Origin of the sequence: Achromobacter veterisilvae, from assembly GCF_900496975.1 — a bacterium.
Lineage (GTDB): Bacteria > Pseudomonadota > Gammaproteobacteria > Burkholderiales > Burkholderiaceae_B > Achromobacter > Achromobacter veterisilvae.
The window spans coordinates 57,305-172,062 of the sequence record NZ_UFQC01000013.1 but is presented as its reverse complement, the minus strand read 5'-3'; the positions used below and the strand labels follow the sequence as shown (position 1 = coordinate 172,062).

The window sequence follows — 114,758 nt, the reverse complement described above, 5'->3', positions numbered from 1 at the left end:
GGCACGCCCAGATGGCTGCCGTCCAGCTTGAACGTCCAGGCATGGTAGGGGCAGCGGAAGAACTTGCCGGCGCAGCCCTCGCCGTCGGCCACCACCTTCGCGCCCTTGTGGGGGCAGCGGTTGTACAGCACGTGCACGCGGCCGTCGGCGGCGCGCACCATCAGCACGTCCTGGTCGCCCAGCCGGGTGGTGTGGTAGTCGCCGGTCCTGGGCACCTGGCTTTCATGGCCCACGTAGACCCAGGCGCGGCCGTAGATCCGCTGCATCTCCAGATCGAAGATGGCGGGATCGGTATAGACGCCGCGATGCACGCTGTCGCCGCGCACCATGGCGGCCAGTTGCGCTTCGGTATATGCCATGGCCGCCTCCTATTTGCCTTCGCTGTCTTTCCAGCGCGCCATCAGCGTGTTGGACGGCAAGGTCTCGTCCAGCAGCTTCGCCGCGGTTTCGCGGCCCGCCACCGGCAGCCCCTCGGGGTCCAGCAGGCCCACCTGCACCAGCACGCTGGCCTGATCCCAATAGATGTGTTCGTGGTAGAGCTTGTCGCCGCGGAACTTCACGATGGCGATCAGCGGGATCTCCACCGGGCGACCGGTGGGCGCGACGCCGGGCAGCATCCAGTCGATCTCGGTGGTATGCGTGAAGCAGAACAGGATTTCATCCACGATCTGCGTGGCGCCCACCGTGCGCGACAAGGGCACCAGGCGCGTATCGGGCGGGTTGCCGTTGACGAAATGGTGCTGGTAGAAGCGGCTGAGTTCCTTGTGGCCCACGCCCCCGGTCATGGTGGGGATATGGTTCACATAGGGCTCGGCCACCATGGTGGCCATCGTGGCCGCCACGTCGCGCGTGCCGAACTCGTATTCGCAGTGCTTGTCCCACAGGTACGAATAGTCGAACTCCGGCCCGATGGCGCGCTGCAGCGCGGCCATGCTGCGCTGGTGCGCCATCAGCGCCGAGGGCTTGTCGTAGTGGTCGCCGCCCGTGCGCGCGAACGCGTGGTCCACGCCCGGGTAGACGTAGAGTTCCACGCCGGGCTTGCCGCCCAGCGCCTTGAGGATGCGCTCGCGCGCTTCCGGCGGACAGAATCCGTCCTGCTCGGCGATGTGCAGCACCAGCCGGCCGCGCAGCCCGGCGGCTTCGTCCAGGCTGTCTTCGATGCCCACGCCGTAGTAGCCCACCGCCACGTCCACGTCGGTGCGGCAGGCGGCCAGGTAGGCCAGCTTGCCGCCCAGGCAATAGCCCAGCACGCCCACCCCACCCTGCTGTTCGGGCAGCTCCCGCAGCGCGGACACGGCCGACGCGATGTCGCGCAGGCCCAGTTCCACGTCGAAGCCCTTGTAGAGTTCGAAGGCGCGCGGCATGTCGGCGGGGCCATCCGTCAACTGGATGCCCGGCTGCTGGCGCCAGAACAGGTCGGGCACCAGCACCACGTAGCCCTCCTCGGCCAGCAGTTGCGCGGCGCGGCGCATAAAGCCGTTCACGCCGAAGATTTCCTGGCACAGCACGAGGCCCGGTCCCTGTCCGGACGCCGGCACCGCCAGATAGGCGCCGAAGGATTTGCCGTCGTGCGCGGCGACCGTCACGTCGCGCGTCGTAATGCTGGGGGTCATGCGTGTCTCCTGGTTGCGGGCATGCGCCCTACTTCATCCGGCAGGAAGCGGCGAACGGGTCCTGGTACTGGGTCAGCACCGTGCCCGACAGCTTGTTGGACAGCTTGCCCCCCGCGCCCGCCTGGACGATGCGCAGGTAGTAGTTCTGCACCGGATACTGATTGCCGTTGAACTTGAAGTCGCCCCGCACGGACTTGAAATCCGCGCGCCTCAGGGCGGGCCGCAGCGCGTCCGCGCCCAGCTTGCCGCCGGTCTGGCGCACCGCGCTGTCCAGCAGCATGGCGGCGTCGTAGCCCTGCGACGCGTACAGCGTGGGACTGCGCTTGTAGGCCTTGGTGAAATCCTCGACGAACTTGCGGTTGGCCGGGTTGTCCAGGTCGGCGGCCCATTGCGACGTGTTGCGCAGGCCTTCGATGGGCGCGCCGACGGCGGCGATCGTGTCCTCGTCGCCCGAGAAGCCCGGCGCCAGCAGCGCGATTTCCTTGGCCAGGCCCGCGCCGTTGAATTGCTTGATGAAGTTCACGCCCATGCCGCCCGGCAGGAAGAAGAACACCGCGTCGGGCTTGCTGGCGCGCAGCCGCGTGATCTCGACGCCGTAGTCCAGTTGGCCGAGCTGGGTATAGATCTCCTCGGACAGTCCGCCCTTGTAGAGCCGCTTGAAGCCGTTGAGCGATTCGCGGCCGCCGGGGTAGTCGGGTGCGATCAGCGCCACGCGCTTGTAGCCCTGGTCGGCGGCGTACTTGCCCATCGCGGCCGGGATGTCCTCGTTCTGCCAGGCGACCGCGAAGAAATTGGGATTACAGCCCGCGCCGGCGTAGTTTTCCGGTCCGGTATTGGTGCTCAGGTAAATGGTCCCCGATTGCAGGATGGCGGGCATGACGGGCAGCAGCACGTTCGAAAACACGATGCCGGTCATGACGTCCACGCGGTCGCGCCTGAGCAGGCGCTCCACCGCCTGGCGGCCGGTGTCCGCCTTCTGCTGGTCGTCCGCCACCACCACCTCGGCCGGCAGCCCGCCGAGCTTGCCGCCCGTATGTTGCAGCGCCAGATTGAAGCCGTCGCGGATTTCGTTGCCCAGCGCCGCCCCGGGCCCGGACAGCGTGGTCAGCAGGCCGACCTTGATCTTGTCGGCCGCCGACGCGTTCGCCACGGTCGCCATGCAGGCCAGCGCCGCCAGCGCGCGCCGGCCCCATAGGTTTCGATTCATGAGCCGCCCCGTCCATGTAGTGTGCGCATGGCCCTAGATTAGGCCGGCGGGGCCGGCCGCTCTATCCGATTACGCGCAGTCTTATCCGGGATTCACTTAATTCCAAGCGCCGACCGTTTAAATTACCCTGGCCTGAGATACGGGAGGGTTCCCGTCCCGGAGGCATGCATGCATGGCTGGTCACGACTCACGCTGGCGCCCCTGCTGAAACGGCGCGTCTTCAGCTCCACCCAGCAGGACGAAACGCGGACGCTCGTCTCCGAAGCCCTGAAAGAGCATCGCCTGACCTGGAAGGGCGGCCGCGTGGACGCGGAGCTGAACCGGGCCCGCTTCGGCTCGCTGACGGTCTGTACTTTGCGCTACGGCGCCGAAGTCCACATCGAACCCGACAGGCTGCAGGATTTCATGCTGGTGCAGGTGCCCCTGCGCGGCAGGGCCTGTATCGAATGCGGCGGCGACCGGGTCGACGCCGATCCCGACTGCGCCGCCGTCATCGCCCCCAACCGCCCGCTGCGGCTGCACTGGGAAGCCGGCTGTGAACAGCTACTGCTGAAGATCCCGCGCGGCAAGATCGAGGCCATCGGCCAGCGCGCCTTCGGCGAGACCGCCGCCGGCCCGCTGGACTTCAGCCCCGCGCTGCGCCTGGACACCCCCGTCGGCGCCGCGTGGTGCAGCATGATGGCAAGCCTGATCCACCTGCTGCCCACGCTGGACGACGGCGCCCCGCGCCCTCCCGCCGCCTGGCTGGAACACCTGGAAGACACGCTGGTGCTGCACCTGCTCTACAACCAGCCCAACAGTTGGCGGTCGCGCGCGGGCCTGGCTCCCGCCGTCCCGCGCCGCCTCGCGCAGGCCGAGTCCTACATGCGCGAGCACCTGTCCGCCCCCCTGACCCTGATCGACATCGCCCGCCATGCCGGCGCCAGCGCCAGCGCCCTGACGCGGCTGTTCCAGGAACACCGCGACACCACCCCCATGAACGCCCTGCGGGCGCTGCGGCTGGATACGGCAAGGCAGAAGCTGAAGGCCGGCGCCGGCGCCAGCGTGACCGAGGTCGCGCTGGGCGTGGGGTTCGGGCATCTGGGTCGGTTCTCGGAGTACTACCGGGAACGCTTCGGAGAACTGCCGCGCGAGACGCGGCGCGTGGCGGAGTGAATGGCGGGTGTCGGGATGCCACGGGGGTCTTCCCGGCCGCAGGTGTCAGACACCCGTACGGCAAGGCGTTGCGGGCTTGAAGCAATGCATCCGGGTGTCTGACACCCATCGCGGCGAGAGCGTCTTCTTGCGGTTGGTGTCAGACACCCGGCAACACCTCTTCAAGCCGTGCCGTTATCTCATATGGGTGTCTGACACCTGGCATAGGACAGCGCGCCGCGTCATCGCCGGATGCCGCAGGAGTCTCCCCGGCCGCAGGTGTCAGACACCCGTACGGCAAGGCGTTGCAGGCTTGAAGCAATGCATCGGGGTGTCTGACACCAATCGCGGCAAGAGCGTCTTCTCGCGGTTGGTGTCAGACACCCGGCAACACCTCTTCAAGCCGTGCCGTCATCTCGTATGGGTGTCTGACACCTGGCATGGGACAGCGCGCAGCGTCATCGCCGGATGCCGCGGGAGTCTCCCCGGCCGCAGGTGTCAGACACCCGTACGGCAAGGCGTTGCGGGCCTGAAGCAATGCATCGGGGTGTCTGACACCCATCGTGGCGAGAGCGTCTTCTCGCGGTTGGTGTCAGACACCCGGCAACACCTCTTCAAGCCGTGCCTTTATCTCGTATGGGTGTCTGACACCTGGCATGGAACAGCGCGCAGCGTCATCGCCGGATGCCGCGGGAGTCTCCCCGGCCGCAGGTGTCAGACACCCGTACGGCAAGGCGTTGCGGGCCTGAAGCAATGCATCGGGGTGTCTGACACCCATCGTGGCGAGAGCGTCTTCTCGCGGTTGGTGTCAGACACCCGGCAACACCTCTTCAAGCCGTGCCTTTATCTCGTATGGGTGTCTGACACCTGGCATGGAACAGCGCGCAGCGTCATCGCCGGATGCCGCGGGAGTCTCCCCGGCCGCAGGTGTCAGACACCCGTACGGCAAGGCGTTGCGGGCTTGAAGCAATGCATCCGGGTGTCTGACACCAATCGTGGCAAGAGCGTCTTCTCGCGGTTGGTGTCAGACACCCGGCAACACCTCTTCAAGTCGTACCGTCATCTCGTATGGGTGTCTGACACCTGGCATAGGACAGCGCGCCGCGTCATCGCCGGATGCCGCAGGAGTCTCCCCCGCCGCAGGTGTCAGACACCCGTACAGCAAGGCGTTGCGGGCTTGAAGCAATGCATCCGGGTGTCTGACACCAATCGTGGCAAGAGCGTCTTCTCGCGGTTGGTGTCAGACACCCGGCAACACCTCTTCAAGTCGTACCGTCATCTCGTATGGGTGTCTGACACCTGGCATAGGACAGCGCGCCGCGTCATCGCCGGATGCCGCAGGAGTCTCCCCCGCCGCAGGTGTCAGACACCCGTACAGCAAGGCGTTGCGGGCTTGAAGCAATGCATCCGGGTGTCTGACACCAATCGTGGCAAGAGCGTCTTCTCGCGGTTGGTGTCAGACACCCGGCAACACCTCTTCAAGCCGTGCCGTTATCTCGTATGGGTGTCTGACACCTGGCATATCTCCCCCCAACAGCGCGCAGCGTCATCATCAACCGCAAGACGCCGCGTAAGCCCCACGAGGCCGCCCGCGCGGCCGGCATGGGGCGGGCAACGCAAGATCTTCCCACCTCCTCCCCACCCGCGGCGAGAACCCTAAGCACACCGCCTGCCCCCGCTGACGTCAAGTTTCAAGCACCCGAGCCCGTTGCGTCGGGGGCCTGGGGTGCGCGGGGAGTCGATAAGCCCGAGGGAGTCAGACACCCGTACAGCAAGGCGTTGCGGGCTTGAAGCAATGCATCCGGGTGTCTGACACCAATCGTGGCAAGAGCGTCTTCTCGCGGTTGGTGTCAGACACCCGGCAACACCTCTTCAAGCCGTGCCGTTATCTCGTATGGGTGTCTGACACCTGGCATATCTCCCCCCAACAGCGCGCAGCGTCATCATCAACCGCAAGACGCCGCGTAAGCCCCACGAGGCCGCCCGCGCGGCCGGCATGGGGCGGGCATCGCAAGATCTTCCACCACCTCCCCACCCGCGGCAAGAACCCTAAGCACACCGCCCGTCCCAGCGAACGTCAGATTGCAACTGAAAGAGCCCGTCGCGTCGAGGGCCTGGGGTGCGCGGGGAGTCGATAAGCCCGAGGGAATCCGAAGGAGTCGCCGAAGGCGAGGACGAGGATGACAAGGGGGCAGGCCGGAGCGAAGGCTCCGGACCGCAATCGTTGACCCGCGCGCCCCAGGCCCCCGGCGCGACGGGCGTCTCAAGAAACCCGACGCAGGTACAAAATGGCCATCCTTGCAACGCAAGAAGCCGCGATCACCGCGCCGGCACCACCGCCGTGACTTCAATCTCCACCTTGGCCCGGTCCTCGACCAGATCCGCCACTTCCACCGCCGTCATCGCGGGGAAATGCCGGCCGATGTACTCGCGGTAGTGCTTGCCGATGGCGGGGTACGCCGCCACGTATTCTGCCTTGTCGGTCACATACCAGGTCATCCGGACGATATGTTCTGGCCTGGCTCCCCCTTCCGCCAGAATCGCAACGATATTCGCCAGCGTCTGGCGCACCTGCTCGGCCAGGTCGTCCGTCTCGAACTCCTGCTGGCCATTCCACCCCACCTGCCCGCCCACGAAAACGAGCTTGCTGCCCACCTCCATCTCGGTGAGCACGCCATTCGAATAGCCCCGAGGCGCCATCCAATCCGGCGGTTGCAGAATCTTCATAACGTCATCCTATTTTCAAGAAAAACAAACTACAGGGCGATCCCCGCCGCTCAGGCCGCGGGAACCAAATAAGCCTGCATGCGTTCCCGCAGATCCGCAGGCAGCGGCATGGACTTCATCGTCCGCAAATCCACCGTCACGATCGTCAGCGTCGCCGACAGGCGCAACTGCCCGTCCGGCCCTTCGAACTTCACCAGCACCTTGAACGACGCGCCGCCGATGCGCTGCACCTCCAGCACCTGGCGCAAGCGTTCGTGCCAGCGGCTGGGCGCGCTGAAATCGCACTGCACCGACGCCGTCGGCGTACCGATATGCCGCTCCACGTGCAATGCGTGGAACGGCAGCCCCATGCCCTTGTCGAACCACTCCTCGACGAAGTCGTTGATCATCTCGAAGTAGCGGGGATAGAAGACGATGCCCGCCGGGTCGCAATGGCGGAAACGGACTTCGACCTGGCTGATGAAGGGAGCTGCCATGGGGATTCCTTATTGCCTGTTCATGCCATCTTGCGCAGCGCGAAGCGCTGCAGCTTGCCGGTTTCGGTGCGCGGCAGCGCCTCCACGAACTCGATGGCGCGAGGGTACTTGTAGGGCGCGATGCTGGCCTTGACGAACTGCTGCAGGGCGGCGGCCAGTTCGCTGCCGGCCTCGTAGCCCGGCTTGAGCACCACGAAGGCCTTCACCACCTGGCCGCGCTCGTCGTCGGGCGCGCCGACCACGCCGCATTCGGCCACGGCTTCGTGGCGCAGCAAGGCGTCCTCGACTTCCGGGCCTGCAATGTTGTAGCCCGAGGAAACGATCATGTCGTCGTTGCGCGCCTGATAGAACAGATAGCCGTCGTCATCCTGCAGGAAGGTGTCTCCGGGGAGATTCCAGCCGTCCTGCACGAAGCGGCGCTGGCGCTCGTCGGCCAGGTAGCGGCAGCCGGTGGGGCCCTTGATGGCCAGCCGGCCCACCGTGCCGTTGGGCACCGGCTTCATCTCGTCGTCCACGATCCGGGCGATGTAGCCCGGCACCACGCGGCCGATCGCGCCGCGGCGCACCGATTCGGGCGGGCTGGACACGAATACGTGGATCATTTCCGTGCCGCCGATGCCGTCGATCATCTCGATACCGGAGGCCTGCTTCCAGAGCTGGCGCGTGGCGTCGGGCAAGGCCTCGCCGGCGGACACGCTCTTTTTCAGCGAGGAAATATCGAACTTGCCGACCAGGGCGGCCATCTGCCGGTAGAAGGTCGGCGCCGTGAAAACGATGGTGGCGCGGAAATCCTGGATCAGTTCCAGCAGGCTTTCCGGCGACAGCTTTTCGGCCAGCACCGTGCTGGCGCCCACCCGCAGCGGAAAGCACAGCAGGCCGCCCAGGCCGAAAGTGAAGGCCAGCGGCGGCGTGCCGCAGAAGATATCGTCCGGCCCGGGCTGGATGACGTGCTTGGGGAACAGGTCGCACATCGCCAGCACGTCGCGGTGGAAATGCATGCAGCCCTTGGGCGCGCCCGTGGTGCCGCTGGTGAAGGCGATCAGGCAGACGTCGTCGGCGGCCGTGTCGCAGGCGTCAAAGGCGTCGGGCTTGGCCGCGGCCAGCGCGTCCAGCGCCTCGGGCGCCGCGTCGTTGAAATACATGACCTTAGACAGCGCGGGGCAATGGTGTTCGTGGCCGGGCTGCACGCAGAAATCCGCCTCTTCCCGCAGGCGGATGTCGCACAGCACCGCCTGGACCTGCGCCTTGTCGATGATCTGCTTGAGTTCCTTGGCCCGCAGCAGCGGCATCGTGGGCACGGTGACCAGGCCCGCCTTGACCGCGGCCAGCCAGGACGCGGCCATCATGGGATTGTTCGGCCCGCGCAGCAGCAGGCGGTTGCCGGGCACGAGGCCCATGTCCTCGGTCAGCACGTGGGCGATGCGGTTGCTCAGCGCGGCCAGCTCGCGGTAGGTCATCGCGGCGGGCTTGCCGTCCTGGCGCCAGCGCAGCGCGGGGCGGTCGCCATGGCCGCGCTCGACCATGGCGTCCACCAGTTCTACGGCGCAATTGAAGCGCTTGGGATAGGCCACGTCGGGGCCGTCGAGCAGGAACTCTGGCCATTGTTCGCCCGGGGGCAGATTGTCCCGGGCGAAAGTGTCGATGTGGGCGGATGCTTCCATGGAATTCCCCTTGGCTATGCGGTGTTGTTGCTGGCCTGGGCGCGGCGCTCGGTGGCTGCCTTACGCCTTCAGCAGTTCACGGGCGATGATCAACTTCTGCACTTCGGTGGCGCCTTCGTAGATACGCAGCGCTCTGATTTCCCTGTAGAGCTTCTCCACCGGCATCCCCGACACCACGCCCGCGCCGCCGAACATCTGCAGCGCGCGGTCGATCACGGTCTGCGCCGATTCCGTGGCCGTCATCTTGGCCATTGCCGCTTCGCGCGTGGTGCGCAGCTTCTGCACGTCGCGCATCCACGCGGCGCGGTACGTCAGCAGCGCCGAGGCGTCGATGGCGGTCGCCATGTCGCCCAGCGCGGCCTGCGTCAGTTGCAGGTCGGCCAGGGTCTGGCCGAACATGCGGCGCGACTTGGCGCGCGCCAGCCCCTCGTCCAGCGCCCGGCGCGCGAAACCCAGCGCGGCGGCCGCCACCGAGGCGCGGAAAATGTCCAGCGTCATCATGGCCAGCTTGAACCCCTGGCCCGCGTCGCCCAGGCGGTGCGACACCGGGATGCGGCAGTTGTCGAAGGTGATCGTGGCCAGCGGATGCGGCGCGATCAGGTCGATGCGTTCGCTGACTTCGAATCCGGGCGTGCCGGCGTCCACCACGAAGGCGCTGATTCCGCGCGCGCCGGGAGCTTCGCCGGTGCGCGCGAACACGCAATAGAAGTCCGCGATGCCGCCGTTGGAGATCCAGGTCTTGGCCCCGTTGAGCACGTAGTGGTCGCCGTCCAGCGCGGCCTCGCACGACAGCGCGGCCACGTCCGACCCCGCGTCCGGCTCGGACAGCGCGAAGGCGGCGATCGCGTCCCCGCTGGCCACGCGCGGCAGGTAGCGCTGGCGCAGCTCGTCGGAGCCCATCAGCGAAATGGCGCCGCTGCCCAGCCCCTGCATGGCGAAGGCGAAATCCGCCAGCCCTTCATGGCGGGCGAAGGTCTCGCGCAGGATGCAGACGGAACGGGAATCCACCTCGGGCAACGCGCCGCCCCAGGCGCCGCCGGGGCCGCCCGCGACCGCGTAGCGCAGCCAGCCGGCCTGGCCCATGGCCTTCACCAGTTTCTTGCAGGCCGCGTCGGCGTCGTGATGATCGACCTCGCCCAGCGATTGCCCGCACCAGGCGTCGACGTCATGCGCCAGCTTGCGGTGCGCGTCTTCGAAAAAAGGCCAGTCCAGCCAGCTTGCGTCGCGCATCGTCAGTTCCCCTCGAAGACCGGCTTCTGTTTGGCCACGAAGGCTTCGTAGGCGCGATGGAAATCGCGCGTCTGCATGCAGATGGCCTGGGCCTCGGCTTCGGCTTCGATGGCCTCGTCCACGCCCATGTTCCATTCCTGGTGCAGCAGTTTCTTCGTGACGCCATGGGCGAAGGTCGGGCCCGCGGCCAACTGCGCGGCCAGCTTGTTGGCGGCGTCGGCCAGCGCCTCGGACTCGTGCAGGGCGTTGAAGAAGCCCCAGTCGGCGCCCTCTTCCGCCGTCATGGCGCGGCCCGTGTACAGCAATTCGGATGCGCGGCCCTGCCCGATCATGCGCGGCAGCAGCGTGCAGGCGCCCATGTCGGCGCCGGCCAGACCCACCCGCGTGAACAGGAAGGCGGTGCGCGCCGCCGGCGTGCCCAGGCGCAGGTCCGAGGCCAGCGCGACCATGGCGCCGGCGCCGGCGCAGACGCCGTCGACCGCGGCCACGATGGGCTGCGGGCAGGCGCGCATGGCCTTGACCAGGTCGCCCGTCATGCGCGTGAAGTCCAGCAGTTCGGGCATGGACATCCTGGTCAGGGGGCCGATGATTTCGTGCACGTCGCCGCCGGAGCAGAAATTGCCGCCCGCGCCCGTCACCACCACGACCTTGATGTCGGTGGCGTACACCAGCGAACGGAACAGGTCGCGCAGCTCGGCGTAGGAGTCGAACGTCAGCGGGTTCTTGCGTTCCGGACGATTCAGCGTGACCGTGCCGATCTTGCCGTCGGCCGACACCTGCCACAGGAACGTCTTCGCCTGGTAGCCGGCGAACGGACGCTTGTGGTGCTTCATGGTGTGCTCTTCGGGCTGGGTGCTCATGGTGTCTCCATTCGTGGATCTTCAGGGTGGGTGGAGCGCCGGCCTCAGCCGGTCATCACTTCGCCGCCGTCGACGGCGATGGCCTGGCCGTTGACCGAGGCCGAGGCCGGCAGCGCCAGCCAGGCGACCGTCTCGGCCACTTCCTCGGGCTGCACCAGGCGGCCTTGCGGGTTGCGTTCGGCCAGCTTGGCGCGGGCGGCTTCCGCGGTCATGCCGGTCTTGTCGACGATGTTCGAGACCGCGCCGCGCACGATGTCGGTTTCGGTGTAGCCGGGGCAGACGGCATTGACCGTCACGCCCTTCTGCGCGGTCTCCAGCGCCAGCGACCGGGTCAACCCGACCACGCCGTGCTTGGCCGCGCAATAGGCGCTGACGTAGCCGTAGCCGACCAGGCCGGCGGTGCTGGCCACGTTGATGACTCGCCCCCATTTTTCCTTCAGCATGCCGGGCAAGGCCGCCTGGATGCAGTGGAACGTGCCGGTCAGGTTGACTGCGATCATGGAGTTCCACAAGGCGGAGTCCGTGCGGTCGAAGCGTTCGCTGACCGCCTGGCCGGCATTGTTCACCAGCACCAGCACCGGCCCGAACTCCGCTTCGGCCTGAGCGAAGGCGGCCCGCACCGAGGCCTCGTCCGCGATGTCGGCGCTGACGGCCTGCACCTGGCCCAGGCGAGCCAGGCTGTCGGCCGCGGCATCCAGGGCCGCGCCGTCGCGGCCCAGCAGCGTGACGCGGGCGCCGCGCTGCAACAGCGCCCGGGCGCAGGCCAGCCCGATGCCGCGGGCGCCGCCCGTCACCAGGGCGTGGCGCCCGGCCAGGGGGAGCGGGGTTGCGTTCATTTGATGTCCAGTTGCGCCATGGCGGCGGCGCGTTCGAAGTTGGTTTCCAGTTGGCGCTTGCCGGCGAAGTACTGGCTCGGCCACGTTACGTCACGGTAGCCCACCCGCGCCGCTTCGCGTAGCGTCCAGGAGGCGTCGGCCAAATGGGGACGCGCCAGGGCGCAGAGGTCCGCGCGGCCCGAGGCGATGATGCCGTTGGCGTGGTCGGCCTCGAAGATGGCGCCCACCGCGATGGTGGGGATGCCGGCCTCGTTGCGCACGCGGTCCGCGAACGGGGTCTGGAACATGCGGCCGTAGACCGGCTTTTCTTCCTTGCTGACCTGGCCGGACGAGCAGTCGATCATGTCGGCGCCGGCCGCCTTGAAATGGCGCGCGATTTCCACCGCGTCGTCGGCCGTGATGCCGCCTTCGACCCAGTCGCTGGCGGAGATCCGCACCGACATGGGCTTGTTCTCGGGCCACACGGCGCGCACGGCGCGGAATACCTCCAGCGGGAAGCGCAGGCGGTTTTCCAGGCTGCCGCCGTATTCGTCGGTACGGTGGTTGGTCAGGGGCGAAATGAAGCTGGACAGCAGGTAGCCGTGGGCGCAGTGCAGCTCCAGCCAGTCGAAACCGGCCTGCCCGACACGGCGCGCCGCGGCGACGAAGTTGTCGCGCACCTCGTCCATGTCGGCGCGCGTCATGGCGCGCGGCGTCTGCGACACGCCCTCGATGTACGGCAGGGCGGACGCCGAGACCAGCGGCCAGTTGCCTTCGGCCAGCGGATGGTCGATCTTCTGCCAGCCCAGTTGCGTGGAGCCCTTGCGGCCGGCGTGGCCCAACTGTATGCCGATGCGGGCGTCGCTGTTGCCGTGCACGAAATCGACGATGCGGGTGAAGGCCTGGCGTTGCTCGTCGTTCCACATGCCGGGGCAGCCCGGGGTGATGCGGCCGTCCGGCGACACGCAGGTCATTTCCACCATGACCAGGCCGGCGCCGCCCATGGCGCGGGCGCCCAGGTGCACCAGGTGGAAGTCGCCCGGCACGCCGTCGGCGCAGGAATACATGGCCATCGGCGACACCAGGATGCGGTTCTTCAGCCGCACGCCGCGCACCGTGTAGGGCGTCAGCATGGGCAGCGCCGGACGCTCGCCCGGCGCCGGGGCGGCGCCCGCGTGCTCGGCGATCCAGCGCTCGAAGCCTTCCAGCCAGGCGGGGTCGCGCAGCCGCAGGTTCTCGTGCGAGATGCGCTGCGAGCGGGTCAGGAGCGAATAGGCGAACTGCTCGGGCTCCAGGTCGGCGTAGCGCGCCACGTTCTCGAACCATTCGGTGGAGTTGCGGGCGGCGTTCTGGATCTTCAGCACTTCCACGCTGCGCACTTCCTCGTAGTGCTTGAGGCCGTGCTCCACGCTGCCTTCCGCGCCGCTCAGGCAGCGCGCCAGCTCGATCGCGTCCTCCAGGGCCAGCTTGGTGCCGGAGCCGATGGAGAAGTGGGCGGTGTGGGCGGCGTCGCCCATCAGCACGACCGGCACGCGGCGCTGGCCGCGCGCGGTTTCCAGCGTGTTCCAGTGGACCCAGGTGTTGCAGATGACGCGCGGGAAGCGGATCCAGATGGCCGAGCCGCGCAGGTGCGACGCGTTGCTGATCAACGCATTGCCGTCGAGCCACGGCGCGAACAGTTTTTCGCAGTAGGCGATGCCCTCCTCCTGGCTCATCTGTTCGATGCCGGCGGCCTGCCAGGTTTCCTCGGGCGTTTCCACGATGAACGTGGACATGCCGTTTTCGTAGCGATAGGCATGCGCCTGGAACCAGCCGTGTTCGGTCTGGACGAAGGCGAAGGTGAAGGCGTCGAACACTTTCTTGGTGCCCAGCCAGACGAAGCGGCAGCGGCGCTGGTCGATGTCGGGATGGAAGGTGTCGGCGTAGCGGGTGCGGATCTGGCTGTTGATGCCGTCCGAAGCGATGACCAGGTCGGCGTCGTATTCGCGGGCGATGGCCTGGTCGTCCTGGACGAAGTTCTCGAACACCAGTTTGACGCCCACTTCCTCGCAGCGCGCCTGCAGGATGTTCAGGAGCTTCTTGCGGCCGATGCCGATGAAGCCATGGCCGCTGCTGCGCATGCTGCGGCCCTTGAAGTGGATGTCGATGTCGTCCCAGTGGTTGAAGGCGTCGCCGATGGTCTGGGCGGAAACGGGATCGGCGTCGCGCAGGTTCTGCATGGTGGCGTCGGAGAACACCACGCCCCAGCCGAAGGTGTCGTACGGGCGGTTGCGCTCGATCACGGTGACTTCGTTGCCAGGGTTCTGCAGTTTCATGAGCAGACCGAAATACAGGCCGGCGGGGCCGCCGCCGATGCAGGCTATTTTCATTGCCGTATACGCTCCGTGGTACGCGACAACCGCTCGATGTTCCGGGAGCTGGGGGCCGCAGAGATTTAAACCTTGATAGTTTAGGCTTGAAATATATACCTGACAGGGGAGGGTTGCAAATGGGGAAAGTATCTAGATCGGTTTGGGTTTTAAATGGGGACGAACTTGGATTGATTGTTGTTGGGGGGGAGGGTTCTTGTGCCGCCCGTCCGGCGCTCTCTGCTGATGTGAGAGCGCCGGGTGTCTCAAGCGAGCCAGGTGTCAGACACCCATACGAGATGACGGCGGGCGCTGACGCAATCTTCCCGGGTGTCTGACACCGACGAAGATCCCATTGCCCGCGGTTGGTGTCAGACACCCGGCAACACCTCTTCAAGCCGTGCCGTCATCTCGTATGGGTGTCTGACACCTGGCATCAAGGAGTCGCCGAAGGCGAGAACGAGGATAACGAAGGGGGGCCGGAGCGAAGGCTCCGGACCGCAATCGTTGACCCGCGCGCGCCAGGCTCCCGACGGAGCGACGGGTGCCTCAAGGGAGCCGGGTGTCTAGAGTGCCAGGTGTCAGACACCCATACGGGATGACGGCGGACGCTGACGCAATCTTCCCGGGTGTCTGACACCGACCAAGATCCCATTGCCCGCGGTTGGTGTCAGACACCCGGCAACACCTCTTCAAGCCGTGCCGTCATCTCGTACGGGTGTCTGACACCTGGCATCAAGGAGTCGCCGAAGGCGAGGACGAGGATGACGAAGGGGGGGCCGGAGCGAAGGCTCCGGATCGCAATCGTTGACCCGCGCGCCCCAGGCTCCCGACTGAGCGCCGGGTGCCTCAAGGGAGCCGGGTGTCTAGAGTGCCAGGTGTCAGACACCCGTACGAGATGACGGCGGGCGCTGACGCAATCTTCCCGGGTGTCTGACACTGACCGAGATCCCATTGCCCGCGGTTGGTGTCAGACACCCGGCAACACCTCTTCAAGCCGTGCCGTTATCTCGTATGGGTGTCTGACACCTGGCATATCTCCCCCCAACAGCGCGCAGCGTCATCGCCAACCGCAAGACGCCGCGTAAGCCCCACGAGGCCGCCCGCGCGGCCGGCATGGGGCGGGCATCGCAAGATACTCCACCACCACCTCACCCGCGGCAAGAACCCCAAGCACACCGCCCGCCCCCGCTGACGTCAAGTTTCAAGCACCCGAGCCCGGCGCGTCGGGGGCCTGGGGTGCGCGGGGAGTCGATAAGCCCGAGGGAATCCGAAGGAGTCGCCGAAGGCGAGGACGAGGATGACAAGGGGGCAGTCCGGAGCGAAGGCTCCGGACCGCAATCGTTGACCCGCGCACCCCAGGCCCCCGACGCGACGGGCGTCTTAAAGACTCAACCAGCACAGCCTGCCCGCAAAAACCAAACCCCTACGGCCTCCCCCGTAACCACTCTTCCAGGTCATCCGCCGGCAACGGCGGCGAAAACAGGAACCCCTGCCCGGCCGCGCATCCCTGTTCGATCAGGAACCGGCGCTGCTCTTCGTTCTCCACGCCCTCGGCCACGACCGGCAGGCTCAGGCTCTCGCCGATGCGGATGACGGCGCTGGTCAGCGCTCGGGCCGCGTCGTCGCTTTCCAGCCCCTGGACGAAACTGCGGTCCAGCTTCAGTTCGTCGACGATCAGGCGGCGCAGGTGCCCCAGGCTGGAATAGCCGGTCCCGAAATCGTCCATCGACAGGCGCACGCCCAGCCGGTGCAGCTCGGCGATCGTCCGCAGGGTGCCGGCCGTGGCGTCCAGCACCACGCCTTCGGTGATCTCCAGCATCAGGTCCGCCGGCGCCAGGCCGAACTCCGCGAGGATGGCTTCTATCATCCGGGGCAGGTTCAGGTTGTGGAAGTTCGTCGCCGACAGATTGACCGACACCGACGGCACCCGCAGGCCCTTGCCGCGCCAGACCGCCAATTGCGAACACGCCTCGCGCAGGGCCCAGTCGCCCAGGCCGCCGATCAGCCCGCACTCCTCGGCCAGGGGCACGAAGCGCGCGGGGGAAATGTCGCCCAGGGTCGGATGCCGCCAGCGGGCCAGCGCCTCGACTCCGTACAGGGTGCCGTTCTTCAGGCCGACCTGCGGCTGGTAGTGCAGGCGCAGCGCCTTTGCCTCCAGCGCGTCGCGCAGGGCGGCTTCCAGCGCCAGCCGTTCCTGCGCCTGACGGTTCATCTCGGCGCTGAAGAAAGAAATGCGGTTGCGTCCGGCCGTCTTGGCCTGGTACATCGCCATGTCGGCGTGGCGCAGCAGCGTGTCCATGTCGCGCCCGTTCTCGGGAAACACGCTGATGCCGATGCTGACCGACGGGTTCAGGGTGATGCCGCCCACCGAGAACGGCTGGGCCAACGCCACCAGGACGTGCTCGGCCGCCGCCGTCAGGCGGCCGTGCTCGAAGTCCGGCATCAACATCACGAATTCATCGCCCGACAGGCGGCCCACGATATCGCTCGCCCGCGCCAGCCGGCGCAGGCGCTGGGCCACGTCGCGCAGCAAGGCGTCGCCGATGGGATGGCCCAGGGTGTCGTTGACCTGCTTGAAGCGGTCGAGGTCCAGGAACAGCACCGCCACGCGCTTGCGCTCGGGTTCGGCGCGCGCGATGGCCTGCTCGGCCTGCGCCAGCAGCAGGTTGCGGTTGGGCAGGCCCGTTAGTTCGTCGTAGAAGGCCAGTTGGCGGATGCGGGCGCGGGCCTCTTCGCGTTCCAGCGCCAGGGCGCACAGGTACACGCAGACGTCCACCAGCCGGTGGTGGAAGTCGTCGGGCAGGCGGCGTTCGCGGAAATAGAAGGCGAACGTCCCGATCACCCTGCCGTCGCTGGACTTGATGGGCGAGGACCAGCACGCCTTGATGTCCTCCGGCAGCGGCAGGTCGCGATACCCGTCCCACAGCGGATCGGTGGCGATGTCCGGCACGATGACGGGCCGGCCGAGGAAGGCGGAAGTGCCGCAGGCGCCCACTTGCGGACCGATGGCCGCGCCGTCCAGCGCGTCGGCGTAGGCGGCGGGCAGGCTGGGCGCCGCCAGCGGCCGCAACAGGCCCGCGTCGTCCACGCGCAGCACGCTGGCCGCCACTTCGGGCGCCAGGCGCTCCACTTCGCGGCACACCATGTTCATGACCTCGACCACCGAGGCCTCGTTGACCATGGCCTGCAGCACACGGCGTTGCAGCACCTCGTGCACCTTGGTGGGCGTGATGTCGGTCAGCACGTCCACGATGTTGACCAGCGCGCCGCGGTCGTCGAACACCGAGTTGGCCATCACGGACACCCATAGCGGCCGCCCCGCCCGGTCGTAGACCAGCACGTCCTTGTGATAGCCCTCGCGGCAGGCGATGCGGCGGTCCAGCTCTTCGCGCGTGCCGCCGTCCTGCCTGCCGCCGGCCAGCAGTTCGCCCAGTTCCTGGTCCACCGCGTCGCCGCGGGAGAATCCCAGCATGCGCTGGAAGCCGTCGTTCACGTAGACGACGCGGCCGTCCCGCCCCGACACCGCGACGGCGTTGCCGGTTTCGTTGATGCCCAGGAGCAGGAGGCGGATCTCCTCCTGGCGCTCGGCGTCCGCGATGGAGCGCCGGGAAATGACCGTAATGCGCGCGACCTCGCCGGCTTCGTCGCGTATGGGCAGGTACGTGGCCTCGATCCACAGGAAGCCGCCCGCCTTCGTGCGGTAGCGGCAGGTGCCCGAAAAATGCCCGCCGCCCAGCAGCCGCGCCCAGACCTGTTCGCCGCCGACGATGCCCTTGCCTTCGTCCAGGCTGTCGCACAGCATGTCATGGCGCAGGGCCAGGGCCTCTTCGCGGGAATACTCCACCGCGGCCAGGAAATTTTCATTGGCGTTCGACAGGAAGCCGGCCACGTCGAAGTCGAACAGCAACAACGCCCGATCCATCGACGTCAGGTAATTGCCCGCGCTCCAGGCGGCGCCCTGGGGTCCCGCGGCGGAAAGGCCTGGATGAGAATCAAGCATATGGGGCTCCATGCCGGATGACAGCGGATCCGGTTTCATGATCCGGTTCCATTCAGCGCTTGGGAAAGCCCAGCGCGACACGGTCGCGGCCGTCCTGCTTGGCCAGGTACAGCGCCTGGTCCGCGCGGCTGAGCGTCTCCGAAAAAGTCTCTCCCAACTGGTGATACGCCATGCCTATGCTGACCGTCAGCCTCAGGACCCCGTCGCCCGCGGCGATGGTCAGCGAACGCACGGCGCCGACCAGCCGGTCCATGACGCGCTGCGCCGCCTCGGACTGGGTATTGGGAAGCAGCACCAGGAACTCCTCGCCGCCCCAGCGGCCGCACAGGTCGTATTCGCGCAGGTTCTTGCCCAGCACCCCGGCCAGTTCGACCAGCGCGCGGTCGCCCGTTTCGTGGCCGTAACGGTCGTTGACCGCCTTGAAGTGGTCCACGTCCAGCATGGCCACGACGAAGCTCTCGCCGCCCCGCGAGGCGCGGTGGACCTCCTGCTTGATCATTTCCATCAGCGCGCGGCGGTTCAGCAGCCCGGTCAGCGGATCGCGGTTGGAGGTTTCCAGCAGCGCGACGTTGAGGTCGCGCATCATGCTCTGGTAGTGGTCAGAGATCCGCGCGATGCGGGTCAGCCTGCGAAGCTGCCGGTCGAAGCGGTCGTACAGGCCCAGCTCGCGCTCGTGCGCCATGCTCTGGTAGGCGTCCGACAACTGGGTCACGCGTTCGATGCGCGCCATCTGGTCCGCCGTGTGCCGCCAGAGCGCGTCCAGCGCCTCGCGCAGCGGATGGCCCGCATAGGCAGGGTCCGCCAGCAGCGCGGCGATGCGTTGGTCCAGTTGGGCGGCGTCCGATTTCATTGGCGGCCGACGACCGAGAAGGGAAAGGTGCAGTCTTCCTTGAATTCCTCGGCCAGTTCTCCCACGCGTTCGTTGCGCATGTCGTAGTACCAGGTCACGCTGACCTCGCGGCCCTTGCCGTGCGCCGCCTCCAGCAGATCGAAAATATCCATGACGGACTTGATGCTGCTGGTGTTCAGGTAGAGCAGTTCCAGTTCCAGCCTCAGCGGCGCCGCGCCGCCCAGCAGGTAGGCCTCGACCCACTCGATGACCGGGCCGAACAGTTCGAAGGAATTCTCGGGATAGGAGTCGCCGCGCATCGCCAGCACGCCGGCGGCGGCATCGGCGGCGATGGCGGGCGTGGACTGGGTCCCGGGAATGTTCAGGTCTTTCATCAATTGCTCCGAAAATAGTGCTTGGGTGCGCGCGCCTTCAAATCACGACGCTCAGGCTGAAGAAGGCCTGCCCCGCCCCCGCGGCGGGGGTCAGGCTGGCTTCCAGCGGAGCGCCGGCACGGCGGGCGATGTCGATCAGCCCCAGGCCCGCGCCCGAGGCCACGCCCGGGGTGCGCGGCTTGTGTAGCTGCTGCTTGTATTCGGCCTTCAGCGCGGGCTTGTCCAGCGCCGCCAGTTCCCGGATGCGCGCAACCAGGAGCTGGCCGTCCTCGTCCTTGACCAGGTTGCCCGCCGACACCACGTAGCGGCTGTCGTCGCGGCGGCCGATCACCACGGTGGCCGACGCGTCCACGTCGCCGTTCAGCGCGGCGTACTGGCGGATGTTCTGGATCATTTCGATATAGACCGAGAACACGTCCATGGCTTCCGCCGGCCGGGCATGCTCGGCGTTCAGGTAGTTCTTGAGCGCATTGCCGATTTCCTCGATCAGGCTGCGGGAAATCGGTCCGTTGAAGCACAGCAAAGTGCGATTCTGGTTGAATCGTTCGCCCAGTGCGTAGAGATCGGAGGCATTCATGAGGGTTACGCCCTGATAACGTTTATTCGAAACGGAACGACAGCAAAGTGATGTCGTCACGCTGCGGTCGCCCGCCTTGGTACTCGGCCAGCGCCTGGGTAAAGGCGGTCGCCTGTTCAGTTAACGGCCGGCGCGCGTGCCTCTTGAGCATGCCGGCGAAACGCGTGTTGCCGAAACCGAAGCCATGCTCTCCGCCGGCCTGGTCCAGGAACCCGTCCGTGGCCAGGTAATAGGTCCAGCCGGGTTCCATTTTCAGTTCGACGTTTTCGTACACTTCGGTGCGCTTGTCTCCCAGCGCGCGCCTGCCTCCGGGCACCTCGCGCAGGACCTCGCCGTTGCTTGCATACAGGCTGATCTTGGCGCCGGCGTACAGCAGCCGGCCGGCGTGGCGGTCAATATATACCAGGCCCGCATCCGTGTTGGTGGCCAGCGCCCGGGGCAGTTGCGCGTCCGCGAGCATGGCGCGGATCGCGCTGTCGGTGCGGCCCAGGATGGCCGCCGGGTCGGCCGGCCCGACCTCGGCGATCGCCAGGTCGATCGCGGCGCGGGCCAGCATGGTCATCAGGGCGCCGGGCACGCCGTGGCCGGCGCAGTCCATGATGCCCAGCAGGCAGTTGGCGCCGTCGGAACGGAACACGTAGAAGTCGCCCCCGACCACGTCGCGCGGCTTCCACAGCACGAAATGGTGCGCGCCCAGCGATTGGGTCAACTGGCGGTCCGGCAGGATCGCGCGCTGGATCAGGCTGGCGTAGTCGATGGAATCGTCGATCTTCTTGTGGGCGGCGGCCATGGCGCGGTTGGCGTCCTCCAGCTCGGACGTGCGCTCGCGCACCTTGGTTTCCAGTTCGGCCGTGTGCTGGCGCACCTTGTCGGCCATCACCCCGAAGGCGCGGCTGAGATCGCCGATCTCGTCCTGGCCGCCCGGCGGCAGGCGCACGTCGTAGCTGCCGTCGGCGATGGCCCGCGCCGACTGCTGCAGGCGCCGCAAGGGACGCAGCATCAGCCGCTCGACGGCGTACCCGAAGCACAGCAGCATGGCCGCGAACAGCACCACCAGGCCGATCGCCGCCGGCCAGAGCCAGTCCGTATCCAGCACGCGCGCGGCGCCCAGGTCCACCACGGTCAGCACGTGCCAGTGCAGTTCGGGCATGTAGGCCACGGCGACCAGTTGCCGGATGCCGTCCATCGCCACCCAGGCGGATTGCACCGACTGCGGGTCGGCCTGGGCCGCCTTCATGGCGGCGGCCAGCCCGTCCCGTCCTTCCCCGCCGTCCAGCAGGTTGAACACCCTGCCGCGGCCGCTGTCCGCGCCGCCCGCGCCCGAGTTGTAGGCGATGAGCGTGGGGTCCATGTGCGCCTGGATGGCGCCTTCCTCGTCGACGATGATGGGCGTGACGCCCGGCTGGCCGCTGTTGACGAAGTCGCTCAGGAAGCCGCCCACGTCCAGGGCCGAGCCGGTCAGGCCCAGGACCCGGTCGCCGTCGCGCACCTGGACGTTGATCCAGACCTTCGTGGTCTTCAGCTTCAGGTCAGGATTGACGTTGATGTTGTACTTGGCGGGGGACTTCAGCGTCAGGTAGAACCAGCCGTCGTCGGCGGCGGTCCTGCTCAGCGTGTAGCGCGGCGCCTCGGACAGGGGCTGGTCGTCGTTGAAGTAGTAGTTGCCGGAGGCGGCGCTGGCGATGAAATAGGCCCGGCCCAGCAGGTCCCGGCGGTAGCCGTCGGCTTCGCGGAAGAACAGCTCGCGGGCGGCGGGGTCGCTTTCGTGGCGCAGCCAGCGGCGCGTGACCTCGCTATCGGCCAGCCGCAGGGACAGGGCAAGTTCGCGCGACACCGGCGCCAGGATGCGCTGGCGGTTCAATTGCGTGAAATTGTCGGCGAAGGCCCGCCCGAAGTGTTCCCTGACCCCGTCCAGCACCTGCCATCCGATCAAGGCCGCCGGCGCCAGGGCGACCAGGCACGCCAGCAACAGCGCCATCAATGATTTTCTGCGCAAACCCCATTTCGCCATGCGAAGTCTTCCTGACAACTTGAATAAGATGAGGCATGCGCCTGTCGCCGGCGCGCCACGCGGCACGTCCGGCGCGACAAGTGTAGATAACAGTGGATCCAATTGAAACAGGCGAAGACGCGTGTCATCGCCCGGGACGCCATAAGTTGCAGCGTTGCAATGTAAATGGCGATTTATTGCGGTTTATATCAACGCGGCCCGCGGGCGGCCGCCCCGATTGAGGCTTTCCCGCTACACGCCCAGGTAGCGTTCCCAGAGGCCGCGATCGGCGTCCAGGGCCTGGGAGTCGCCCGTCCACACCACCTTGCCGCGCTCCAGGATCACGTGCCGGTCGGCCAGGCTCAGCAGCCTTTCGACATATTTGTCGATGACCAGGATGGTCTGCCCCGCCTGGCGCAGCCGCGCCAGGCAGTTCCAGATTTCCTCGCGGATCTTGGGCGCCAGGCCTTCGGTGGCCTCGTCCAGGATCAGGAGTCGCGGATTGGTGACCAGGGCCCGCCCGATGGCCAGCATCTGCTGTTCGCCGCCCGAAAGCTGGTTGCCCATGTTGCGCGCGCGCTCGTGCAGGCGGGGGAACAGTTCGAACACCCGCTCCGGCGTCCAGGGCGCGCCGATGTCGGGATTGCGCGCCGCCACGAAGGCCGTCAGGTGCTCGCGCACCGTCAGGTTGGGGAAGCATTGCCGCCCCTCCGGCACGATGGCCATGCCGGCCCGCGCGATGCGGTCCGGGCTCCAGCCGCTGATGTCCTTGCCCGCGAACTGGATTTTTCCGCCGCGCAGGGGCAACTGGCCGAACAGGGTGCGCAGGAGCGTGGTCTTGCCCATGCCGTTGCGGCCCAGGAGGGTCACGACCTGGCCCGCGCCGATCTGCAGGTCCACGCCGAACAGCACCTGGCTGGCGCCGTAGCCGCTCTTGGCCGATTCGATGGTCAGCATCAGACGGTCTCCTCGTCGCCCAGGTAGGCTTGCCGCACTTCGGGGTTGGCGCGGATTTCGTCCGGCGTTCCCGTCGCGATGACCCGGCCGTACACCAGCACGGACAGGCGGTCGGCCAGGCGGAACACCGCCTGCATGTCGTGTTCGACCAGCAGCATGGCGGCGCGTCCCCGCATGGATTCGATCAGTTCGGTCAGGCGGACGGTCTCGTCCGGCCCCATGCCCGCCATGGGCTCGTCCAGCAGCAGCACGCTGGGCCTTGCGGCCAGCGCCAGCGCGAACTCCACCTTGCGCTGCTCGCCGTGCGGCAGGGTGCCGGCCGGACGGCCGAGCAGGCTGGCGTCGATGGCGCATTCCCGCGCCAGTTCGCGCGCCTGTTCGTACAGCGCGGATTCGGCCGCGCGCGGCTTCCAGAAGCGGAGGCTGCTGCCCGCGTGCGCCTGCACCGCCAGCACCAGGTTGTCCAGCACGCTGGACTGCTTGAAGATATTGGTGATCTGGTAGGACCGCGACAGGCCGGCGGACACGCGCTGGTGCGCGTTCATGCCCGTGACGTCGCGGCCGCCCACGGCCAGCGTGCCCGAATCGGCCGACAGCGTGCCGGACAGCAGGTGGATCAGCGTGGACTTGCCGGCCCCGTTGGGGCCGATCAGGGCATGGATCTCGCCGGGATTCAGCGACAGCGACACATTGTCGGTGGCGACCAGCGCGCCGAAGCGGCGAACCAGCCCCGACGCCCGCAGGGCCGGGGTTACGGAAGCGTTCATGATCCCACCTTGCCGGATTGCGGGGCGGCGCGGCCGCCGAACATCGGGCCGAACAGCCCGACCAGGCCGCGCGGCGCGCCGAACACCACGCACAGCAGCAGCACGCCCAGGGGCAGGTGCCAGTATTCGGTCCACAGGCGCAACACTTCCTCCAGCGTCAGCATCACCACGGCGCCCGCCACGCCGCCATAGCGCAGGCCGATGCCGCCCACCAGCACCATGATCAGCAGGTTGGCCGATTGGGTCCAGTGCATCAGGCTGGGCGAAATGAAGAGGTTGTGGTTGGCCAGCAGCGCGCCGGCCAACCCGGCCACGGCGCCGCTCAGGGTGAAGGCCGTCAGCTTGATGCGGAAGACCGGGTAGCCCATGGATTCCATGCGCGACTCGTTCTCGCGGATGCCTTGCAGGGCCGTGCCGAAGCGCGAGGCCACCACGCGCCCGAACGCCCACATGATCAGCGCGAACAGGACCAGCACCAGATAGTAGAAGCTGGTGTCGTCGGCCAGGTCGATGCCGGGCAGGCTGGAATAGCCCGGCAGGTTCAGCCCGTCTTCGCCGCCGTACTGGCGCAGCGAGATGAAGATGTAGAACAGCATCTGCGCGAACGCCAGCGTGATCATGATGAAGTACACGCCGCGCGTGCGCAGCGAGATCGCCCCGGTGACGCAGGCCAGCACCGCCGCCAGCAGCATGGCCGCCGGCCACACGATGGCCGCCGAGGTGACGCCCGCCATGGCCAGGATGCCCACGGCGTAGGCGCCCGCGCCGAAGAAGGCCGCGTGCCCCAGCGCCACCATGCCGCCGTAGCCCAGGATCAGGTTCAGGCTGGTCGCGGCCAGCGCATAGATCAGCACGCGCCGCACGAAGGAAATATAGAAGTCCAGGCCCAGGGCCGGCGCCACCAGGGGAAACACCGCCAGCGCGGCCAGCAGGATCACGGTCCAAATTGTGGATTTCACAGTCAACCCCGCGCCGGAAACAGACCGGACGGCCGGAACACCAGCACCGCCGCCATCAATACGTAAATGGCGATGGCCGCCAGCGTCGGGCCGACGCTGGAAGCCACGGCCGGAGAAAAGACCTGGCGCAGCAGCATGGGCAGGAAGGCCCGCCCCGCGGTGTCCACCATGCCCACCAGCAGCGCGCCGACGAAGGCGCCGCGGATCGAGCCGATGCCGCCGATGACGATGCACACCAGCACCAGGATCAGGATTTCCTCGCCCATGCCCACCTGCACCGAGGTGATCGGCCCCAGCAGGGCGCCGGCCACGGCGGCCAGCATGGCGCCCAGCGCGAACACGCCCAGGAACAGCATCGGCACGCGCACGCCCATCAGCGTGGCCATCTGGCGGTTGGACGCGCCGGCGCGCACCAGGACCCCGGCGCGGGTGCGCGTCACGAACCAGTACAGCCCCGCCGCGGCGGCCACGCCGAACACGATGATCATGAGGCGGTAGGCGGGATAGAGCAGGTCGGGCAGCAGGCGCACGGGCCCGGACAGCGCGGCCGGCATGTTCAGCATGACCGGGGCCGGGCCCCAGATCATCTTGACCAGGTCATTGGCGATGAGGATGACGGCATAGGTGCCCAGCACCTGGGCCAGGTGGTCGCGCAGCGCCAGGCGGCGGATCAGCACGAGTTCCAGCACCACGCCGACCAGGCCGGTGGCGACGGCCGCCACCAGGACGGCGGCAGTGAATGAACCCGTGCGCTGCATGGTTTCGGCGGCCACGTAGGCGCCGGCCATGTAGAGCGAGCCGTGAGCCAGATTCATGATGTCCATGATGCCGAACACCAGGGTCAGCCCGGCCGCGATCAGAAACAACATCAACCCAAACTGCAGACCGTTCAGCAATTGCTCGACGATCAGCGTAAACGTCATAAGAACTTCCCCTTGCTGCGCGTTGCCGATAGCCCCGCGCGCGGCCAAATCACCAAGGCCAATCTGATTGCGCATCGCGCTGGCGCACCCCGCGCCGCGCGTGCAGCGGTGTCACTCCATCCGGATGCCGCGGAGCCGGCTTCGCCGGTCCGCAGGCATGCCCCCTTGAGGGGGAAGCGCGCAGCGCTGCGGGGGTGGGCCCCGCCCTCTACAGTTTGCAGTCGCCCACGTAGACGTCCTGATACTTGTCGAACACCTTGCCCACCAGCTTGTTGGTGACGCGGCCGCTGCCGTCCTTTTCGACGACGCGCAGGTAGTAGGACTGGATCGGATAGTGGTTCTTGCCGTAGGTGAAGCTGCCGCGCACCGAGGGGTAGTCGGCCGTTTCCAGCGCCTTGATGATGGCGGCGCGGTCCGAGGCCTTGCCGCCGGCCTGCTTGACGGCGGCGTCCATGGCCATGATCACGTCATAGGACTGTGCGGCGTAGACCGAGGGGTAGCGGCCGTTGTATTCCTTGCGGAAGGCCTCGACGAAGGCCTTGTTCTGCGGCACGTCCAGGTCGTGTGCCCACTGCGCCGTGTTGTACATGCCCAGCATGGGATCGCCCACGGCCTGGATCACGTCCTCGTCGGCCGAAAAGCCCGGGCCGATCAGCTTGACGCTTTGGGCCAGGCCGGTGGACACGAACTGCTTGACGAAGTTGATGCCCATGCCGCCCGGCAGGAAGATGTAGACGGCATCGGGCTTGGCCGCGCGGATCTGCGCCAGTTCGGCGGCGTAGTCGATCTGGCCGAGCTTGGTGTAGACCTCGTCGCCGGGCGCGGTCTTGTAGCCGCGCTTGAAGCCGGCCAGAGCATCCTTGCCCGCCGGGTAGTCGGGGGCCATGATGAACATCTTCTTGAAGCCGCGGTCGGCCGCGACCTTGCCGGCCGCTTCGTGGAAGGCGTCGTTCTGGTAGGACGTGCCGAACCAGTAGGCGTTGCATTGCGCGCCGGCGAACTGGCTGGGGCCGGGGTTGTTCGACAGATAGGGAACCTTGGCGGCGAACAGCGCGGGGCCGACCGCCAGCGCCACGTTCGAGCCGATGGGGCCGGTGAAGAAATCGATCTTGTCGCGCTGGATGTAGCGCGTGACGAGCTGGCGGGCCTGGTCGGGGTTGCCGCCCATGTCTGTCTGCACGAATTCGGCGGGCTGTCCGCCCAGCTTGCTGCCCAGTTGCTTGATGGCCAGGTTGAAGCCGTCGCGGGCTTCGGCGCCCAGGGCCGAGAACGGGCCGGAAATGTCGTTGGCGATGCCGACCTTGATGGTGTCGGCGCTGGCCAGCGCCGGAACCAGGGCGGCGGCGGCCAGAAGGGAAGTGATCAAACGCATGGTGGTGTGCTCCGTGCGCGAGCCGCGCAGAGGGTGTTCTTCTTGATGAGGGTGCGATTCGAAAGACTTCTATGCCCGGCCTGCCGGCGCCATTGCGCCGCCGTCCTGGGCTACCCGATCCCCTTGTCATAGGGAAAGCTGGCGTGGTTCATAGTTTAGGTTTAAAGTATCCCCCAAAACAAGTCTAGGGTTTTTACCAACGGGGTTTCCCAATAGCGACTGCCATGGCCACGCTCTACCGCAATTACGACCGCGCCGGACTGGACGTTCAGTACAACGCTCGCGCGACAGTACCCGACATCCAGCCGATACTCAAGAAGTACGCCGAAGACAGCGCCGAGGCGCGGCGCACGCTGGACTGCGCGCTGGACGTGCCCTTCGGCGACCACGCCGACGAATCGCTGGACATCTTCCCGGCCGGCGGCGGCGCGCGCAGCGCGCCGGTGTTCGTGTTCATCCACGGCGGCTACTGGCGCCTGCTGTCCAAGAGCGATTCCAGCGGCATGGCCCCGGCGTTCACCCGGGCCGGCGCCGTCGTCGTGGCGGTGAACTACTCGCTGGCGCCGGCCGTCACGCTGGACCGCATCGTGGACCAGAACCGGCGCGCCCTGGCCTGGATCCACCGCCACATCGCCGAATACGGCGGCGACCCGGGGCGCATCCACATCTGCGGCAGCTCCGCCGGCGGGCACCTGGCCGGCGCGCTGCTGTCCGGCGGCTGGCATGCCGGCTACGAGGTCCCGCCCGACGTGATCCGCGGCGCGGCCCCGCTGTCGGGCCTGTTCGACCTGCGCCCCCTGGTGCACACCCACGTCAACGAATGGATGCGCATGAGCGAGGCCGACGCCATCCGCAACAGCCCCGCCCTGCACCTGCCGCAAACGGGCTGCCCGCTGGTGGTCAGCTACGGCGAAACCGAGACCGCCGAATTCAAGCGCCAGAGCGACGACTACCTCGCCGCCTGGCGCGAGCGCGGCTTTCCCGGGCACTATGTGCCGATGCCCGGAACGAACCACTACGACATCGTGCTGACCCTCAACGATCCCCAGAGTCCGCTGACCCGCGCCATCTTCGATCAGATGGGTCTGGCGCCCGCCCCTCATTCCCGGTAACGAACCATGATCAACGCCCCCGACCTGGAATCCCGCGCCGCGCCGGACGATCACCAAGCCCTGCGCCTGTGGCTGCGCATGCTGACCTGCGCCAATCTCGTCGAAAGCGAGATCCGCAGCCGCCTGCGCAACGAGTTCGACACGACCCTGCCCCGCTTCGACCTGATGGCGCAATTGCAGCGCGCGCCCAAGGGCATGAAGATGGGCGAACTGTCGCGCCACATGATGGTCACCAACGGCAACATCACGGGCATCACGGACCAGCTCGAAAAAGAAGGGCTGGTCGTGCGCGCCAAGGTCGAATCCGACCGCCGCAGCTCGCTCATCAAGCTCACCCCGCTGGGCAGGAAGAGCTTCGCCCGCATGGCTCGCGCCCACGAGTCCTGGGTCAAGTCCATGTTCGGCGACCTGCCCGAGGCCACCCGCAACGCGCTGTTCCAGGCCCTGGGCGAACTCAAGCTGCAGGTGGTGGCCACCCGTTCGGCGTCGGCCAAAAGCTGAACCGTCCGCGCTGAAACCGCCCGCCGGTTTGGCGCATAATTGCCGCCATGATTCCGGTTTCCCTTCCTGGCGGTAATTTCTATGTGCTGATGGCGGCTTCGCTGGCCTGCCTCGCCACGCTGCTGACCTGGCTGGCCGTCCTGGCCACGACCCGCAGCGCCCGCCACTGGCTGGGCGGCCACCGCCGCACCGGCACCGCCCTGATGGCGTTCCTCGCCGTCGTCGGCGCCATTTTTCCTTACCAGCAGCTCAGCCTGTGGTTCTCGGCCCAGCGCGACGCCGAGGCCGACGCCGGCCGCAAGACCGTGCTGGCCCAGCCCACGCGGCTGGCCGGCGTGGAGATGCCCGCCGGCACCGAACTCCGCCTGGCCGCACCGGGCGACCTGGCCTCGTTCGACCGCGCCGTCTTTCCCGCGGCGCACCCCGCCCCCATCCTCGGCATCGCGGCGTCGCGCCTGTTCCGCTATGCCGCCCACGACAAGCAGGCCGAGACTCTGTCGGTGGAGATCGAGCGCGACCAGGCGCTGGACGGCTGGCTGTGCGCGCACGGGCACCGGATCGAATTCGTCTTGCGGGACGGGCACCCCCGGTTCGCCAGTTGCCACCTGGCCGTCGGCAATACCCTGGACCAGCAGCCCGTGCCCGCGGGCGCCTGGCTGAAGGTCATCGCCGCCGCCCCCGCGCCCGGCGCGGCCGGGGACGCGCCGCGCTGGCTGCTGCGCACCGAAGGCAGCGACGCCCTGGACGTCGACCGCCTGCCCTTGCTGAAGGTGGACATGCAGTTGGACGGCCAGCGCCGCATGCTGGGCTTCGAAGGCCTGCTGGCCCGCGAAACCGTCCTGGGCGACATGACCTACCCGCCGGGCACGCGGGTGCTGGCCGCCAATCCCGCCCTGCCGGGCGCCCAGGCGGGGGACCTGCTGTTTTCCCCGTCGCGCGGCCGCTCGGCGCGCCGCGCCGGCGGCGACGACGTGCCCGCCGGCAAATCGGTGCTGCAGGCGCCCGACGGCGCCGTGCGCGGCGTATTCGGCAACCGCGAGGCCGGCGTGCTGGACGTGGCGGCCATGCGGATCGGTCCCTGACGGGCGCGTCCCGCGACGTGTAACGTCGCCGGTCCCGAACCGGTGGGATAATACGAAGCTTTCCCCCGCGCGCCGCCTCGCCTGGCGGCGATTCCGTCCTGCTCATTCATGAGACGAAGTCATGGCCGTTAACCTGCAGATCCCCTCCGAGTCCGAAATTTTTCCTGTTGCCGGCGTTGAAATCGGCGTCGCCGAGGCCGGCATCCGCAAAGCCAACCGACGCGATCTGACGGTATTCCGCCTGGCCGAAGGCACCAGCGTCGCCGGCGTCTTCACGCGCAACCGCTTCTGCGCCGCCCCCGTGCAGGTCTGCCAGGCCCACCTGGCCGCCGGCGGCCCCATCGGCGCGCTGGTCATCAACACGGGCAACGCCAACGCCGGCACCGGCGAGGAAGGCCTGAAGAAGGCCCAGGACACCTGCGCGGCGCTGGGCCAGTTGCTGGGCCTGCCCGCCGCCCAGATCCTGCCGTTCTCCACCGGCGTCATCCTGGAGCCGCTGCCGCTGGACCGCCTGGTCGCCGGCCTGCCCCGCGCCATCGCCGACCTCGGCGTCGACCGCTGGGCCAGCGCCGCCCACGGCATCATGACGACCGACACGCTGCCGAAGATCTACTCGGCCCAGGTCCAGATCGAAGGCAAGACCGTCACCTTTACCGGCATCAGCAAGGGCGCGGGCATGATCCGCCCGAACATGGCCACCATGCTGAGCTTCCTGGCGACCGACGCCGGCATCGCCCAGCCGCTGCTGCGCAAACTCGCCGGCGAAATCGCCGACGCCTCGTTCAACCGCATCACCGTCGACGGCGACACGTCCACCAACGACTCCTTCATCATCGCCGCCACCGGCAAGTCGGGCGTCAACGTCAATAGCGAATCCGACGCCGCCTACGCCGCGGTGCGCGAGGCCCTGGCGGCCGCCGCGCTGGACCTGGCCACCAAGATCGTGCGCGACGCCGAAGGCGCCACCAAGTTCATGACCATCCGCGTCGAAGAGGCCGGCAACACCGAGGAAGCCCTGAAGGTGGCGTACGCCGTGGCGCACTCGCCGCTGGTCAAGACCGCCTTCTTCGCGTCGGACCCCAACCTGGGCCGCATCCTGGCCGCGGTGGGCTACGCCGGCATCGACGACCTGGACGTCTCCGGGATCCGCCTGTGGCTGGACGACGTGCTGGTGGCCAAGGACGGCGGCCGCAACCCCGCCTACCAGGAAGCCGACGGCCAGCGCGTGATGAAGCAGGCCGAGATCCTGGTGCGCATCGCGCTGGGTCGCGGCCAGGTGAGCGACACGGTCTACACCTGCGATTTCTCGCACGAGTACGTGTCGATCAACGCCGACTACCGTTCATAAGATAAACAGGTGTCTGACACCCTGTAGATGAGCTTCAGGCTCGACGGGTATCTCATTGGGTGTCAGACACCTCCCTCCCCAGGACTTGAGACGTGACCGCAACCGAGTTTTCCACCCTTATCCAGCGCGCCGAACGCGTGCTGGCCCAGTTGGAAGCCTGGCTTCCTCCCGCCCCGCCCGAAATCGACTGGAGCGCCCACGCCTTCCGCTGGCGCAAGCGCGGCTCGCGCGGCTGGCTGGACGCCGTGCGCCACGTGGCGCGCATCGACATGGAAGACCTTCAGCACATCGAGCGCCAGAAGGCCATCATCGACCGCAACACGCTGCAGTTCATCGAAAAGAAGCCCGCCAACAACGTGCTCATGACCGGCGCCCGCGGCACCGGCAAGAGTTCGCTGGTCAAGGCCATGCTGGCCGCCTACGGCGACCGCGGCCTGCGCCTGATCGAAGTCGACAAGTCCGACCTGGGCGACCTGGCCGACATCGTCGAGCTGGTGGCCGCGCGGCCCGAACGCTTCATCGTGTTCTGCGACGACCTGTCCTTCGAGGAAGGCGAGGCCGGCTACAAGGCGCTGAAGTCGGTGCTGGACGGCTCGGTGTCCGCCTCCGGCGACAACGTGCTGATCTACGCCACCTCCAACCGGCGCCACCTGATGCCGGAATACATGAGCGAGAACCTGGCGGCCAAGCACCAGCCCGACGGCGAGATCCACCCCGGCGAAACGGTCGAGGAAAAGATCTCGCTGTCCGAGCGCTTCGGCCTGTGGCTGTCGTTCTATCCCTTCAAGCAGGACGACTACCTGGACATCGTCTACCACTGGCTGCGCGAGCTGGGCTGCCCGGAAGCGCAGATCGAGCCGTCGCGCACCGAGGCCCTGCAATGGACGATCGAGCGCGGCTCGCGCTCGGGCCGCGTGGCCTACCAATTCGCGCGCGACTGGGCGGCCCGGCATGTCTGAGAAGATCGTCGACGTCGCGGCCGGCCTGATCCTGCGCCCGGACGGCATGCTGCTCCTGGGGCAGCGCCCGGAAGGCAAGCCGTGGGCCGGCTGGTGGGAACTGCCGGGCGGCAAGCTCGAACCGGGCGAAACCGTGCTGGAGGCGCTGGCGCGCGAACTGCACGAAGAAATCGGCATCCGCGTCACACAGTCGCGCCCCTGGGTCACCTACGTGCACGCCTACCCGCACACCACCGTGCGCCTGGCGTTCTGCCACGTCACGGGCTGGGAAGGCGAACCGCGCAGCCTGGAAAACCAGCGCCTGGAATGGGTGGATCCCGCCCAGGCGGCATCGGTGGGCGACCTGCTGCCCGCCACGCTGCCGCCGCTGCGCTGGCTGCAACTGCCCACCGCCTACGGCATCAGCAGCATCGGCTCGCGCGCCGGCGTGCCCGCGTTCCTGGGCCGTCTGGACGCGGCGCTCGCGCGCGGCGTGAAACTGGTGCAGTTGCGCGAACCGCAATGGCCGGACGGCGTGGGCGCCAGTTCGCTGCATGAAGTGCTGCAGGCCGTGCTGAAGCGCTGCCGCGCCGCGGGCGCCCGCCTGCTGGTCAACAGCGTCCATCCCGCCGCATGGTGGAAGGAAGCCGACGGCGTGCACCTGCGCGGGGCCGACGCGGCCCGCCTGACCGCCCGCCCGGCGCTGCCCGCCGGAGCGCTGGTGGGCGTGTCCGCCCACGACAACGCCGAAGTCGTGCACGCGCGCGAAATCGGCGCGGACTTCGCGGTGCTGGGCCCCGTGCTGGAAACGGCGTCGCACCCGGGCGCCCCCACGCTGGGCTGGGAAGGATTCGTCGCCGGCAACCGCGACGCGGGCATCCCCGTGTTCGCGCTGGGCGGCCAATCGAGCAGCACGCTGTCGGCCGCGCTGCGCCACGGCGCGCACGGCATCGCGGGTATACGCGGCTTGCTCTGAATCGTCCCGGTGAGGTCAGTGTCTGACACCCCTGCGAGATGACGCAGGTGTCTGACACCCCTACGGCAAGGCGTTTCAGGCTTGAGGCAGCGCTTCCGGGTGTCTGACACCCCGGAGGGAAGACGTTGCCGCCACGGTGGGTGTCTGACACCCGGAAGCGTCTCTTCAAGCCGCGCCGTCATCTCGTACGGGTGTCAGACACCTGCGTCATCTCGCAGGGGTGTCAGACACCTGCGGTGCGGCGGCGAGACACCTCAATCGATCTTGTAGTCCATCCACGAAGCGACCATCTCCCGCAAGCCGCCGCCGTCCTCGAAGGATTCGCGGTCGCCCTCGGCCTTGTTGCGCCCCAGTTCCAGGATATACATATAGTCGGACACCTCCGCGCAGCGGCGCACGTTCTGGTCCACCAGCACCACCGTCATGCCCTCGTCGGCGAACCCGCGGATCAGGCCATAGATCTCCTTGGATATCTTCGGCGCCAGCATCGCGGTCGGCTCGTCCAGCAGGATCACCGAAGGCTCGATCAGCAAGGCCCGGCCGAACTCCACGAAGCGCTGCTGCCCGCCGCTCATGCTGGACACGGGGTCGTTGCGCTTCTGCGCCAGAATGGGGAAGCGGTCGTAGACCGAATCGATGCGCCGGCGCACCCGCGCCTTGTCGCCGCGGAACGGCCAGCAGCCCAGCAGCAGGTTGTCGTGCACCGACAGTTCGCCGAACAGGCTGCGGTGCTGCGGCACGAACGCGACGCCGTGGCCGGCCCGCTCGTGCGAAGGCTGCGCGCTGATGTCCTCGCCGCGCAGCGTGATGCGGCCGGTGCGCGGCGGCAGGAAGCCGAACAGCGTCTTCAGCACCGTGGACTTTCCCGCGCCGTTGGGGCCGATCACGCCGGTGACCTTGCCCGCGCGCGCCTGGACGTTGATGCGGTTCAGGATGGTGATGTCGCCGTGGTAGGCGACCGTCACGTCCTCCAGCGCGATGATAGGCGTGCTCATATCAGGCTCCCAGATAGGCTTCGACCACCCGCGGGTCGGCGCGCACGCGGTCGGCGTCGCCCTCGCACAGGATCGCGCCTTCGTTCATCACGATGATGTGGTGCGATAGCTGGTAAATGGACGTCAGGTCGTGCGACACCAGCACCACCGAGCAATCGTGTTCGGTCGGCAGTTCACGGATCACCGAGATCAGCAACTGGGCCAGCGCCGGATTGACGCCCGCGAAGGGTTCGTCCAGCAGCACCACCTTGGGCCGCGCCACCATGATGCGCGCCAGCTCCACCAGTTTCTGCTGGCCGCCGGACAGTTCCTCGGCGTAGTTGTGCCGCAGGCGGTGCAGTTCCACCTTGTGCAGCCAGTACTCGGACTGCGCATAGCGTTCGTCGGCGCCGCGGCCCGCCTGCTGCTGGGCCACGTCCAGGTTGTCCAGCAGGCTCAGTTGGCGGAAGATGCGCGGCACCTGGAAAGTGCGCCCCACGCCCAGCCGGGCCACCTCGTGAATCTGGCGGCCGGCGATGTCGCGGCCGTCCAGTTCGATGCGGCCTTCGTCCGGCGTGTAGATGCCGTTGATGCAGTTGAGCATGGTGGTCTTGCCCGACCCGTTCATGCCGATGACGCCCAGGATGGAGCCGCGCGGCACCTCCAGGTCGACGCCCTGCAAAGCGACCAGCCCGCCGAAGCGCTTCTTGAGATTCGTGACTTTCAGCATGTCCGGCTCCCGGTCAGCGCAGCGCCTGGCGGCCGAACAGGCCGCTGGGCTTGACGAAGATCATCGCGACCATCAGCGCGAAACCGCAGATGGTGGCGATGGACGGGTTGAAGAACACCACCGACACCTGTTCGGTGACGCCGTACAGCAGCGCCCCGACCAGCGCCCCCACCGGATGGCCCAGCCCGCCCAGCACGATGACGATAAAGCCGATCAGGGTGTAGTCGTTGCCCATGAAGGGCGAGAACGCCGGGAACACCATCGCGACCAGCACGCCGCTGGCCGCCGCCAGCCCGACGCCCAGGCCGAACGCCACCGCCGACAGGCGCTCGGCGTTGATGCCCACGATGCGCACCGCGTCGCGGTTCATGATGATGGCGCGCAGCGCCTTGCCCAACTGGCTGCGGTACAGGAACAGCGTCAGCCCGCCGATGATGGCGAGCGCGATGACCAGCGCCAGCAGCCGCACGGTGGGAATCAGGACGGGGCCGAACTTCAGAAACACCGGCTCGATCTCGTACGGCAGCGAACGCGCGTCGGCGTCGAAGGCCAGCAGCATCAGCGCGCCCAGCATGATGGACACCCCGAACATCAGCAAGAGCGAACTGATTTCGGGATCGTCGGCCTTGTTCAGCCGCGGAATCAGCACGAAGTACAGCAGGTAGCCCGCCAGGAAGAAGGCCGCGAAGGCCAGCGGCAGCGCCAGCAGCGGGTTGATGCCGGCATATTCCAGCAGGTAGAACGCGAAGTAGGCGCCCAGCACCAGGAATTCGCCGTGCGCGAAGTTCACCACGCGCAGCACGCCGAACACCACGTTCAGCCCCACGCCGATCAGGCCGTAGATGGCGCCCAGGATGAGGCCGTTGATCAGGCCCTGGATAATCAGTCCGGTCATGGCGGCTCCTCAGGCGATGTAGCGGCGCAGTTGCGGCTTGCGCTTGATCAGGCTGCCGACGATGCCGCGCGGCAGGAACAGCATCAGCAGCACGATGATCAGGCCCAGCAGCAGCAGGTTCACCACCGGGAATCTCTGCCAGATCACGTGGTCGATGCCCAGGAGCGCCAGGGTGCCCGCGACCGGCCCGAGGATGGTGCCGAAGCCGCCCGCCATGGCGTAGATGATGCTTTTGGCGGTGATCAGCACGTGGAAGGCGTATTCCGGATCGACCACGTTGGTGTACCAGGCCTCGATGCCGCCGGCCAGCGCCGGGAACAGCGCCGCCAGCAGCCATGCCTTCAGCCGGGTATTGGGAACGTGGATGCCGACGCAGGCGGCGGCGCCGTCGTCGTCGCGGATCGCCTTGAGCGCGCGGCCCAGGCGCGATACCGACAGCCAGGTGACCGTGGCCAGCGTGGCGCCCATCACGATCAGCATGGCGTAGTAGCTGTGCGCCGGATTGTTGGCGTTGGACAAGATGATGCCCATGCTGCCGCCGGTAAAGGACTGGGGCAGGTTGGAAATGACCAGCTTGACGATGGTGGCCAGCGCCAGGCTCACGATGCCGAAGTACACCCCGCGCAGGCGCAGCGTGGGTGCCAGCAGCAGCGCGATGGCCACTCCCACGCCGCCCGCGGCCAGCAGCGAGGGCAGGATCGGCCAGCCCAGGATCTTGTAGCAGATGCCGGTGGCGTAGGCGCCCACGCCGTAGAACACCACGTAGCCGAACGGCAGGTAGCCCGTGAAGCCCACGCAGATGTTCATGGCGCTGGCCATGGTGATCCACAGCATCAGGTAGAACGCGAACGAGATGTTCGAGGTCGCCAGGGGAATCGCGGCCAGGACGGCCGTCAGCGCGACAAAGACGGTCATTGCGATGCGGGTGCGCAATCGCACCGCGCGCTGATCCTGCGCGCGATGCGACGCCGCGCCCGCCGCCAGGGCGGGACTGCTGCTCATGGTGTCTTCCTCCGGGCCTGTCCGGGCTGGATGGCCGCTTTATTTGGAGGCGATTATGACCGATAAATCCATAACTTCAGGTTAAGTATTAACCCTGAATTGGTCCTGGAAACGCTTCCGCCAGCACCTGGCGCAGTTCTTTGATGAACTGAAGGGCGATCTGCGAAGGCTCCCGCCCGCGGGCGTAGACGGCCGAGATGTTCAGGGGAATGCGCTCGGCCAGCGGCACGATCGCGACGTCGGGCATGGTGTTCTGCATGACGGTGAATTCGTCCACGATGGCGATCCCCACGCCGGCGTTGACCAGCGCGCACGCCAGTTGGCTCCAGGGCACGTCGGCGCACATCCTGCAGGGCAGCCCGGCCTGCTCGAACGCCCCCAGCACCAGCATGCCGAAGGGCATGCGCGTGCCCACCACGATGTGCGGATGCGGGGACAGATCAGCCAGGCTGACCTCGGCCCGCTGCGCCAGCGGGTGGGATTTCGGGATCGCCGCCACCATCCGGCCCACGTGCAGCGGCTCGGACGTCAGGAAGGGATGGTCCGCCTGCATGACCACCAGGCCAAGCTCCGTCTCGCCCTGCAGCACCTCGGTGATCAGGCTGGGCAGCGCGCTGGTGTTCAGCCGCAACAGCAGTTCCGGATGGCGCTGCTGGAAACGCGCCACCGCGCGCGGTACCAAGAACTGCGCCAGGCTCGGAATGGAGGCCAGCCGCAGCACCCCCGTGCCATGCTCCGACAGCGCGTCGGCCAGGTCGTTGACGCGCTGCATCATGCGCTGGGTTTTTTCGATTTCCTCAAACAGGCTGTGCACTTGCGGCGTGGGCCTGAGCCGCCCGCGAACCCGCTCGAACAGCGTCAGCCCCATGGACTTCTCGGTCTGCGCCAGCATCCGGCTGACCGCGGGCTGCGAAATATTCAGCAGGCGGGCGGCGCCGCTGATCGATCCGGCCATCACGATGGCCCAGAGCATTTCGGTCTGTCGGTAGTTCAATTTATTCAAGGCGTGCACTCCATGCCTATTTGTTATACGCTTTCTCGCGTATTGGGCAATTATTGCCCAATACCGGGCCTGGCACTCAAGCGCCGCGGGAGGAAAGGCCCACATCCAAAAACGATAGGAGACAACCCATGTTCGCGAAATCCTGGCTGTTCCGCTTACCGGCCCTGGCCTTGGCCATGGCCGCCCTGACGCCATCCATCGGCGCCGCCCAGACCTCGGATAAGATCCGGGTCGGCATGACCGTTTCGTCCACCGGCAGCTTCGCCCTGGCGTCGCAGTCGGGCGTGCGCGGCGTGGAGCTGTGGGTGGACGACGTCAACCGCCGCGGCGGCATCGAAGTCAACGGCAAGAAGTACCCGGTCGAACTGGTCAAGCTGGACGACCGCAGCGACAAGCAGATGGTGACCCGTGTTTACGAACGCCTGATTGTCGATGAAAAAGTGGATCTGGTGTTCGCGCCCTTCGGCTCCACGCTGACGGCCGCCGCCGCGACCGTGACGGAACGGCTGGGCAAGTACATGATGGTCTGGTCCGCCGCCAGCGACGACCTGTACAAGCAGGGCTTCAAGAACATGGTCTCCGGCACGCAGATGCCGGTGTCGGCCATGCTGCGCGCCAACATGGAGCTGGCCGCCAGGCAGGGAGTGAAGAAGGTGGCGCTGCTGTATTCGGACGAACCGTTCCCCGCGGGCCTGGCCGAAGGCGGACGCGAACAGGCCGCCAAGAACGGCATGCAGGTGGTGCTGTTCGAAAAATATCCGAAGGGCCAGAAGGACTTCAGCACCATCCTTCAGAAGGCGCGCGCGGCCGGCGCCGAAGCGCTGGTGCCGACCTCGTACGAGGGCGACCTGATCAGCATGACGCGCCAGATGAAGCAGTTGGACATCAACTTCCCGTACGTCTTCATGGTGTATGCGTCGACGCCCCAGTTCCAGGCCATCGGCGCGGACGCGAACTACATCTACAGCCACACCAACTACCATCCCGCGATCAACTGGAAGGTCAACGCCGGCATGACGCGCGAGCAGTTCGCCGCGGCCTACGACCGCCAGTTCCCCAAGGCCGAGTTCCCGCCCGATTTCCAGACGGCGCTGGCCTATGGCGCGGGCGCGCTGACCGAAGAGATCGTGAAGAAGGCCGGCAACACCGACGCGGCCGCGCTCAAGAAAGCGTCCCTGGACCTGTCCGGCAAGCTCACCGTCATGGCCGGCCCGTATGCCATCGACGACACGGGCAAGCAGCTCCTGATGCCCTTCCCCGTCGTGCAGCTCCTGCCCGGCAAGGGCATGGTGCCCGTCTGGCCCGAGGACGTGGCCACGCAGAAGCCGGTGTACCCGACCCCCGACTGGAACAAGCGCTAGACCCGCGCTGAGGATCCCACAGCAGGCGGCACGGCAGTCCGTGCCGCTTGTACATCGACTGAGGAAAACATGTCTGACATTGCATTTGCCACGCTGGGCGAACTGGCGCAAGGCCTGGCCGGCGGCCGCTACAGTTCGGTGGAACTGGCGCGGCACTACCTGGACCGCATCGACCGGGCCAACCCCGCGCTGGCCGCCTACGTCAGCGTCGACCGCGAAGGCGCGCTGAAACTGGCCGAAGCCGCCGACGCGCGCCGCCGCGCGGGCTACGGCCTGCTCGGCCCGCTGGACGGCCTGCCCGTGGCGGTCAAGGACCTGTGCGACATCCAGGGCCAGGTCACCACGGCCGGCTCGCAAGCCTGGCGGCAGCGCCGCAGCGAAGTCACCGCCACGGCCGTGACCCGGCTGCTGGACGCCGGCATGGTGGTGCTGGGCAAGACGCACATGGTGGAGTTCGCCTTCGGCGGCTGGGGCACGAACCCCGTGATGAGAACGCCGCGCAACCCCTGGGACCTGGTCCGCGCCCGCATTCCCGGCGGCTCGTCCAGCGGCTCCGGCGTGGCGGTCGCGGCGGGCCTGGCGCCCGCCGCGCTGGGCTCCGACACCGGCGGCTCGGTGCGCATTCCCGCCGCGCTGAACGGCATCACTGGCCTGAAGACCACGCGCGGCCTCATCAGCCTGCACGGCTCGGTGGCGCTGTCGCACACGCTGGATTCCATCGGGCCGCTCACCCGCGACACGCGCGATGCGCTGCTGCTGACGCAGGCCCTGTCCGGGCCCGACCCGCGGGATCCCGTGACGCGGGGCGTGCCCCCGTTCCGCTTCCTCGAACCGGACGCCGGCGCGAGGCCGCTGCGCGGCATGCGCATCGCCATCATGCCGGCGGCGCAGTATCCCATCGCCGTCGACGCGGCGGTGCAAAGCGCGCTGGACGACGCGCGGCGCGTGCTGGCGGGCCTGGGCGCGGAACTGGCGGAAGCGCCCTTCCCCTTCGACTTCCACGACATGATGCTGCGCAACGGCCTGATCATCGCGGCCGAGGCCTATGCGCAGCACCGCGACTACATCGAGGACGACAGCCTGCCCATCGGCCGCTACGTGCGTTCCCGCGTGGTGTCCGGCAAGGGAGTGGGCGCCGCGGATTACATCCGGGCGCTGCAGGCCCACGCCCAGGCCTGCGCGGCCTGGCAAGACTGGATGCGCGATATCGACGCCGTCCTGGCGCCCTGCCTGCCCTTCGCCGCCTGCCCGCTGGAAGAAGTGGACGAAGCCGCCACGCCGCTGGCGGCCTTCACCCGGCCCGGCAATTACGTCAATGCCTCGGGCCTGGCCCTGCCCGCCGGATTCACCGCCAACGGCCTGCCCATCGGCGTGCAACTGCTGGGCAAGCCCAACGGGGAAGGCGCGCTGGGCCGCATCGGCATGGCGTTCCAGGCGGCGACCGACTGGCACCTGCGGCGGCCGGACCTGGCGGCCGCCGGCCTATAGCCCGGCGGCGCCCGCCCTCGCCGGCTTGGCTCTTGGCGAGCCTTTCGGCTTGTGGCGGGCGGTGCGCAGGGCCAACGCCGCGTGCAGCGCGGCCAGCGCCCACAGCGCCAGGTCCATGCCCGCGTAGACCCAGTCCCCTTGCGCGAGGCTGCGCCACAGGCCGCGCGGCGTGACGAGGGCATTCAGCGCGGGCAGCAGCGCCAGCAGGGCGCACGCGAGCCATAGCAGCTCCACCCAGGCGCGCTTGGGTGGCCGCGCCGCGGCATAGACCGCCGCCAGCGCCCAGGCGATGAAGAACAGGTGGATCTCCCAGTCCGCCCTGGCGGGCACGCCGCGCGGCAACAGCCGGTTGCCCCACAGGAACGCCGCCATGGCGACGGACAGGCCGGCGATCGCCGCGATGTTGAGCCGCTCCACCAGGCGGAAGCCGAAATACGGCCGGTCCGGGTCCGGCAGTTTCGCCCTGCGCTTGACCGTCCAGAGCACCAGGCCGGTTCCCACCATGGCCGTGCCCGCCAGGCTCACGAGGAAGTAGAGCCACCGGACCAGCGTGTCGCCGAACCGCCCCAGGTGCAGCGCGTAGAGCACGCCCCGCGTCTCCGCCGCCGGGCCGACTTCGTCGTGGCTTTGGAGCAGCCGCCCGTTCGTGCCGTCGAACACCAGATAGCGCGGGCTGACCGACACGCGCCCGTCCTCGCCCCGCACCATCACCACCCGCGCCGCCGCATCGCCCGGATTGTTGACCGTCACGCGGCCCACCTTGTCCTTTCCCCAGCGCGCTTCGGCCTGCCTCAGCATGTCTGCGACGGAAGCCAGCGGCGCACGGGCTCCGGCGGGCGGCCCGGCGGGCACCAGGGCGCTCATCTGCGCGAAAAGCGCCTGGCGCGCGGGCGGCGTCTTGAAGGCCGCGTCCGCCCCCCAGGGCATATAGAGCAGCATCAGCATCACCAGCCCGCTGTAGGTGATCATGAAATGGAACGGCAGGCCCAGCACCGACAGGGCCACGTGCGCATCCAGCCACGAGCGCTGGCCCTTGCCCCGGCGGAAGGTGAAGAAGTCCGCGAAGATCTTCTTGTGCGTGATCACGCCGCTGACGATCGCCACCAGCATGAACATGGCGCACAGGCCGACGATCCATCGCCCCGCCATCGTCGGGATGTAGTGCAGATTGAAATGGAAGGTATAGAAGAAATCGCCGCCCCGGGTGTCCCGCGCCGACAGTTCGTTGCCGGTGGCGGCGTCGAAGACGCCGTTCTTGAAGCGCGGCCCGCCCCGCCAGAACGCCGGCACCGCGGGATTGCGGGCGGTGGGCAGGGCGATGCTCCACTGCGCCGAGCCGGGCGCATGCCGTTCGCCCATGGCGTCGACCATCCGCTGCGCGACCTCGGCCGGGTCCAGCCGCTGCTGCGCGGCGGGCAGCTCGGGCCGCATCCAGGCCGACAGCTCGTCGCGGAAGTAGCTCACCGTGCCGGTGAGGAACATGGCGTAGAGGATCCAGCCGGCGAGCAGGCCGGTCCAGATGTGCAGGTCGGACATGGTCTGGCGGATGCCGCGCGCCTTGCCCGCGGCCGGGCGTGGGGAACTCATCGCGAAGCGCCCTCAGGCAAGCCAGGCCGCCGCGAGCAGCGGGATCGCCGCCACCGCCAGCCCCGTCCACGCGCGCCGCGCCGAGCGCACCGCGAACACCCACACCACCGCGCCCGCGTACAAGAGGAAGCTCGCCATCATGCCGGTGAAGACGGCTTCGGTGCGCGCCAGCGGCAGCGCCAGCGCGGCGACGGAGGCCAGCGCCGCGAGGGCGTACCCGCCGAACAGGGCCGCCGCGATCCGGGAGACAAGGGGAAAGGGAATCGGGCGGCGGCCGGTCACGCGCGCGGCCTCTTACTTGGCGGGCGCGGCGGCCGGGCCCGCGGGGAACGGGGCCGCGCCGTCGGCCTTGACGAAGCTCAGCGTGGTCACGTAGTTGATGCCGTCGTACTTCTCGGTGCCGGAGGCGCCCGCGCGCTCGCCGGGATTGCGGTCGATGTGGCTGGCCTCGATGACGTACTGCCCCTTCCACGGCAGGTCGAAGCGGACCTTGCCCTGTTCGTCCGAATGCGCTTCCTTGCCCCAGCCGGACTGCACGGCGACGGCAACCTTGGCCTTCGGCAGCGGCTGGCCCTTCAGCAGGACCTGGAATTCCCCGGCCGCGCCCGTCGGGACCACGTCCAGGGCGAGCTTCGGCTGCTGAGCGGCGAAGCTGGTGACATAGCGGGCGGCCGGCCAGACCCAACTGGTGATTTCCTTGTCGCCCTGCTTGAAGGTGCGCAGCGGGAAGACGGCATCCTCGACGGCGATGCTCTGGCCCTGGCCCGCGCCGGCGGACAGCACGAAGCCGTTGGCGGCCTTGGTGACGGTCAGCGGCGATTCGCCCTTGGCCGAGATCAGGGTTGCCGCCGGTTTGCCGAAATGGTCCAGCAGGCCGGGAGAGGTTTCGCGCAGGTTCTCCGCGAACTCGCCGAAGCGCAGCACCGCGGCCTTGCCGTCGGCCTGTTCCAGCCAGGCCTGGTGCGCCTGGGCCGTCGCGGCCAGGCCGAGGGTGGCGGCGATCAGGGTGAGGATTTTCTTCATTCAAGTCTCCAGACAGGGGAAAGGATCAGAATTCGACGCTGGCGGACAGAAGGAATGTGCGCGGCGCGCCCAGGCCGTTGCCGAGGCCGCCGGCCCAGTACGCCTTGTTGGTGAGGTTCAGCACGTTGGCCCGCAGCGTGACCGGATGGTCGGCGACCGTCGCGCGATACCGCGCGCCGACGTCGTAGACGGTGCGCCCCGGCACCGACAGCGCGTTGTCGGCGCTCACGTATTGCTTGGACATCGAGACGACGTTGCCGGTGAGCGTCAGGCCCTGCAGCACGGGCACGTCCCACTCCACGCCCAGCTTGCCCTGCCACGCGGGCACGCCGGTGGCCGTGCGCCCCTGGTTGACGCCCCCGGCCGTTTTGGTCAGCTTGGCCTGCGTATAGGAAATGCCGCCCAGCAGCCGCAGGTCGGGCGTGACCTCCCCGAAGAAACCGAATTCCAGCCCCCGGTTGCGCTGCTCTCCACCGAACGAGTACACGTTGGTGAACGGATCCGTATAGGCGCTGGGCCGCTCGATCTGGAATGCGCTGACGGTGCCGGCGAAGCTGCCCAGGTCGACCTTGACGCCGACTTCGCGCTGCTTGGTCTTGTAGGGCGGGAAGACCTGGCCCGCGTTGACCGCGGTGACGGGCGCGGTCGCGCCCTGGCTCAGGCCCTCGATGTAGTTGCCGTAGAGCGAGAGCCGGTCCGTGGCCTTGACGAGCAGCGCGAACGCGGGCGTGTTGGCGCCGGCATCGTAGCGCGCGGTCCGCTCGCCGGTCGCGGGATCGAAAGTGTCGCTGACCACGTTCTGGCGCCGCACGCCCGCGGTGAACAGGACGCGGTCGCCGGCAAACGACAGGGTGTCGGCGATACCGTAGCTGGTAGTGCGCAGTTCGGCCGTCTTGGGCAGCGTGGCATGCCGGAAGCTGGTGTCCACGCCCGGGCCCCAGACCGGGTCATAGATGTTGGTGATCCAGTCCTTCGCAAGCATGTTGCGCTGGAAACCGAATTTGTAGTCGTGCTGATAGTAGGTGCCGGTCAGGGCCAGTTCGTGGCCCACGCCCAGCGTCCTGAAACGCGCCCGCGTGCCGATTTCCGCGGAGTTCTTGGCGATCTGGATGCGCTGGAAAGAGACGTTGTTGCGGTAGTCGCCGCGGTCGTTGAAGATCGTGTTGGTCGAGGACGCCAGCGACTGGAAATCGGTTTCGCTGTTCCCCCAGGCGGCGTAGGCGGTGAGGTTGTCGGCGATGTCCACCTCGCCGCGCAGCATGATGGCGTCGTCCTTGGTATTGGTGAAGGTCCAGTCGGGGGCCAGCAGGGTGTCGGGCTTGGGCGGCTTGGGCACGCCCACGCCGGGCGCGAGGGAGACGCCGCGGTTCAGGCCGTTCAGGTGGTCTTCGCTGGTGTAGAAATCGGCGGACAGCCTGACGCGCCGGGTTCTCCAGTCCATGCCCAGCGCGGCAAGCTTGGTGCGCTTCGACTGGTCCTCGACGCCGGTATCGCCGTCGCGGTAGACGCCGTTGAAGCGGATGCCGAACAGCTTCTCGTCGCCGAAGCGTTGCCCCACGTCGACGTGCACGCCGAATTGCGAATCCGACGCATAGGTGCCGGTGACGCGCGCCAGCGGCTTGTCGCCGGCCCGCTTGGGCACGACGTTGATGCTGCCTCCGACCGAGCCGCCCGGCGGCATGCCGTTCAACAGGGCGGAAGGCCCTTTGAGGACTTCGATGCGCTCGGCCAGTTCGGCCGTCGCGCGGTAGTACGGAATCATGCCGTAGAGCCCGTTGTAGGCGATGTCGTTCGCCGAAACGCCGAAGCCGCGCAGGTTGAAGTATTCGGTGATCATCCCGGTGCTGCCGTTGAGATAGACGGCGGGGTCGGTCAGGCCGATCACGCGGTAGACGTCCTGGGCCTGGATGTCCTGGATGTAGTCTTCGGTGTAGACGATGGTGCTGAAAGGCGTTTCCATGAAGTCCTTCTCGCCCAGCAGCCCCACGCGCCCGCCGGTGGCCACCTGGCCGCCGGCGTAGGCCGGCGGCAGCTCGCCCGCTGCGCGGCCCGTCACGGTAATGGCCGGCAGCGCGGCGACGCCTCCTTCCGATCTCGGCGCATCCGGTATGCGGCGCAGCGTGTATTCGCCCCGCCCCTCGCGCTCGGCCTGCAGGCCCGTTCCGGCCAGCAGCAGGTCCAGCGCCTCGGCCGCGGTGTGGCTGCCGCTCAGGCCGGCGCTGCGCAGGCCCGCGGTCAGGCTGGCGTTGACGGAAATCGACACCCCGGCCTGGCGCCCGTAGCGGCTCAGCGCCTGGTCGAGCGTGCCGGCCGGAATGTCGAAACGCCGCAGCGCTCCCGCCGAGGTCTCCGTGTCCTGCGCCCGGACGGGCGCGGGCGTGGCGATGCCCGCGAGGCCCATGACGGCGGACAGCAGGACGGGCACGAACGGAACGAGAGGCGGCGGCGAGGCGTGACCCAGAGCCATATACGGATTCCTTGATGCTTGTTGATGGTCAGAAGCACCGCGGAACATCCCGTACGAGGCGCAGTCAGGCGCGGCTTCTACAGAGGAGGCCGCAGCAGACCGCAAAACCTGCCGCTTATTTTGTTACTGAATGTTTAGGCCCAGCATCGCCGCTCATCGCGGCCCGACAGTGACCCAATAGCGCGTATAGCGGCTGACGCGCACCGGCAGCCTGCGCTCCAGCGCGTCCAGAATGCGGTCCGTGGCGTCCGGGCCGTCCAGCGGCCAGGCGCCGGTGATGCGGAGGTCCGCCACGCCGGGCGCGCAACGCAGCCTTCCCGGCCGGTAGCGGCCCAGGTCGGCCAGCAAATCCGCCAGCCGCATGCCCTCGGCGCTGAACGTGCCGTCGACCCAGCTATGGCCGGCCTCGTCCAGCGGGGCGGGCGCGTGGATGCGCTTGCGCGTGAACCGCGCCTGCTGTCCCGCCATCACCAGCGCGGTCTCGCCGTCGGGCCGGCCATCCGCGTAGATGCGGACGGCGCCCTCGATGACCGCCAGCCGTGTCGGACTGCAATCCGCCTCGTCGGCGACATGGCGCACGGTGAAGCGCGTGCCCAGCGGCACCAGCGTGCCCGCCGGGCTCTCGACCACCAGCGGACGGCCCAGGGCATCGGCCGCGGTGGCGACCAGGATCTCCCCTTCGCGCAGCACGATGCGCCGCTCGCTGCCGCTGAACCGCAGGTCGACCGCCGTCGCGGTGTTCAATTGCAGGTGCGTTCCGTCTTCCAGGACCAGGCTGCGGCGTTCGCCCGTGCCGGTGCGCAGGTCGGCCAGCGCGCCGGCAAGCTGGCCGCGCCAGGGCAACTGCGCTTGCGCGAGATAGAACGCCGAGCCTCCCAGGCCGGCCCATGCCAGCGTCTTGAGCGCGCGCCGCCGGCCGGAGGTGGAGGCGGCTTTCGTCAAGGCGGCGTGCGTTGCCGCCGGCGCCAGGCGCGCTGCGCCGCCCCGCAGCCGGCCTCCCATGACCTCGAACCGCGACCACGCCGCGGCATGCGCGGGACTTTCCGCGCGCCAGCGCGCGAACGCCGCGTGGTCCTGCGCGGTCGCCGTGCCGGACGCCAGCAGCACATACCACTGGATGGCGGCGTCCACCACGTCTTCGGGAACGGGAAGCTCGGCCGCGGGCGATCCGTCCCGCGGCCGGAGGGAGGTGGCGCTCACGACGCGCAGCCGCCCGCGGCCCTATGCATAGAGCGCCTTGTAGCAGTGCGCCACGGCGCGCGTCATCGCCTTCTGCACGACGTTCACGCTGAGCGCGAGCTTCTCCGCGATCTGCGGATAGGTGTAGCCCTCGATTTGCGAATACAGGAATATCTCTCGGACCCGGTCGGGCAATCCGTCGATCAGGCGGGCGATCTCTTCCAGCGTTTCGAGAATGAGCGCGCTCTCTTCGGGCGACGGCGCCAGCGGCTCGGGCTGCGCGCTCAGCGCGTCGAGCCATGCCTGTTCCAGTGTCCGGCGCCGCCAATGGCTCACGACCAGCCCGTTGGCGATGGTCGCGAGATAGGCCCGCGGTTCGTGGATGGCATCGCGCTGGCGCCTGCCCAGGATCCGCACGAAGGTGTCGTGCGCCAGGTCCGCGGCCTCGGAAGCATTGCCCAGCTTGCGGCGCAGCCACCCCTGCAGCCATCCGTGATGGTCGGAGTACAGCGTTTCGACGATCGAAGAAGAGGATTGCTCAGTCACTGCCCACCACCCCGGCATTGCGGACGCATATGCTAAATATAAATAAGAACCATTTGCGATGTTAAGCGATGGATGGCCAAACCTCAAGGCCGGCCCAGCCGGCGCGGGCTCAGCGCAGCCCGCAGGCCGGCTTCAGCAGCGCTTCCAGCCAGTCGGCGAACACCCGCACGCGGCGCGAAGGCGGCCGCCGCTGCGGATAGAGCAAGGTCATGGGCATGGGCCCGGGCCGATGGTCGGGCATGACTTCCACCAGTTCTCCGGCGGCGATCTGCGCCTGCACGTCGTAGGCCGGGATCTGGATCAGGCCCAGCCCGGCCACGCAGCATGCGATGTAGGCCTCCGCGTTATTGACCGTGACGCGGCCGCGCAGCGGCTGGCTGCGCGTCGCGCCGCCTTCCTGCCATTCCCAGGGCGCCGGCCGTCCGGTAGTGGGCGAGGCATAGTTCACGCAGTTGTGCCGCGCCAGGTCCGCCGGCGCTGCCGGCACGCCGTGGCGGGCCAGATAGGACGGGCTGGCGACGTTTATCAGCGGCAACATGCCGATGGGACGCGCCACCAGACCGGAGTCCGGCAAGGCGCCCACCCGCAGCACGCAGTCCACCCCTTCCTCGATCAGATTGACGGCGCGGTCGGTGACGCCGAGCGCGATGTCGATCTGCGGATACGCCTCCAGGAAATCCGGCAGCGCCGGCGCGACGATCAGGCGGCCCACGCGCCCCGGCACGTCGACGCGCAAGGTGCCGCTGGGCCCGCCCGCGGCGTGGCGGAAGAGATTCTCGGCCTCTTCCATGTCGGCGATCAGGCGCAGGCAGCGCTCATAGAACGCCGCGCCTTCCTGCGTGGGCGCGACCTGGCGCGTGGTGCGGTTCAGCAGCCTCGCGCCCAGCCGCCCCTCAAGCTCCTGGACGGCGGCGGACACCGTCGAGCGCGGCAGCGCCAGCGTGTCCGCGGCGCGGGAAAAATTCGCGCACTCGACGACGCGGGCGTAGACCCGGAACAGGTCGATGCGATCCATGGGCGGCGCTCCGGCGCGGGCTGGACCGCGCATTTTATTGTTCGTTATTTCTGGATAGATATACCAGGATTATCGGTTTTATCCTGATTTTCTGGAATATATCATCGTCCGCAGAGGGCTTGCATCGGGCGGGCCGGACAGCGGAGACGGACATGGCGGACCATGGCATCAAAGGCAAAACGGTCATCATCGCGGGCGGCGCGAAAAACCTGGGCGGCCTGATCGCGCGGGATCTCGCGCAGCAAGGCGCCCGCGCGGTGGCGATCCACTACAACAGCCCCGGCTCCCGGGAAGACGCGCAAGCCACGGTGGCGGCCGTGCAGGCCGCGGGCGCGCAGGCGGTGGCGCTCCAGGCCGACCTGAGCACGGCGGGCGCGATGGAGCGGCTGTTCGCCGACGCCGTGGCCGCGGTGGGCAGGCCGGACATCGCGATCAACACCGTCGGCAAGGTGCTGAAAAAGCCCTTCACCGAAATCACCGAGGCGGAGTACGACGAGATGGCGGCCGTGAACGCCAAGTCCGCCTTCTTCTTCCTGCGCGAAGCGGGCCGGCACGTCAACGACGACGGCAAGATCTGCACGCTGGTGACCTCGCTGCTGGGCGCCTATACGCCCTTTTACGCCGCCTACGCCGGCACCAAGGCGCCGGTCGAACACTACACGCGCGCGGCCTCCAAGGAATTCGGCGCCCGCGGCATTTCGGTGACGGCGGTGGGCCCCGGCCCCATGGACACGCCCTTCTTCTATCCGGCCGAAGGCGCCGATGCCGTGGCGTACCACAAGACCGCGGCCGCCCTGTCGCCGTTCTCGAAGACCGGGCTGACCGACATCGAGGACGTGGTGCCCTTCATCCGCTTCCTGGTGTCGGACGGCTGGTGGATCACGGGCCAGACGATGCTGATCAACGGCGGCTACACCACCAAATAGGCCGCCCGTTCCGGGGCGAAGGCTAAGGCTGCGCCTGCGCGGAGCCCTGCGCCTGCGCCTCGGGCGCCGGGGGTTCCCAGCCGCCGCCCAGCGCCACGATCAGGTTCACGCTGGCGGTCAGGCGGTTGCCCAGCAGGCTCAGCGCATTGCGCTCGCTGCTGAGCGCCGTGGCGTCCACCACGGCCACGCTCAGATAGTCGACCAGGCCGGCCCTGTACTGGTTCTGGATCAGCCGCAGCGACTCGCGCGCGGATTCGAGCGCGCGGCGCTGCACGACCTGTTCGCTTTCCATGACCCGCAGTTGGATCAGGTAGTCCTCGACCTCGCGCAAGCCCGTCAGCGCCGCCTGGCGGTAGGCGGCGGCCTGCGCGTCGTAGGACGCGCGGGCCTGCTCGACCTGGGCTTCGCGCGCGCCGCCGTCGAATATCGTCATCGCCAGCGCCGGCCCCAGCGACCAGAAGCGGGCCGGCGCGGTCAGCAGGTCGGCGAACTGGCCGTTGCGGAAACCGCCGTCGGCCGACAGCGTCAGGCTGGGGAACCAGGCGGCCTGCGCCACCCCGATCTGCGCATTGGCGGCCGCCGCGCGGCGTTCCGCCGCCGCCACGTCGGGACGGCGTTCCAGCAGTTCGGACGGCAGGCCCACCGGGATCTGCGGCAGGCGCAGCGCGAACACCGCGGGCGGCAGGCTGAACTGGGACGGCGCCTGGCCCATGAGCACGGCGATGGCGTGCTCCAGTTGCCCGCGCTGCCAGTCCAGGTCGATGGATTGCGCGCGCGTGCTTTCCACTTGCGTGCGCGCCACGGCCACGTCGGCCTGGCCCGCCACGCCGACGGCATAGCGGTTCTGCGTCAACTGGAGGGACTTTTCGTACGCCGCCACCGTGGCGTCCAGCAGGCGTTTCTGCTCGTCCAGCACCCGCAACTGTAGATAGGACTGCACCAGCGCGGCCTGCGCGCTCAGGCGCGTGGCGCCCAGGTCGGCCAGGCTGGCCGCGGCGCTGGCTTCCGAGGATTCGACGCTGCGGCGCACCCGGCCCCACAGGTCCACTTCCCAACTGACGCTGCCCGTCAGCGAATACTGGTTCGACACATTGCCGCCCGACGCGGACGACGAGCCGCTCTGGCCCGCGCCGCTGCCCGAGCGCGTCAGGCCGGCGCCCGCGCCCACCGTCGGGAAGAAGCCGGCGCGCGCGCCGCGCACCAGCCCCAGCGCCTGCCGGTAGTTGGCCTCGGCCTGGGCGACGGTCTGGTTCGAGGCGTTCAGGCGCTCCACCAGGCCGTCCAGCGTGGCGTCGTCATACACCCGCCACCATGCGCCGCGGTCGGCGTCGTCGCTCGGCCGGGCCGGCTTCCAGCCCTCCACCTCGCCCTGCCCTTCCTTGTAGGCCGCGCCCACGTCCAGGGCCGGCCGCTGGTAGTCGGGGCCGACGGCGCAGGCGCCCAGCAGCGCGCACAGCGCCGCGGCGGCGGCGCCGCGGGGAAGGAAGGCATTCGGGAAGAACTTGGCGTTGCGCATCATGTTTGTTCTGGGGTAGCGGCCGATCCGTTCCCACGGGCGCGCCCGCGCGCGGCCCACAGGCGGAAACGGTCCAGGTAGAGATAGACCACGGGCGTGGTGTACAGCGTGAGGATCTGGCTCAGGACCAGACCGCCCACGATGGTAATGCCTAGCGGCTGGCGCATCTCGACGCCGGCGCCGGTGGCCAGCACCAGCGGCAGCGCGCCGAAGATGGCGGCCATGGTCGTCATCATGATCGGGCGGAAGCGCGTCAGGCACGCCTGGAAGATGGCGTCGCGCGGGCTCATGCCCTGGCCGCGCTCGGCCTCCAGCGCGAAATCCACCATCATGATGGCGTTCTTCTTGACGATGCCGATCAGCAGGAACACCCCGATCAGCGCGATCAGGGTGAAGTCGTAGCGCACCAGCAGCAGCGCCAGCAGCGCGCCCAGGCCGGCCGACGGCAGGGTCGACAGGATGGTCAGCGGATGGACGAAGCTTTCGTACAGGATGCCCAGCACGATATACATGGTGACCAGCGCCGCGAGAATCAGCCAGGGCTGTTGCGCCAGCGTCTGCTGCAAGGCCGCGGCCGTGCCCTGGAAGCCCGCCTGGATCTGGTCCGACGGCAGGCCGATGCGCGCCACCGCCGCGTCGATGGCGTCGGTGGCCTGGCCCAGCGACACGCCCGGCGCCAGGCTGAACGACACGGTATCGGCCACGAACAGCCCCTGGTGCTGCACGCTGAGCGGCGCGTTGGCGTTCTGAAGCCGCGTGAACGCCGAAAGCGGCACGCGCGCGCCCTCCGCCGTGATGACCTCGACCTGCCTGAGCGATTCGATATCCTCGGCGAACTTCGGGTCCACGCCCAGCACCACGTGGTACTGGTTCAACGGCCCGTACATCACCGACACCTGGCGCTGGCTGAACGAATTGTTCAGCACGGTGGAAATGGTGGCCATGCTGACGCCGAGCCGGGTCGCGGCCTCGCGGTCGATCACCAGGTCGATCTGGCGGCCCTTGTCTTCGACGTCGGTGTCCACGTCCGTGATCTCGGGGATCTTCGCCATCGCCTGCTGCACCTTCGGCATCCAGGTGCGCAGCAGTTGCAGGTCGCCCGACATCAGCGTGTAGTCGTAAGAGCCCTGGCTCTGGCGCCCGCCGATCCGGATGTCCTGCTGCGACACCAGGAACATGCGCGCGCCCGGCATGTTCTGCAGCCTGCCGCGCAGCCGGTTGATGACCACCTCGGCCGACACCTTGCGCTCTTCCAGCGGCTTGAGCTGGATCTGCATGAAGCTGCTGTTGCTGCCGCCGCGGCCGCCAGCGTAGCCGGTCATGCTCTGCACCGCCGGATCCGCCAGCACCACCTTGCGCAGCGCCTCCAGCTTGGGCAGGGTCGCCTGGAACGACGTGCCCTGGTCGACGCGGAAAAAGCCCAGCAACTGGCCCGTGTCCTGCTGCGGAAAGAAACCCTTGGGCACCACCGTGTAGAGGTACACGTTCAGCCCCACCGCGACGGCCAGCGTCAGCATCATCAGCCGGCCGTGTTCCAGCGCCCAGCGCAGCGAACGGCGGTAGCCGCCCAGCATGGCCTCGAAACCGCGTTCCGACCAGCGCGCCAGCCTGCCGGGCGGGCGCTCTTCTTCGGGCTCGTTGCGCAGCAGGCGCGCGCACATCATCGGCGTCAGGGTCAGCGACACCACCAGCGACACCAGGATCGCGGCCGACAGGGTCACGGCGAATTCGCGGAACAGGCGCCCGACCACGCCGCCCATCAGCAGGATCGGGATGAACACCGCCACCAGCGACAGGCTCATCGACAGCACCGTGAAACCGACCTCGCGAGAACCGCGCAGCGCAGCGCGCATGGGCGACATGCCGCGCTCGACGTGGCGCATGATGTTCTCGAGCACCACGATGGCGTCGTCCACCACGAAGCCCGTCGCCACGATCAGCGCCATCAGCGATATGGTGTTCAGCGTGTAGCCGCAAAGGTACATGATGCAGAAGGTGCCGATCAGCGACACCGGCACCGCCACGCTGGGAATGATTGCCGCGCGCCAGCGCCGCAGGAACAGCAGCACCACCAGCACCACCAGGCCCACCGCGATGACCAGCGTCAGCTCCGCCTCGTGCAGCGACGCGCGGATGCTGGGCGTGCGGTCCTGCGCCACCGTCATGGTCACGTCCGCCGGCATCAGGGCCTCCAGGACCGGCAACTGGGCGCGCACCGCGTCCACCGCCTCGATGATGTTGGCGTCCGCCTGGCGCCGCACGATCATCAGGATGGCCTTGCGGTCGTTGTAGAAACCGGTCTGGTACAGGTCTTCGACCGAATCCTCCACCTTGGCCACGTCCGACACCCGGACCGGCGCGCCGTCGCGCCAGGCCACGATCAGCGGCCGGTACTGCTCGGCGCGGCTGAGCTGGTCGCTGACCATGATCTGCCAGTGGTAGCGGTCGTTCTCCAGGACGCCCTTGGGGCGGTTGGCGTTGGCGTTGGCCAGGGTCGCGCGCAGCTCGTCCAGCGACACGCCGCGGTTGGCCAGCGCGCCGGGCAGCACGGTCACGCGCACGGCCGGCAGCGAACTGCCGCCCACCGTCACCTCGCCCACGCCCTCCACCTGCGACAGCTTCTGCGCGACGATGGTCGAGGCGATGTCGTAGAGCTGGCCCTGGCTGAGCGTGTCGGAGGTCAGCGCCAGCGTCATGATGGGCGCGTCCGACGGATTGGACTTGTGGTACGTGGGGTTGCTGCGCAGGCCGGTCGGCAGCAGCGAGCGCGCCGCGTTGATGGCCGCCTGCACGTCGCGGGCGGCGCCGTTGATGTCGCGCGAAAGATCGAATTGCAGCGTGATGCGGGTGGACCCCTGCGAGCTGCTGGACGTCATTTCGGTCACGCCGGCGATGCTGCCCAGCGAGCGTTCCAGCGGCGTGGCCACGCTGGAAGCCATGGTCTCCGGACTGGCGCCGGGCAGGCTGGCCGATACCGAGATGGTGGGAATGTCCACCTGCGGCAGCGGCGCCACCGGCAACAGGAAAAAGGACAGCAGGCCTGCCAGCACGACCGCCAGGCTCAGCAGCGTGGTCGCCACCGGCCGGACGATGAAGGGCGCCGACAGGATCATGACGCATCCTCCGCCGCCGGCGCGCGCGCGCCGCGCCAGCGGCGCGACATGCGGTCGAACATCAGGTAGATGACCGGCGTCGTGAACAGCGTCAGCACCTGCGACAGCAGCAGCCCGCCCACCATCACCAGGCCCAGCGGCTGGCGCAGCTCGGCGCCGGTGCCGGACGACAGCATCAGCGGCAGCGCGCCGAACAGGGCGGCCAGCGTCGTCATCAGGATCGGGCGGAAGCGCAGCAGCGCCGCTTCATGGATGGCCGCCCGCGGGCTCAGGCCCCGCTTGCGCTCCGCGTCCAGCGCGAAGTCGATCATCATGATGGCGTTTTTCTTCACGATGCCGATCAGCAGGATGATCCCGATGATGCCGATCATGTCGAGTTCGGTGCCGCTGATCAGCAGGGCCAGCAGCGCGCCGACCCCGGCCGACGGCAACGTCGACAGGATGGTGATCGGGTGGATGTAGCTTTCGTACAGCACGCCCAGCACGATGTACATCGTGACCACGGCCGCCAGGATCAGCCACAGCGTGCTGGACAGCGAGTTCTGGAACGCCAGCGCCGCGCCCTGGAAGCGCGTCTCGACGCCGGTGGGCAGGCCGATTTCGGCCTCGGCCGCGGCGATGGCCTCGACCGCGTCGGACAGCGAGGCGCCCGGGGCCAGGTTGAAGGACACCGTCACCATGGGGAACTGGTCCAGCCGGTTCACGGCCAGCACGGTCTTGCCCTCGGTGATGTGCGCCACGGACGACAGCGGCACCTGCCCGCCCGCCGAGGTGGGGATGTGGATCTGCCCCAGCGAGGCCGGCGTCATCTGGAACTGCGGCTGCACTTCCAGCACCACGCGGTACTGGTTGGACTGCGTGAAGATCGTGGAGATCAGCCGCTGGCCGAAGGCGTTGTAGAGCGCCTCGTCGATCACCGCCGCCGTGATGCCCAGCCGCGAGGCCGCGTCGCGGTCGATCTCGACCCAGGTCTGGAGGCCGTCGTCCTGCAGGTCGTCGGTCACGTCCTTCAGGCCCGGCACCTGCCGCAGGCGATCCAGCAGCCTGGGCGTCCATTCGCTGAGCACCTTCAGGTCGGGGTTGGACAGCGTCATCTGGTACTGCGTGCGGCTGACGCGGTCTTCGATGGTCAGGTCCTGCACCGGCTGCATATAGACCGTCAGGCCATCCTGCCTGGCCAGCGAGGCTTCCAGGCGGGCCATGACCGCGCGCAGGTCGCCCTCGCGCTCGGCCTGCGGCTTGAGGGCAATCTGCATGCGCCCCGCGCTGAGCGTGGCGTTGCTGCCGTCCACGCCGATGAACGAGGACACCGCCTCCACGTCCGGATCCTCCAGCACGAGGCGCGCGGCCGCCTGCTGGCGCTCGGCCATCGCCGGGAACGAAATGGATTGCGGCGCCTGGGTGATCGCCTGGATCAGGCCGGTGTCCTGCTGCGGGAAGAAGCCCTTGGGAACCACCATGTACAGCAGCACCGTCAGCGCAAACGTCGCCAGCGCCACCAGCAAGGTCAGCGGCTGGTGGCGCAGCACGACTTGCAGCCAGCGGTCGTAGCCGGCGATGACGCGGTCGATGAAGGCGCCGGTGGCGCGGTGGAAGCGGCCGTGCTTCTGCTCGGACTCGGCGCGCAGCAGGCGCGCGCACATCATCGGCGTCAGGGTCAGCGACACCACCAGGGAAATCAGGATGGACACGGCCAGCGTGATGGCGAATTCGCGGAACAGCCGCCCCACCACTTCCGTCATGAAGAGCAGCGGAATCAGCACGGCGATCAGCGAGAACGTCAGCGAGATCAGGGTGAAGCCGATCTGCGCCGCGCCCTTGAGCGCCGCCTGCAAGGGCGTCTCGCCCTCTTCGATGTGGCGGGCGATGTTCTCGATCATGACGATGGCGTCGTCCACCACGAAGCCGGTGGCGATGGTCAGCGCCATCAGCGTCAGGTTGTTGATGGAGAACCCGGCCAGATACATGATGCCGAAGGTGCCCACCAGCGACAGCGGCACGACCACGCTGGGAATCAGCGTGGCCGTCATGCTGCGCAGGAACAGGAAGGTCACCATGACCACCAGCGCCACGGCCAGCAGCATTTCGAACTGCACGTCGGCGACCGAATCGCGGATGGTCTGCGTGCGGTCGGACACCACGGTCACGTCCAGCGTGGCGGGCAAGGCGGCGCGCAACTGCGGCAGCAGTTGCTGGATCCGGTTGACCACGTCGATCACGTTGGCGCCCGGCTGGCGCTGGATGTTGAGCAGGATGGCGGGCTTGTCGCCGGCCCAGGCGGCCTGGCGCGTGTCTTCGGCGCCCTCCACCGCGCGCGCCACGTCGGACAGGCGCAGCGGCGCGTTGTTCTTGTACGCGATGATCAGGTCGTTGTAGTCGGTGGGCGTCTTGAGCTGGTCGTTGGCGTTGATGGTGGTGGAACGCTGCGGGCCGTCCAGGTTGCCCTTGGGCTGGTTCACGTTGGCGCCGACGATGGCCGTGCGCAGGTCCGACAGGGCCAGGCCGTTGGCCGCCAGCGCCTGCGGATTCACCTGCACCCGCACGGCGGGCCGCTGCCCGCCCGCCACGCTGACCAGGCCCACGCCGGGAATCTGCGACAGCTTCTGCGCGACCCGCGTGTCCACCAGGTCGCGCACCTGCGGCAGGGGCATGGTGGGCGAGGTGATCGCCAGGGTCAGCACCGCCGCGTCCGCCGGGTTCACCTTGTTGTAGGTCGGCGGCACCGGCAGGTCGCTGGGCAGCAGGTTGGAAGCGGCGTTGATGGCCGCCTGCACCTGCTGCTCGGCCACGTCCAGCGGCAGACTGAGGTTGAACTGCATCGTGATGACCGACGCGCCGCCCGAACTGGTGGACGACATCTGGTTCAGGCCCGGCATCTGCCCGAACTGCCGCTCCAGCGGGGACGTGACGAGCGAGGTCATCACGTCGGGGCTGGCGCCGGGGTACAGCGTCACCACCTGGATCGTCGGATAGTCCACTTCCGGCAGGGCCGACACGGGCAGCAGCCGGTAGGCGATGAAGCCGGCGATCAGGATGGCCACCATCGACAGCGTGGTGGCCACCGGGCGGAGGATGAACAGGCGCGACGGGCTCACGGCGTTTCCTGGCTTACTTCGACGGCGGCGTGGTGCCGGCCGGGGCGCCGGCGCCCAGCGTCTTGTCGCGGGTGGCGGGGATCACGTCCGCGCCGCCCACCACTTCCACCTTGGCGCCCGCGCGCAGGCGGTCGGTGCCTTCGACGACCACCCGGTCGCCGGGCTGCAGGCCTTCGTTGACCGCCACCATGCCATTGTTGATCGCGCCCAGCTTCACCTGGCGCACCTGGACCGTGTTGTCCGCCTGAACCAGGAACACGAAGGCCCCGGCCGAGCCCTGCTGAATGCCGGCCGTGGGGATGGCGGTGACGTCCTTGCGCGTCAGCACGTGCAAGCGCACGTTGACGAACTGGTTCGGAAAGAGCGCGTCGTCGTTGTTGTCGAAGCGCGCTTTCATCTTCAGGGTGCCGGTGGTCACGTCGATCTGGTTGTCCAGCGTTTCGAGCTGGCCCGTGGCGATGCGCCGGGTGTCGGCCCGGTCGTAGGCGTCGACCGCCAGCGTCTTGCCCGCCGCAAGCTCGGCGCGCACCTCGGGCAACTGGGTTTCGGGCAGCGTGAACACCACCGAAATCGGCTGGGTCTGGGTGATCACCACCAGTCCGTTCGTATCCGAACTGGACACCAGGTTGCCGCGGTCCACCTGGCGCAGGCCCAGGCGGCCGCTGATGGGCGCCGTGATGCGCGCGTATTCCAGTTGCAGGCGGGCGTTGTCCACGTTGGCCTGGTCGCTCTTGACGGTGCCCTCGTACTGGCGCACCAGCGCGGCCTGGGTATCGACCTGCTGCTTGGCGATCGAGTCCTGCTTGAACAGGGCCTGGTAGCGCTGAAGGTCGCGGCGGGCGTTCTCCAGTTGGGCCAGGTTCTGCATCTGCGTGCCGCGCGCCTGGTCCAGCGCCACCTGGAAGGCGCGCGGGTCCACCTGCGCCAGCAGGTCGCCCGCCTTCACGAGCTGGCCTTCCTGGAAGGCGACCTCCACCAGTTCGCCGCCGACCCGGCTGCGGACGGTGACCGTGTTGTACGCGGTGACGGTGCCCAGCGATTTCAGATAGATGTCGATGTCCTGCTGGGTGGCGGTGGCGATGCGCACCGGCACCGCCATGCTGGCCATCGCTCCCGCGGGAGGCCGGCCGCCGGGGCGCCCGCCCGGCCCGCCCGCGCCGCCCGGCTTGGCCGAGGGCCGCAGGACCAGCCAGGCGATGCCTGCCGCGACTAGCAACACCACCGCCAATCCGGCAAGGCGGCGGCGGGTCCAACGGGCGGGCGGAGAAACAGGACGGCTTTCAGGCATGGAACGGTTCTGGCGCTGGCGAGGAAAGCCGTATTGTCTACTAGACCGTCCCGAATTCCAGCATCGCGGCCCGTAGTTGAAACTCGGCGCAACAGGTATCAGGCCGGGGTGGGATGGGTGGAGCGCGGGGGTTCTTGAGGAAGAACGCTATTGCTGGACGCGCGAAACCCATTGGGCGGCGCGAGCCGGGATTTGCGCTTGCCGCGAAAAACGGCGGCTGGCGCCGCCTGATGGGTTACGCGCGCTGGGCAACCGGGTTCTTTCTCAAGAACTCTCGCGCTGCACCCATCCTACGAACTGCAAAGGGTCATCTGGAAAGGCACGTCGCGCGCGACCTGCTGGGGCTTGAATTCGCCGTCCTGGGTGGAAAAACGTATCCAGATCATGTACTTATTGGCGCTGATCTCGGGAAACACGCCCTGGGCGGGATCCAGCCACACCCGCAGCAACTGGAACTGCTTGCCGCCCAGCATCTGCTGGTAGGCGCCCTGTTCCCCCACGATGTCGGCCTTGCGGCCGGCCTCGCGCAGCAGGCGCAGCGCCAGGGTCAGGCCGTCGTAAAGGGGAAGGAACGGCGCCACCCAGGATTGCAGGTCCGCGCAGCGGGCCGCCTCGGATTTGTTCTGCCAGGCGAAGTACGAGGGCATGTCGACCTGCGTGGCGCTGCCCGGCACGGACAGGCGCCCTCGCAGGCTGGTCAGCCATTCGTTTTCGCGCAGGGACTGGCCGGTCTTGCCGGGCGCGGCCAGCGCGCCGGCGGACTTTTCCAGTTCGCGCAGCATCGTTTCCAGCGCATCCTGCGCCACGCCGGGATGGTCGCGCAGGCCGACCAGCGCCAGGCGCTGGCGTTCCAGGTCCTGCAGGAGCGCGCCCTTGACGTCGGTGCGCTCGCAGGCGTCGAGAAGATCGAACAGGGAGGTGACGGCGACCTGGTGCTGGCGTGAATCCCCCTCGCGAGCAAAGAAAAACAGCCTGTCGAACAGGTATTCCAGCCGCAGGTAAGCGCGGATGCGCTCATTGAAGGGGTATTCGTAAACAATCACGCTTTTTTACAGGCCCATCGATGGTTGGCCGGCTCGCCAATGTTATTCAGGGGTGCCGGCCCAGGGCATGCCGGCCCGTCGTGGTCGCCAGCGCAAGCCAGCGGTCATGCAGGGTCTTCGCCTGCGCGCGCAATTGTTCCGGCGACGTTGCGCCGTCGTTGACGATGACGTCGTCGGCGGCTTCCAACCGGCTTGCCCGCGCAGCCTGTGCCGCCATGATACGCCGGATGGCGGGCTCCGTCAGCCCGCTGCGCGAACGCACCCGGGCCACCTGCGTGTCGGGATCGCAATCCACCACGCAGATGCGGTCCAGGCGCGGACGCCAGCGCGGCAGGGACTCCACCAAGAGCGGCACGACGAAGACCAGATACGCGCCGGTGGCGGCGCCGGCCTGGCGTTCGGTCTCCTGGCCGATGATGGGGTGCAGGACGGCCTCCAGCCGCTGGCGCACCCGCGGATCGGAAAAGGCCTGCTCGCGCATCCATGCGCGGTCCAGCGCGCCGTCGGGAGCCAGCGCCCGCGGACCGAATTCGCGCTCGATCGCCGGCATGGCGGCGCCGTTCGCGGCGGTCAGCATGCGCGCGATCTCGTCGGTGTCCACGAGCGTGGCGCCCCATTCCGCGAGCATGTCCGCCACGCGGGTCTTGCCCGATCCGATACCGCCCGTCAGCCCGATCTTGAACATACCGCTCATCCCGTGTTTCCCGATGGCGCGCGCCCGGCGCCTGCCGGCCGCGCTAGCCCAACCATGCCCAGAGCCCCTGCGGGCCACCCGCCAGCAGCGTCACGATGCCCGCCAGCGCCAGGTAGGGGCCGAAAGGCAGCGGCTGCCCGCGGCGGGCGCGCCCGCTGAGCGTCAGCGCGCCGCCGATCAGCACGCCCAGCAACGACGCGCTCAGCAGCAGCATCGGCAGGGCCTCGACGCCGAACCATGCGCCCAGGGCCGCCAGCAGCTTGAAGTCGCCGTAGCCCATGCCCTCGCGCCCGGTCAGCAGGCGGAATACATGAAAGATAACCCACAGGAAGACGTAGCCCGCCACCGCGCCGGCCACCGCCATGCGCAGATCGGCGAAGGCGCCCGAAAGATTGACCAGCAGGCCCGCCCACAGCAGCGGCTGCGTCAGCGCGTCGGGCAGCAGTGTGGATTCGAAGTCGATCCAGGCCAGCGCCACCAGCGCGGCCGACAGGCCCATGGCGCACAGGGCCAGGGGCGTCGCGCCGAAGCGCCAGGCGCAGGCGGCGAACAGCGCGCAGGTCAATAGTTCGATGGCGGGGTAGCGCCAGCCTATCGCCGCCCCGCAGGCGGCGCAGCGGCCCCGCAGCAACAGCCAGCCCAGCACGGGCAGGCGCCGCCAGCCGGACACGGCGGCGGCACAGGCGGGGCAATGCGAGGCCGGCGACCACAGGCCGTAGCGGGTCGCGGGCCGCGCCTTGCCGGCCGCCTCCTGGCATTGCGCCTGCCACTCCTGTTCCATCATGCGCGGCAGCCGATGGGTCAGGACCGTCAGCCAATTGCCGACGGCAAGTCCCGCCAGCGCCGCCAGGGCGATGAACAGGCCCGGGGGCAGATCGAAGGCATGCCGCATCGCCGTCATCCGCGAGGACGGCGCGGGCGCGTCGCCGCAACGCCCGCAAGGCCGAGGACGCAATGGAGGACGGGCCGGCGGCCGTGTCGTAATTTGTGCATAAAGTGCGGACTACGCCCAAGAGCGGCTAAGGGAACGTATCGAATCTTCGCATAAGTGCGTAAAATCGGAGACAGACTCAATTCACGGATAAGCTGCCATGGCCGCGCGCGTCGACATCGTTACCCGTTCCCGCAAATTCAGCGTCATGGGGCTCCTGCTGGCGGGCACCGCACTGGGCGCGGCAGGCTGCGCCCAGCAGAAGGCGGAAGGCTATTACGACCCCCCGGTGGAAAGCACCGTGACCGATGCGCAGTACCAGGGTTCGGGCGCCGCCTACCGCAGCGTCATCCGCGCGCCGTCGCAGGTGCAGATCGCGCTCAAGCCCGATGCGCGCAAGCCGCAGAACCAGGCCCAGCAGGCCGCCGCCACGGGCCAGATCACCGAAGACGGCCAGGCCGTGCCGGAAGACACCGGCGGCGGCTCCAGCGCGGCCGCTGCCGCGCCCGCCCCCGCGCCCAATGCCGCGGCGCTCAGCCTGGTGCCGCAGCCGCAAACCTATATGGGCACGCTGCCTTGCTTCTCGCCCGCCATGCAATGCACGGCGCAGCGCGTGACGCTGACGCTGGCGCCCAACGGCCGCTGGCGCGGCCGCACGGCCTACCTCGACGACGACCCCAAGAAGGGCCCCCCGGTTGCCGAACAAGGCTGCTGGGACGCCACCGACGAACGCCCGCCGCGCGTCATCCTGATGGACGGCCAGGGCAATGTCCGAGTGGAATTCCTGGTGGCGGCCAACAATGTGCTGCGCGTGCGGTCCATCGGCGGCCAGACGCCCAACCTGAACTACAACCTGACCCGCCAGCCCGACCTGGACCCGATCGACGAACTGGCCAAGGCGGGCGCGCCCAAGTGTCCGTAATGCCCGGATCCGGCCGCTGACCGCCGCCGCGAATCCAATGCCTGGGCCCCGGGCCTGGCGAACGCCCCGTTCGCCAGGCCCGATGCTTTTGGGCGGGCGGTTCCCGGCCGGGCGCGCGGGCCGCGGCCTCGGGCCAGGGACGGGCGTCATGCCCCCGTGCCGGGCCCTGCCGGGGACGGGCCGTAGTCGGACGGCGGCGGCTCATGCAGCGTGGGAGCCGAAGCGGGCGGGCCTGCTTCCGGGCGGCCGCAGCCCAGCACGGGCGAGGCGCCCGAACGCCCGTGCGCGCACAACCGGCAGGCCAGTTGCATGGCGTTGCGGGCATGCAGCTTGGCGAAGATGCGGGCGCGGTGGGCTTCGACGGTGCGCAGCGAAATGTCCAGGTCGATGGCGATGACCTTGTTCGGACGGCCGGCCGCCACGTAGGCAACGATCTGCCGTTCGCGGGGAGTCAGGGAAGACAGGGCGGCTTCCAGGTCGGGACGGGGGGCTTGCATCGGGCGGCTCTCCTGCAATGTGCGATTGCATTGAGTCTGCCCGGCCGCGCGGGCCGCCGGAAGCTGGCAATTCTGCCAGGGAAGGACATAAATGCCCTCCCCCTGGCGCGGCGTCAGGCCGTGTAGGCCAGTTCCAGGTTGTCGATCAGGCGGGTGCTGCCCAGCTTGGCGGCCGCCAATACCACCAGCGGCTCGCCGGCCTGCAGGTCGGCGGCTTCGGGGCGCTTCAGGTCGCGCTGGCGGCGCAGGGCCACGTAGTCCACCTGCCAGCCGCGCCGGGCCAGGGTTTCGACCGCTTCGCGCTCCAGGGCGGCGGCGTCGCGCTCGCCCTGCGCCAGGCGCTGGCCCACGCGTTGCAGTTCGGCGTACAGCGCGGGCGCCTCGGCGCGGTCGGCATCGCTCAGGTAGCGGTTGCGGGAAGACAGCGCCAGGCCGTCGTCGGCGCGCACGGTTTCATGCGCCAGCACGTCCACCGGCAACTGGAACTGGCGGCACATGTTGCGCACCACCATCAACTGTTGGTAGTCCTTCTTGCCGAAGACGGCCACGCGCGGCTGCACGCAGGAAAACAGCTTCAGCACCACGGTGCTGACGCCTTCGAAGAAGCCCGGGCGGAACTCGCCCTCGAGGATGTCGCCCAGGTCGTCGGGCGGCTGCACGCGGTAGTTCTGCGGCTCCGGGTACATTTCGCGCTCGTTCGGCGCGAACAGCACGTAGACGTCGCGTTCCCGTTCGAGCTTTTCGATGTCGGCGGCCAGGGTGCGGGGATACTGGTCGAAGTCCTCGTTGGGGCCGAACTGCAGCCGGTTCACGAAGATGCTGGCCACCACCGGGTCGCCGTGCTGGCGCGCCAGCTTCATCAGCGCCAGGTGGCCTTCGTGCAGGTTGCCCATCGTGGGCACGAACGACACGCGATTCTGTCCGCGCAGGTGATCGCGCAATTCCTGGATGGTGTGTACGACTTTCAAGGGGACTCTCCGGGGATTGTTTGCGTTCCTGGGCCCGGCCAGGGTCAGGCCGCGACCGCCGCCACGCTGGTATACGCCAGGCGGACGTAGATGGGCGCATAGGGCTCCGCCTGCGTGATCTCCAGCAGGGATTCGCGGGCCAGCTCCAGCATGGCGATGAAATGCACGACGACCACCGCCGCGGGCGCGCCTTCGCGGACGCGCTCCATGAACAGGTCGCCGAATTCCATGAAGCGCACGTCGTTCAGGCGCCGCAGGATGTGCGTCATGTGATCGCGCACGGACAGTTGTTCGCGCGTGATGTGATGGTGCTGGTTCAGCTTGGCCCGCTTCATGATGTCGGCCCAGGCCGCGCGCAGGTCGTCCACGCTGACTTCCGGCAGCATGCGTTCCACGCTCAGGTCGGCCACCGCCTGGCTGCTGACGAAGTCGCGGCCCAACTGCGGCATCGCGTCCAGCTTCTGGGCCGCCAGCTTCATCTGTTCGTACTCGAGCAGGCGGCGCACCAGTTCGGCGCGGGGGTCTTCGGGCTCTTCGCCGGTGTCGGTCTTCTTGACCGGCAGCAGCATCCGCGACTTGATCTCGATGAGCATCGCCGCCATCAGCAGGTACTCGGCGGCCAGCTCCAGATTGTGGATGCGGATCTGCTCGACGTAGGACAGGTACTGCCGCGTGACATCCGCCATGGGGATGTCCAGCACGTTGAAGTTCTGCTTGCGGATCAGGTAGAGCAGCAGGTCGAGCGGGCCTTCGAACGCTTCCAGGAAGATTTCCAGCGCATCCGGCGGAATGTACAGATCCGTCGGCATCTGGAACAGCGGCTCGCCGTAGAGGCGAGCGAAGGCCACGCTGTCAACCGTGTCGGGCGTGCTGTCGACAGGCGGTTCCACTAGCGCGGCCAGGGCGTCGCCCGGGAGGCAAGCGTTTGGGGCCATGGTTGCCGCAAGGGGCTCAGTCGGCCTGGTAGACGTACGGCTTTTGCGGCACGCGGGCCGCGCGGAAGCCTTCCAGCAGTTCCGAGTCCTGCGGTTTGTCCCAAAGGCGCGCGCGGCCTTCGCGCTGGCGTTCTTCGGTGCCAGGATGCGATTGCTTGAAGTCTTTCAGGAACTGGGTGATCTCGGATTCGTAGTTGGTCGCCATGGCACCAATTTCAATGGGTTTCGGATGAGGGGAGTTTACTTCACGACGGCCCTCCCCCCGGCGTTACAATCTGACGGCACCCAACGCCGCCTCCCGCCATGTCCGCAGAATCCGCAGCAGCAGCCCATCCCGCTCCGTCCCCCACCCCGGAAGCGGTGCGCGCGGCGCGCATGATCCCCTTCATCGTCGGCTGTGCCCTGTTCATGCAGATGCTGGACGCCACGGTGGTCGCCACCGCCCTGCCGGCAATGGCGCGGGCCCTGGGATCCACCCCGGTCCGGCTGAACGTGGCCATTACCTCCTACCTGCTGTCCGTGGCCGTGTTCGTGCCCGTCAGCGGCTGGGCGGCCGACCGCTACGGCGCGCGGCGCGTGTTCGTGGCCGCCATCGGCCTGTTCACTCTCAGTTCCGTGGCCTGCGCCCTGTCCCAGGACCTGCCGCAACTGGTCGTCGCCCGGATCGTCCAGGGGATGGCGGGCGCGATGATGGTGCCCGTGGGGCGGATCATCCTGCTGCGCACGGTGCCCAAGCAGGACCTGCTGAAGGCCATGTCCTTCCTGTCCATCCCCGCCCTGCTGGGGCCGGTGATCGGGCCGCCCCTGGGCGGCTTCATGGTCACCTACATGTCCTGGCACTGGATCTTCCTGATCAATATCCCCATCGGGGTCCTGGGCATTTTCCTGGTGCTGCGCTACGTGGCCGAAATCCGCGAGGAAGGCGCCCCCAGCCTGGACTGGCCGGGCTTCCTGCTCAGCGCCATCTGCCTGGCGACGCTGGTCAGCGGCTTCGAGGCCATCGGCCGCGACGTCATGCCGCTGCCGATGCTGCTGGGCCTGATCGCCACGGGCGCCGCCTGCGGCTTCCTCTACGGCCGGCATGCCCGGCGCGCGGAGCACCCCATCATCGACCTGTCCCTGATGCGGATCCCCACTTTCGCCATCGCCACGCTGGGCGGCAACCTGTGCCGCTTCGCCGTGGGGGCCACGCCCTTCCTGCTGGCCATGCTGCTGCAGGTGGGGTTCGGCCTGTCGCCGTTTTCGGCCGGCCTGATCACGTTCGCCAGCGCCGCCGGCGCGCTGCTGATGAAATTCGTCGCCACCCCCATCGTGCGGTATTTCGGCTTCCGCCGCGTCCTGACCGTGAACGCCCTGCTGGCCGGGGCGTTCATCGTGATCTGCGGCGCCTTCACGCCCCAGACCCCGGTCTGGCTGATGATCGCCATCCTGCTGGTCGGCGGTTTTTTCCGTTCGCTGCAATTCACCGGAGTAAATACGCTAACCTATGCCGACATTCCCCCGTCCAAGATGAGCCGCGCCAGCAGCTTCGCCGCCATGGCGCAGCAGCTCGGCATCAGCCTGGGCGTGGGCGTGGCCGCGGTCACGCTGAACATCAGCATGGCTTTGCGCGGCGCCGAGACGTTGGCGATACGGGACGTCGTCGCGGGCTTCATCGTCGTCGGCTTGCTGTGCATGGCTTCGACCTTCTCCTTTGGACGCCTCGACCCTCTGGCCGGGGCACATTTGAACGGCGCGAAACAAAGTGACGACGAATGAATTTGTCCTAGCCCTGGACCAGGGGACCACCAGCTCCCGAGCCATCGTATTCGACCGGGATAGCGTCGTGCGCGGCGTCGGCCAGCGTGAATTCCGCCAGCACTACCCGCGGCCGGGCTGGGTCGAGCACGACGCCACCGAAATCTGGCACAGCCAACTGGACGTGGCCCGCGAAGCCCTGCGCAACGCCGGCGCGACCGCCGCCGACATCGCCGCCATCGGCATCACCAACCAGCGCGAAACCACTCTGATCTGGGAACGCGCCACCGGCCGGCCGCTGGCCCGCGCCGTGGTCTGGCAGGACCGCCGCACGGCGCCCCTGTGCGACCAACTGCGCCAGGACGGCCACGCCGATTTCCTGCAATCGCGGACCGGCCTGGTGCTGGACGCCTATTTCTCGGGCACCAAGCTCGCCTGGCTGCTGGACCACGTGCCCGGCGCCCGCCAGATGGCCGAACGCGGCGAACTGGCCTTCGGCACCGTCGATACCTGGCTGATCTGGCAGTTGACCGGCGGCGCGGTGCACAGCACCGACCCCAGCAACGCCTCCCGCACCATGCTGTTCGACCTGCACACCCAGGACTGGAGCGACGAGATCCTGGCCCTGCTCAAGATCCCGCGCAGCGTGCTGCCCCGCATCGCGCCCAGCAGCGCGGTGGTGGGCGAGGCCCTGCCCGAATGGCTGGGCGGCGCCATCCCCATCGCGGGCGTGGCGGGCGACCAGCAGGCCGCCACCTTCGGCCAGGCGTGCTTTGCGCCCGGCATGGCCAAGAACACCTACGGCACCGGCTGCTTCATGCTGATGAACGTCGGCGACCAGCCGGTGCGATCGAAAAACAACCTGCTGTCCACCGTCGGCTGGGGCCTGCCCCGGGCCGGCGCCGCCGGCTGGCAGCCCACCTACATGCTGGAAGGCGGCGTGTTCGTGGCGGGCGCGGCGGTGCAATGGCTGCGCGACGGCCTGGGCATCATCCAGCGTTCCGAAGAAATCGAATCCCTGGCCGCCAGCGTGTCCAGCACGGACGACGTGTTCATGGTCCCGGCCTTCGCCGGCCTGGGCGCGCCGCACTGGGATCCCTATGCGCGGGGCACCCTGGTGGGCCTGACCCGCGGCACCACGCGCGCCCACATCGCCCGCGCCACGCTCGAATCCATCGCCCTGCAAAGCGCCGAACTGCTCACCTGCATGAACGCCGACAGCGGCATCGCGCTGACCGAACTGCGCGTGGACGGCGGCGCGGCCCGCAACGACCTGCTGATGCAGATGCAGGCGGACCTGCTGGGCGTGCCCGTCGTGCGCCCGCGCGTGCCCGAATCCACCGCGCTGGGCGCCGCCGGCCTGGCCGGCCTGGCGGTGGGCTTCTGGTCCGGCCAGGACGAGTTCGCCTCGAAGTGGCAGGCGGAACGCACCTTCGAACCGACCTGGCCCGAATCGGTGCGCGACGCCCGCATGAAGCGGTGGCGGCAGGCCGTGGAACTGTCCAAGGGCTGGTCCGCGAATGCGGGAGCGTGAGACTGCCCGCCAATATGCGCGGTCAGGTGTCTGACACCCGTACGGCAAGACGATCGGTCAGGTGTCTGACACCCCTACGGCAAGACGATACGAGCTTGAGGCAACGCTTCCCGGGTGTCAGACACCGATCATGGGCAGCAACGCCTTCCCCCCGAGGGTGTCAGACACCCGGCAACACCTCTGCAATCCGTACCCGCATCTCGTACGGGTGTCAGACACTAGGCGGTCAGGTGTCTGACACCCGTACGGCAAGACGATACAGGCTTGAGGCAACGCTTCCCGGGTGTCAGACACCCATCATGGGCAGCAACGCCTTCCCCCCGAGGGTGTCAGACACCCGGCCGCACCTCTGCAATCCATACCGGCAACTCGTACGGGTGTCAGACACTAGGCATCCAGGTGTCTCGGATGCCTTCCCCGCCTCAAGCCACCCGCACCCCTCCTATCGGCACCACCGTCGCGCTGAATTCCTTCAGCAGTTCTTCCCGGCGGGCCACGGCCTTTTCCATCGCGGCTTCCTTCACGTGCCCGTAGCCCCGGATCTCTTCCGGCAGGCAGGCCAGGGCCACGGCGCGGTCCAGGTTGCCCCGGTTCAGCTTGGACAGGATCGCCGTCAGCGTCTCCCGGTACTCGCGTATCAGCTCGCGCTCGGCGCGGCGCTCCGCGGTGTAGCCGAAGACATCCAGCCTTGACCCGCGCAAACCGCGCAGCCTGGCCAGCAGGCGGAAGACGCGCAGCATGCCGGGGCCGTAGCTGCGCTTGACCAGGTGGCCCGCCTTGTCCCGCCGCGCGAATAGGGGCGGAGCCAGGTGGAAATGCAGCTTCCAGTCGCCTTCGAACTGCTCGCCCACCCGCTTGAGGAACTCGCCGTCCGTATACAGCCGCGCCACCTCGTATTCGTCCTTGTAGGCCATCAGTTTGAAGTAGCCGCGCGCCACCGCCAGCGCCAGCCGGTTCGTGCCCGTGGCCTCGCGCTCGGCGCGCGCCACCTTGTCCACCAGGTCGGCGTACTGCTTGGCGTAGGCCGCGTTCTGGTAGTCGGCCAGGAACGCCTTGCGCACCGATACCAGTTGCTCCAGTTCGCCCGCGGGCCGCTTCAGGGCCACCACCGGACTGGGCGCGCGCGGGCGCTTGAGTTCGATAATGCCTTCGGGAGGCCCGGACGGCGCGCCGCCGTTGGCCAGCAGCCGGTTCACGCCCGCCAGGTCGTGGGCCGCGCGGCGGCCCCAGGCGAAGGCCGCGATATTGTTCGGCACCTGCTGGCCGTTCAGTTCGATGGCGCGCAGCAGCGCATCCTGGGACAGCGGGATCCAGCCCTTCTGGTAGGCATAGCCCATCATCAGCGGGTTGGCGTAGATCGCGTCGCCCAGCAGGCCCACGGCCAGGGCGGCGGCATCCACGGTGTCGAGGTTGTCCTTGCCGCAGGCGGCCCGCAGGTCCGCCGTCAGGTCGGCGCCCGGCAGCGTCCAGTCGGGATTGCCGACGAACGCCGCGGTGGGCGCGGTGTCGCTGTTCAGCAGGGCCCGCGTGCGGCCCGGCCGCAGCCGCGCCATGGCTTCCATGCTGGTGGCCACGACCAGGTCGCCGGCCAGCAGCAGGTCGGCTTCGCCCATGGCGACCCGGGTGTTCATCAGGTGGTCCGGCGTCTGCGCCAGCACCACGTGCGAATACACCGCGCCACCCTTCTGCGCCAGGCCCGCCATGTCCAGCACCGAACAGCCCTTGCCCTCCAGGTGGGCCGCCATGCCGAGCAACTGGCCGATGGTGACCACGCCCGTGCCGCCCACCCCGGCGATGAACACGCCATAGGGCTGCTCCAGCCCGCGCAAGGCAGGGTGCGGCACGCCCTCGTCGATGGCGCCGTCCTGCGCCAGGGCGCGCGGCTTCTTCAGCTTGCCGCCCTCCACCGTCACGAAGCTGGGGCAAAAGCCCTTCAGACAGGAGAAGTCCTTGTTGCAACTGGACTGGTTGATCGTGCGCTTGCGGCCGAACTCCGTGTCCAGCGGTTCCACCGACAGGCAGTGCGACTGCCGCGAGCAATCGCCGCAGCCTTCGCAGACGCGTTCATTGATGACGACGCGGCGCGCCGGGTCCGGGTAGGCGTTGCGCTTGCGGCGGCGGCGCTTCTCGGTGGCGCAGGTCTGGTCATAGATCAGCACCGACACCGCGGGATGTTCGCGCAATTCCCGCATCACCGCGTCGAGTTCGTCGCGGTGGCGCACCGGCACGCCCGGCGCCAGGCCTTCGGCATGCTTGTACTTCCCGGGCTCGTCCGTCACCACGACGATTTTCTCGATGCCTTCGGCCGCCATCTGGCGGCTGATCATCGGCACGCTGAGCGGGCCGTCCACCGGCTGCCCGCCCGTCATCGCCACGGCGTCGTTGAACAGGATCTTGTAGGTGATGGGCACCTTGGCCGCCACCGCCGCCCGTATCGCCAGCAGGCCCGAATGGAAATACGTGCCGTCGCCCAGGTTGGCGAACACGTGCTTTTCCTCGGTGAACGGCGCCTGGCCCACCCAGGGCACGCCTTCGCCGCCCATCTGCGTAAAGACGTCCGTGCTGCGGTCCATCCACCTGACCATGTAGTGGCAGCCGATGCCCGCCATTCCGCGCGACCCCTCCGGCAGGCGCGTCGAGGTATTGTGCGGACAGCCCGAACAGAACCAGGGCTTGCGCTCTTCGACGACGCGCGGGCGCGCCAGCGCCTGCTCGCGTTCGGCGATGAAGACCAGGCGCGCCTCGATGCCGGCGCGCACGTCCTCGGGCAGCTCGAAGCGCAGCAGCCGCCCGGCGATCGCGCGCGCGACCATGGCGGGCGAGAACTCGTAATGCGCCGGCAGCAGCCAATTGCCCTGGGGCACCGACCATTCGCCGCCGTCCTTGTCGTCGAACTTGCCGACCACCCGCGGGATCTTCTTGCCGCTGCCGATCCAACTGAACAGCTCTTCCTTCAACTGGTATTCCAGCACCTGGCGCTTTTCCTCGACGACCAGGATCTCGTCCAGGCCTTCCGCGAAGCGCTGCGTGCCGGCGGACTCCAGCGGCCAGACCATGCCCACCTTGAACAGGCGCAGGCCGATGCGCCGGCAGACGGCCTCGGACAGGCCCAGGTCGGACAGCGCCTGGCGCGTGTCCAGGTAAGCCTTGCCGGAGGTCATGATGCCGAAGCGCGCGTCGCGCTGCGGCACGTCCCACAATTCCTGGTTGAGCCGGTTGGCGCGGGCGTAGGCCAGCGCGGCGTAGAGCTTGTAGTCCAGCAGGCGGGCCTCCTGCTGCAGCGGAGTGTCCGGCAGCCGGATGTTCAGGCCGTCGGCCGGCGGCTGGAAGTCGTCGGGCAGCAGGATCCGCACGCGCTGCGGGTCCACGTCCACCGAGGCGGAAACCTCGACGATGTCGGTAATGCACTTCATGCCCACCCAGACGCCCGCGTAGCGGCTCATCGCCCAGCCGTGCAGCCCGTAGTCCAGCACCTCCTGGACACTCGACGGAAACAGCGCCGGGATCATGCAGGCCTTGAGGATGTGGTCGCTCTGGTGCGGCAGCGTGGACGACTTGGCCGGATGGTCGTCGCCCGCCACCACCAGCACGCCGCCGTGGCGCGAGGTGCCGGCGGCGTTGGCGTGTTTGAAGACGTCGCCGCAGCGGTCCACGCCGGGCCCCTTGCCGTACCACATGCCGAACACGCCGTCGTACTTGGCGCCCGGGAACAGGTTGACCTGCTGCGAGCCCCACACTGCGGTGGCGGCCAGGTCTTCGTTGATGCCGGGCTGGAACTCGACGTGGTGCGCCTTCAGGAACTTGGCCGCCTTCCACATGTTCTGGTCGACCCCGCCCAGCGGAGAGCCGCGGTAGCCGGACACGAAACCCGCCGTATTCAGCCCCGCCCGCAGGTCGCGCGCGCGCTGCATCATGGGCAGGCGCACCAGGGCGTGGATGCCGCTCATCCAGGCTCGGCCGGATTCCAGGGTGTACTTGTCGTCCAACTGGACGGATTCGAGCGCCGCGCGCAGCGCGGGCGAGAGAGGGGCGTTCATGTCTGCTCCGAGGGATCCTGGAACCCCCGCCGGCTTCGCGCGACACCCTCTTGAAGCGCGCGCGGGCGAGCAGGGGACGTGAATTCCGGGCGCTGGCGCGCTTCTGTTTTACTTGGTTGTAACCGCTACCCCCACCCCGGGCAATAGGGCGATGCGATAATTGCCTCCATGGACTTCGCCCCACGCATCGTCGACTGGCAGCGCCAGCATGGCCGCCACGATCTTCCCTGGCAGAACACCCGGGACCCCTATCGGATCTGGCTGTCCGAGATCATGCTGCAACAGACCCAGGTCGCGACCGTCATTCCCTATTACGAACGCTTCCTCCAGCGCTTCCCGGACGTGGCCGCGCTGGCCGCCGCCGCGCAGGAAGATGTGATGCCCTACTGGGCCGGCCTGGGCTATTACGCCCGCGCCCGCAACCTGCATCGCTGCGCACAGGAGATCGCCCGCGACTGGAACGGCCGCTTCCCGCCCACGGCCGAAGCCATCGCCACGCTGCCCGGCATTGGCCGCTCCACCGCCGCCGCGATCGCGGCGTTCGCCTACGGCGAACGTTCCCCCATCCTGGACGGCAACGTCAAGCGCGTGTTCACCCGCCACTTCGGCATCGCGGGCGACCCGGGCAAGCGCGAGATCGAGCAGCGGCTGTGGGCGCTGGCGGACGCGCAGGTCGAGGCCGCGCCGGACCTGGACATGGCCGCCTATACGCAAGGGCTGATGGACCTGGGCGCCACCCTCTGCACGCGCGGCAAGCCCGCCTGCGGCAAGTGCCCGGTGGCGGACAGTTGCGTGGCCAGGCGGGAGGGCCGCCAGGCGGAGCTGCCCACGCCGAAGGCGCGCAAGGCCATCCCGGAACGCGAGACCTGTATGCTGGTGCTGCGCCACCAGGGCGCGTTCCTGTTGCAGCAGCGGCCCGAGCCCGGCATCTGGGGCGGGCTGTGGAGCCTGCCCGAATTCGACACGGCCCAGGACCCGGACAGCGCCTCCCGCGCGCTGGGCCTGGAGCCCGAGCAGCGCTTCGAACTGGCCGCCTTCGCCCACACCTTCACCCATTACCGCCTGCACATCCGGCCCTGGCTCGTGCCGGTGCGCGCGGCCGGCCTGCGCGAATCCGCGCTGCCGGAACGCTGGGTGCCCGCCGACAAGCTGGCCTCGACGGCCCTGCCCGCTCCCGTGAAAAAGCTGCTGCTGGGATTGGTGGAGGCAGGCTTGCAGGGTGGGCTGTTCGACGACGGCGCGGCCTGAAGCGCCGCGCGCCCCCGGCTACGCGCCCCCGGCTACGCGCCCCCGGCTACGCGCCCCCTCCCAGCAACATCACCAGCTTCAGGTCCGGATGCGTCGCCAGGCGGAACGTGATCTGCTGGTAGGCGAGCTTGCCGCGCAGCGGGTGCTGGAACTCGCGCAGGCCGCCTTCGCGTTCCACCACCGCGTGGCGCGTCCACCAGTGGGCGAACACCGGGCTTTGCCGGCTCAGGTTGTCCAGCAGCGCAAGCACCGCCGGCTCGTCCAGGTGCGCGCCGGCATCGGCCCGGAATTCCGCCACCACGCGGCGGGCGCGCTGGTCCCAGTCCACCACCAGTTCGCGCGCGGCCGGATCCAGGAAGATGTAGCGCAGCAGGTTGGGTTCGGCGTCGCGCCTGGGCCAATCGTCGAACAGGTCGCGCAGCGGCTCGTTGTAGGCCAGCACGTTCCAGGCGCGGTCCAGCACGTAGGCGGGCGCATCGATGGCGTTCACGCATTCCTGCAGCGATCCCGGCACGCCGCCCCCGTCGTCGCGGGCGTGCTGCGGATCGGCGCAATCGGCCAGGTCGAACAGATAGGCGCGCTCGGCGCGGGCCAGTTGCAGCACGCCCGCGATCCGCGACCAGACCGAAGGCGATACCGAGACCTCCCGCCCCTGTTCGATCCAGGTGTACCAGGTCACGCTGATGCCGCAAAGCTGCGCGACTTCTTCGCGCCTCAGCCCCGGCGTGCGGCGGCGCATGCCTTCGGGCAGGCCGGCCATACGGGGCGTGATGCGGGATCGCGCGCTGCGCACGAACTCGCCCAGCGCCTGGCGGCGCACGCGGGAACCTTCGTGGCCGGCGGCGCCGGCCTGGGGGGAAGTAGTCATACCAGGATCAGGAATGGGCTTGTACGTGTATAGCGGCCCGCCTATCTTAGCGCCTGCGCCGCTTGTTCCGAGCGGCCCGCCCTTTATCCGCCCTCGCACCCAAAGGATTCCCATGACCGCCAGCACGCACGACGACGCCGTCGACCGCCAGTTCAGCCCGCGCGCCTCCGCCTACCTGACCAGCGCCGTCCACGCCCAGGGCGAAGACCTGCTGCAAATGGCGGGCATCGCCGGCCAGCACCCCGGCGCCCGGCTGCTGGACCTGGGCTGCGGCGGCGGCCACGTGAGCTTTCACGTCGCGCCCCAGGTCAAGCACGTGACCGCCTACGACCTGTCGCAGCAGATGCTGGACGTGGTCGCCGGCGAAGCCGCCAAGCGCGGGCTCGCCAACCTGGCCACCTGTCAGGGCAAGGCCGAATACCTGCCGTTCGGCGACGGCGAATTCGACCTGGTGATGTCGCGCTATTCCACGCACCACTGGCAGGACGCCGGGCGCGGTCTGCGCGAAGCGTTCCGCGTACTCAAGCCCGGCGGCACCGCCGTGTTCGCCGACGTGGTCTCGCCCGGCGAGCCGCTGCTGGACACCTGGCTGCAGACGATCGAGGTGCTGCGCGACACCTCGCACGTGCGCGACTATTCCGTCGCCGAATGGACCCGCATGCTGACCGAGGCCGGCTTCACCCTGCAAGGCCTGGTCCCGCGCCGCCTGCCCCTGGAATTCCAGTCCTGGGTGACGCGCATGCGCACGCCGGACACGCTGGTGGCGGCGCTGCGCCACATGTTCGGTATCGCGCCGGACGTGGTGCGCGCGCATTTCGAGGTGCAGGACGACGGCTCCTTCACCAGCGACACGGCCACCATCGTGGTGAAGAAGCCGGGCTGATCCGATCCCGGATCAGCGGGGCGCGGACGGGGCGGCCAGCGCAGCCAGCGCGCCGGCCACGCCCTGGCTGCGCAAGGACTGCGCCGCCTGCGCCACGGCCCGCAGGAAACGCGGGTCCCGGCCCAGATCTCCGAACACCGGCGCAAGACTCGTCAATGATTCGGTCCAGGCCAACATCGCCGCCGGCCCCTCCCCCGCCTCTTGCGCCGCCTGTTCCGCCAGCGCGTACTGGCGCGCCAGGACGTCGGCCAGGGGATCCTGGATCTCGTAGCGGCGTCCGGCCTGGTCCACGCCCCGCAGGAAATGCAGCCACCCCGCCACGGCCAGCGCCAGGCCAGGTATGGGCAAATCCGCCGCCAGCCGCGCGCACACCGTGTCCAGCAGGCGCTGCGGCAGCTTCTGCGAGCCGTCCATCGCGATCTGCCGGGTCTGGTGCTTGAGCGCCGGGTTCTCGTAGCGCTGCAACAAGCGGGCTTGATACTGCGCCAGGTCCAGGCCAGGCAACGCCGGCAGGGTCGGCACGATCTCGTCCTGCATCAGCGCGGCCAGATAGGCTTTCAACGCAGGCTGGGCCATCGCTTGGTCCACCGTGGCCCAGCCGGCCATCACCGACAGATAGGCCAGCGCCGAATGCGCGCCGTTGACCATGCGCAGCTTCAGCGTTTCGAAGGGCGCGGCCTCGGCCACGAAGCGCGCGCCGCCCGCCGTCCAGTCCGGCCTGCCGGCGGCAAAGCGGTCTTCCACCACCCATTCCAGATACGGCTCGGCCAGCACAGGCCAAGCATCCTGCACGCCCAACGCGTCGGCCACCTGGCGGCGGTCGTCGTCCGTCGTGCGGGGCACGATGCGATCCACCATCGAACACGGAAACGCGCATGACGACGCGATCCATGCGGCCAGCGCGCGATCGACCTGCTCGGCAAACGCCAGCACCATGCCGCGCAACAGGTGGCCGTTGCCGGGCAGGTTATCCAGCGACATCAGCGTGACGGGCGCAAGCCCCGCCGCCCGCCGCTGCTGCAACCCCCATGCAAGGAACCCGATCGTGCTGCGCGGAGCCAAAGGCTGCCCCAGGTCGTGCACGATGTCCGGATGGTCCAGGTTCAGTCGGCCGCTGGCCGGATCATGGCAATAGCCTTTCTCGGTGACGGTGACACTGACGATGCGCGTGTCCGCATGCGCAATGCGCGCCAGCACCGCCTGCGGATCCTCCGGCGCGACAAGGGTTTCCAGCAGGCAGCCGATGACCGCGACCTGCTGGCGCGGCCGGCCCGCCGCATCGGCGCTGCGCAAAGCCAGGGCGTACAGCCCGTCCTGCGGCGCCAGCGCGTCGCGCGTATCGGCCTGGCGCAGCGAGACGCCGCAAATACCCCAGCCGCGGTCCGCGCCCGCGTGCAGCGCGGCCTCGTTGACGGCGGCCAGGTGCGCGCGCGCGAAAGCGCCCAGGCCCAGGTGCACAATGCCCACGCGCAGGGAGGCCCGGTCATAGCCGGGGCGCGCCACCGCGTCCGGCAGCGCGGACAGGCCCATGGGCGACAGGCGCGCCGCGCCGGCGGCTACCAGTTCCATAGCGTCCCGTCCTGCTGCAGGCGGTTGACCGGCAGGTAGGCGCGCTTGTACGGATACTTGGCGGCCAGCTTCTCGTCGATGTCGACGCCATGGCCCGGCACGTCGCCCGGATACAGCATGCCCCGGTCGAACGTATAGGCATGCGGGAAGACGGCATCGGTCTCGTCCGTGTGGCGCATGTATTCCTGGATGCCGAAGTTGGGCACCCACAGGTCGAAGTGCAGCGCCGCGCCCATGCAGACGGGCGACAGGTCGGTGGCGCCGTGGCAGCCGGTCCGCACCTGATACAGCGAGGCCAGGTCCGCGATGCGGCGCAGGTGCGTGATGCCGCCCGCATGCACCACGGTGGTCCGGATGAAGTCGATCAACTGGTTCTGCACCAGGTCCTTGCAGTCCCAGATCGAATTGAATATCTCGCCCACGGCCAGCGGGGTGGTGGTGTGCTGGCGGATCAGACGGAACGCCTCCTGGTTTTCGGCGGGCGTCGCGTCCTCCATCCAGAACAGGTTGTAGGGCTCCAGCGACTTGCCCAGGCGTCCGGCTTCGATGGGCGTCAGGCGATGGTGCACGTCATGCAGCAGGTGGTGGTCGAAGCCCAGCTTCTCGCGGATGCGTTCGAACAGTTGCGGCGTGTGGCGCAGGTACTTCTCGGTGGACCAGTCGTGCTCGCTGGGCAGGTCGGCGTCGGCGGGTTCGTAGAACAGGTTGCCGCGGCCCACCCCGTAGACCTTGTCCAGGCCCGGCACGCCGCTTTGCGCGCGGATGGCGCGGTAGCCCATGTCGGCGTAGCGCAGCACTTCGTCCACCGTATGCTCGATGTCCGACCCGTTGGCGTGGCCGTAGACCATCACGCCGCTGCGGCTCTTGCCGCCCAGAAGCTGATACAGCGGCAGGCCGGCCGCCTTCGCCTTCAGGTCCCACAGCGCCGTGTCCACGGCGGCGATGGCGGTCATGGTGACCGGCCCCCGGCGCCAATACGCGCCCTTGTACAGGTACTGCCAGATGTCTTCGATCTGGTGCGCATCCCGCCCGATCAGGCAGGGGATGACGTGTTCGGTCAGGTAGGCCGACACGGCCAGCTCGCGCCCGTTCAGGGTGGCGTCGCCGATGCCGGTCAGCCCCTGGTCGGTTTCGATTTTCAGCGTCACGAAATTGCGGCCCGGCGAACAAACGATCGCGCGCGCGTTCGTAATTTTCATTTTAGGTTTCCGTAGAGACAGGAAAAGGTCTTAGGCCTTGTCGATGAAAAAAAGGAGCCCGCTCGGGCCCTAGCCTTCCCAGCCCAGGTGGCTGAGGAAGTCGCGGGTGCGGGCGACTTGCGGGTTGTCGAAAATCTGCGTGGGCGGGCCTTGCTCGAGGATGGCGCCGTTCTCGAACACCACCACCCAATTGGCCACGCGCCGCGCAAAGCTCATCTCGTGGGTCACGACGATCATCGTCATGCCTTCCTGCGCCAGCTTCTTCATCACGTTCAGCACTTCGCCCACCGTTTCCGGGTCCAGCGCCGACGTGGGTTCATCGAACAGCATCACGTCGGGCTCCATCGCCAGCGCGCGGGCGATCGCCACGCGCTGTTGCTGGCCGCCGGACAGGTTGGCGGGGAAGTTTCCCGCCTTGGCGGCCAGGCCCACCTTTTCCAGCAGCGCCATGGCGCGGGCGCGAGCGGCTTCCGGCGCCATGCCCAGCACCGTGATCGGCCCCATCGCCACGTTGTCCAGCGCCGATTTGTGCGGGAACAGTTCGAAGCTCTGGAACACCATGCCCATGCGCTGGCGCACGCGGCGCACTTCGGATTCGGATTCCGGCAGCGCCACGCCGTCCAGCAGCACGCGGCCGCCGTCCAGCTTTTCCAGCGCGTTGGTGCAACGCAAAAGCGTGGACTTGCCCGACCCGGACGGACCGATCAGGCACATCACCTCGCCCTTGTTCACTTGCAGCGACACGTCGGCCAGCGCCACGAAGTCGCCATAGACCTTGCGCACGTGTTCATAGACCAGCACGGGCGGCTGGTCCGCGCCCTTGCGCACGGCCGGCGCCGTGCGCGCCGTGGCGGGCTCTTGCTCCGAGATCATGTCGTTCATTCCTTGACTCCGTATTTGCGATGGATCCAGTCGACCAGCTTGGCCTGGGGATAGCCCATCAGCCAATAGATCACCGCCATCGCGGTCAGCATTTCCAGCACGCGGAAGCTCTGCGCGCGCACCTGCATCGAGGCGTAGGCCAATTCGCTGACCGCGATCACCGACACCAGCGACGTATCCTTGAACAGCGAGATCCAGGTGCTGGCCAGCACCGGCAGGATGCGGCGCGCGGCCTGCGGGATCAGCACCTTGAACATGGCCTGCCGGCGCGACATGCCCATCGCCAGCGCTGCCTCCATCTGCCCCTTGCGGATCGAATTGATGCCGGCGCGGAAAGTCTCCGAGTTGTAGGCCGACACGTTCAGCACCAGCGCCACCAGCGCCGTGGTCACCGCCGAGAACTGCACGTCCAGCGCCATCGGCATCACGTAGAACGCCCAATAGATCACCAGGATCAGCGGCAGGTTGCGGAAGAACTCCACGATGGCGACGGCCACGCCGTTGGCGATCCGGTTCGACGACAGGCGCATCAACGCCAGCACCATGCCGCCGGGCACGGCAAGCGCCATCGTCACCACCGTCAGCATGATGGTCATCGCGGCGCCTTGCAGCAGCGCATCGCGCGAATCCCAGATGATTCCCCAGTCCAGGTTCATGAGCGCCCCAGGTGTGCGTAGCGTTGGTACAGCCGGTCCACGCCGCGGGTGACCGGGAACAGGATCACGAAGTACGCCACGATGACGGCGGTGAAGACTTCGATGGGCCGGTAGCTCTGGCCGGCGATGGTCTCGGCCTTGTGCATCAGTTCGGGCACCGCGATCACGGTGGCGATGGCGGTGTCCTTGATGGCCACCGTCAGCACCGAGCCGAAGGCCGGCAGCATGCGGATGGTGGCTTGGGGCAGGATGATCTTGCGCAGCGCCTGGGCGCGCGACATGCCCAGCGCCAGGCCCGCGCGCATCTGCCCCGGCCGCACCGACTCGATGCCGGCGCGGATCACCTCGGCCGAATAGGCCGCGATGTGCAGGGTCAGCGCCACCAGCGCCGCCCAGAAGGGCGCGAAGTTCACGCCGGCCAGCAACGGGAAGGCGAAGTAGATCCAGACCAGCACCACCAGCACGGGGATGGCGCGCATGCTGTCGATGTAGAACACCAGCAGCACGCGCAGCCAGCGCGGCCCGTACAGGCGCAGCAGCGCGATCACCAGGCCCAGCAGAATGCTGGACACCGCGGTGGCGGCACTGAGCGCCACGGTGACGCCGAGGCCACCGGCGAAGAATCGCCAGTTCTCGACTAGCGGGGAAAAATCGAAATCCATGTAGTCTCCGTGGGACTGGGGCCTGTCAGAACGTCACCATCACTTTCATGGCCTGGTGGCGGTCCGCCGCCAGCGCGAACGCGTCGTGCACGCGGGCGGCCGGCACCGCGGCCGTCAGCAACGGCGACACGTCGAGCACACCGCGGCTCAGGTAGTCCACGGCCCAGGCGTATTCGTCGACGAAGCGGAAGCTGCCGATGACCGACAGGCTCTTGACCATGATCTGGTTGAAGGGGCATTGATCGCTGCTGCCGTTGAGCGTGCCCACCGTCACGATGACGCCACGCGGCCGCGTCGCGCGAATGCAATTGGCCAGCCCGGCGTAGTTGCCGGAGGCTTCGAAGCAGACGTCGACCGAGCCCTTGCCCGCGGCCAGCTCCTCGATGGCGCCGGGATCGCGGGCGGCGTTGATGGTGCGCGTGGCGCCCACGCGGGCGCAGGTGGCCAGCGTCTCGTCGACGATGTCCACCGCGATCGCCTGGCTGGCGCCCGCCAGCCGCGCCGCCATCAGGGTCAGCGCGCCGATCGGCCCGGCGCCCACCACCATCGCCGTCTTGCCCAGCAGGCTGCCCGCGCTCTTGACCGCATGCAGCGCCACGGCCAGCGGCTCGCCGAACGCAGCCAGCTCGAACGGCAGGCTGTCCGGCACCGGCAGGCACTGCTTTTCCTGCACCACCACCTGTTCGCGCATCGCCCCCTGCATGTGCGGATAGCGGCTGGCGCTGCCGAAGAAGAACACGGCCTCGCAATGGTTGGAATCGCCCTGGCGGCAATAGCGGCACACGCCGCAGGTGCGCGCCGGATCCAGCGCCACGCGGTCGCCCGGCTTGACGGCGGTGACCGCGGCGCCCACTTCCAGCACCTGGCCCGACGCCTCGTGGCCCGGCGTCAGCGGTTCGCGGATGACGAAGTCGCCCACTTTCCCGTGGCGGTAGTAGTGCAGGTCGGACCCGCAGATGCCCACGGCCTTGACGCCCACCCGCACTTGCGTGGGGCCCAGCGCCTCGGGGTGCCGTTCGTCCAGGCGCAGGTCCTGGGCGCCATGAATGGCGCAGTTCAACATGATGGCCGCCTTATTTCAGGGTTTGGGTCATGCGGAGTTCTTCAGCCGCCAGTTCCGGATGCATGCGGGCTTCCACTTTGCGCAGCCAGTCCAGATAGACGGCCTGATCCTTGGCCACGCCCATGCCCGCGTCGATCGCGAAGATCTTGCTGTCCTGGCAGTCGTTCTCTTTGGGGAACACGGCAAGGCCCTTGACCTTCTTGCTGATGTTGGGCCACAGCATGCGGTTCAGCGGCGCGACGTCCGAGCGGCCGGCCAGCACTTCCTCGATCGGCGCGACCGAACCCGAATTCGTCACGCCGCGCAGCTTGGCCTTGGGAAAGCTCTGCAACACCAGCGGCTCTTCGCCCGCGCCGGAGAAGTAGGCCATCGTGATGCCGGGCTGGTTGAAGTCCTCGACCTTGGTGGCGTTCGTGAATTTCGGATTCGACGCCAGCCCGAACATGCAGACGCTGGTGTTGGAGAAGGTCACGAAATCGATGATCTTGGCGCGCTCGGCGTTCTGGTTCAGCGGGCCGATCATGATGTCCATCTGGTTGGCGATCAGCGCGGGCACCTTGGTCTCGTGGCTGACCTGCACGGGCACGATCTTCACTTCCAGCAAGCGCGCGAACTCCTTGCCCAGCAGCCACGACGACCCCATCCAGGGTTCACCCGACCCGGTGGTGTTCTGCACCAGCCAGGGCGGGTTGTTGACCACGCCGACCCGCAGCACGCCCGCCTTGCGGATGGCGTCGATGCGGGGACTTTCGCCGGGCGCGGGCGGCGTCTGGGCATGCGCCGCGGCTGCGCCCGCCAACAGCGCGGCGGACAGGAACAGGCGGGCGGCGGGAAGGCGCGAGGGGAATCGGGGTTGCATGCATAGTCTCCTAGAGGAACCCGGCCGTCTGCCGCCCAATGGCGGCGCGCCCGGTACCGGCGTGTTCAAGCGCCGGCGGTATCGCCAGATCCGCACGCGCCGGGCGCGTGCCGGTTGAAAAGGGGAATGGCCGGACGGCCTACTGGGTCTGTTCGATGATGCGCATTTCGTCAGCGTCCAACGCGGGCTTCATCGTTGCCGCCACTTGCCGCAGCCAGGCCAGGTAGCCGGGTTGGTTCTTGTCGACGGCCAGGCCCACCGGCGAGGCCTTTTCCGTGCTCTGCTGGCAATTGGCTTCGGCGGGAAACACCACCAGGCCGCGCACCTTGCGGTTCAGTCCCACCCACGGCACGCGGTTGATCGGCGCCGCGTCGGCGCGCCTGGCCATGATCTCTTCGATGGGCGCGGTGGCACCGGAGTTGGCGACGGCGCGCAGCCGAGCCTTGGGGAAACGTTCTTTCACCCAGGCTTCTTCGGCGCCACCCGTGAAATACGCGATGGTGATGTCCGGCTGGTTCAGGTCCTCGACCGCCTTGACCTTGGCCAGCTTGTCGTTGCCGGCGCGGCCGAACATGCAGACGCTGGTGGCCGAATACAGCACGAAGTCCACCACCTTCAGGCGCTCGGGCGTTTCGGCCAGCGGGCTGATGGTCATGTCGACCTGGTTGGCGGCCAGCACCGGCACCTTGGTCTCGTGCGACACGGGCACGGCCGTCAGTTTGACGCCCAACTGCTTCGCGTATTCCTTGGCCAGCAGCCAGGCGGGGCCGCTCCAGGCTTCGCCGCTTTTGCCGGACAGGTCCTGGATCAGCCAGGGCGCGTTCTGCAATACGCCCACGCGAAGCTCGCCGGCCTTGCGGATGGCATCGATGCGCGGGCTCTGTCCCGGCGCGGGAAGACTTGCCGCCGCGGCGCCGCCTTGGGCGGCCGCCGGCAGGGACATCGCCAGCACCGCAGCCGCCGCCCACCGGGCCAACACGCGGCTCCCCTTGTTCTGTTGTTGCATTGCTTGTCTCCTGAACTTGAAAAGCCCGGATCCGGGGCGCGGTTATCTTCCGCGCTCTGCCGAGGGCCGCCTGCCGTACTGCCCCGCGCTACCGCATCAACGCCACCCCTGCGCGAATTCGCCGATCACGCGCTCCAAGTGGGCGCGCATCGCCTGCTTCGCCGCCTGCGCGTCGCCGGCCACCAGCGCGCTGAAAATGCGCTGATGGTCTTCCTGCGACGCCTGGCGCAGTTCCTGCGTATGGAAATGCTGTTCGATCTTTTCCCAGATCGGTCCCTGGGCCTGGTCCCACATCGACGTCACGGTGGCCAACAGCACGCTGTTGCCCGTGGACTGCGCGATATACAGATGGAAACGGCGGTCGGCCTCTTCATTGGCCGCCTTGTCCATCATCTGCTCGCGCATCGTCGTCAGCGCTTCGAAGATGCGGTCCAGGTCCGCGTCGTTGCGGGTCTTGGCCGCCAGCGCCGCGATTTCGGATTCGATCAGGCAGCGCGCGCGCAGCAGCTCGAACGGCCCCGCGCCGGCTTCCTGGGCGGCCGGCAAGCGGGCGATGCCGGGCTTGGGCTCACAGACGTAGATGCCCGACCCGCCGCGGACTTCCACGACCCCCTGCAACTCCAGCGCGATGATGGCTTCGCGCAGCGCGGTGCGGCTGACGTCGAAACGCTCGGCCAGCGCGCGTTCGGCCGGCAAACGCTTGCCGACGGCGAATTCGCCTTGCGCCACCAGGGCCTGGATCTGGGCGGCCAGCCGCACATAGGCGCGGTCCGGCACCGGCCTGCTGGCCGGTTCTTCGGGTTTGGGGATCAGTTGCAGTGTCATGGATCTTAAAAGTGGTTAGACCAAATCATAAGTGGTTTACCAATTTCCACCATCATGGTTTACCACTATCAAAATGGTAAACCATCGTTGCGGGCAGGCGGGGGCCGGGACGGCCGGGCTCGACAGCGGCGACGGGAACCCTGTATAGATGGCGGTCCGACAGCATTCATCCGGTGAGGAAGCGTCATGCCCGATACGCCCCAACAGACTTTGTCCGCCGAGCCCCAGCCCCGCCCCGCCGGCGCCCTGACGGCCCTGACCGTCACCGAAGCCGCCGCCCGGATCCGCGACGGCCGGCTCACCAGCGTGGCGCTGACCCAAGCCTGCCTGGACCGCATCGACGCCGAGGGCGTGCTCAACGCCTTCATCACCGTCGACCGCGAGGGCGCGCTGGCCAAGGCCCGCGCCTACGACGCCGGGCAGCGAAGCAGTCAGGCCGCCGCGCCGCTGGGCGGCGTGCCCATCGCCATCAAGGACAACATCCACGTGGCCGGATTGCCCAACACGGCTGGCACCCCGGCCTTGAAGCACTTCCGCCCCGCCCAGGACGCGCCCGTCGTCGAGCGCCTGCGCGCCGCCGGCGCGGTCATCGTGGGCAAGACCCACATGCACGAGCTGGCTTTCGGCGTCTCCGGCTACAACACCGCCTTCCCCGGCGCGCACGGCGACGGCACGCGCAACGCCTATGACAGCACCCGCATCGCCGGCGGCTCGTCCTCGGGCAGCGGCGCGGCCGTGGGCGCGCGCCTGACGCCCGCCGCCCTGGGCACCGACACCGGCGCCTCCGTGCGCCTGCCCGCCGCGGTCAACGGCGCCGCGGGCTTCCGGCCTTCGGTCGGCCGGTACGACGGCTCAGGCATCACCCCCATCTCGCACACCCGGGATACGCCCGGGCCGATCGCCAACAGCATGGAAGACATCGTGCTGCTGGACGCCGTGCTGGCAGGCGACGCGCAAGCGCTGGCGCCCCTGCCGCCCGCGGGCGTGCGCCTGGGGCTGGCCGGCTATTTCTGGGCCGATCTGGAACCCTCCGTGCGCAGCGTCATGGAGGCCGCGCTGGCGAAACTGCGCGAGGCCGGCGTGCATCTGGTGGAAATCGACATGCCCGACCTGCCGGCCGCCAACGCCGCGGTCGGCATGCCGTTGTGCCTGTATGAGCAAAAGCCCGACCTGACCGCTTACCTGCAGCGCTACGGCACGGGCGTGAGCTTCGACGAGGTGGTGGCGCAGATATCCAGCCCCGACGTCAAAGCCATTTTCGACGGCCTGATCGTGCCCGGGGTGCTGCCCACGCCGGATGGCCAGGTCCTGCCGCTGCAACCGCTGTACGAACGCGTCATCGCCGTCCAGCGCGACGAATTGATCGACGTCTACCGCCGCGCCTTCCGGGAACACGGCCTGGACGGCCTGCTGTTCCCCACCCTGCCGATCCTGCCGATGGCCGCCACGCCCGAGGCCAGCAGCTTCGAAAGCTTCAGCCGCCTGGCCCGCAACGTCGACCCCGGCAGCAACGCCGGACTGCCCGGGTTGAGCGTCCCGGCGGGCTTGTCGCCGGAAGGCTTGCCGGTGGGACTGGAGATAGACGGACTGCCCGGCGGCGACCGCAAGGTGCTGGCGATCGGCGTGATGATCGAGGGTGTGCTGGGACGCATCGCGCCGCCCGCGGGGTAATTTGTCCCGTGTCCCGGCAGCGGCGGCATGCGCCAGGGGCGGTGGCATGCGCCAGGCGCTAGATCGCTAGGTGTCTGACACCCCACGAGATGCCCTCGCAAGTTGAAGCTCATCTCACCTGGGTGTCAGACACCGGAACGCTGTGCAGATGCGGAGACGCCCAAGGTGTCTGACACCCCACGAGATGCCCTCGCAAGTTGACGCTCATCTCACCCGGGTGTCAGACACCGGAACGCTGTGCAGATGCGGGGACGCCCAAGGTGTCTGACACCCCACGAGACGCCCTCGCAAGTTGACGCTCATCTCACCCGGGTGTCAGACACCGGAACGCTGTGCGGATGCGGGGACGCCCAAGGTGTCTGACACCCCACGAGACACCCTCGCAAATTCAAGCTCATCTCACCTGGGTGTCAGACACCGGAACGCTGCCATCTCACGCGGGTGTCAGACACCGAAACGCTGCGGACACCGGAACATGGCATCACCCCAGGTTCGGCGCCAGCGTCCGCTTCAGGTCCTCGATGCTGCGTCCGCTGCGCGCCGCGTAATCCAGCAACTGGTCTTCGCCGATCACGCCCACGTTGAAGTACTGCGACTGCGGATGGCTGAAGTAGAAGCCGGACACGCTCGAGGCCGGGTACATGGCGTAGCTGTCGGTCAGCATCATGCCGATGTCCGCGCCGTCCAGCACGCGGAACATGTCGGTCTTCACCACGTGCTCCGGGCATGCGGGATAGCCGGGCGCCGGGCGGATGCCCACGTACTTCTCGGCGATCATGTCGTCGTTGGACAGGGCCTCGTCGGATGCGTAGCCCCACAGGTCCTGGCGCACGCGGGCGTGCAGGCATTCGGCGAAGCCCTCGGCCAGGCGGTCGGCCAGGGACTTCAGCATGATGCTGGAATAGTCGTCCAGCGCCTTTTCGAACTCCGCTTCCTTCTTCTCGATGCCGATACCGGCCGTGACGGCGAACATGCCGATGTAGTCCAGCTTGCCGCTGGACCTGGGCGCGATGAAGTCCGACAGCGACTTGTTGCTGACGCCTTCGCGCTTGGCGCCCTGCTGGCGCAGGTTGCGGTAGGTGAACAGCACTTCGCTGCGCGTTTCGTCCTTGTAGACCTCGATGTCCTCGTCGTTGACGCTGTTGGCCGGGTAGAAGCCGACGACGCCGTTGGCGGTCAGCCAGCGGCCTTCGACGATGCGCTTCATCATGGCCAGGCCGTCGGCGTAGACCTTGCGCGCCTGCTCGCCCACGACCTTGTCGTCCAGGATCGCCGGGAACGGGCCGAACAGGCTCCAGGTCTGGAAGAACGGACCCCAGTCCACGTATTTCACGATCTCGGCCAGGTCGTAGCTCTTGAACGTGCGGCGGCCGATGAACTTCGGGCGCGGCGGCGTGTAGGCGTCCCAGTCGATCGCGGGGCGCGAGGCGCGCGCTTCCGCCAGCGGCAGGATCGGCGTGGCCTTGCGGTTGGCGTGGCGGCGGCGCACCTCTTCGTAGTCCTGCGCCAGTTCCGCCAGGTAGGCGTCCGCCTGGTCCGACATCAGGTTGGTGGCCACGCCCACGGAACGGCTGGCGTCCGGCACGTAGATGACCGGGCCTTCGTAGTTGGGCGCGATCTTCACGGCGGTGTGCACGCGGCTGGTGGTGGCCCCGCCTATCATCAGCGGCAGCTTGCGGTTGCGGAAATACTCGTCGCGCTGCATTTCGCTGGCCACGTACGCCATTTCTTCCAGGCTGGGCGTGATCAGGCCCGACAGGCCGACGATGTCGGCGTTCTCTTCCTTGGCCTTTTCCAGGATCTGCGCGCAGGGCACCATCACGCCCATGTTCACGACTTCGAAGTTGTTGCACTGCAGGACCACCGACACGATGTTCTTGCCGATGTCGTGCACGTCGCCCTTGACGGTGGCGATGACGATCTTGCCCTTGGCCCGCACGTCGCCGCCGGCCGCCGCGATCTGGCGCTTTTCCTCTTCGATGAAGGGGATCAGGTGCGCCACGGCCTGCTTCATGACGCGGGCGGATTTCACCACCTGCGGCAGGAACATCTTGCCCGCGCCGAACAGGTCGCCCACGACGTTCATGCCGTCCATCAGCGGGCCTTCGATCACCTCGATGGGGCGGCCGCCGCGCGCGGCGATCTTCTGGCGCACCTCTTCCGTGTCTTCGACGATGAAGGCCGTGATGCCGTGCACCAGCGCGTGCGACAGGCGCTGCTCGACGGAGGCGTCGCGCCAGGCCAGGTCCTCTTCCTTCTTGGCGCCCGACCCCTTCACGCTGTCGGCGAACTGCACCAGGCGCTCGGTCGGGGTGCGTTCGTCGTCGGCCTCGGTCTTGCCCACGGGCTCGGGACGGTCCAGGATCACGTCCTCGACCAGGTCGCGCAGCTTCGGATCCAGGTCCGCGTACACGCCGAGCTGGCCGGCGTTGACGATGCCCATCGTCATGCCTTCCTTGACCGCGTAGTACAGGAACACGGTGTGGATGGCCTCGCGCATCGGCTCGTTGCCGCGGAACGAGAAGCTGACGTTGGACACGCCGCCCGAAATGCGGGCATGCGGCAGGTTGTCGCGGATCCAGCGCGTGCCTTCGATGAAGTCCACGGCGTAGTGGTTGTGTTCGTCGATGCCGGTGGCGACCGCGAAGACGTTCGGATCGAAAATGATGTCTTCGGGCGGAAAGCCCTCTTCCTCGACCAGGATCTGGTAGGCCCGGCCGCAGATTTCCTTGCGGCGCTCCAGCGTGTCGGCCTGGCCCTGCTCGTCGAAGGCCATCACCACCACGGCCGCGCCGTAGCGGCGGCACAGGCGCGCATGGTGGCGGAAGGGCTCCAGCCCTTCCTTCATGGAAATGGAGTTCACCACCGGCTTGCCCTGCACGCACTTCAGGCCGGCCTCGATGACTTCCCACTTGGAGCTGTCGATCATGATCGGCACGCGCGCGATGTCCGGCTCGGAGGCGATCAGGTTCAGGAAGCGGTGCATGCACGCCACCGAATCCAGCATGGCCTCGTCCATGTTGATGTCGATGATCTGCGCGCCGTTCTCGACCTGCTGGCGGGCCACGGCCAGCGCCTCGTCGTATTTCTCTTCGCGGATCAGGCGGGCGAACATCTTGCTGCCCGTCACGTTGGTGCGTTCGCCCACGTTGACGTACAGCGTGTCTTCGTCGATGTTCAAGGGCTCAAGGCCCGACAGCCGGGTCTTGACCGGGATATCGGGCACGGCGCGCGGCGTGAGCGAACCGACTTTCTCGGCGATGGCGCGGATGTGGTCCGGCGTGGTGCCGCAGCAGCCGCCGGACATGTTCACCAGGCCGGCGCGCGCGAATTCCTCCAGCAGCGCCGAGGTGTCGGCCGGGGTTTCGTCGAACCCGGTCTCGGCCATCGGGTTGGGCAGGCCGGCGTTGGGATAGACGCAGACGTAGGTGTCGCAGATCCTGGCCAGCTCGGCCACGTAGGGGCGCATCAGCGCCGCGCCCAGCGCGCAGTTCAGGCCGATGGTGACGGGGCGCGCGTGGCGCACCGAATTCCAGAAGGCCTCGACGGTCTGGCCCGACAGGATGCGGCCGGAGGCGTCGGTCACCGTGCCGGAGACCATGACGGGCAGGCGGATGCCGCGCTCTTCGAACACTTCCTCGGTGGCGTAGATGGCCGCCTTGGCATTCAACGTGTCGAAAATGGTTTCGATCAGGACGATGTCGATGCCGCCGTCGAGCAGCCCGTTGAGCTGTTCGACGTAGGCCGCGCGCAGTTCGTCGAAAGTGACGTTGCGGGCGCCCGGGTCGTTCACGTCCGGAGAGATCGAGGCCGTCTTGGGCTGCGGGCCCAGCGCGCCGGCCACGAAACGCGGCTTGTCCGGCGTGCTGTAGGCGTCACAGGCCTCGCGCGCGAGGCGGGCGGACACCAGGTTCAGTTCGTAGGCCAGTTCGGGCAGGTCGTAGTCGCCCTGCGCGATCGAAGTGGCGCCGAAGGTGTTGGTCTCGATGACGTCGGCGCCGGCCTCGAGGTACTGGCGGTGGATCTCGGAGATCACGTCCGGCCGCACCAGCGACAGCAGTTCGTTGTCGCCCTTCAGATCCTTGCCGTGGGCGGCGAAGCGCTCGCCGCGGAAGTCCGCCTCGCCCAGCTTGTAGCGCTGGATCATGGTGCCCATGGCGCCGTCCAGGATCAGGATGCGCTTGCCCAGCAGGCGGGCGAATTCACCGCCCTGGGTATAGGCTTCGGGCGGGTATGGCAGGCGGGGATACGACACGGGCAGGTCCGGATGGAGTTGGCAACGGCGGCGCAGTGTGGCTAAAAAGCGAAAAACGCCGGAAAAACAAGCCCTGATCGTAACAAAATGGGCTAACCCGCGCCTCCCGGTGATACAGTTTCGGCCCCGAACCGGTGCTTTCGGCGCAATGCGCTTGCAAGAACGCAACACTTGCAGGCGGCGCGCGAAAGGTAAACGGGAAACAGGAAGATGTCCGCAGGACGGCTGGCCCCCACAAGGCGGCCCGCCCATCCAGGCTCCAGCCTGTGCTGCCCCCGCAACGGTCCCCATGCGCGCGACGCGCCCATGGCAGCCCGATACCGGCCAGTTCGCCAGCAAGCACGCGCCCGGCGCCTCGCGCCGCGCGTGCCCGTTTTCGTGAACGACGTGCGGGGTCGCGCGTCACACCGAGGTCATCCTGATGAATACCCGCTCCATCCGCCGCAGCGCCGGCGTCCTGGCGTGCGCCGCCCCCCTCCTGGCCAGCGCCCAGCAAGCCACCCCTTCCGCATCCGTCGCCCAACTGGACACCATCGTCGTGACGGCCAGCCGCACGCCCCAGGAACTGAAGAACGTCCTGAGCGACACGTCTGTCATCGACCGCGAAACGCTGTCGCGCGCCGGGCAGAGCAGCCTTGCCGAAGTGCTGTCTCGCAGCCATGGCATCGAATACGTGAACAACGGCGGCCCGCAGACCGCGACCAGCCTGTTCATGCGCGGGGCCAACAGCAACCAGACGCTGGTGCTGATCGACGGCCAGCGCATCAACAACGCGTCCAGCGGCATTCCCGCGCTGAACGCCATCCCCGCGGACAGCATCGAGCGCATCGAAATCGTGCGCGGCGCCGCCAGCAGCCTGTACGGCGCGGACGCCATCGGCGGCGTGATCAACGTCATCACCCGGCAGGCCAGCGACAAGCCGTTGTCGGCCTACTCCAACATCGGCTTCGGCACCTACGGCACCAGCAGCTACAACGCGGGCATTTCGGGCGCGTCCAACGGCTGGACCTACAGCCTGTCGGGCGGCTACCAGCAAAGCCACGGCTTCGACGCGACCACCACGCGCAATCCGTTTTCGCACAACCCCGACAAGGACAGCTACTACCAGAACAACGTGGCCGGCTCGCTGGGCTACGAATGGAAGCCCGAGCAGAAGCTGTCGGTGCAGGTCTACCAGACGCGCGTCAACGGGGGCTACGACAACGGCGAGCCCTATTTCAACGACCGCAGCGTGCAAAAGCTGGAGAACTACTCGATCACCAGCGAAAACCGCCTGGCCGACTTCTGGAAGAGCACGCTGCGCGTGGGCTACATGGTCGACGACAACGAATCGCGCAACGCACCGGCCGACCTGAGCCCCGGCAACTCGCCCGACGGCCGCACCACCTTCCGCACCCGCCAGAACCAGTATTCCTGGCAGAACGATTTCCGCCTGGCCGAGAACCAGAAGTTCACGCTCGCCTACGAACACCTGGATCAGCGCGTGAAGGGCGACATCGCCGATTTCACCGACTTCATGAACGTGACCTATGGCGACTACTCGCAGACCCGCCGCCACGTGAATTCGTTCACCGGCGTGTACCTGGGCGACTTCGGCCGCCATCACGTGCAGGCCAGCCTGCGCAACGACAACGTGTCCGAAGTCGGCCATCGCACCACCGGCGGCCTGGCCTACGGTTTCGACCTGACCGGCAATCTGCGCGCGACCGTGGCGGCCAATACCGGCTTCCGCGCCCCCAGCTTCAATGACCTCTACTACCCGGACATCGGCGGCTATGTCGGCAACCCGCGGCTCAAGCCCGAAGAATCGCGCAACGGCGAAATCGGCCTGAAGTACCAGGACGACACCAGCGAACTGGGCGTCGTGTACTACCACACGCGCGTCAAGAACCTGATTCAGACCCAGGCCCTGGACCCCAGCAACCCGTTCGCCGGATCGACGCTGGGCAACGTCGGCCGGGCCACGCTGCAGGGCTTCACCGTTTCGGGCGCGCACAGCTTCGGCAACACCCGCATCCGGGCCAGCCTGGACCTGAGCAATCCGAAGAACGACGACACCAACGAGCAGTTGCTGCGCCGCGCGCGCACCGTCCTGCGCACCTCGATCGACCATCGTTTCGACCAGTTGCTGGTGGGTGCGGAGTGGTACGTGTCGGACGAGCGCTACGACGTGGGCCAGACGTACATGGCCGGCTACGGGCTCTTCAACCTGACCGCCTCGTACGACATCACGCGCAACTTCCAGGTGCAGGTCCGCTGGAACAACGTGTTCGACAAGCACTACACCCTGGCCGAAGGCTACGCCACGCCGGGTTCGAACGCGTTCGTGAACCTGTCCTGGCGCATGTAGGCTAGGATGTGCGGGCGGCGGCCTGCGCCGCCCGCCTCCCCTATTCCATGACGCCGCCGATTCACCGGATCGCTCGTACAAGCTGGCTCTGGCTTGCCTGCCTGGCAGTCCAGGGCGCCGGCGCGGCCACGATCCAGGTCCGCGACGACCGCAACCGGGACGTCGTGCTGCCGGCGCCCGCCCGGCGCGCGGTCACCCTGGCTCCGCACGCCACCGAACTCGTCTACGCCGCGGGAGCGGGCGACTACCTCGTCGGCACCGTCCGCGGCAGCGACTATCCGCCCGCCGCCCGCCGCCTGCCGGTCATCGGCGACGGCACCCAGCCCGACCCCGAACGGGTGGCCGCCGCCCGCCCCGACCTGCTGATCGCCTGGCAGGCGGCCGCCGCCGAGCCGCTGGTCCGCGTCATGGGCAAGCTGGACGTTCCGGTCTTCTACAGCGATCCGCCGACCCTGGCGGCCATCCCCGACGCCGTGGAGCGCATGGGCGTCCTGTTCGGCACCGAACCCCAGGCGCGGGCCGCCGCCCGGGACCTGCGCGCCCGGCTGGACGCCCTGACGGCGCGCTACGCCGGCCGCCGGCCGGTGCGCGTGTTCGTCCAGGCGGGCCTGGATCCCATCTTCACCCTGAACGACTCGAGCATCGTCAGCGACGCCCTGCGCGCCTGCGGCGGCGTCAACGTCTTCGGCCAGGCCCCCGTCGTGGCTCCGCAGGTCACGCTGGAAAGCGTGCTGGCCGCCCGGCCCGAAGCCGTGCTGGCGGGCGTGAGCCGGCCGGAGGACACGCCGCGGAACCTCGCCGCCTGGCAGGCGCTGGGCCTGCCCGCCGCCCGCCAGGGCCACGTGTACGGGATCGACGCGGACGCGCTGTACCGCCCCGGGCCGCGGCTGCTGGACGCGGCCGAAAGCCTCTGCGCCGACCTGGACCGCCTGCGCCGCTGATCCGCCGCCATGCCGCCATCTTCAAATAGTGGAACGCGGCATTCCGCCGGACTCCTCTGTCGATCGGCGTCGTGCTTTATCATTCGTGCAAGATACGCCAGTCCCCGCGGGCCCCGCATCGTGCGCACCCGCCCTTTGAAACACCGCCATGACCACTCAAGACACTCTCACCATCGCCGGCCGCGCCTACTCGTCGCGCCTGCTCGTCGGCACCGGCAAGTACAAGGACTTCGAACAGACCCGCGCGGCGCTGGACGCCAGCGGCACCGAGATCGTCACCGTCGCGATCCGCCGCACCAATATCGGCCAGAACGCCGGTGAACCGAACCTGCTGGACTACGTCCCGCCCTCGAAATTCACGCTGCTGCCCAACACCGCCGGCTGCTACAGCGCCGACGACGCCGTGCGCACGCTGCGCCTGGCGCGCGAGCTGCTGGACGGCCACGACCTGGTGAAACTGGAAGTGCTGGGCGACCCGCAGACCCTGTTCCCCAACATGCCCGAAACGCTCAAGGCCACCAAGACCCTGGTGGACGACGGCTTCAAGGTCATGGTGTATTGCACCGACGATCCCATCCAGTGCCGCATGCTGGAAGACCTGGGCGCCGTGGCCGTGATGCCGCTGGCCTCGCTGATCGGCTCGGGCATGGGCATCCTGAACCCCTGGAACCTGCGCCTCATCATCGACCAGGCCCGCGTGCCGATCGTGGTGGACGCCGGCGTGGGCACCGCGTCCGATGCCGCCATCGCCATGGAACTGGGCTGCGACGCCGTCCTGATGAACACCGCCATCGCCGGCGCGCGCGACCCCATCCTGATGGCCAGCGCCATGAAAAAGGGCGTGGAAGCCGGCCGCGAGGCCTTCCTGGCCGGCCGCATGCCCAAGAAGCTGTACAGCGGCGCCCCCAGCTCGCCCACCGAAGGCCTGATCACGGCCGGCGCCCCCAAATGAGCACCGGCCAGCAGGCCGCAGGCGGCCGTCCCATCCCCAACGCGCTGACCATCGCCGGCGTCGACCCGTCCGGCGGCGCCGGCATCCTGGCCGACGTGAAGGCCATGAGCGCGCTGGGCGCCTACGGCTGCGCCGTGATCGCGGCGCTGACGGCGCAGAACACGCGCGGCGTCACCGGCATCTCGGCGGTGCCGCCCGCCTTCGTGGGCCAGCAGATCGACACGCTGTTCGAGGACGTGCGCATCGACGCCGTCAAGATCGGCATGCTGGGCCAGCGGCCGGTAATCGAAATCGTGGCCGAAAAGCTCGCCAAATGGGCCCCGGCCCACGTGGTGCTGGACCCGGTCATGGTGGCCAAGAGCGGCGACCTGCTGCTGGAGAACGAGGCCGTGGGCGCCATGCGCGAGGCCCTGCTGCCGCAGGCCACCCTGCTGACGCCCAACCTGCCCGAGGCCGGCGTGCTGCTGGAAGAGCGCCCGGTCGAGACCGTCAAGGAAATGCGCCGCGTGGCCGAACGGCTGCGCAACAAGCTGGCCCATTCCGGCGAACGCTGGGTTCTCGTCAAGGGCGGCCACCTGCCCGGCAACGACACCATCGACCTGCTGCACGACGGCGACCGGATGATCGAACTGCCCGGCCACCGCATCCCCACGGCCAACACCCATGGCACCGGCTGCACGCTGTCGGCGGCGCTGGCGGCCCTGCTGCCGCAAACCGGGGACGTACCAGAGGCCGCGCGTCGCGCCAAGGCCTACCTGACCGAGGCCATCCGCCACGCGGAACGCCTGTCGGTGGGTTCCGGCCACGGGCCCGTGCATCACTTCCACGCCTGGTGGTAGGCCCGGGCGCCGGCTGAAACACTTGTCGGCGGGCCGAAGCGTCACAGTACGCTACGAATCGGTACAATGGTCAGTTGATTCCTCTGTTTTTTCTGACCGTCATGAACGCTTCGACCCTGCCCGACGTAGAACAAGCCCGCTTCAATATGGTGGAACAGCAGATCCGCCCGTGGGACGTTCTGGACGCCAACGTGCTGCAAGCGCTGTTCGACGTGCGCCGCGAACAATTCGTTCCGCCGGCCCTGCGCGCGATGGCGTTTTCCGACCTGGAACTGCCGCTGGAAATCAACGCGGTCAACACGCGCCAGACCATGCTCGCGCCCAAGGTGGAAGCCCGCCTGGCGCAGGAACTGCTGCTGACCAAGTCCGACTGCGTGCTGGAAATCGGCACCGGTTCCGGCTACCAGGCCGCGCTGCTGGGCTACCTGGCGCAACAGGTCACGTCGGTCGAGATCGACAGCCGCCTGGTGACGTTCGCCCAGCAGAATCTGCAAATGAACAACGTCACCAACGTCAAGGTCGAAACGGGCGACGCCCGCAACGGCTGGGGCTCCACCGAATACGACGCCATCCTCGTCACGGGTTCCGTGCCGACCGTACCGGACGCGCTGAAGTACCAGCTCCGCGTCGGCGGCCGCCTGGTCGTCGTCGTCGGCCAGGCCCCCGTCATGACGGCCTGTCGCATCACCCGCACCACCGCGGCCAGCTTCGAAACGGTGAACCTGTTCGAAACGGTCATCAAGCCGCTGCGCGGCGTGACGGTGTCCCAGTTCAAGTTCTGAGTCCCAACCCCGCCGCCCGGCGTCCACGCCCCGGCCAGGCCGGCGGCGTTCCGGGCGGCCCGGCGTATCGTTGAAAATCATGCGCGTCCGATTGCTTACGGCTTTATTGGTATTCACCTGCGCCGCAAGCGCCGGCCCGTCCCTTGCCCGCGCGCAGAACCTGATCCAGGTCTGGCAGGCGGCGCTGGGCAATGACCCCATCTACGCCGCCGCGCGGGCCAACTACCGCGCCGGCCTGGAAAAAGAACCCCAGGCCCGCTCCCTGCTCCTGCCCCTGATTTCCGCCGAAGCCGGCGGGGCCTACCAGGAAACCCGCAGCACCCGCGGCCTGGGCGTCGCCTACAGCGGCGGACGCGGCGTCTGGGACCTGGCGCTGACCCAACCCCTGTTCGACTGGGGCCGCTGGCAGAACTACGAACAGTCCAAGCTGGTCGTGGCCGACGTCGAAGTGCAATTGCAGCAGGCCTACCAGGATCTGCTGCTGCGCGTGGCCGACGCCTATTTCAACGTGCTCTACGCCCAGGACACGCTGACCGCCACCGAGGCCGAGAAGGCCGCCGTGGCCGGGCAGTTGGAGTCCGCCAAGCGCAATTTCGAGCTGGGCAACGCCACCATCACCGACACCTACGAAGCGCAGGCGCGCTACGACCTGGTGGTGGCCCAGGAACTGCGCCTGCAGAACGATCTGGAAGTGCGCCGCGACGAGCTGGCCAAGATCGTCGGCACGGCCCCCGGCGCGCTGGCCGAACTGCCCTACGGCGTGCAACTGCCCGCCCCGCAGCCCGCCCGCGTCGCCGACTGGAGCAACCAGGCCGAGGCCTCCAGCCTGGACGTACTGCGCGCCCAACTGCTGACCCGCATCGCCGGACGCGAGATCCAGATCGCCAAGAGCGGCCACTACCCCACGCTGAACCTGCGCGCCACCAGCGGCAGCGCGAGCGACGCGGTCATGGGCAATGCCGCGCCGGGCAAGCCGATCGACAACACCATCGGTGTCGTGCTGTCGATTCCGCTGTACGCGGGCGGCGGCGTGTCGTCGCAGGTGACCGAAAAGGTGCAGTTGGAACAGAAGGCACGCCACGACTACGAAACGGCGCGCCGCCAGGCCATCCAGGCCGCGCGCCAGTACTACACCGGCGTCACCAGCGGCCTGGCCCGCATCCAGGCCCTGGAAGCGGGCGAGAAATCCAGCCGTGCGGCGGTCGAGGCCAACCGCACCGGCTACGAGGTCGGCGTGCGCATCAACCTGGACGTGCTCAACGCCCAGCAGCAGCTCTACGCCACCCAGCGCGACCTGGCGCTGGCGCGCTACAGCACCGTGCTGGCGAGCCTGCGCCTGAAGGCCACCAGCGGCATCCTGGCGGAAACGGACCTGGAAGCGATCAACCGCCTGCTGCGGGAACCGCGCTAGGCGCCCTGGATCTTCTTCACCAGGGCGGTGGTGGAACGCTCGAATTCGAACGGAATGGCCACCGCGCGGCCGCCCCAGGTCTTGACCAGGGCGGTCTCGGGCAGCTTTTCCATGTCGTAGTCGCCGCCCTTGACGATCAGGTCGGGCTTGAGCTGCGCGATCAGCGCCTCGGGCGTGTCTTCATGGAAGGACGTGACGACCGCCACGCAACCCAGCGCGGCCAGCAAAGCGGCGCGGTCTTCCATGCGGTTCAGCGGGCGCTCAGCGCCCTTGCCCAGCCGGCGCACCGATTCGTCGGTGTTCACCGCCACCACGAGCGTCGCGCCCAACTGGGCCGCCTGGTCCAGGTAGGTCGCGTGCCCCCGGTGCAGGATGTCGAAGACGCCATTGGTGAACACCAGCGGCCGCGGATAGCGGCCGGCGGCGACGGCGGCGACGCATTCGTCGCGGGACAGGACCTTGGATTCGAAACGGGCGGCAGGCATGGGCGGGATTGTACTGCCCTTACCGAGCCTTCCGCGTGTCTGACACCCGTACGAGACAGTGCAACGAACCCAACACTACCGTCCCGGGTGTCAGACACCGGCTGAATCTGATAGGCCGCCAAGATACGACCGGTGTCAGACACCCGGGAAGACCGGTTTCAGTACGGCGGACCTCCCATACGGGTGTCAGACACCTCGAAACGGGTGCTCTTACACCGCCGAAGGAACGACGATTTCCTTTTCCTTCGGCACGATCAGCGCCGACATTTCCTTGCGGTAGCGGTTCAGGTCCTTCACCGTTTCGAAGCTGCGGTCCATCAGCTTGGACAGGATGTGCAGGATGCGGGTGACGACCTTCTGTTCCCAGACGCCGTCGAAGCGGATCTGCGTGTCCAGCCAATGTTCGAGCCAGCCCGGCTCGGGCAGGCGCGACTGGACCGTGTCGTTGGGGAACAGGTCCTTGTTCACGTGCAGGTTGGTGGGGTGCAGGGCCTGCTGCGTGCGGGCTGCCGACGCCATCAGCACGCCGATCTTCGAGAATGCCAGGCGCGCCTGCTCGCTGGTGTTCTGGCCGCGGTCGTGCAGGGCGCGGCGCATGTATTGCAGGTAGGCGCCGGCGTGGCGGGCCTCGTCCTGGGCCACGGTCTTGTAGATGGCCTTGATGACCGGCTCGGTGTGCCATTCGGCGGCGCGGCGGTACCAGTGGTTCAGGCGGATTTCGCCGCAGAAGTGCAGCATCAGCGTTTCCAGCTCGGGCGCCGTATCGAACTCGAAGCGCACGTTGTGCAGCTCTTCTTCGGTGGGCACGAGGTCCGGGCGGAAGCGGCGCAGGTACTCGATCAGCACCAGCGAATGCTTCTGCTCTTCAAAGAACCATACCGACATGAACGCGCAGAAATCGCTGTCGCCGCGATTGTCGCGCAGGAACATTTCGGTGGCCGGCAAGGCGGCCCATTCGGTGATGGCGTTCATCTTGATCGTGTGCGCCTGCTCGTCGGAGAGCTTGCTGCGATCGAAGTCGCCCCAGGGAATGTCATGCGCCATGTTCCAGCGCACGGCTTCCATGGTCTTGAAGAGTTCAGGATAAAGCATGGTCTGCCCTTGTATTCGTCCCGCTGATGGGGCTATAGAAATTGATGAATGGCGCGCGCGGCTTGTCGGCGCGAGCGCTGCAACCATCCGCCGCAGCGCTATTTTTCGCCGTCTCCCGCGAAGCTATGATGACCGTTTCATGAATGAAACATGACAAAAGGCGTCTAGATCATTGCGCCGCCTACCGGGTCAACGCCCATATCGCGACCCCGACCGCGAGCGCCACGACCCCAACCAGCGCTGCAACCAGCCGGTTGTTCTGCTCCTGCGCCCGCCGCAACTGAGCCATCTCTGCCAGCAGGGCCGGCGAGACATTGGGGCGGCTCAGGTGGTCATGGACCAGCCTGGGCAAGGCAGGCAGCATCTGCGACCACTGCGCGGCCTCCTTTTCCAGGCTTTGCCGCAGCCCCTTGATCCCGACGCGCTGGCGCATCCAGCGTTCCAGGTAGGGCTTGGCGGTCTTCCAGAGATCCAGGTTGGGGTCGAGCTGCCGGCCCAGGCCCTCGACGTTCAGCAGGGTCTTCTGCAACAGGACCAACTGCGGCTGGATCTCCACATTGAACCGGCGCGAGGTCTGGAACAGCCGGAGCAGCACCTGCCCCAGCGAAATCTCCGACAGCGGCCGGTCAAAGTACGGTTCGCAGACGGCGCGCACGGCGCCCTCCAGTTCTTCTTCGCGCGTATCGGGGGGCACCCAGCCCGACTCGATGTGCAACTGGGCCACCCGGCGGTAGTCGCGGTGGAAGAAGGCCAGGAAATTCTGCGCCAGGTAATTCTTGTCGAACTCCGACAGCGACCCCACGATGCCGAAGTCCAGGGCGATGTAGCTGCCCAGCGTCTCGGGGCGGTCCGACACGTAGATGTTGCCCGGGTGCATATCGGCGTGGAAGAAGCCGTCGGTGAAGACCTGCGTGAAGAAGATCTCGACGCCGGTGCGCGCCAGGGTCGGGATGTCGATGCCCGCCTCGCGCATGCGGTCCACCCGGCCCACCGGCACGCCATACATGCGCTGCATGGTGAATACGGTGGAGGCCGTGTATTCCCAGATCACCTCGGGCACGATCAGCATGTCGCCGCGGCCGGACTCGGGGCCGAAATTGCGGCGCAACTGGCTGCAATTGGAGGCTTCGCGCACCAGGTCCAGTTCGTCGTGCAGGTACTTGTCGAACTCGGCCACGACTTCGCGCGGCTTCAGGCGGCGGCCGTCGGCGCCCAGGCGTTCGATGATGCGCGCCACCACCTTCAAGAGCGACAGGTCTTTCTCGATGATGCTCAGCATGCCCGGGCGCAGCACCTTCACGGCGACCTCGCGGCCGTCATGCAGCACCGCGAAGTGCACCTGGGCGATCGAGGCCGAGGCCACCGGGTCCACCTCGAACTGCGCGAACAGCTTCTCGGGCGGCGCGCCCAGCGCCGCTTCGATGCAGGCGGCCGCCTGCGCCGAAGGGAACGGCGGCACGCGGTCCTGCAGGAGGGCCAGTTCGTCGGCGATGTCGGCGGGAATCAGGTCGCGGCGGGTGGACAGCACCTGCCCGAACTTCACGAAAATGGGGCCCAGCGATTCCAGGGCCAGCCGCAGCCGCAGCCCGCGCGGCTTGCGCGGACGCGTGCCCAGGCGGATGACGCGCAGCAGGCAGGTGGCCAGCGGATGATTCAGGCTGGAGAGCACCAGTTCGTCCAGGCCGTAGCGCAGCGAAACCAGGACGATGCGGGCAAGGCGCAGCAGAGGGAACATGGATCAGGCGCCCCGCTTTGCGCCGGCCGCGGCCAGGCGGGTTTGGAGCGCGGCCGCCGAACGGGCCAGGGCCTCGGTGCGGGCGTTCAGTTCGGCCAGGTCCAGGCGCCACTGTTCCAGCGCGGGCCGGCCCGCCAGCACGCCGCTTTCCTCCGACAGGTATTCCGACACGTTGCCGGCCAGGCGCTGGCCGGCCGTGCGCGCGCCGCCGGCCACGGCGCGGACGCCGCCCGCGATGCGCAGCGCGGCGATGTCGCCCACCACGCGGGCCAGCGCGTCCTCGGGGTCCCAGCGCAACTGCCGGGACAGGTCGGCGACGACCTGGGCCAGGGCGGCATCGCCGGAGATATGCGTGGCCTCGGCGAAATCCGGCGCGTCGCGGTCTGCGCCCAGGCGCGGCACCGGCAGCTTCTCGGGCGCGACCGTCAGGGTCACGTCGGGCACCACCGCCGCGTCGGCCTGCGCCGCCAGCCCTTCGCTGTCGATGGCCAGGCCCAGGCTGAAGCCGCCGAGCGCGAAGCGCACGGTCTTGCCGGCATGCCGCGACAGGCGTTCGCGCGCCCAGTCCTCGCGCCGCAACAGGGCGTTGAGCGCGCTAACAGCCAACCGCGAGGGAGTGGGCAGGAACGAAAAAGGCAGCATGACGGTCTGCAACGGCCCAATGGGCGGAGTTGCCGGAATTGATGGGTAAATCGGGAGTGTAACGGGTTAGATGAGAGCGTGTTTTGCGCAGGCACATGGAAAAACCGGCCCCTAGTGGGGCCGGCTCAAGCGGATGCCTTGCGGCACCCCAACGGAGGGCGGTTCTGCCCGGTCCGCCAGCCTTAGCTGGCGTAGTCCACCGGGATCTGCTGGATGCCGGCCAGCAACCAGCCGCCGGAGGCCGGCTTGAAGAGGTTCCAGACTTCCTCGAAGCGGAAAGCCTCGGTGCCCGGCGCCTCGCGCAGCATGCCGGAGAAGCGGACGCTGGCCAGGTGGCCGTCGGACACCGTTTCGATGCCCAGGAGTTCCGCGTTCAACAGCACGACTTCGGTCTTGTTGGGCGCCTCGCCGCGCTCGGCCAGTTGCGGCTTGAGCTCGATGATCAGGTCGTCGGTCAGGAAGTCGCGCAGGCGGTCGGTGCTGCCGCTGTCCCAGACTGCCTGGATGCGCACGAACTGTTCCTTGGCCTGCTTCAGGAAGTTGGGCGTATCGAAATCGCCCGGCACGAACCAGTTGTTGTCCTCGCCAGCCTTGGGCAGCACGGCCGGCGCGGCTGCGGCGGCGGGGGCCGCGGCGGGAGCGGGAGCGGCCGCCGGCTGCAGCGCCTGGCGCCACATCGGTTGCTGCTGCTGGCCCGCGGGCGCGTTGTTCGCGCCGCCGAAAGCGCCCTGCGTGGCAGTGCGCGGCGCCGCGCCGCGCAGGCGGCGGACGATGAACATGATGGCGAAGACGACCAGGCCGATCAGCAGCGCGGACGACAGGAATTCGGCGAAAGCGCCCGACAGGCCCATGCTGGACAGCAGCGCGGCGATGCCCAGGCCGGCGGCGATGCCGGCGATGGGGCCGAGCCAGCGCGAAGCGCCGCTCTTGGCGGCGGCACCCGCTGCGCCGGCCGTCGCGGCGCCGGCAGCCGCCGGCGCCGCCGTGGCGCCAGCCGTATTGTTGGCCGCGGCCGGAGGCGTGGTGGCCTGGCGCTGCTGGGTCACATTGGAGGATTGCCGGCCGATGCTGGCGCCGCCGCCGGCGCGCCGGGCTTCGGCGTCGAACGACGCCGTCACCAGCGCCGCGCCGGAAATGGCGATGAGCGCCGCGGCGACAAACCGCGAAAGACAGAATTTGGACATAAGTTTTGCTCCCTCGTACTCGTACTCGCGCCCCCTGCCACCCCGAGCAGCAGGGAGCCCCGCGGATCGCGGGGCCGTGGTCGCGACTTTTCTTACAATAATCTGAATGACGTAAGAATAACGGACAAGACGCCGGCCCACAAGTTCCGCAAGGGGCGGCGAAATATCCCGCGGGCCCGGGCGGTCAGCCCAGCCGCACGCCTTCGTGCAAGGCGGCGATGCCGGCAGTCAGGTTGAAATACTGCACCCGCTCCAGGCCGGCCGTGCGCAGCATGTCGGCCAGGGTTTCCTGGTCGGGATGCATGCGGATCGATTCGGCCAGGTAACGGTAGCTGGCCTCGTCCTTGGCGATCTTCTTGCCCAGCCAGGGCAGCACATTGAAGGAATACCAGTCGTAGGCCGGCGCCAGCGGCTTGGCGACGCGGGAGAATTCCAGCACCAGCAGCTTGCCGCCCGGCTTGAGCACCCGGGTCATTTCCGCCAGGGCGCGGTCCTTGTGGGTCATGTTGCGCAGGCCGAAGGCCACGCTGACGCGGTCGAAATAGCCCGAGGGAAAGGGCAGCCGTTCGGCGTCGCACACCGCGGCGGGGACCAGCAGGCCGGCGTCGGTCAGGCGGTCGCGGCCCACGCGCAGCATGGAATCGTTGATGTCGGTAAGCCAGACCTCGCCGGTGGGCCCGGCCCGCTTGGCGAAGGCTTTCGCCAGGTCGCCCGTGCCGCCGGCGATGTCCAGCACCTTCATGCCGGGGCGGATGGCCGCGCGGCCGATGGTGAAGGCCTTCCAGACGCGGTGCAGGCCCGCCGACATGAAATCGTTCATGACGTCGTAGCGCTGGGCGACCGAATGGAAGACTTCCGCGACCTTGCGGGCTTTTTCGCTTTCCGGCACCGACTGGAAGCCGAAATGGGTGGATGGCGACGCGGAATCCGCGGAATGTTGCGATTCGGAGGGGTTTTGCATGGTGAATTCCCGATATATCGTCCAATGGTAGCCTATCGGCCCCCTGGCCGAGGCCCGCGGACGCCTCCGGCGGCCCTCCGCGGTCACATACCTGAAATATTGCGGCCATACTATCGCAATGTTCGCGCCGCGCCGGCGCTCAGAAGTGTGCCCAATCCGCCATGTCCAGCACCATCCTCGTCGTCGAAGACGAACCCGCCATCCAGGAACTGATCGCCGTCAACCTGTCCTTCGCCGGGCACAAGGTGCTGCGCGCCTTCGACGCCGACCAGGCCCAGACCCTGATCCGCGCCGAACTCCCCGACCTGATCCTGCTGGACTGGATGCTGCCCGGCACCTCCGGCCTCGCCATGGCGCGCAAGCTGCGCAACGACGAACGCACCCGGGCCGTCCCGGTCATCATGCTGACCGCCAAGGGCTCGGAACAGGACAAGGTGGACGGCCTGGAAGCCGGCGCTGACGACTACATTACCAAGCCGTTCTCGCCCAAGGAGCTGATGGCCCGCATCAAGGCCGTGCTGCGCCGCCGCGCGCCCCAGCTCACCGACGACGTGATCGACGTGGGCGGCCTGAAGCTGGATCCGGTGACGCATCGCCTGTCGGGCAACAGCCAGTCGCTGCAGATCGGCCCCACCGAATTCCGCCTGCTGCACTTCTTCATGACCCACCCCGAGCGGGTGTTCTCCCGTTCGCAGTTGCTGGACCAGGTCTGGGGCGACCACGTCTTCGTGGAAGAACGCACGGTCGACGTCCACATCCGCCGCCTGCGCAAGGCGCTGGAGCCCAGCGGCCATGACGCGCACGTGGAAACGGTCCGCGGCAGCGGCTACCGGTTTACCGCCCAGCTCCCGACGCGGTAAAACTGCCGCACCATGATCTGGCTGCGCACCCTTTTCCTGATCGCCCTGTGGGCGGTCGCGGCGTCCATCGCCCAATGGCTCATTGGAGATCCGGCGGGCTGGATCCTGTTCAGCGCCGCGCTGTCCGCCATGCTGGTCTGGCGCAGTTGGCGGCTGCACCTCGTCTCCCGCTGGGCCAACAACCCCGACTCCTCCCCGCCCGCCTCCGTCGGCCCCTGGGACGACATCCTCGCCCCGCTGTACCGCTACACCCGGGCCCGCGCCCGCGAACTGGACGAAACCCGGGACACCATGCACGGCATGCTGGCGGCCGCCCAGGCGCTGCCCGACGGCGCGGTGACCCTGAACGAGGATTTCCAGATCGACTGGTGCAACCGCATGGCGCGCCAGCACCTGGGGCTGCGCCTTCCGGCCGACCGGGGCCATAACCTGCTGAACCTGCTGCGCGCTCCGGAATTCGTGGAATACGCGCACCGCCCGTCCTGGCCCGACCCCATCCTGGTGCGCCTGGGCCAGAACGGGCAGGAACGGCTGATGATGATGCAGTTGACGGCCTACGCCAGCAACCAGCGCCTGCTGATCACCCGCGACGTCACCCAGATCGAGCGCCTGGAAACCACCCGCCGCGATTTCGTCGCCAACGTGTCGCACGAACTGCGCACCCCCCTGACGGTGCTGGCGGGCTTCCTGGAAACGCTGCGCGACATGCCTTCGGACGCCCTGCCGGCCGAGCAGCGCGAACAGTACATCGACATGATGCACGAGCAGGCCCAGCGCATGCAGGCCATCGTGGAAGACCTGCTGACCCTGTCCACGCTGGAATCGTCGCCCGGCACCGACCCGCGCGCCGTCAACATCAGCGCCCTGCTGCAGAAGGCGCGCCAGCAGGTCGAGGCGCTGTCGGGCGGCCGCCACGTGCTGGAGTGGCACATCGACGAATCCCTGGACGTGCTGGGCGCGGAAACCGAGCTGGCCTCGGCCCTGTCAAACCTGCTGACCAACGCCGTGCGGTACACGCCCGACGGCGGCACCATCACCGTGCGCTGGGCGCGCGAAGAGGACGGCGGCGCGCGCTACAGCGTGCAGGACACCGGCATCGGCATCCCCGCCCGCCACCTGCCCCGCCTGACCGAACGCTTCTACCGCGTGGACCGCGGCCGCTCGCGCGCCGTGGGCGGCACCGGCCTGGGGCTGGCGATCACCAAGCACATCGCCATGCGACACGATGCCGAACTGCTGATTACGAGCGAGCAGGGCAAGGGCAGCGTATTCGCCCTGCGCTTTCCGCCGGACCGCGTCGCGGTCGAAACCACCGTCTGACCCCGCTGCGCCCATCCGCGCCGATCGCGCGGCGTGGATGGTAAATTTTCGGCCATGCGCATCCTGGTCATCGAAGACGAACCCAAACTGGCCGACTACCTCAAAAAGGGGCTGTCGGAGCAAAGCCACGTCGTGGACCTCGCCCGCGACGGCGTGAACGGCCTGCACCTGGCGCTGGAAGGCGCCTACGACCTGATCGTGCTGGACGTGATGCTGCCGGGCGTGGACGGGTTCGGCGTCCTGGCCGCCGTGCGCGCCCAGAAAGACACCCCGATCCTGATGCTGACGGCGCGCGACGCCGTGGAAGACCGCGTGCGCGGGCTGGAGGGCGGCGCCGACGACTACCTGGTCAAACCCTTCGCCTTCTCGGAGTTCCTGGCGCGCGTGCAGGCGCTGCTGCGGCGCGGGCGCTCGCAGGAACCCACGGTGCTGCGGCTGGCCGACCTGGAACTGGACCTGGCGCGGCGCCGCGCCCAGCGGGCCGGGCGGCGGCTGGACCTGACCGCCAAGGAATTCAGCCTGCTGGCGCTGCTGCTGCGCCGCCAGGGCCAGGTGCTGTCGCGCACGACGCTGGCCGAACAGGTCTGGGACATGAACTTCGACAGCGACACCAACGTCATCGACGTCGCCGTGCGGCGGCTGCGCGGCAAGCTGGACGACCCCTACGACACCAAATTGCTGCACACGGTGCGCGGCATGGGCTACGTGCTGGAATCGCGCCCCGCGGACGGCCGCCCCCCAGATGGCCGCCCCGCATGAAAAAGCCGCCGCGCATGCGCTCCATGCAGGCGCGCCTGACCTTGCTGCTGGGCGCCATCGCGCTGCTGGTGTCCAGCCTGGCGGGCGCCACCCTGTTCTGGGCGCTCAAGCGCGAGGTCGAGCGCCAGGAAATCACCGAGGTCAGCGGCAAGCTGGAACTGATCGACCACCTGATCGACATGCAGAACAGCGCCAGCGGCCTGCAGGACCTGGCCGCCACTTTCGACGAGATGCGGGCGGGCCAGGGCCAATTGGGGATCTGGATCCTGGACGCCCAGGGCAAAGTGGTCTACGGCGGCGCCGCCCCCGAAACGCTGGAAACGCTGCCGGACAGGCAGGTCGTGTTGCAGGCCCCGGACGGCGGCCGCATGCGCGGGCTGCGCGTGGACATGAACGACCGCATCCTGCCCGGCGCGCAGTTGACCGTGGCCGTCAGCACCCGCAGCAGTTCGCAGTTCCTGTATGCCTATGGCACCGCGCTGGCGCTGATCTGCGCGCTGTGGGTGGGCGCGACGGTGATGCTGGCCGCCTGGGCCGTGCGCCGCAGCATGGCGCCGGCGCGCAGGCTGTCCGAACAGGCGGCCCGCATCCAGCCCGACAACCTGTCGCGGCGCCTGCCGCTGGAAGACACCGACCGCGAACTGCACGAACTGGTGCGGTCCTTCAACCGGACCCTGGAGCGGCTGCAAGAGGCCTACCAGCAGATGGAGGGCTTCAATGCCGACGTGGCGCACGAACTGCGCACGCCGCTGGCCACGCTGATCAACGGCGCGCAGGTCATGCTGTCGTCGCCGCGCAGCGCCAATGAACTGCGCGACGCCCTGGAATCCAACCTGGAAGAACTGGAAGACCTGAAGACCCTGGTCAACGACATGCTGTTCCTGGCCCGCGCCGACCGCGGCGAACGGGCGGCGGACCTCAAGCCGGTATCGCTGGCCGCCGAAGCGCGGCGCGTGGCGGAATACTACGAGGCCACCCTGGAGGAACACGGGGTCGCCCTGCGCTGCGAGGGAGATGCCGCCGTCGCCGCCAACCCGGGGCTGGTGCGCCGCGCGCTGGCCAACCTGATCTCCAACGCCATCAAGGCCACGCCCCGCGGCGGCGAAATCGTGCTGTCGTGCTCGGCGTCGCCGGCCGGCGCCCGGGTGGAAGCGCGCAACCCCGGCCCCCCCATCCCCGCCGCCGACCTGCCCCGAATCTTCGACCGCTTCTTCCGCTCGGGCCAGGCGCGCGCGCCGCGCAGCGAAGGCCACGGGCTGGGCCTGGCCATCGTGCGCGCCATCGCCCGCATGCACGGCGGCGAAGTGGACGCCGCGTCGGACGCCCGCGGCACCGTCGTCGGCATCACCCTGCGCGGGCCCGACGGCCACGCCGCGGCGGCCGACATTACAAAAATGTAATCCGGGCGACAGGATAGGGTCACCGCCGTTTTCCTACAGTGCCATCACCGTCCCCACCATCGAGGATCCGCGTGAAAGGCATTCTGCTCCGCACCACCCAAGCCGCCTTCCTGGCCCTGACGCTCGGCGCGGGCTCCGCGCATGCCGCCGGCGGCCATGGCGACCACGCCGGCCACGCCGCGCCGGCCGCCTCGGCCCCCATCGGCAAGCCGGGCGACCCGGCCCGCGTCACCCGCAGCATCGACGTCGACATGACCGACGCCATGCGCTTCACGCCCGCCCGCATCGAGGTCAAGGCGGGCGAGACCGTGCGCCTGAACGTGCGGAATTCCGGCAGGATCCGGCACGAACTGGTGCTGGGCACCGACGCCGACCTCAAGGCGCACTACGACATGATGATGAAGGACCCGGGCATGCGCCACGAGGAAGCCAATGCCGTGTCGCTGGAAGGCGGCGGGAGCGGCCAGATCGTCTGGCGCTTCGACAAGGCCGGCACGGTGTCCTTCGGCTGCCTGGAGCCCGGCCACTACACCGCCGGCATGAAGGGCGCGGTGTCGGTGCAGTGAGCGCCGCCGCCCGAACGGATCCGACATGACAGTCTCCCTTCCCCTTTCCCGCCGGCGCTTCGTGCAGGGCCTGGCCGGCGGCGGCGCGCTGGCCGCGCTGGGCAACTGGCGCGCCGCGCTGGCCGCCCCCGCCGCGGCCGCGGAATTGCGCGGCACCGAATTCCATCTGGAGATCGGCGAAACCCCCGTGAATTTCACGGGCGCGGCCCGCATCGGCACCACGGTGAACGGGCGGCTGCCCGCCCCGGTGCTGCGCTGGCGCGAAGGCGACACGGTGACCCTGCACGTCACCAACCGCCTGCGCGAACAGACCTCCATCCACTGGCACGGCATCCTGCTGCCCACCGACATGGACGGCGTGCCGGGGCTGAGCTTTCCCGGCATCGATCCGGGGCAGACCTTCACCTACCGCTTCGACGTGCGCCAGAGCGGCACGTACTGGTATCACAGCCACTCCGGCTTCCAGGAACAGACCGGCCTGTACGGCGCAATCGTCATCGACCCGCGCCGCCGCGATCCCATCGCTTCCGACCGCGACTACACGGTGCTGCTGTCCGACTGGACGGACGAAGATCCCATGCGGCTCTTCAACAAGCTGAAGATCATGCCGGACTACTACAACCGCATCCAGCCCAGCGTCGAAAGCCTGCGCGCCGAGGCCCGCGACAAGGGCTGGAGCGCCGCGCTGTCGGAACGGCTGATGTGGGAACAAATGCGCATGAATCCGTCGGACCTGGCAGACGTGTCCGGCGCCACCTATACCTTCCTCACCAACGGCGCCACGCCGGCCGGCAACTGGACGGGCCTGTTCCAGCCGGGCGAACGCGTGCGCCTGCGCTTCATCAACGGTTCCGCGATGACGTACTTCGACGTCCGCATCCCCGGGCTGAAGATGACGGTGGTGGCGGCGGACGGGCAGGACGTGCGCCCCGTGGACGTGGACGAGTTCCGCATCGGCGTGGCCGAAACCTATGACGTCATCGTCGAGCCCCTGGACGAGCGCGCCTACACCATTTTCTCGCAGGCCATGGACCGCTCGGGCTACGCGCGCGCCACGCTGGCGCCGCGCGCGGGCATGCAGGCCGAGGTGCCGGCGCTGGACCGCGTGCAGTTGCTGGGCATGATGGACATGGGCATGGCGCACGGCATGGGCGGCGGCGGCCATGGCGCCATGCCGGGCATGGACCACGGCGGCCACGGCGCCGGCGCGGGGCAAGGCGGCATGGTGGAGGTCGAACACCCCTATCCGGCCGAGCGCGGCGTGGGCAATTCCATGCTGCCCGACGTGGTGTCGACCCGGCTGGACGATCCCGGCGTCGGCCTGCGCGGCAACGGCCGCCGCGTGCTGACCTACGCCGACCTGCGGTCCCTGCGCGAACCCGAGGACGACCGCGCGCCGTCCCGCGAGATCGAGCTGCACCTGACCGGGACCATGGAGCGCTATATGTGGTCCTTCAACGGCGTGAAGTTCTCGGACGCCAGGCCCATCGTGCTGCGCTACGGCGAACGCGTGCGCTTCGTCCTGGTCAACGACACGATGATGACGCATCCCATCCACCTGCACGGGCTGTGGAGCGACCTGGAATCGCCGGACGGCGCCTTCCAGGTGCGCAAGCACACTATCTCCCTCAACCCGGCGCAGCGGCTGAGCTACCGCGTCAGCGCGGACGCGCGCGGAAACTGGGCCTACCACTGCCACCTGCTGTACCACATGGAGGCCGGCATGTTCAGAGCGGTCGTGGTGGAGTAAACGATGAAACCGATGAATCGCCACACCGGACGGTTGCGCGCCTGCGCGCTGGCCGCGGCGCTGTCCGCCCCCGCCGCCTGGGCCCAGCCGGCCGCGATGGACCATGGTTCCATGCCTGGAATGGACCACGGGTCGATGGACCACGGGCCGATGGAGGACGGCGCGCGGGCCGCCCCGCCCATCGGCAGCCTGCCGTCCAGCGACGGCGCGGGCGAACGCGGCTACGACAGCTACGGCATCCATCCGCACATGATGGACAACGCGCCCACTTGGCAGGTGCTGTTCGACAGGTTCGGCGTCTTGCGCAACCGCGATGGGCGGAACGCGCTGGACTGGGACGGGCGCTTCTGGTTCGGCACCGCCACCGACCGCCTGCTGGTCAAGAGCGAGGGCGAACGCGAGAACGGCGAAGGATCGGACGGCAAGGTCGAAGCGTTCTGGAGCCATGCCGTCTCGCCCTTCTGGGACCTGCAACTGGGCGCGCGCCGGGACATCGGCGCCGGCCCCAAGCGCAACTGGGCGGCCATCGGCGTCGAAGGCGTCCTGCCCTACAACATCGAACTCGAAGCCACCGGCTACGCGGGCTCGTCCGGCCGCACGGCGCTGGCACTGAAGGCCGAATACGACCTGCTGCTGACGCAGCGCCTGATCTTCACGCCGGAGCTGGAAGCCAGCCTCTACGGCAAGGACGACCCGGAACGCGGCATCGGCTCCGGCCTGTCGGACGGATCGCTGTCGCTGCGGCTGCGCTACGAGGTCACCCGCGAGTTCGTGCCCTATATTGGCGTATCCTTTGAACGCAAGTTCGGCCAGACCGCCCGCTACGCGTCGGACGCCGGCGCCAGCCGGTCCCAGACCGCCATCATGGCGGGCGTGCGGTTCTGGTTCTGAACCGTATGTCCACGTCCCCAGCACGGAGCATCATGAACGTCCCTCGCCTTACGCGCCGCCTGGCCCTCGCCGCGGCCCTGTGCCTGCCCGCCCTTGCCGCCGCGCAGGCGCCCACCCGGGTCGAAGTCTGGAAAACGCCCACTTGCGGCTGCTGCGAGGACTGGATCCAGCACATGCGCGACAACGGTTTCGCCGTCACCGCGCACGACGTCCAGGACACCGGCCCCATCCGCCGCAACGCCGGGATGGCGGACTATGGCTCCTGCCACACCGCGGCCGTGGAAGGCTACGCCATCGAAGGCCACGTGCCCGCCAGCGACGTGCGCCGGCTGCTGCTGGAAAAGCCCGACGCCGCGGGCCTGGCCGCCCCGGGCATGCCGCTGGGCTCGCCCGGCATGGACGGCCCCGAATACGGCGGCCGCAAGACCCCGCACGACGTGGTGCTGGTGGACAAGCGGGGCGGCGCCCAGGTGTTCCAGTCCTACCGCTGAAACAATTCACCCCCACCGCCCCAATGGCTACTCCTTGCACCGCAGCAAAAATGCGCCACAATAAATAAAACGCATTCCCCACCCCTCCCTTGGCAGTCATGGCAAAAATCGTCCTGTTCGAGAACATCCATCCGAGCGCCCGCGCCGTCTTCGAAGCCGCCGGCTACACCGACATCGTCACGCACGCCACGGCCTTGCCGCCGGCACAATTGGGCGAAGCCCTGCGCGGCGCGCAGGTGGCCGGGATCCGTTCTCGCACGCACCTGGACGCCAGCCTGCTGTCCGGCAACCCCGACCTGCGCGTCGTGGGCTGCTTCTGCATCGGCACCAACCAGGTCGACCTGGACGCGGCCATGCAGCGCGGCGTCCCGGTATTCAATGCGCCCTTCTCGAACACCCGCTCGGTCGCCGAACTGGTGTTGGGCGAAGCCATCCTGCTGCTGCGCCGGATTCCGGAAAAGAACGCGCGCGTGCACCTCGGCCACTGGGACAAGAGCGCCTCCGGCGCCTTCGAAACCCGCGGCAAGACGCTGGGCATCGTGGGCTACGGCAATATCGGCTCGCAGATCAGCACGCTGGCCGAAAGCCTGGGCATGCGCGTGATCTACCACGACGTCGAGGCCAAGCTGCCGCTGGGCAACGCCCGCCCCGCCGGGACGCTCAACGATCTGCTGGAGCAGGCCGACGTCGTGACCCTGCACGTGCCGGGCGGCAAGTCCACCGAAAAGATCATGAACGCCGCAACCATCGGGCGCATGCGCCGCGGCGCCATTTTGATCAACGCCTCGCGCGGCGCGGTGGTGGACATCGACGCGCTGCACGCCGCCCTGAAATCCGGCCACCTGGCCGGCGCCGCGCTGGACGTGTTCCCCACCGAACCCAAGGGTCCGGACGAACCGCTGGCCAGCCCGCTGATCGGCATGCCCAACGTCATCCTCACCCCGCACATCGGCGGCAGCACGCAGGAATCGCAAGAGAACATCGGCCGCGAAGTCGCCGAAAAGCTGGTGCGCTTCCTGCAGGCGGGCACCACCAAGGGCGCGGTCAACTTCCCCGAACTGCCCTACCTGGAGCAGGCCGGCGACACTCGCATCCTGCACGTGCACCGCAACGCCCCGGGCGCGCTCGGCACGCTGGACAACCTGATGGCGCAGCACGGCCTGAACATCGTCAGCCAGAGCCTGCAGACGAAGGGCCAGGTCGGCTATGTGATCACCGACGTGGAAGGCCAGGTCGACGATCTGGTCATGACGACCTTGCGCAACCATCCCATCACGGTCCGTTGCGACCGGGTGTAAATCTGTTCCGGCATGGCAGAGGGGCCCGCGAAAGCGGGCCCTTTTTGCTGCCGCGCCCATTCCCCGCGCGGGCCCGGCGCTTATCCGCATTGCGCAATGCCGCGGACTTCAGTTATAAACGATAACCATTCCTATCCATCTTGAATTTGGCGTGCCTATCGCGCCTGGGTCCGTCCGATGTCCGCCGCCGATCTCCCCGTGCAGCAAGATCTGCACGCTCTATACAGCGATCATCACGGCTGGCTGCTGGGATGGCTGCGGCGGCGGCTGGGCAACGCCGCGGACGCCGCCGATCTGGCGCACGATGCCTTCCTGCGCCTGATCCTCAGGCCGGCGCCCGAGGGTTTTGCCACCGCGGGGGCCGCGCGGGCCTATCTGCGCACCATGGCGCAAGGGTTGTGCACTGATCTCTGGCGGCGGCGGGAAGTGGAACAGGCCTGGCTGGAAAGCCTGGCGGCCCAGCCTGAAGCCTACGCGCCTTCGCCTGAACACCAGGCGCTGGTGATCGAAACCCTGATGGAAGTCGGCGAATGGCTCGGCCGCCTGCCGGAAAAAGTGCGTTCGGCCTTCATCCAGGCCCAGATACATGGACTGTCCACCCGGGAGATCGCCGACCGGATGGGCGTGTCCCTGCGCATGGTGCAGAAGTACCTGGCCCAGGCCATGCTGCATCTCGCGCTGATCGACGCCGGGCTGGCGCCCTAGCCATGGCGGCGGCACCCCGGCCGGCCCTGGCGGACGACCTCCCGGCGCAAGCGGACTATGAAAGCCTGAAAGTGGCGGCCGAGTGGTATGCGGTCTTGCAGGATGCCGAAACCGGCCCGCGGCAGCGCGCCGCCTGGCAACGCTGGCTGGACGCGCGGCCGGAACATAGCCGGGCCTGGGCGCACGTCGAGGCGGTCAGCCGGCGCTTCGCCCTTTTTCGCGCCGACGGCGAACGCGAAGCCGCCGAGAAAGCGGTACAGGTCGCTTCCCGCCGCGCGCCGTCGCGCCGCCAGGCCGCCGGCCGCGTCCTGGCGCTGGGCGGCGTGGGCATCCTGGGCTGGCTGTCCTGGCGGCTCACCCCCTTGCCCGCCGTCGTCACCGCCTGGCGGTCCGACTATGCCACCGGCATCGGCGAACAGCGCGACATCCTCCTGGCCGACGACACCCGCGTCTGGCTCAACACCCGCAGCGCCATCGATGTCCATTTCAACCAGGATCGCCGCCTGGTGACGCTGGCCAGCGGCGAAATCCTCATCGAAACCGGCAGGGATGCCCGGCAGCGGCCCTTCTTCGTCGATACCCGCTTTGGCCGGCTGCAGGCGCTGGGCACTCGCTTCACCGTCAGGCAGACGGAAGACGATGTCCTGTTGGCGGTCTATGGCGGGCAGGTGCGCATCCAGAACCTTGCCGGCCGCGCCGCGCTCGTCCGCGCCGGGGAACAAATGCGTTTCACCGCCGACGGCATCTCCGCGGCCGCCCCGGCCGATCCGGCGCGCGAAGCCTGGTCTCGCGGCGTGATCCTGGCGGAGAACCTGTCCCTCGCCGACCTCATCGCGGAGTTGGGGCGCTATCACGCCGGGTATACGGGCGTCGATCCCCGCGTCGCCGGCCTGCGCGTCGTTGGCCGCTATCCGGCCAACGACAGGGACCGCACGCTGGCCATGCTCGAACGGGATCTGCCGATACGCGTCCAGCGCACGCTGCCGTGGTGGGTGACGCTCGAACCCAGGTAAGCGCGCCCGCCGGGCTCCCCGTTTTCGTCCGCGGCCTCGCCCCAGGCCGCCAGTCCTCCAGAAAATCTTCGCACCGCGGTTCGCTTTTCCGCTGCTCGTTCGATTAACAGGGGAAGAGGACCCCGCGGACACGCGCCGCGCCCGTGCGGCAATACCCGTCCGGGACGGCCGGCCCATGCCCCGCGCCTGCCAGCGGTGGACCTCTCCTTGCCCACCCCCATTACAAGGAAAGCCGCCCCATGCGCCGCCTGCAGCACCATGCCCACCCGGGGTTGTCCCCCTCCCTATTGCCGCGCCCCGTCGCCGTGAACCGCATAGTGCGCAAGGCCCTGCTCGGCGCGATCCTGATGACGGGCGCGGCCGTCGGCACGGCCTATGCGCAAGCCGCCGAGCGCGCTGCCGCGGCCGCCGTCCATGCCTACGACGTTCCCGCCGGCCCCCTGGCGGGCGCTTTGAGCCGCTTCGCGGACCAGGCCAACATTCTTCTCAGCGTGCCCGCGGACATGACGGCCGGCAAGACCAGCCCCGGGGTGCGCGGCGCGTATACCGTCGACGCCGCCTTCCGGATACTGCTTGGCAGCACCGGCCTGCAAGCCGTGCGCCGGGCCGACGGCGGCTACTCGCTGCGGCCCGCGCCCGCGGCTGCCGAAACCACCCTGCCCGCCGTGCTGGTCACCGGCTCGGCCGCCGCCGCGGCCGAGCCCTACCCCGGCGGCGAGGTGGCGCGCGGAGCCAGGATCGGCCTGCTCGGCGACAGGGACTTCCTCGACACCCCCTTCAGCGTGACGTCGTACACGTCCAAGCTGATCGAGGACCAGCAGGCGCAGAACATCGGCGACGTCCTGGTGAACGACCCCTCGGTGCGCAACACCTATTCGCGCGGCGCGGGCCGCGACGAATTCAATATCCGCGGCTTTACGCTGTTCAATTACGACGTTGCCTACAACGGCCTCTACGGCATCTCCCCGCGCAACTCCACCTCGCTGATCGGCATCGAGCGCGTCGAGGTGCTGCGCGGCCCCAACGCGCTGCTCAACGGCATGGCGCCGTTCGGTTCGGTCGGCGGCTCGATCAACCTGGTGCCCAAGCGCGCCGGCGCCGACCCGCTGAACCGCGTCACGCTTTCCTATATCGAGAACAACCAGTTCGGCGTGCAGGCGGACATCGCGCGCCGGTTCGGCGAAGACCAGCGCGCCGGCGTGCGCCTGAACGCGCTGCGCAGCGGCGGCGATATGAACATCTCCGGCGCCGGCGAAGACATGGGCGCCTTCTCGCTCGGGCTGGATTATCGCGGCAACCGCTTCCGCATCGAGGGCGACATCAACTACCAGAACCGCGTGACCGACGCGCGCAGCGGCCTGCTGTTCCCGCCCTCCCCG

At 68.3% G+C, this 114,758-nt stretch carries 95 protein-coding genes (2 of these 95 running past the window's edge); 34 read left to right on the top strand and 61 right to left on the bottom strand.

Going from position 1 to position 114,758, the window contains the following annotated elements:
- The 3 genes in view from AVE30378_RS14595 to AVE30378_RS14585 are tightly spaced (at most 28 nt apart) and all read right to left on the bottom strand, a layout consistent with a single transcriptional unit that may run on beyond the window.
- Positions 1–359: the 5' end (the start) of an aromatic ring-hydroxylating dioxygenase subunit alpha gene (locus AVE30378_RS14595; protein WP_129241591.1), read on the bottom strand. It extends 991 nt beyond the left edge of the window; the window shows 359 of its 1,350 coding nt (coding positions 1–359); the start codon lies at positions 357–359; the stop codon falls past the left edge of the window.
- A gap of 9 nt (positions 360–368) precedes the next feature.
- Positions 369–1,613, bottom strand: coding sequence for a dienelactone hydrolase family protein (locus AVE30378_RS14590; RefSeq protein WP_129241590.1), 1,245 nt, complete (start codon positions 1,611–1,613; stop codon positions 369–371).
- Between the two features lie 28 nt (positions 1,614–1,641).
- A complete protein-coding gene (locus tag AVE30378_RS14585) occupies positions 1,642–2,820 on the bottom strand; it encodes an ABC transporter substrate-binding protein (protein ID WP_129241589.1) in 1,179 nt (392 codons plus the stop codon).
- A 168-nt stretch (positions 2,821–2,988) separates the two neighbouring features.
- Between AVE30378_RS14585 and AVE30378_RS14580 the strand changes: the two genes are divergently transcribed.
- Positions 2,989–3,975, top strand: coding sequence for an AraC family transcriptional regulator (locus AVE30378_RS14580; RefSeq protein WP_129241588.1), 987 nt, complete (start codon positions 2,989–2,991; stop codon positions 3,973–3,975).
- A 2,298-nt stretch (positions 3,976–6,273) separates the two neighbouring features.
- Here the strand turns inward: AVE30378_RS14580 and AVE30378_RS14575 are convergent.
- The 17 genes from AVE30378_RS14575 to AVE30378_RS14495 form a co-directional block, all read right to left on the bottom strand.
- Positions 6,274–6,681 (bottom strand): RidA family protein, encoded by a 408-nt coding sequence (locus AVE30378_RS14575; RefSeq protein WP_129241587.1) that lies wholly within the window; start codon positions 6,679–6,681, stop codon positions 6,274–6,276.
- 50 nt (positions 6,682–6,731) lie between these two features.
- Entirely contained in the window at positions 6,732–7,157 is a 426-nt protein-coding gene (locus AVE30378_RS14570) for an acyl-CoA thioesterase (protein WP_129241586.1), read from the bottom strand.
- A gap of 20 nt (positions 7,158–7,177) precedes the next feature.
- Positions 7,178–8,818, bottom strand: a complete 1,641-nt coding sequence (locus AVE30378_RS14565) for an AMP-binding protein (protein ID WP_129241585.1) — start codon at positions 8,816–8,818, stop codon at positions 7,178–7,180.
- Between the two features lie 60 nt (positions 8,819–8,878).
- Positions 8,879–10,048 (bottom strand): acyl-CoA dehydrogenase family protein, encoded by a 1,170-nt coding sequence (locus tag AVE30378_RS14560; protein WP_129241584.1) that lies wholly within the window; start codon positions 10,046–10,048, stop codon positions 8,879–8,881.
- A gap of 2 nt (positions 10,049–10,050) precedes the next feature.
- Positions 10,051–10,908, bottom strand: a complete 858-nt coding sequence (locus AVE30378_RS14555) for an enoyl-CoA hydratase family protein (protein WP_129241583.1) — start codon at positions 10,906–10,908, stop codon at positions 10,051–10,053.
- Positions 10,909–10,952: 44 nt separating this feature from the next.
- A complete protein-coding gene (locus AVE30378_RS14550; protein ID WP_129241582.1) occupies positions 10,953–11,744 on the bottom strand; it encodes an SDR family NAD(P)-dependent oxidoreductase in 792 nt (263 codons plus the stop codon).
- Complete coding sequence (locus AVE30378_RS14545; RefSeq protein WP_129241581.1) at positions 11,741–14,092, bottom strand: bifunctional salicylyl-CoA 5-hydroxylase/oxidoreductase; 2,352 nt, start codon at positions 14,090–14,092, stop codon at positions 11,741–11,743. Before AVE30378_RS14545 ends, AVE30378_RS14550 begins: the two co-directional genes overlap by 4 nt.
- Positions 14,093–15,497: 1,405 nt before the next feature.
- Entirely contained in the window at positions 15,498–18,074 is a 2,577-nt protein-coding gene (locus AVE30378_RS14540; protein ID WP_244235049.1) for a sensor domain-containing protein, read from the bottom strand.
- A 52-nt stretch (positions 18,075–18,126) separates the two neighbouring features.
- Complete coding sequence (gene siaD / locus AVE30378_RS14535; RefSeq protein WP_129241579.1) at positions 18,127–18,924, bottom strand: biofilm regulation diguanylate cyclase SiaD; 798 nt, start codon at positions 18,922–18,924, stop codon at positions 18,127–18,129.
- Positions 18,921–19,298 (bottom strand): biofilm regulation phosphoprotein SiaC, encoded by a 378-nt coding sequence (gene siaC / locus AVE30378_RS14530; protein ID WP_129241578.1) that lies wholly within the window; start codon positions 19,296–19,298, stop codon positions 18,921–18,923. The genes siaD and siaC overlap by 4 nt, the downstream gene beginning before the upstream one ends.
- A 37-nt stretch (positions 19,299–19,335) precedes the next feature.
- Positions 19,336–19,875, bottom strand: a complete 540-nt coding sequence (gene siaB / locus AVE30378_RS14525) for a biofilm regulation protein kinase SiaB (protein ID WP_129241577.1) — start codon at positions 19,873–19,875, stop codon at positions 19,336–19,338.
- A gap of 22 nt (positions 19,876–19,897) precedes the next feature.
- Positions 19,898–21,886: a biofilm regulation protein phosphatase SiaA gene (siaA, locus tag AVE30378_RS14520; protein ID WP_208742393.1), complete on the bottom strand. Its 1,989-nt coding sequence runs from the start codon at positions 21,884–21,886 to the stop codon at positions 19,898–19,900.
- A 231-nt stretch (positions 21,887–22,117) separates the two neighbouring features.
- Entirely contained in the window at positions 22,118–22,822 is a 705-nt protein-coding gene (locus AVE30378_RS14515) for an ABC transporter ATP-binding protein (RefSeq protein WP_129241575.1), read from the bottom strand.
- The gene (locus AVE30378_RS14510; RefSeq protein WP_129241574.1) at positions 22,822–23,589 is read right to left on the bottom strand and encodes an ABC transporter ATP-binding protein; all 768 of its coding nucleotides are present in this window, start codon (positions 23,587–23,589) and stop codon (positions 22,822–22,824) included. Before AVE30378_RS14510 ends, AVE30378_RS14515 begins: the two co-directional genes overlap by 1 nt.
- Complete coding sequence (locus AVE30378_RS14505) at positions 23,586–24,548, bottom strand: branched-chain amino acid ABC transporter permease (RefSeq protein WP_129241573.1); 963 nt, start codon at positions 24,546–24,548, stop codon at positions 23,586–23,588. Before AVE30378_RS14505 ends, AVE30378_RS14510 begins: the two co-directional genes overlap by 4 nt.
- Positions 24,549–24,550: 2 nt before the next feature.
- Positions 24,551–25,471, bottom strand: a complete 921-nt coding sequence (locus AVE30378_RS14500; protein WP_129241572.1) for a branched-chain amino acid ABC transporter permease — start codon at positions 25,469–25,471, stop codon at positions 24,551–24,553.
- A 208-nt stretch (positions 25,472–25,679) separates the two neighbouring features.
- Positions 25,680–26,843 (bottom strand): ABC transporter substrate-binding protein, encoded by a 1,164-nt coding sequence (locus AVE30378_RS14495; RefSeq protein WP_129241571.1) that lies wholly within the window; start codon positions 26,841–26,843, stop codon positions 25,680–25,682.
- A gap of 224 nt (positions 26,844–27,067) precedes the next feature.
- Between AVE30378_RS14495 and AVE30378_RS14490 the strand changes: the two genes are divergently transcribed.
- The 6 genes from AVE30378_RS14490 (at position 27,068) to AVE30378_RS14465 (ending at position 32,800) form a co-directional block, all read left to right on the top strand.
- Positions 27,068–27,955, top strand: a complete 888-nt coding sequence (locus AVE30378_RS14490; protein WP_129241570.1) for an alpha/beta hydrolase — start codon at positions 27,068–27,070, stop codon at positions 27,953–27,955.
- A gap of 6 nt (positions 27,956–27,961) precedes the next feature.
- Complete coding sequence (locus AVE30378_RS14485; protein ID WP_129241569.1) at positions 27,962–28,456, top strand: MarR family winged helix-turn-helix transcriptional regulator; 495 nt, start codon at positions 27,962–27,964, stop codon at positions 28,454–28,456.
- A gap of 47 nt (positions 28,457–28,503) precedes the next feature.
- Positions 28,504–29,538 (top strand): hypothetical protein, encoded by a 1,035-nt coding sequence (locus tag AVE30378_RS14480; protein WP_129241568.1) that lies wholly within the window; start codon positions 28,504–28,506, stop codon positions 29,536–29,538.
- Positions 29,539–29,659: 121 nt separating this feature from the next.
- Positions 29,660–30,886 carry a bifunctional glutamate N-acetyltransferase/amino-acid acetyltransferase ArgJ gene (gene argJ / locus AVE30378_RS14475; RefSeq protein WP_129241567.1) on the top strand — a complete coding sequence of 409 codons (1,227 nt, stop codon included), beginning with the start codon at positions 29,660–29,662 and terminating at the stop codon, positions 30,884–30,886.
- A 92-nt stretch (positions 30,887–30,978) separates the two neighbouring features.
- On the top strand, positions 30,979–31,845 hold the full coding sequence (locus AVE30378_RS14470) for an ATP-binding protein (protein WP_129241566.1): 867 nt from the start codon (positions 30,979–30,981) through the stop codon (positions 31,843–31,845).
- Positions 31,838–32,800, top strand: coding sequence for a Nudix family hydrolase (locus AVE30378_RS14465; RefSeq protein ID WP_129241565.1), 963 nt, complete (start codon positions 31,838–31,840; stop codon positions 32,798–32,800). Before AVE30378_RS14470 ends, AVE30378_RS14465 begins: the two co-directional genes overlap by 8 nt.
- Positions 32,801–33,054: 254 nt before the next feature.
- Here the strand turns inward: AVE30378_RS14465 and AVE30378_RS14460 are convergent, their stop codons facing one another.
- From AVE30378_RS14460 to AVE30378_RS14440, 5 genes are all read right to left on the bottom strand, one after another.
- Positions 33,055–33,795 (bottom strand): branched-chain amino acid ABC transporter ATP-binding protein, encoded by a 741-nt coding sequence (locus tag AVE30378_RS14460; RefSeq protein WP_129241564.1) that lies wholly within the window; start codon positions 33,793–33,795, stop codon positions 33,055–33,057.
- A 1-nt stretch (position 33,796) separates the two neighbouring features.
- On the bottom strand, positions 33,797–34,504 hold the full coding sequence (locus AVE30378_RS14455; RefSeq protein WP_129241563.1) for an ABC transporter ATP-binding protein: 708 nt from the start codon (positions 34,502–34,504) through the stop codon (positions 33,797–33,799).
- A 13-nt stretch (positions 34,505–34,517) separates the two neighbouring features.
- A complete protein-coding gene (locus AVE30378_RS14450; RefSeq protein WP_129241562.1) occupies positions 34,518–35,399 on the bottom strand; it encodes a branched-chain amino acid ABC transporter permease in 882 nt (293 codons plus the stop codon).
- A gap of 9 nt (positions 35,400–35,408) precedes the next feature.
- The gene (locus AVE30378_RS14445) at positions 35,409–36,401 is read right to left on the bottom strand and encodes a branched-chain amino acid ABC transporter permease (RefSeq protein ID WP_129241561.1); all 993 of its coding nucleotides are present in this window, start codon (positions 36,399–36,401) and stop codon (positions 35,409–35,411) included.
- Between the two features lie 88 nt (positions 36,402–36,489).
- Positions 36,490–37,413 carry a LysR family transcriptional regulator gene (locus tag AVE30378_RS14440; protein ID WP_129241560.1) on the bottom strand — a complete coding sequence of 308 codons (924 nt, stop codon included), beginning with the start codon at positions 37,411–37,413 and terminating at the stop codon, positions 36,490–36,492.
- Between the two features lie 119 nt (positions 37,414–37,532).
- Here AVE30378_RS14440 and AVE30378_RS14435 point away from each other — a divergent pair, with 119 nt between their 5' ends.
- The gene (locus tag AVE30378_RS14435) at positions 37,533–38,765 is read left to right on the top strand and encodes an amino acid ABC transporter substrate-binding protein (RefSeq protein WP_129241559.1); all 1,233 of its coding nucleotides are present in this window, start codon (positions 37,533–37,535) and stop codon (positions 38,763–38,765) included.
- Between the two features lie 69 nt (positions 38,766–38,834).
- Entirely contained in the window at positions 38,835–40,253 is a 1,419-nt protein-coding gene (locus AVE30378_RS14430; RefSeq protein ID WP_129241558.1) for an amidase, read from the top strand.
- On the opposite strand, the gene AVE30378_RS14425 is transcribed toward AVE30378_RS14430, so the two are convergent.
- The 7 genes from AVE30378_RS14425 to AVE30378_RS14395 form a co-directional block, all read right to left on the bottom strand.
- On the bottom strand, positions 40,248–41,840 hold the full coding sequence (locus tag AVE30378_RS14425; protein ID WP_129241557.1) for a PepSY-associated TM helix domain-containing protein: 1,593 nt from the start codon (positions 41,838–41,840) through the stop codon (positions 40,248–40,250). The two genes, AVE30378_RS14430 and AVE30378_RS14425, sit on opposite strands and share 6 nt — an antisense overlap.
- 12 nt (positions 41,841–41,852) lie before the next feature.
- Entirely contained in the window at positions 41,853–42,122 is a 270-nt protein-coding gene (locus tag AVE30378_RS14420; protein ID WP_129241556.1) for a DUF3649 domain-containing protein, read from the bottom strand.
- A 12-nt stretch (positions 42,123–42,134) separates the two neighbouring features.
- The gene (locus tag AVE30378_RS14415; protein WP_129241555.1) at positions 42,135–42,863 is read right to left on the bottom strand and encodes a DUF4198 domain-containing protein; all 729 of its coding nucleotides are present in this window, start codon (positions 42,861–42,863) and stop codon (positions 42,135–42,137) included.
- A gap of 25 nt (positions 42,864–42,888) precedes the next feature.
- A complete protein-coding gene (locus AVE30378_RS14410) occupies positions 42,889–45,330 on the bottom strand; it encodes a TonB-dependent receptor (RefSeq protein WP_244235048.1) in 2,442 nt (813 codons plus the stop codon).
- Positions 45,331–45,483: 153 nt separating this feature from the next.
- Positions 45,484–46,530: a FecR domain-containing protein gene (locus AVE30378_RS14405; RefSeq protein ID WP_244235047.1), complete on the bottom strand. Its 1,047-nt coding sequence runs from the start codon at positions 46,528–46,530 to the stop codon at positions 45,484–45,486.
- A 21-nt stretch (positions 46,531–46,551) separates the two neighbouring features.
- Complete coding sequence (locus tag AVE30378_RS14400) at positions 46,552–47,055, bottom strand: sigma-70 family RNA polymerase sigma factor (protein WP_244235046.1); 504 nt, start codon at positions 47,053–47,055, stop codon at positions 46,552–46,554.
- A 109-nt stretch (positions 47,056–47,164) separates the two neighbouring features.
- On the bottom strand, positions 47,165–48,070 hold the full coding sequence (locus AVE30378_RS14395) for a LysR family transcriptional regulator (RefSeq protein WP_129241553.1): 906 nt from the start codon (positions 48,068–48,070) through the stop codon (positions 47,165–47,167).
- A gap of 152 nt (positions 48,071–48,222) precedes the next feature.
- On the opposite strand from AVE30378_RS14395, the gene AVE30378_RS14390 reads away from it, so the two are divergent.
- Positions 48,223–48,996 (top strand): SDR family oxidoreductase, encoded by a 774-nt coding sequence (locus AVE30378_RS14390; protein ID WP_129241552.1) that lies wholly within the window; start codon positions 48,223–48,225, stop codon positions 48,994–48,996.
- Between the two features lie 22 nt (positions 48,997–49,018).
- Here the strand turns inward: AVE30378_RS14390 and AVE30378_RS14385 are convergent, their stop codons facing one another.
- The 7 genes from AVE30378_RS14385 to AVE30378_RS14355 form a co-directional block, all read right to left on the bottom strand.
- On the bottom strand, positions 49,019–50,515 hold the full coding sequence (locus tag AVE30378_RS14385; protein ID WP_129241551.1) for an efflux transporter outer membrane subunit: 1,497 nt from the start codon (positions 50,513–50,515) through the stop codon (positions 49,019–49,021).
- Positions 50,512–53,625, bottom strand: coding sequence for a multidrug efflux RND transporter permease subunit (locus AVE30378_RS14380; protein ID WP_129241550.1), 3,114 nt, complete (start codon positions 53,623–53,625; stop codon positions 50,512–50,514). The genes AVE30378_RS14385 and AVE30378_RS14380 overlap by 4 nt, the downstream gene beginning before the upstream one ends.
- Complete coding sequence (locus tag AVE30378_RS14375; protein WP_129241549.1) at positions 53,622–56,720, bottom strand: MdtB/MuxB family multidrug efflux RND transporter permease subunit; 3,099 nt, start codon at positions 56,718–56,720, stop codon at positions 53,622–53,624. The genes AVE30378_RS14380 and AVE30378_RS14375 overlap by 4 nt, the downstream gene beginning before the upstream one ends.
- A 13-nt stretch (positions 56,721–56,733) precedes the next feature.
- The gene (locus AVE30378_RS14370) at positions 56,734–58,008 is read right to left on the bottom strand and encodes an MdtA/MuxA family multidrug efflux RND transporter periplasmic adaptor subunit (RefSeq protein ID WP_129241548.1); all 1,275 of its coding nucleotides are present in this window, start codon (positions 58,006–58,008) and stop codon (positions 56,734–56,736) included.
- A gap of 290 nt (positions 58,009–58,298) precedes the next feature.
- A complete protein-coding gene (gene zapD, locus AVE30378_RS14365) occupies positions 58,299–59,051 on the bottom strand; it encodes a cell division protein ZapD (protein WP_129241547.1) in 753 nt (250 codons plus the stop codon).
- 46 nt (positions 59,052–59,097) lie between these two features.
- Positions 59,098–59,736, bottom strand: a complete 639-nt coding sequence (gene coaE, locus AVE30378_RS14360) for a dephospho-CoA kinase (RefSeq protein ID WP_129241611.1) — start codon at positions 59,734–59,736, stop codon at positions 59,098–59,100.
- A 52-nt stretch (positions 59,737–59,788) separates the two neighbouring features.
- Positions 59,789–60,637, bottom strand: a complete 849-nt coding sequence (locus tag AVE30378_RS14355; RefSeq protein WP_165360189.1) for a prepilin peptidase — start codon at positions 60,635–60,637, stop codon at positions 59,789–59,791.
- A 199-nt stretch (positions 60,638–60,836) separates the two neighbouring features.
- On the opposite strand from AVE30378_RS14355, the gene AVE30378_RS14350 reads away from it, so the two are divergent.
- Positions 60,837–61,598 (top strand): copper resistance protein NlpE N-terminal domain-containing protein, encoded by a 762-nt coding sequence (locus tag AVE30378_RS14350; protein WP_129241545.1) that lies wholly within the window; start codon positions 60,837–60,839, stop codon positions 61,596–61,598.
- Between the two features lie 146 nt (positions 61,599–61,744).
- Here AVE30378_RS14350 and AVE30378_RS14345 read toward each other — a convergent pair whose 3' ends face one another.
- The 4 genes from AVE30378_RS14345 to AVE30378_RS14330 all read right to left on the bottom strand — a co-directional run bounded on the left by AVE30378_RS14345 (position 61,745) and on the right by AVE30378_RS14330 (position 64,203).
- Positions 61,745–62,095: a response regulator transcription factor gene (locus tag AVE30378_RS14345; protein ID WP_244235045.1), complete on the bottom strand. Its 351-nt coding sequence runs from the start codon at positions 62,093–62,095 to the stop codon at positions 61,745–61,747.
- Between the two features lie 113 nt (positions 62,096–62,208).
- The gene (gene panC, locus AVE30378_RS14340) at positions 62,209–63,063 is read right to left on the bottom strand and encodes a pantoate--beta-alanine ligase (RefSeq protein ID WP_129241544.1); all 855 of its coding nucleotides are present in this window, start codon (positions 63,061–63,063) and stop codon (positions 62,209–62,211) included.
- 44 nt (positions 63,064–63,107) lie between these two features.
- The gene (locus AVE30378_RS14335; RefSeq protein ID WP_129241543.1) at positions 63,108–63,998 is read right to left on the bottom strand and encodes a segregation and condensation protein A; all 891 of its coding nucleotides are present in this window, start codon (positions 63,996–63,998) and stop codon (positions 63,108–63,110) included.
- 16 nt (positions 63,999–64,014) lie between these two features.
- Entirely contained in the window at positions 64,015–64,203 is a 189-nt protein-coding gene (locus AVE30378_RS14330; protein ID WP_129241542.1) for a DUF3460 family protein, read from the bottom strand.
- Positions 64,204–64,301: 98 nt separating this feature from the next.
- Here AVE30378_RS14330 and AVE30378_RS14325 point away from each other — a divergent pair, with 98 nt between their 5' ends.
- Together AVE30378_RS14325 and glpK are read left to right on the top strand one after the other, a co-directional pair.
- Complete coding sequence (locus AVE30378_RS14325; RefSeq protein ID WP_129241541.1) at positions 64,302–65,756, top strand: DHA2 family efflux MFS transporter permease subunit; 1,455 nt, start codon at positions 64,302–64,304, stop codon at positions 65,754–65,756.
- Positions 65,743–67,269 carry a glycerol kinase GlpK gene (glpK, locus tag AVE30378_RS14320; protein WP_129241540.1) on the top strand — a complete coding sequence of 509 codons (1,527 nt, stop codon included), beginning with the start codon at positions 65,743–65,745 and terminating at the stop codon, positions 67,267–67,269. Before AVE30378_RS14325 ends, glpK begins: the two co-directional genes overlap by 14 nt.
- Positions 67,270–67,691: 422 nt before the next feature.
- Here glpK and AVE30378_RS14315 read toward each other — a convergent pair whose 3' ends face one another.
- The gene (locus tag AVE30378_RS14315) at positions 67,692–71,306 is read right to left on the bottom strand and encodes an indolepyruvate ferredoxin oxidoreductase family protein (protein ID WP_129241539.1); all 3,615 of its coding nucleotides are present in this window, start codon (positions 71,304–71,306) and stop codon (positions 67,692–67,694) included.
- A 168-nt stretch (positions 71,307–71,474) separates the two neighbouring features.
- Between AVE30378_RS14315 and mutY the strand changes: the two genes are divergently transcribed.
- On the top strand, positions 71,475–72,554 hold the full coding sequence (gene mutY / locus AVE30378_RS14310; RefSeq protein WP_165360188.1) for an A/G-specific adenine glycosylase: 1,080 nt from the start codon (positions 71,475–71,477) through the stop codon (positions 72,552–72,554).
- A gap of 46 nt (positions 72,555–72,600) precedes the next feature.
- Here the strand turns inward: mutY and AVE30378_RS14305 are convergent, their stop codons facing one another.
- Complete coding sequence (locus AVE30378_RS14305) at positions 72,601–73,422, bottom strand: helix-turn-helix transcriptional regulator (protein ID WP_129241537.1); 822 nt, start codon at positions 73,420–73,422, stop codon at positions 72,601–72,603.
- 112 nt (positions 73,423–73,534) lie between these two features.
- Between AVE30378_RS14305 and AVE30378_RS14300 the strand changes: the two genes are divergently transcribed.
- Positions 73,535–74,305 carry a class I SAM-dependent methyltransferase gene (locus AVE30378_RS14300; protein WP_129241536.1) on the top strand — a complete coding sequence of 257 codons (771 nt, stop codon included), beginning with the start codon at positions 73,535–73,537 and terminating at the stop codon, positions 74,303–74,305.
- Positions 74,306–74,317: 12 nt separating this feature from the next.
- Here AVE30378_RS14300 and AVE30378_RS14295 read toward each other — a convergent pair whose 3' ends face one another.
- The 9 genes from AVE30378_RS14295 to AVE30378_RS14255 all read right to left on the bottom strand — a co-directional run bounded on the left by AVE30378_RS14295 (position 74,318) and on the right by AVE30378_RS14255 (position 83,026).
- Positions 74,318–75,874 (bottom strand): mannitol dehydrogenase family protein, encoded by a 1,557-nt coding sequence (locus AVE30378_RS14295; RefSeq protein WP_129241535.1) that lies wholly within the window; start codon positions 75,872–75,874, stop codon positions 74,318–74,320.
- On the bottom strand, positions 75,862–77,073 hold the full coding sequence (gene manD, locus AVE30378_RS14290; RefSeq protein WP_129241534.1) for a D-mannonate dehydratase ManD: 1,212 nt from the start codon (positions 77,071–77,073) through the stop codon (positions 75,862–75,864). Before manD ends, AVE30378_RS14295 begins: the two co-directional genes overlap by 13 nt.
- Positions 77,074–77,142: 69 nt before the next feature.
- Positions 77,143–77,955 (bottom strand): amino acid ABC transporter ATP-binding protein, encoded by an 813-nt coding sequence (locus AVE30378_RS14285; protein WP_129241533.1) that lies wholly within the window; start codon positions 77,953–77,955, stop codon positions 77,143–77,145.
- Positions 77,952–78,611, bottom strand: coding sequence for an amino acid ABC transporter permease (locus tag AVE30378_RS14280; RefSeq protein WP_129241532.1), 660 nt, complete (start codon positions 78,609–78,611; stop codon positions 77,952–77,954). The genes AVE30378_RS14285 and AVE30378_RS14280 overlap by 4 nt, the downstream gene beginning before the upstream one ends.
- A complete protein-coding gene (locus tag AVE30378_RS14275; RefSeq protein WP_129241531.1) occupies positions 78,608–79,273 on the bottom strand; it encodes an amino acid ABC transporter permease in 666 nt (221 codons plus the stop codon). Before AVE30378_RS14275 ends, AVE30378_RS14280 begins: the two co-directional genes overlap by 4 nt.
- 25 nt (positions 79,274–79,298) lie before the next feature.
- Entirely contained in the window at positions 79,299–80,336 is a 1,038-nt protein-coding gene (locus AVE30378_RS14270; protein ID WP_129241530.1) for an L-idonate 5-dehydrogenase, read from the bottom strand.
- A gap of 10 nt (positions 80,337–80,346) precedes the next feature.
- Positions 80,347–81,195, bottom strand: a complete 849-nt coding sequence (locus AVE30378_RS14265) for a transporter substrate-binding domain-containing protein (protein WP_129241529.1) — start codon at positions 81,193–81,195, stop codon at positions 80,347–80,349.
- 139 nt (positions 81,196–81,334) lie between these two features.
- A complete protein-coding gene (locus AVE30378_RS14260) occupies positions 81,335–82,201 on the bottom strand; it encodes a substrate-binding periplasmic protein (RefSeq protein ID WP_129241528.1) in 867 nt (288 codons plus the stop codon).
- A 96-nt stretch (positions 82,202–82,297) separates the two neighbouring features.
- Complete coding sequence (locus AVE30378_RS14255; RefSeq protein WP_129241527.1) at positions 82,298–83,026, bottom strand: FadR/GntR family transcriptional regulator; 729 nt, start codon at positions 83,024–83,026, stop codon at positions 82,298–82,300.
- A 186-nt stretch (positions 83,027–83,212) separates the two neighbouring features.
- Between AVE30378_RS14255 and iaaH the strand changes: the two genes are divergently transcribed.
- Entirely contained in the window at positions 83,213–84,697 is a 1,485-nt protein-coding gene (gene iaaH / locus AVE30378_RS14250) for an indoleacetamide hydrolase (protein WP_244235044.1), read from the top strand.
- A 481-nt stretch (positions 84,698–85,178) separates the two neighbouring features.
- On the opposite strand, the gene metH is transcribed toward iaaH, so the two are convergent.
- Positions 85,179–88,952 (bottom strand): methionine synthase, encoded by a 3,774-nt coding sequence (gene metH / locus AVE30378_RS14245; protein ID WP_129241526.1) that lies wholly within the window; start codon positions 88,950–88,952, stop codon positions 85,179–85,181.
- Between the two features lie 421 nt (positions 88,953–89,373).
- Between metH and AVE30378_RS14240 the strand changes: the two genes are divergently transcribed.
- From AVE30378_RS14240 to AVE30378_RS14215, 6 genes are all read left to right on the top strand, one after another.
- Positions 89,374–91,302, top strand: a complete 1,929-nt coding sequence (locus tag AVE30378_RS14240) for a TonB-dependent receptor domain-containing protein (protein ID WP_129241525.1) — start codon at positions 89,374–89,376, stop codon at positions 91,300–91,302.
- Positions 91,303–91,349: 47 nt separating this feature from the next.
- Positions 91,350–92,243, top strand: a complete 894-nt coding sequence (locus AVE30378_RS14235) for a cobalamin-binding protein (protein WP_129241524.1) — start codon at positions 91,350–91,352, stop codon at positions 92,241–92,243.
- Positions 92,244–92,391: 148 nt separating this feature from the next.
- Positions 92,392–93,195 (top strand): thiazole synthase, encoded by an 804-nt coding sequence (locus tag AVE30378_RS14230; protein ID WP_129241523.1) that lies wholly within the window; start codon positions 92,392–92,394, stop codon positions 93,193–93,195.
- Positions 93,192–94,034 (top strand): bifunctional hydroxymethylpyrimidine kinase/phosphomethylpyrimidine kinase, encoded by an 843-nt coding sequence (gene thiD / locus AVE30378_RS14225; protein ID WP_129241522.1) that lies wholly within the window; start codon positions 93,192–93,194, stop codon positions 94,032–94,034. The genes AVE30378_RS14230 and thiD overlap by 4 nt, the downstream gene beginning before the upstream one ends.
- 101 nt (positions 94,035–94,135) lie before the next feature.
- Positions 94,136–94,816: a protein-L-isoaspartate O-methyltransferase family protein gene (locus AVE30378_RS14220; RefSeq protein ID WP_043544965.1), complete on the top strand. Its 681-nt coding sequence runs from the start codon at positions 94,136–94,138 to the stop codon at positions 94,814–94,816.
- A 79-nt stretch (positions 94,817–94,895) separates the two neighbouring features.
- Complete coding sequence (locus AVE30378_RS14215; protein WP_129241521.1) at positions 94,896–96,227, top strand: TolC family outer membrane protein; 1,332 nt, start codon at positions 94,896–94,898, stop codon at positions 96,225–96,227.
- Here AVE30378_RS14215 and rfaE2 read toward each other — a convergent pair.
- The 6 genes from rfaE2 to ubiE form a co-directional block, all read right to left on the bottom strand.
- Entirely contained in the window at positions 96,224–96,712 is a 489-nt protein-coding gene (gene rfaE2 / locus AVE30378_RS14210) for a D-glycero-beta-D-manno-heptose 1-phosphate adenylyltransferase (RefSeq protein ID WP_129241520.1), read from the bottom strand. The genes AVE30378_RS14215 and rfaE2 overlap by 4 nt on opposite strands.
- A gap of 210 nt (positions 96,713–96,922) precedes the next feature.
- On the bottom strand, positions 96,923–97,804 hold the full coding sequence (locus AVE30378_RS14205) for a ferritin-like domain-containing protein (RefSeq protein WP_129241519.1): 882 nt from the start codon (positions 97,802–97,804) through the stop codon (positions 96,923–96,925).
- Between the two features lie 181 nt (positions 97,805–97,985).
- Entirely contained in the window at positions 97,986–99,539 is a 1,554-nt protein-coding gene (gene ubiB, locus AVE30378_RS14200) for a ubiquinone biosynthesis regulatory protein kinase UbiB (protein ID WP_129241518.1), read from the bottom strand.
- 3 nt (positions 99,540–99,542) lie between these two features.
- Complete coding sequence (locus tag AVE30378_RS14195) at positions 99,543–100,181, bottom strand: ubiquinone biosynthesis accessory factor UbiJ (protein ID WP_129241517.1); 639 nt, start codon at positions 100,179–100,181, stop codon at positions 99,543–99,545.
- A gap of 182 nt (positions 100,182–100,363) precedes the next feature.
- Entirely contained in the window at positions 100,364–101,365 is a 1,002-nt protein-coding gene (locus tag AVE30378_RS14190) for a Tim44 domain-containing protein (RefSeq protein WP_129241516.1), read from the bottom strand.
- Between the two features lie 184 nt (positions 101,366–101,549).
- Positions 101,550–102,326 carry a bifunctional demethylmenaquinone methyltransferase/2-methoxy-6-polyprenyl-1,4-benzoquinol methylase UbiE gene (ubiE, locus tag AVE30378_RS14185; protein ID WP_062684601.1) on the bottom strand — a complete coding sequence of 259 codons (777 nt, stop codon included), beginning with the start codon at positions 102,324–102,326 and terminating at the stop codon, positions 101,550–101,552.
- A 161-nt stretch (positions 102,327–102,487) separates the two neighbouring features.
- On the opposite strand from ubiE, the gene phoB reads away from it, so the two are divergent.
- The 12 genes from phoB to AVE30378_RS14125 form a co-directional block, all read left to right on the top strand.
- The gene (gene phoB, locus AVE30378_RS14180) at positions 102,488–103,186 is read left to right on the top strand and encodes a phosphate regulon transcriptional regulator PhoB (protein ID WP_006227196.1); all 699 of its coding nucleotides are present in this window, start codon (positions 102,488–102,490) and stop codon (positions 103,184–103,186) included.
- A 12-nt stretch (positions 103,187–103,198) separates the two neighbouring features.
- Positions 103,199–104,506 carry a phosphate regulon sensor histidine kinase PhoR gene (gene phoR, locus AVE30378_RS14175; RefSeq protein ID WP_129241515.1) on the top strand — a complete coding sequence of 436 codons (1,308 nt, stop codon included), beginning with the start codon at positions 103,199–103,201 and terminating at the stop codon, positions 104,504–104,506.
- A gap of 54 nt (positions 104,507–104,560) precedes the next feature.
- Complete coding sequence (locus AVE30378_RS14170) at positions 104,561–105,265, top strand: heavy metal response regulator transcription factor (RefSeq protein ID WP_129241609.1); 705 nt, start codon at positions 104,561–104,563, stop codon at positions 105,263–105,265.
- Positions 105,262–106,665 (top strand): heavy metal sensor histidine kinase, encoded by a 1,404-nt coding sequence (locus AVE30378_RS14165; RefSeq protein WP_165360187.1) that lies wholly within the window; start codon positions 105,262–105,264, stop codon positions 106,663–106,665. The genes AVE30378_RS14170 and AVE30378_RS14165 overlap by 4 nt, the downstream gene beginning before the upstream one ends.
- 71 nt (positions 106,666–106,736) lie before the next feature.
- Positions 106,737–107,231, top strand: coding sequence for a cupredoxin domain-containing protein (locus AVE30378_RS14160; RefSeq protein WP_129241514.1), 495 nt, complete (start codon positions 106,737–106,739; stop codon positions 107,229–107,231).
- Between the two features lie 25 nt (positions 107,232–107,256).
- Complete coding sequence (locus tag AVE30378_RS14155; RefSeq protein WP_129241513.1) at positions 107,257–108,981, top strand: copper resistance system multicopper oxidase; 1,725 nt, start codon at positions 107,257–107,259, stop codon at positions 108,979–108,981.
- Between the two features lie 3 nt (positions 108,982–108,984).
- A complete protein-coding gene (locus AVE30378_RS14150) occupies positions 108,985–109,872 on the top strand; it encodes a copper resistance protein B (RefSeq protein WP_244235043.1) in 888 nt (295 codons plus the stop codon).
- Positions 109,873–109,904: 32 nt separating this feature from the next.
- A complete protein-coding gene (locus AVE30378_RS14145; RefSeq protein ID WP_129241512.1) occupies positions 109,905–110,363 on the top strand; it encodes a DUF411 domain-containing protein in 459 nt (152 codons plus the stop codon).
- Positions 110,364–110,461: 98 nt separating this feature from the next.
- The gene (gene serA / locus AVE30378_RS14140) at positions 110,462–111,661 is read left to right on the top strand and encodes a phosphoglycerate dehydrogenase (RefSeq protein ID WP_129241511.1); all 1,200 of its coding nucleotides are present in this window, start codon (positions 110,462–110,464) and stop codon (positions 111,659–111,661) included.
- 177 nt (positions 111,662–111,838) lie between these two features.
- Entirely contained in the window at positions 111,839–112,366 is a 528-nt protein-coding gene (locus tag AVE30378_RS14135; protein WP_129241510.1) for a sigma-70 family RNA polymerase sigma factor, read from the top strand.
- Positions 112,367–112,368: 2 nt separating this feature from the next.
- Positions 112,369–113,379, top strand: a complete 1,011-nt coding sequence (locus AVE30378_RS14130; RefSeq protein WP_129241509.1) for a FecR domain-containing protein — start codon at positions 112,369–112,371, stop codon at positions 113,377–113,379.
- A 239-nt stretch (positions 113,380–113,618) separates the two neighbouring features.
- Positions 113,619–114,758, top strand: partial view of a TonB-dependent receptor gene (locus AVE30378_RS14125; protein WP_129241508.1) — the start only. The gene runs 1,314 nt beyond the window's last position; 1,140 of the gene's 2,454 nt are visible here — the first part of the coding sequence; it begins with the start codon at positions 113,619–113,621; the stop codon falls past the right edge of the window.

Bases quoted from the DNA above. Each gene is read 5' to 3' on its own strand.
- AVE30378_RS14590 (WP_129241590.1), bottom strand. From the start codon at position 1,613: ATGACCCCCAGCATTACGACGCGCGACGTGACGGTCGCCGCGCACGAC.
- AVE30378_RS14585 (WP_129241589.1), bottom strand. From the start codon at position 2,820: ATGAATCGAAACCTATGGGGCCGGCGCGCGCTGGCGGCGCTGGCCTGC.
- AVE30378_RS14580 (WP_129241588.1), top strand. From the start codon at position 2,989: ATGCATGGCTGGTCACGACTCACGCTGGCGCCCCTGCTGAAACGGCGC.
- AVE30378_RS14575 (WP_129241587.1), bottom strand. From the start codon at position 6,681: ATGAAGATTCTGCAACCGCCGGATTGGATGGCGCCTCGGGGCTATTCG.
- AVE30378_RS14570 (WP_129241586.1), bottom strand. From the start codon at position 7,157: ATGGCAGCTCCCTTCATCAGCCAGGTCGAAGTCCGTTTCCGCCATTGC.
- AVE30378_RS14565 (WP_129241585.1), bottom strand. From the start codon at position 8,818: ATGGAAGCATCCGCCCACATCGACACTTTCGCCCGGGACAATCTGCCC.
- AVE30378_RS14560 (WP_129241584.1), bottom strand. From the start codon at position 10,048: ATGCGCGACGCAAGCTGGCTGGACTGGCCTTTTTTCGAAGACGCGCAC.
- AVE30378_RS14555 (WP_129241583.1), bottom strand. From the start codon at position 10,908: ATGAGCACCCAGCCCGAAGAGCACACCATGAAGCACCACAAGCGTCCG.
- AVE30378_RS14550 (WP_129241582.1), bottom strand. From the start codon at position 11,744: ATGAACGCAACCCCGCTCCCCCTGGCCGGGCGCCACGCCCTGGTGACG.
- AVE30378_RS14545 (WP_129241581.1), bottom strand. From the start codon at position 14,092: ATGAAAATAGCCTGCATCGGCGGCGGCCCCGCCGGCCTGTATTTCGGT.
- AVE30378_RS14540 (WP_244235049.1), bottom strand. From the start codon at position 18,074: ATGCTTGATTCTCATCCAGGCCTTTCCGCCGCGGGACCCCAGGGCGCC.
- siaD (WP_129241579.1), bottom strand. From the start codon at position 18,924: ATGAAATCGGACGCCGCCCAACTGGACCAACGCATCGCCGCGCTGCTG.
- siaC (WP_129241578.1), bottom strand. From the start codon at position 19,298: ATGAAAGACCTGAACATTCCCGGGACCCAGTCCACGCCCGCCATCGCC.
- siaB (WP_129241577.1), bottom strand. From the start codon at position 19,875: ATGAATGCCTCCGATCTCTACGCACTGGGCGAACGATTCAACCAGAAT.
- siaA (WP_208742393.1), bottom strand. From the start codon at position 21,886: ATGGCGAAATGGGGTTTGCGCAGAAAATCATTGATGGCGCTGTTGCTG.
- AVE30378_RS14515 (WP_129241575.1), bottom strand. From the start codon at position 22,822: ATGCTGACCATCGAATCGGCCAAGAGCGGCTACGGCGCCAGCCAGGTG.
- AVE30378_RS14510 (WP_129241574.1), bottom strand. From the start codon at position 23,589: ATGAACGCTTCCGTAACCCCGGCCCTGCGGGCGTCGGGGCTGGTTCGC.
- AVE30378_RS14500 (WP_129241572.1), bottom strand. From the start codon at position 25,471: ATGACGTTTACGCTGATCGTCGAGCAATTGCTGAACGGTCTGCAGTTT.
- AVE30378_RS14495 (WP_129241571.1), bottom strand. From the start codon at position 26,843: ATGCGTTTGATCACTTCCCTTCTGGCCGCCGCCGCCCTGGTTCCGGCG.
- AVE30378_RS14490 (WP_129241570.1), top strand. From the start codon at position 27,068: ATGGCCACGCTCTACCGCAATTACGACCGCGCCGGACTGGACGTTCAG.
- AVE30378_RS14485 (WP_129241569.1), top strand. From the start codon at position 27,962: ATGATCAACGCCCCCGACCTGGAATCCCGCGCCGCGCCGGACGATCAC.
- AVE30378_RS14480 (WP_129241568.1), top strand. From the start codon at position 28,504: ATGATTCCGGTTTCCCTTCCTGGCGGTAATTTCTATGTGCTGATGGCG.
- argJ (WP_129241567.1), top strand. From the start codon at position 29,660: ATGGCCGTTAACCTGCAGATCCCCTCCGAGTCCGAAATTTTTCCTGTT.
- AVE30378_RS14465 (WP_129241565.1), top strand. From the start codon at position 31,838: ATGTCTGAGAAGATCGTCGACGTCGCGGCCGGCCTGATCCTGCGCCCG.
- AVE30378_RS14460 (WP_129241564.1), bottom strand. From the start codon at position 33,795: ATGAGCACGCCTATCATCGCGCTGGAGGACGTGACGGTCGCCTACCAC.
- AVE30378_RS14455 (WP_129241563.1), bottom strand. From the start codon at position 34,504: ATGCTGAAAGTCACGAATCTCAAGAAGCGCTTCGGCGGGCTGGTCGCT.
- AVE30378_RS14450 (WP_129241562.1), bottom strand. From the start codon at position 35,399: ATGACCGGACTGATTATCCAGGGCCTGATCAACGGCCTCATCCTGGGC.
- AVE30378_RS14445 (WP_129241561.1), bottom strand. From the start codon at position 36,401: ATGAGCAGCAGTCCCGCCCTGGCGGCGGGCGCGGCGTCGCATCGCGCG.
- AVE30378_RS14435 (WP_129241559.1), top strand. From the start codon at position 37,533: ATGTTCGCGAAATCCTGGCTGTTCCGCTTACCGGCCCTGGCCTTGGCC.
- AVE30378_RS14430 (WP_129241558.1), top strand. From the start codon at position 38,835: ATGTCTGACATTGCATTTGCCACGCTGGGCGAACTGGCGCAAGGCCTG.
- AVE30378_RS14425 (WP_129241557.1), bottom strand. From the start codon at position 41,840: ATGAGTTCCCCACGCCCGGCCGCGGGCAAGGCGCGCGGCATCCGCCAG.
- AVE30378_RS14415 (WP_129241555.1), bottom strand. From the start codon at position 42,863: ATGAAGAAAATCCTCACCCTGATCGCCGCCACCCTCGGCCTGGCCGCG.
- AVE30378_RS14410 (WP_244235048.1), bottom strand. From the start codon at position 45,330: ATGGCTCTGGGTCACGCCTCGCCGCCGCCTCTCGTTCCGTTCGTGCCC.
- AVE30378_RS14395 (WP_129241553.1), bottom strand. From the start codon at position 48,070: ATGGATCGCATCGACCTGTTCCGGGTCTACGCCCGCGTCGTCGAGTGC.
- AVE30378_RS14390 (WP_129241552.1), top strand. From the start codon at position 48,223: ATGGCGGACCATGGCATCAAAGGCAAAACGGTCATCATCGCGGGCGGC.
- AVE30378_RS14385 (WP_129241551.1), bottom strand. From the start codon at position 50,515: ATGATGCGCAACGCCAAGTTCTTCCCGAATGCCTTCCTTCCCCGCGGC.
- AVE30378_RS14380 (WP_129241550.1), bottom strand. From the start codon at position 53,625: ATGATCCTGTCGGCGCCCTTCATCGTCCGGCCGGTGGCGACCACGCTG.
- AVE30378_RS14370 (WP_129241548.1), bottom strand. From the start codon at position 58,008: ATGCCTGAAAGCCGTCCTGTTTCTCCGCCCGCCCGTTGGACCCGCCGC.
- coaE (WP_129241611.1), bottom strand. From the start codon at position 59,736: ATGTTCAAGATCGGGCTGACGGGCGGTATCGGATCGGGCAAGACCCGC.
- AVE30378_RS14355 (WP_165360189.1), bottom strand. From the start codon at position 60,637: ATGCGGCATGCCTTCGATCTGCCCCCGGGCCTGTTCATCGCCCTGGCG.
- AVE30378_RS14350 (WP_129241545.1), top strand. From the start codon at position 60,837: ATGGCCGCGCGCGTCGACATCGTTACCCGTTCCCGCAAATTCAGCGTC.
- AVE30378_RS14345 (WP_244235045.1), bottom strand. From the start codon at position 62,095: ATGCAAGCCCCCCGTCCCGACCTGGAAGCCGCCCTGTCTTCCCTGACT.
- AVE30378_RS14335 (WP_129241543.1), bottom strand. From the start codon at position 63,998: ATGGCCCCAAACGCTTGCCTCCCGGGCGACGCCCTGGCCGCGCTAGTG.
- AVE30378_RS14330 (WP_129241542.1), bottom strand. From the start codon at position 64,203: ATGGCGACCAACTACGAATCCGAGATCACCCAGTTCCTGAAAGACTTC.
- AVE30378_RS14325 (WP_129241541.1), top strand. From the start codon at position 64,302: ATGTCCGCAGAATCCGCAGCAGCAGCCCATCCCGCTCCGTCCCCCACC.
- AVE30378_RS14315 (WP_129241539.1), bottom strand. From the start codon at position 71,306: ATGAACGCCCCTCTCTCGCCCGCGCTGCGCGCGGCGCTCGAATCCGTC.
- mutY (WP_165360188.1), top strand. From the start codon at position 71,475: ATGGACTTCGCCCCACGCATCGTCGACTGGCAGCGCCAGCATGGCCGC.
- AVE30378_RS14305 (WP_129241537.1), bottom strand. From the start codon at position 73,422: ATGACTACTTCCCCCCAGGCCGGCGCCGCCGGCCACGAAGGTTCCCGC.
- AVE30378_RS14300 (WP_129241536.1), top strand. From the start codon at position 73,535: ATGACCGCCAGCACGCACGACGACGCCGTCGACCGCCAGTTCAGCCCG.
- AVE30378_RS14295 (WP_129241535.1), bottom strand. From the start codon at position 75,874: ATGGAACTGGTAGCCGCCGGCGCGGCGCGCCTGTCGCCCATGGGCCTG.
- manD (WP_129241534.1), bottom strand. From the start codon at position 77,073: ATGAAAATTACGAACGCGCGCGCGATCGTTTGTTCGCCGGGCCGCAAT.
- AVE30378_RS14285 (WP_129241533.1), bottom strand. From the start codon at position 77,955: ATGAACGACATGATCTCGGAGCAAGAGCCCGCCACGGCGCGCACGGCG.
- AVE30378_RS14280 (WP_129241532.1), bottom strand. From the start codon at position 78,611: ATGAACCTGGACTGGGGAATCATCTGGGATTCGCGCGATGCGCTGCTG.
- AVE30378_RS14275 (WP_129241531.1), bottom strand. From the start codon at position 79,273: ATGGATTTCGATTTTTCCCCGCTAGTCGAGAACTGGCGATTCTTCGCC.
- AVE30378_RS14270 (WP_129241530.1), bottom strand. From the start codon at position 80,336: ATGTTGAACTGCGCCATTCATGGCGCCCAGGACCTGCGCCTGGACGAA.
- AVE30378_RS14265 (WP_129241529.1), bottom strand. From the start codon at position 81,195: ATGCAACCCCGATTCCCCTCGCGCCTTCCCGCCGCCCGCCTGTTCCTG.
- AVE30378_RS14260 (WP_129241528.1), bottom strand. From the start codon at position 82,201: ATGCAACAACAGAACAAGGGGAGCCGCGTGTTGGCCCGGTGGGCGGCG.
- AVE30378_RS14255 (WP_129241527.1), bottom strand. From the start codon at position 83,026: ATGACACTGCAACTGATCCCCAAACCCGAAGAACCGGCCAGCAGGCCG.
- iaaH (WP_244235044.1), top strand. From the start codon at position 83,213: ATGCCCGATACGCCCCAACAGACTTTGTCCGCCGAGCCCCAGCCCCGC.
- AVE30378_RS14240 (WP_129241525.1), top strand. From the start codon at position 89,374: ATGAATACCCGCTCCATCCGCCGCAGCGCCGGCGTCCTGGCGTGCGCC.
- AVE30378_RS14235 (WP_129241524.1), top strand. From the start codon at position 91,350: ATGACGCCGCCGATTCACCGGATCGCTCGTACAAGCTGGCTCTGGCTT.
- AVE30378_RS14230 (WP_129241523.1), top strand. From the start codon at position 92,392: ATGACCACTCAAGACACTCTCACCATCGCCGGCCGCGCCTACTCGTCG.
- thiD (WP_129241522.1), top strand. From the start codon at position 93,192: ATGAGCACCGGCCAGCAGGCCGCAGGCGGCCGTCCCATCCCCAACGCG.
- AVE30378_RS14220 (WP_043544965.1), top strand. From the start codon at position 94,136: ATGAACGCTTCGACCCTGCCCGACGTAGAACAAGCCCGCTTCAATATG.
- AVE30378_RS14215 (WP_129241521.1), top strand. From the start codon at position 94,896: ATGCGCGTCCGATTGCTTACGGCTTTATTGGTATTCACCTGCGCCGCA.
- rfaE2 (WP_129241520.1), bottom strand. From the start codon at position 96,712: ATGCCTGCCGCCCGTTTCGAATCCAAGGTCCTGTCCCGCGACGAATGC.
- AVE30378_RS14205 (WP_129241519.1), bottom strand. From the start codon at position 97,804: ATGCTTTATCCTGAACTCTTCAAGACCATGGAAGCCGTGCGCTGGAAC.
- ubiB (WP_129241518.1), bottom strand. From the start codon at position 99,539: ATGTTCCCTCTGCTGCGCCTTGCCCGCATCGTCCTGGTTTCGCTGCGC.
- AVE30378_RS14195 (WP_129241517.1), bottom strand. From the start codon at position 100,181: ATGCTGCCTTTTTCGTTCCTGCCCACTCCCTCGCGGTTGGCTGTTAGC.
- AVE30378_RS14190 (WP_129241516.1), bottom strand. From the start codon at position 101,365: ATGTCCAAATTCTGTCTTTCGCGGTTTGTCGCCGCGGCGCTCATCGCC.
- ubiE (WP_062684601.1), bottom strand. From the start codon at position 102,326: ATGCAAAACCCCTCCGAATCGCAACATTCCGCGGATTCCGCGTCGCCA.
- phoB (WP_006227196.1), top strand. From the start codon at position 102,488: ATGTCCAGCACCATCCTCGTCGTCGAAGACGAACCCGCCATCCAGGAA.
- phoR (WP_129241515.1), top strand. From the start codon at position 103,199: ATGATCTGGCTGCGCACCCTTTTCCTGATCGCCCTGTGGGCGGTCGCG.
- AVE30378_RS14170 (WP_129241609.1), top strand. From the start codon at position 104,561: ATGCGCATCCTGGTCATCGAAGACGAACCCAAACTGGCCGACTACCTC.
- AVE30378_RS14165 (WP_165360187.1), top strand. From the start codon at position 105,262: ATGAAAAAGCCGCCGCGCATGCGCTCCATGCAGGCGCGCCTGACCTTG.
- AVE30378_RS14155 (WP_129241513.1), top strand. From the start codon at position 107,257: ATGACAGTCTCCCTTCCCCTTTCCCGCCGGCGCTTCGTGCAGGGCCTG.
- AVE30378_RS14150 (WP_244235043.1), top strand. From the start codon at position 108,985: ATGAAACCGATGAATCGCCACACCGGACGGTTGCGCGCCTGCGCGCTG.
- AVE30378_RS14145 (WP_129241512.1), top strand. From the start codon at position 109,905: ATGAACGTCCCTCGCCTTACGCGCCGCCTGGCCCTCGCCGCGGCCCTG.
- serA (WP_129241511.1), top strand. From the start codon at position 110,462: ATGGCAAAAATCGTCCTGTTCGAGAACATCCATCCGAGCGCCCGCGCC.
- AVE30378_RS14135 (WP_129241510.1), top strand. From the start codon at position 111,839: ATGTCCGCCGCCGATCTCCCCGTGCAGCAAGATCTGCACGCTCTATAC.
- AVE30378_RS14130 (WP_129241509.1), top strand. From the start codon at position 112,369: ATGGCGGCGGCACCCCGGCCGGCCCTGGCGGACGACCTCCCGGCGCAA.